This is a genomic window from Pseudarthrobacter leeuwenhoeki, assembly GCF_055412885.1.
Genome location: NZ_JBVAYY010000001.1, coordinates 111,596 through 225,112, shown reverse-complemented (window position 1 = coordinate 225,112; position 113,517 = coordinate 111,596). Strand labels below are relative to the sequence as shown.

Annotated in this window: 110 protein-coding genes and 1 tRNA gene (2 of these 111 only partly in view); 31 read left to right on the top strand and 80 right to left on the bottom strand. The window is 66.0% G+C overall.

Annotation, left to right across the window (positions count from 1 at the left end):
• The 4 genes from guaB to groES form a co-directional block, all read right to left on the bottom strand.
• On the bottom strand, positions 1-1,075 hold the 5' portion of the coding sequence (gene guaB / locus ACZYX4_RS01140) for an IMP dehydrogenase (RefSeq protein WP_463873047.1). 437 nt of this gene lie to the left of the window's left edge; only the first 1,075 of its 1,512 coding nucleotides appear in the window; its start codon is at positions 1,073-1,075; its stop codon lies off the left edge, out of view.
• A 180-nt stretch (positions 1,076-1,255) separates the two neighbouring features.
• A complete protein-coding gene (locus ACZYX4_RS01135; RefSeq protein ID WP_463873046.1) occupies positions 1,256-1,414 on the bottom strand; it encodes an SGNH hydrolase domain-containing protein in 159 nt (52 codons plus the stop codon).
• A gap of 496 nt (positions 1,415-1,910) precedes the next feature.
• Positions 1,911-3,521, bottom strand: coding sequence for a chaperonin GroEL (groL, locus tag ACZYX4_RS01130; protein WP_463873045.1), 1,611 nt, complete (start codon positions 3,519-3,521; stop codon positions 1,911-1,913).
• A gap of 77 nt (positions 3,522-3,598) precedes the next feature.
• Complete coding sequence (gene groES / locus ACZYX4_RS01125) at positions 3,599-3,895, bottom strand: co-chaperone GroES (RefSeq protein ID WP_024367421.1); 297 nt, start codon at positions 3,893-3,895, stop codon at positions 3,599-3,601.
• 295 nt (positions 3,896-4,190) lie between these two features.
• Here groES and ACZYX4_RS01120 point away from each other — a divergent pair, with 295 nt between their 5' ends.
• Complete coding sequence (locus ACZYX4_RS01120; RefSeq protein WP_463873044.1) at positions 4,191-5,423, top strand: THUMP-like domain-containing protein; 1,233 nt, start codon at positions 4,191-4,193, stop codon at positions 5,421-5,423.
• 58 nt (positions 5,424-5,481) lie between these two features.
• Here ACZYX4_RS01120 and ACZYX4_RS01115 read toward each other — a convergent pair whose 3' ends face one another.
• Positions 5,482-6,336 carry a shikimate 5-dehydrogenase gene (locus ACZYX4_RS01115; protein WP_463873043.1) on the bottom strand — a complete coding sequence of 285 codons (855 nt, stop codon included), beginning with the start codon at positions 6,334-6,336 and terminating at the stop codon, positions 5,482-5,484.
• 72 nt (positions 6,337-6,408) lie between these two features.
• On the bottom strand, positions 6,409-7,863 hold the full coding sequence (locus tag ACZYX4_RS01110; RefSeq protein ID WP_463873042.1) for a glycoside hydrolase family 3 N-terminal domain-containing protein: 1,455 nt from the start codon (positions 7,861-7,863) through the stop codon (positions 6,409-6,411).
• Between the two features lie 445 nt (positions 7,864-8,308).
• Between ACZYX4_RS01110 and ACZYX4_RS01105 the strand changes: the two genes are divergently transcribed.
• On the top strand, positions 8,309-9,460 hold the full coding sequence (locus ACZYX4_RS01105) for a glutamate--cysteine ligase (RefSeq protein ID WP_463873040.1): 1,152 nt from the start codon (positions 8,309-8,311) through the stop codon (positions 9,458-9,460).
• Positions 9,461-9,483: 23 nt separating this feature from the next.
• Here the strand turns inward: ACZYX4_RS01105 and tsaD are convergent, their stop codons facing one another.
• The 6 genes from tsaD to ACZYX4_RS01075 all read right to left on the bottom strand — a co-directional run bounded on the left by tsaD (position 9,484) and on the right by ACZYX4_RS01075 (position 15,390).
• On the bottom strand, positions 9,484-10,602 hold the full coding sequence (tsaD, locus tag ACZYX4_RS01100) for a tRNA (adenosine(37)-N6)-threonylcarbamoyltransferase complex transferase subunit TsaD (protein ID WP_463873038.1): 1,119 nt from the start codon (positions 10,600-10,602) through the stop codon (positions 9,484-9,486).
• Positions 10,599-11,066: a ribosomal protein S18-alanine N-acetyltransferase gene (rimI, locus tag ACZYX4_RS01095; protein WP_463873036.1), complete on the bottom strand. Its 468-nt coding sequence runs from the start codon at positions 11,064-11,066 to the stop codon at positions 10,599-10,601. Before rimI ends, tsaD begins: the two co-directional genes overlap by 4 nt.
• 107 nt (positions 11,067-11,173) lie before the next feature.
• Complete coding sequence (tsaB, locus tag ACZYX4_RS01090) at positions 11,174-11,845, bottom strand: tRNA (adenosine(37)-N6)-threonylcarbamoyltransferase complex dimerization subunit type 1 TsaB (RefSeq protein WP_463873035.1); 672 nt, start codon at positions 11,843-11,845, stop codon at positions 11,174-11,176.
• Positions 11,845-12,510 (bottom strand): tRNA (adenosine(37)-N6)-threonylcarbamoyltransferase complex ATPase subunit type 1 TsaE, encoded by a 666-nt coding sequence (tsaE, locus tag ACZYX4_RS01085; protein WP_463873033.1) that lies wholly within the window; start codon positions 12,508-12,510, stop codon positions 11,845-11,847. The genes tsaB and tsaE overlap by 1 nt, the downstream gene beginning before the upstream one ends.
• Positions 12,507-13,727: an alanine racemase gene (gene alr, locus ACZYX4_RS01080; RefSeq protein WP_463873032.1), complete on the bottom strand. Its 1,221-nt coding sequence runs from the start codon at positions 13,725-13,727 to the stop codon at positions 12,507-12,509. The genes tsaE and alr overlap by 4 nt, the downstream gene beginning before the upstream one ends.
• Before the next feature lie 568 nt (positions 13,728-14,295).
• Entirely contained in the window at positions 14,296-15,390 is a 1,095-nt protein-coding gene (locus ACZYX4_RS01075) for a carbohydrate kinase family protein (protein WP_463873031.1), read from the bottom strand.
• Between the two features lie 80 nt (positions 15,391-15,470).
• Between ACZYX4_RS01075 and ACZYX4_RS01070 the strand changes: the two genes are divergently transcribed.
• The gene (locus ACZYX4_RS01070; RefSeq protein ID WP_463873029.1) at positions 15,471-16,892 is read left to right on the top strand and encodes a family 4 glycosyl hydrolase; all 1,422 of its coding nucleotides are present in this window, start codon (positions 15,471-15,473) and stop codon (positions 16,890-16,892) included.
• Positions 16,893-16,901: 9 nt separating this feature from the next.
• Here the strand turns inward: ACZYX4_RS01070 and ACZYX4_RS01065 are convergent, their stop codons facing one another.
• Positions 16,902-17,438 (bottom strand): N-acetyltransferase family protein, encoded by a 537-nt coding sequence (locus ACZYX4_RS01065; protein ID WP_463873028.1) that lies wholly within the window; start codon positions 17,436-17,438, stop codon positions 16,902-16,904.
• Between the two features lie 211 nt (positions 17,439-17,649).
• Between ACZYX4_RS01065 and mshA the strand changes: the two genes are divergently transcribed.
• The 3 genes from mshA to ACZYX4_RS01050 all read left to right on the top strand — a co-directional run bounded on the left by mshA (position 17,650) and on the right by ACZYX4_RS01050 (position 21,811).
• A complete protein-coding gene (gene mshA, locus ACZYX4_RS01060; protein WP_463873027.1) occupies positions 17,650-18,936 on the top strand; it encodes a D-inositol-3-phosphate glycosyltransferase in 1,287 nt (428 codons plus the stop codon).
• Between the two features lie 58 nt (positions 18,937-18,994).
• Positions 18,995-20,773 (top strand): formate--tetrahydrofolate ligase, encoded by a 1,779-nt coding sequence (locus ACZYX4_RS01055; RefSeq protein WP_463873025.1) that lies wholly within the window; start codon positions 18,995-18,997, stop codon positions 20,771-20,773.
• A 120-nt stretch (positions 20,774-20,893) separates the two neighbouring features.
• Positions 20,894-21,811: a DUF559 domain-containing protein gene (locus tag ACZYX4_RS01050; protein ID WP_463873024.1), complete on the top strand. Its 918-nt coding sequence runs from the start codon at positions 20,894-20,896 to the stop codon at positions 21,809-21,811.
• 84 nt (positions 21,812-21,895) lie between these two features.
• Here ACZYX4_RS01050 and ACZYX4_RS01045 read toward each other — a convergent pair whose 3' ends face one another.
• From ACZYX4_RS01045 to glmS, 8 genes are all read right to left on the bottom strand, one after another.
• Positions 21,896-22,981 carry an inositol-3-phosphate synthase gene (locus ACZYX4_RS01045; RefSeq protein WP_463873023.1) on the bottom strand — a complete coding sequence of 362 codons (1,086 nt, stop codon included), beginning with the start codon at positions 22,979-22,981 and terminating at the stop codon, positions 21,896-21,898.
• Between the two features lie 169 nt (positions 22,982-23,150).
• Positions 23,151-24,188 (bottom strand): L-glyceraldehyde 3-phosphate reductase, encoded by a 1,038-nt coding sequence (gene mgrA, locus ACZYX4_RS01040; protein ID WP_463873021.1) that lies wholly within the window; start codon positions 24,186-24,188, stop codon positions 23,151-23,153.
• Positions 24,189-24,203: 15 nt separating this feature from the next.
• Positions 24,204-25,991 carry a malto-oligosyltrehalose trehalohydrolase gene (gene treZ, locus ACZYX4_RS01035; RefSeq protein ID WP_463873195.1) on the bottom strand — a complete coding sequence of 596 codons (1,788 nt, stop codon included), beginning with the start codon at positions 25,989-25,991 and terminating at the stop codon, positions 24,204-24,206.
• A gap of 28 nt (positions 25,992-26,019) precedes the next feature.
• Entirely contained in the window at positions 26,020-28,362 is a 2,343-nt protein-coding gene (gene treY / locus ACZYX4_RS01030; RefSeq protein ID WP_463873020.1) for a malto-oligosyltrehalose synthase, read from the bottom strand.
• Positions 28,359-30,596, bottom strand: coding sequence for a glycogen debranching protein GlgX (gene glgX, locus ACZYX4_RS01025; RefSeq protein ID WP_463873019.1), 2,238 nt, complete (start codon positions 30,594-30,596; stop codon positions 28,359-28,361). Before glgX ends, treY begins: the two co-directional genes overlap by 4 nt.
• Positions 30,597-30,687: 91 nt before the next feature.
• Positions 30,688-32,214 (bottom strand): NAD(P)H-hydrate epimerase, encoded by a 1,527-nt coding sequence (locus ACZYX4_RS01020; protein ID WP_463873018.1) that lies wholly within the window; start codon positions 32,212-32,214, stop codon positions 30,688-30,690.
• 64 nt (positions 32,215-32,278) lie between these two features.
• A complete protein-coding gene (locus tag ACZYX4_RS01015; RefSeq protein WP_463873016.1) occupies positions 32,279-32,626 on the bottom strand; it encodes a holo-ACP synthase in 348 nt (115 codons plus the stop codon).
• A 4-nt stretch (positions 32,627-32,630) separates the two neighbouring features.
• A complete protein-coding gene (glmS, locus tag ACZYX4_RS01010; protein ID WP_463873015.1) occupies positions 32,631-34,523 on the bottom strand; it encodes a glutamine--fructose-6-phosphate transaminase (isomerizing) in 1,893 nt (630 codons plus the stop codon).
• 133 nt (positions 34,524-34,656) lie between these two features.
• Between glmS and coaA the strand changes: the two genes are divergently transcribed.
• Positions 34,657-35,622, top strand: coding sequence for a type I pantothenate kinase (gene coaA / locus ACZYX4_RS01005; protein ID WP_463873013.1), 966 nt, complete (start codon positions 34,657-34,659; stop codon positions 35,620-35,622).
• 5 nt (positions 35,623-35,627) lie between these two features.
• The gene (locus ACZYX4_RS01000) at positions 35,628-36,539 is read left to right on the top strand and encodes a M15 family metallopeptidase (protein WP_463873011.1); all 912 of its coding nucleotides are present in this window, start codon (positions 35,628-35,630) and stop codon (positions 36,537-36,539) included.
• A gap of 79 nt (positions 36,540-36,618) precedes the next feature.
• Here ACZYX4_RS01000 and glmM read toward each other — a convergent pair whose 3' ends face one another.
• The 3 genes from glmM to rplM all read right to left on the bottom strand — a co-directional run bounded on the left by glmM (position 36,619) and on the right by rplM (position 39,151).
• Entirely contained in the window at positions 36,619-37,980 is a 1,362-nt protein-coding gene (gene glmM / locus ACZYX4_RS00995) for a phosphoglucosamine mutase (RefSeq protein WP_463873010.1), read from the bottom strand.
• 181 nt (positions 37,981-38,161) lie between these two features.
• On the bottom strand, positions 38,162-38,671 hold the full coding sequence (rpsI, locus tag ACZYX4_RS00990) for a 30S ribosomal protein S9 (protein WP_463873009.1): 510 nt from the start codon (positions 38,669-38,671) through the stop codon (positions 38,162-38,164).
• Between the two features lie 36 nt (positions 38,672-38,707).
• Positions 38,708-39,151: a 50S ribosomal protein L13 gene (gene rplM, locus ACZYX4_RS00985; RefSeq protein WP_024367145.1), complete on the bottom strand. Its 444-nt coding sequence runs from the start codon at positions 39,149-39,151 to the stop codon at positions 38,708-38,710.
• Between the two features lie 291 nt (positions 39,152-39,442).
• Here rplM and ACZYX4_RS00980 point away from each other — a divergent pair, with 291 nt between their 5' ends.
• The 10 genes from ACZYX4_RS00980 to ACZYX4_RS00935 all read left to right on the top strand — a co-directional run bounded on the left by ACZYX4_RS00980 (position 39,443) and on the right by ACZYX4_RS00935 (position 47,840).
• A complete protein-coding gene (locus tag ACZYX4_RS00980) occupies positions 39,443-40,108 on the top strand; it encodes a prepilin peptidase (RefSeq protein WP_463873008.1) in 666 nt (221 codons plus the stop codon).
• A gap of 180 nt (positions 40,109-40,288) precedes the next feature.
• Positions 40,289-40,519: a Flp family type IVb pilin gene (locus tag ACZYX4_RS00975; RefSeq protein ID WP_463873007.1), complete on the top strand. Its 231-nt coding sequence runs from the start codon at positions 40,289-40,291 to the stop codon at positions 40,517-40,519.
• Positions 40,520-40,626: 107 nt separating this feature from the next.
• Positions 40,627-41,007, top strand: coding sequence for a TadE/TadG family type IV pilus assembly protein (locus ACZYX4_RS00970; RefSeq protein WP_463873006.1), 381 nt, complete (start codon positions 40,627-40,629; stop codon positions 41,005-41,007).
• 20 nt (positions 41,008-41,027) lie between these two features.
• The gene (locus ACZYX4_RS00965; protein ID WP_463873004.1) at positions 41,028-41,918 is read left to right on the top strand and encodes a pilus assembly protein TadG-related protein; all 891 of its coding nucleotides are present in this window, start codon (positions 41,028-41,030) and stop codon (positions 41,916-41,918) included.
• Between the two features lie 12 nt (positions 41,919-41,930).
• Positions 41,931-42,668, top strand: a complete 738-nt coding sequence (cpaB, locus tag ACZYX4_RS00960) for a Flp pilus assembly protein CpaB (protein ID WP_463873003.1) — start codon at positions 41,931-41,933, stop codon at positions 42,666-42,668.
• Entirely contained in the window at positions 42,665-43,873 is a 1,209-nt protein-coding gene (locus ACZYX4_RS00955; RefSeq protein ID WP_463873002.1) for an AAA family ATPase, read from the top strand. Before cpaB ends, ACZYX4_RS00955 begins: the two co-directional genes overlap by 4 nt.
• A gap of 113 nt (positions 43,874-43,986) precedes the next feature.
• Positions 43,987-45,366, top strand: a complete 1,380-nt coding sequence (locus ACZYX4_RS00950; RefSeq protein ID WP_463873001.1) for a CpaF family protein — start codon at positions 43,987-43,989, stop codon at positions 45,364-45,366.
• A complete protein-coding gene (locus ACZYX4_RS00945; RefSeq protein ID WP_463873000.1) occupies positions 45,366-46,310 on the top strand; it encodes a type II secretion system F family protein in 945 nt (314 codons plus the stop codon). The genes ACZYX4_RS00950 and ACZYX4_RS00945 overlap by 1 nt, the downstream gene beginning before the upstream one ends.
• Before the next feature lie 46 nt (positions 46,311-46,356).
• Positions 46,357-47,238 (top strand): type II secretion system F family protein, encoded by an 882-nt coding sequence (locus ACZYX4_RS00940; protein WP_463872999.1) that lies wholly within the window; start codon positions 46,357-46,359, stop codon positions 47,236-47,238.
• 161 nt (positions 47,239-47,399) lie between these two features.
• Complete coding sequence (locus ACZYX4_RS00935; protein WP_463872998.1) at positions 47,400-47,840, top strand: Hpt domain-containing protein; 441 nt, start codon at positions 47,400-47,402, stop codon at positions 47,838-47,840.
• Between the two features lie 16 nt (positions 47,841-47,856).
• Here the strand turns inward: ACZYX4_RS00935 and ACZYX4_RS00930 are convergent, their stop codons facing one another.
• Positions 47,857-48,690 carry a response regulator transcription factor gene (locus ACZYX4_RS00930; protein WP_463872997.1) on the bottom strand — a complete coding sequence of 278 codons (834 nt, stop codon included), beginning with the start codon at positions 48,688-48,690 and terminating at the stop codon, positions 47,857-47,859.
• 255 nt (positions 48,691-48,945) lie between these two features.
• Here ACZYX4_RS00930 and ACZYX4_RS00925 point away from each other — a divergent pair, with 255 nt between their 5' ends.
• On the top strand, positions 48,946-49,770 hold the full coding sequence (locus ACZYX4_RS00925) for a sensor histidine kinase (RefSeq protein WP_463872996.1): 825 nt from the start codon (positions 48,946-48,948) through the stop codon (positions 49,768-49,770).
• A gap of 44 nt (positions 49,771-49,814) precedes the next feature.
• On the opposite strand, the gene ACZYX4_RS00920 is transcribed toward ACZYX4_RS00925, so the two are convergent.
• From ACZYX4_RS00920 to ACZYX4_RS00885, 8 genes are all read right to left on the bottom strand, one after another.
• On the bottom strand, positions 49,815-50,705 hold the full coding sequence (locus tag ACZYX4_RS00920) for a tRNA pseudouridine synthase A (protein ID WP_463872995.1): 891 nt from the start codon (positions 50,703-50,705) through the stop codon (positions 49,815-49,817).
• 32 nt (positions 50,706-50,737) lie between these two features.
• Positions 50,738-51,412 (bottom strand): 50S ribosomal protein L17, sunset domain variant, encoded by a 675-nt coding sequence (rplQ, locus tag ACZYX4_RS00915; RefSeq protein WP_463872994.1) that lies wholly within the window; start codon positions 51,410-51,412, stop codon positions 50,738-50,740.
• Positions 51,413-51,488: 76 nt separating this feature from the next.
• The gene (locus ACZYX4_RS00910) at positions 51,489-52,499 is read right to left on the bottom strand and encodes a DNA-directed RNA polymerase subunit alpha (protein WP_307034754.1); all 1,011 of its coding nucleotides are present in this window, start codon (positions 52,497-52,499) and stop codon (positions 51,489-51,491) included.
• A 133-nt stretch (positions 52,500-52,632) separates the two neighbouring features.
• Positions 52,633-53,034 (bottom strand): 30S ribosomal protein S11, encoded by a 402-nt coding sequence (gene rpsK, locus ACZYX4_RS00905; RefSeq protein WP_018773682.1) that lies wholly within the window; start codon positions 53,032-53,034, stop codon positions 52,633-52,635.
• A gap of 52 nt (positions 53,035-53,086) precedes the next feature.
• Positions 53,087-53,461, bottom strand: coding sequence for a 30S ribosomal protein S13 (gene rpsM / locus ACZYX4_RS00900; protein WP_024366110.1), 375 nt, complete (start codon positions 53,459-53,461; stop codon positions 53,087-53,089).
• Positions 53,462-53,645: 184 nt separating this feature from the next.
• Positions 53,646-53,759 (bottom strand): 50S ribosomal protein L36, encoded by a 114-nt coding sequence (gene rpmJ / locus ACZYX4_RS00895; protein WP_009358722.1) that lies wholly within the window; start codon positions 53,757-53,759, stop codon positions 53,646-53,648.
• A gap of 68 nt (positions 53,760-53,827) precedes the next feature.
• Complete coding sequence (infA, locus tag ACZYX4_RS00890) at positions 53,828-54,049, bottom strand: translation initiation factor IF-1 (RefSeq protein ID WP_009358723.1); 222 nt, start codon at positions 54,047-54,049, stop codon at positions 53,828-53,830.
• A 177-nt stretch (positions 54,050-54,226) separates the two neighbouring features.
• The gene (locus ACZYX4_RS00885) at positions 54,227-55,201 is read right to left on the bottom strand and encodes a P1 family peptidase (RefSeq protein ID WP_463872993.1); all 975 of its coding nucleotides are present in this window, start codon (positions 55,199-55,201) and stop codon (positions 54,227-54,229) included.
• A 265-nt stretch (positions 55,202-55,466) separates the two neighbouring features.
• Between ACZYX4_RS00885 and ACZYX4_RS00880 the strand changes: the two genes are divergently transcribed.
• From ACZYX4_RS00880 to ACZYX4_RS00870, 3 genes are all read left to right on the top strand, one after another.
• Positions 55,467-56,417, top strand: a complete 951-nt coding sequence (locus tag ACZYX4_RS00880; RefSeq protein ID WP_463872992.1) for a carbohydrate ABC transporter permease — start codon at positions 55,467-55,469, stop codon at positions 56,415-56,417.
• On the top strand, positions 56,414-57,346 hold the full coding sequence (locus ACZYX4_RS00875) for a carbohydrate ABC transporter permease (protein WP_463872991.1): 933 nt from the start codon (positions 56,414-56,416) through the stop codon (positions 57,344-57,346). Before ACZYX4_RS00880 ends, ACZYX4_RS00875 begins: the two co-directional genes overlap by 4 nt.
• A gap of 68 nt (positions 57,347-57,414) precedes the next feature.
• Positions 57,415-58,761 (top strand): ABC transporter substrate-binding protein, encoded by a 1,347-nt coding sequence (locus tag ACZYX4_RS00870; RefSeq protein WP_463872990.1) that lies wholly within the window; start codon positions 57,415-57,417, stop codon positions 58,759-58,761.
• A 699-nt stretch (positions 58,762-59,460) separates the two neighbouring features.
• Here ACZYX4_RS00870 and map read toward each other — a convergent pair.
• The 23 genes from map to rpsJ all read right to left on the bottom strand — a co-directional run bounded on the left by map (position 59,461) and on the right by rpsJ (position 72,502).
• Positions 59,461-60,288 carry a type I methionyl aminopeptidase gene (map, locus tag ACZYX4_RS00865; RefSeq protein WP_463872989.1) on the bottom strand — a complete coding sequence of 276 codons (828 nt, stop codon included), beginning with the start codon at positions 60,286-60,288 and terminating at the stop codon, positions 59,461-59,463.
• 105 nt (positions 60,289-60,393) lie between these two features.
• Positions 60,394-60,963 carry an adenylate kinase gene (locus tag ACZYX4_RS00860; RefSeq protein WP_463873194.1) on the bottom strand — a complete coding sequence of 190 codons (570 nt, stop codon included), beginning with the start codon at positions 60,961-60,963 and terminating at the stop codon, positions 60,394-60,396.
• A gap of 5 nt (positions 60,964-60,968) precedes the next feature.
• Complete coding sequence (gene secY / locus ACZYX4_RS00855; protein WP_463873193.1) at positions 60,969-62,279, bottom strand: preprotein translocase subunit SecY; 1,311 nt, start codon at positions 62,277-62,279, stop codon at positions 60,969-60,971.
• Between the two features lie 184 nt (positions 62,280-62,463).
• On the bottom strand, positions 62,464-62,958 hold the full coding sequence (gene rplO / locus ACZYX4_RS00850; RefSeq protein WP_463872988.1) for a 50S ribosomal protein L15: 495 nt from the start codon (positions 62,956-62,958) through the stop codon (positions 62,464-62,466).
• A complete protein-coding gene (rpmD, locus tag ACZYX4_RS00845; RefSeq protein ID WP_463872987.1) occupies positions 62,958-63,164 on the bottom strand; it encodes a 50S ribosomal protein L30 in 207 nt (68 codons plus the stop codon). The genes rplO and rpmD overlap by 1 nt, the downstream gene beginning before the upstream one ends.
• Before the next feature lies 1 nt (position 63,165).
• Entirely contained in the window at positions 63,166-63,855 is a 690-nt protein-coding gene (gene rpsE, locus ACZYX4_RS00840) for a 30S ribosomal protein S5 (protein ID WP_463872986.1), read from the bottom strand.
• 26 nt (positions 63,856-63,881) lie between these two features.
• Complete coding sequence (rplR, locus tag ACZYX4_RS00835) at positions 63,882-64,265, bottom strand: 50S ribosomal protein L18 (protein WP_307460555.1); 384 nt, start codon at positions 64,263-64,265, stop codon at positions 63,882-63,884.
• 2 nt (positions 64,266-64,267) lie between these two features.
• Positions 64,268-64,804: a 50S ribosomal protein L6 gene (gene rplF, locus ACZYX4_RS00830; protein WP_463872985.1), complete on the bottom strand. Its 537-nt coding sequence runs from the start codon at positions 64,802-64,804 to the stop codon at positions 64,268-64,270.
• An 18-nt stretch (positions 64,805-64,822) separates the two neighbouring features.
• The gene (gene rpsH / locus ACZYX4_RS00825; protein WP_056425243.1) at positions 64,823-65,221 is read right to left on the bottom strand and encodes a 30S ribosomal protein S8; all 399 of its coding nucleotides are present in this window, start codon (positions 65,219-65,221) and stop codon (positions 64,823-64,825) included.
• Between the two features lie 90 nt (positions 65,222-65,311).
• Complete coding sequence (rplE, locus tag ACZYX4_RS00820; RefSeq protein ID WP_024366124.1) at positions 65,312-65,893, bottom strand: 50S ribosomal protein L5; 582 nt, start codon at positions 65,891-65,893, stop codon at positions 65,312-65,314.
• The gene (rplX, locus tag ACZYX4_RS00815) at positions 65,893-66,252 is read right to left on the bottom strand and encodes a 50S ribosomal protein L24 (RefSeq protein ID WP_307460561.1); all 360 of its coding nucleotides are present in this window, start codon (positions 66,250-66,252) and stop codon (positions 65,893-65,895) included. Before rplX ends, rplE begins: the two co-directional genes overlap by 1 nt.
• A gap of 3 nt (positions 66,253-66,255) precedes the next feature.
• On the bottom strand, positions 66,256-66,624 hold the full coding sequence (gene rplN, locus ACZYX4_RS00810; protein ID WP_003803789.1) for a 50S ribosomal protein L14: 369 nt from the start codon (positions 66,622-66,624) through the stop codon (positions 66,256-66,258).
• Positions 66,625-67,125: 501 nt separating this feature from the next.
• Positions 67,126-67,434, bottom strand: coding sequence for a 30S ribosomal protein S17 (gene rpsQ / locus ACZYX4_RS00805; RefSeq protein ID WP_326966704.1), 309 nt, complete (start codon positions 67,432-67,434; stop codon positions 67,126-67,128).
• Positions 67,431-67,760 carry a 50S ribosomal protein L29 gene (gene rpmC, locus ACZYX4_RS00800; protein ID WP_463872984.1) on the bottom strand — a complete coding sequence of 110 codons (330 nt, stop codon included), beginning with the start codon at positions 67,758-67,760 and terminating at the stop codon, positions 67,431-67,433. Before rpmC ends, rpsQ begins: the two co-directional genes overlap by 4 nt.
• A gap of 2 nt (positions 67,761-67,762) precedes the next feature.
• Positions 67,763-68,179, bottom strand: a complete 417-nt coding sequence (gene rplP / locus ACZYX4_RS00795) for a 50S ribosomal protein L16 (protein WP_024366129.1) — start codon at positions 68,177-68,179, stop codon at positions 67,763-67,765.
• On the bottom strand, positions 68,180-69,028 hold the full coding sequence (gene rpsC / locus ACZYX4_RS00790) for a 30S ribosomal protein S3 (protein ID WP_463872983.1): 849 nt from the start codon (positions 69,026-69,028) through the stop codon (positions 68,180-68,182). It abuts the gene before it with no gap.
• Positions 69,029-69,394: a 50S ribosomal protein L22 gene (rplV, locus tag ACZYX4_RS00785; protein ID WP_069949298.1), complete on the bottom strand. Its 366-nt coding sequence runs from the start codon at positions 69,392-69,394 to the stop codon at positions 69,029-69,031. It lies immediately after the preceding gene.
• A 38-nt stretch (positions 69,395-69,432) separates the two neighbouring features.
• Entirely contained in the window at positions 69,433-69,714 is a 282-nt protein-coding gene (rpsS, locus tag ACZYX4_RS00780; RefSeq protein WP_018773666.1) for a 30S ribosomal protein S19, read from the bottom strand.
• Between the two features lie 12 nt (positions 69,715-69,726).
• Entirely contained in the window at positions 69,727-70,566 is an 840-nt protein-coding gene (rplB, locus tag ACZYX4_RS00775; protein WP_069949299.1) for a 50S ribosomal protein L2, read from the bottom strand.
• A 29-nt stretch (positions 70,567-70,595) separates the two neighbouring features.
• Complete coding sequence (rplW, locus tag ACZYX4_RS00770; protein ID WP_024366132.1) at positions 70,596-70,901, bottom strand: 50S ribosomal protein L23; 306 nt, start codon at positions 70,899-70,901, stop codon at positions 70,596-70,598.
• On the bottom strand, positions 70,898-71,521 hold the full coding sequence (rplD, locus tag ACZYX4_RS00765) for a 50S ribosomal protein L4 (protein ID WP_463872982.1): 624 nt from the start codon (positions 71,519-71,521) through the stop codon (positions 70,898-70,900). The genes rplW and rplD overlap by 4 nt, the downstream gene beginning before the upstream one ends.
• Before the next feature lie 4 nt (positions 71,522-71,525).
• Entirely contained in the window at positions 71,526-72,176 is a 651-nt protein-coding gene (gene rplC / locus ACZYX4_RS00760) for a 50S ribosomal protein L3 (protein WP_024366134.1), read from the bottom strand.
• 17 nt (positions 72,177-72,193) lie between these two features.
• Positions 72,194-72,502 (bottom strand): 30S ribosomal protein S10, encoded by a 309-nt coding sequence (gene rpsJ, locus ACZYX4_RS00755; RefSeq protein ID WP_024366135.1) that lies wholly within the window; start codon positions 72,500-72,502, stop codon positions 72,194-72,196.
• 472 nt (positions 72,503-72,974) lie between these two features.
• Between rpsJ and ACZYX4_RS00750 the strand changes: the two genes are divergently transcribed.
• On the top strand, positions 72,975-74,405 hold the full coding sequence (locus tag ACZYX4_RS00750; protein ID WP_463872981.1) for a GH1 family beta-glucosidase: 1,431 nt from the start codon (positions 72,975-72,977) through the stop codon (positions 74,403-74,405).
• A gap of 65 nt (positions 74,406-74,470) precedes the next feature.
• On the opposite strand, the gene ACZYX4_RS00745 is transcribed toward ACZYX4_RS00750, so the two are convergent.
• The 10 genes from ACZYX4_RS00745 to rpoB form a co-directional block, all read right to left on the bottom strand.
• The gene (locus ACZYX4_RS00745; RefSeq protein WP_463872980.1) at positions 74,471-74,596 is read right to left on the bottom strand and encodes a hypothetical protein; all 126 of its coding nucleotides are present in this window, start codon (positions 74,594-74,596) and stop codon (positions 74,471-74,473) included.
• A gap of 47 nt (positions 74,597-74,643) precedes the next feature.
• Positions 74,644-78,831: a hypothetical protein gene (locus tag ACZYX4_RS00740; protein WP_463872979.1), complete on the bottom strand. Its 4,188-nt coding sequence runs from the start codon at positions 78,829-78,831 to the stop codon at positions 74,644-74,646.
• A gap of 71 nt (positions 78,832-78,902) precedes the next feature.
• The gene (locus ACZYX4_RS00735; RefSeq protein ID WP_463872978.1) at positions 78,903-79,469 is read right to left on the bottom strand and encodes an SRPBCC family protein; all 567 of its coding nucleotides are present in this window, start codon (positions 79,467-79,469) and stop codon (positions 78,903-78,905) included.
• 154 nt (positions 79,470-79,623) lie between these two features.
• Positions 79,624-80,037 carry a hypothetical protein gene (locus ACZYX4_RS00730; protein ID WP_463872976.1) on the bottom strand — a complete coding sequence of 138 codons (414 nt, stop codon included), beginning with the start codon at positions 80,035-80,037 and terminating at the stop codon, positions 79,624-79,626.
• A gap of 397 nt (positions 80,038-80,434) precedes the next feature.
• Positions 80,435-81,625 (bottom strand): elongation factor Tu, encoded by a 1,191-nt coding sequence (tuf, locus tag ACZYX4_RS00725; RefSeq protein WP_069949303.1) that lies wholly within the window; start codon positions 81,623-81,625, stop codon positions 80,435-80,437.
• Between the two features lie 243 nt (positions 81,626-81,868).
• Entirely contained in the window at positions 81,869-83,983 is a 2,115-nt protein-coding gene (gene fusA, locus ACZYX4_RS00720) for an elongation factor G (protein ID WP_463872974.1), read from the bottom strand.
• A 69-nt stretch (positions 83,984-84,052) separates the two neighbouring features.
• Positions 84,053-84,523, bottom strand: coding sequence for a 30S ribosomal protein S7 (rpsG, locus tag ACZYX4_RS00715; RefSeq protein ID WP_011692813.1), 471 nt, complete (start codon positions 84,521-84,523; stop codon positions 84,053-84,055).
• Position 84,524: 1 nt separating this feature from the next.
• Positions 84,525-84,899 carry a 30S ribosomal protein S12 gene (gene rpsL / locus ACZYX4_RS00710; RefSeq protein ID WP_011692814.1) on the bottom strand — a complete coding sequence of 125 codons (375 nt, stop codon included), beginning with the start codon at positions 84,897-84,899 and terminating at the stop codon, positions 84,525-84,527.
• 486 nt (positions 84,900-85,385) lie between these two features.
• The gene (locus tag ACZYX4_RS00705) at positions 85,386-89,285 is read right to left on the bottom strand and encodes a DNA-directed RNA polymerase subunit beta' (protein WP_463872973.1); all 3,900 of its coding nucleotides are present in this window, start codon (positions 89,283-89,285) and stop codon (positions 85,386-85,388) included.
• Between the two features lie 111 nt (positions 89,286-89,396).
• Complete coding sequence (rpoB, locus tag ACZYX4_RS00700; protein ID WP_463872971.1) at positions 89,397-92,915, bottom strand: DNA-directed RNA polymerase subunit beta; 3,519 nt, start codon at positions 92,913-92,915, stop codon at positions 89,397-89,399.
• Positions 92,916-93,326: 411 nt separating this feature from the next.
• Here rpoB and ACZYX4_RS00695 point away from each other — a divergent pair, with 411 nt between their 5' ends.
• Positions 93,327-94,526 (top strand): acetyl-CoA C-acetyltransferase, encoded by a 1,200-nt coding sequence (locus tag ACZYX4_RS00695; RefSeq protein WP_463872970.1) that lies wholly within the window; start codon positions 93,327-93,329, stop codon positions 94,524-94,526.
• Positions 94,527-94,531: 5 nt separating this feature from the next.
• Positions 94,532-95,065: an aminoacyl-tRNA deacylase gene (locus tag ACZYX4_RS00690; protein WP_463872969.1), complete on the top strand. Its 534-nt coding sequence runs from the start codon at positions 94,532-94,534 to the stop codon at positions 95,063-95,065.
• A gap of 149 nt (positions 95,066-95,214) precedes the next feature.
• Here ACZYX4_RS00690 and ACZYX4_RS00685 read toward each other — a convergent pair whose 3' ends face one another.
• The 10 genes from ACZYX4_RS00685 to ACZYX4_RS00640 all read right to left on the bottom strand — a co-directional run bounded on the left by ACZYX4_RS00685 (position 95,215) and on the right by ACZYX4_RS00640 (position 103,887).
• A complete protein-coding gene (locus tag ACZYX4_RS00685) occupies positions 95,215-97,056 on the bottom strand; it encodes a bifunctional metallophosphatase/5'-nucleotidase (RefSeq protein ID WP_463872967.1) in 1,842 nt (613 codons plus the stop codon).
• 216 nt (positions 97,057-97,272) lie between these two features.
• Positions 97,273-97,644, bottom strand: coding sequence for a 50S ribosomal protein L7/L12 (gene rplL / locus ACZYX4_RS00680; RefSeq protein WP_463872965.1), 372 nt, complete (start codon positions 97,642-97,644; stop codon positions 97,273-97,275).
• 73 nt (positions 97,645-97,717) lie between these two features.
• Positions 97,718-98,326, bottom strand: coding sequence for a 50S ribosomal protein L10 (rplJ, locus tag ACZYX4_RS00675; RefSeq protein WP_463872963.1), 609 nt, complete (start codon positions 98,324-98,326; stop codon positions 97,718-97,720).
• A gap of 310 nt (positions 98,327-98,636) precedes the next feature.
• Complete coding sequence (locus tag ACZYX4_RS00670) at positions 98,637-99,746, bottom strand: GNAT family N-acetyltransferase (RefSeq protein ID WP_463872962.1); 1,110 nt, start codon at positions 99,744-99,746, stop codon at positions 98,637-98,639.
• A gap of 101 nt (positions 99,747-99,847) precedes the next feature.
• Complete coding sequence (locus ACZYX4_RS00665) at positions 99,848-100,978, bottom strand: GNAT family N-acetyltransferase (RefSeq protein ID WP_463872960.1); 1,131 nt, start codon at positions 100,976-100,978, stop codon at positions 99,848-99,850.
• 92 nt (positions 100,979-101,070) lie between these two features.
• Positions 101,071-101,778: a 50S ribosomal protein L1 gene (gene rplA, locus ACZYX4_RS00660; protein ID WP_463872958.1), complete on the bottom strand. Its 708-nt coding sequence runs from the start codon at positions 101,776-101,778 to the stop codon at positions 101,071-101,073.
• 141 nt (positions 101,779-101,919) lie between these two features.
• Entirely contained in the window at positions 101,920-102,351 is a 432-nt protein-coding gene (gene rplK, locus ACZYX4_RS00655) for a 50S ribosomal protein L11 (RefSeq protein WP_024365990.1), read from the bottom strand.
• Positions 102,352-102,481: 130 nt separating this feature from the next.
• The gene (gene nusG / locus ACZYX4_RS00650) at positions 102,482-103,336 is read right to left on the bottom strand and encodes a transcription termination/antitermination protein NusG (protein WP_463872957.1); all 855 of its coding nucleotides are present in this window, start codon (positions 103,334-103,336) and stop codon (positions 102,482-102,484) included.
• 115 nt (positions 103,337-103,451) lie between these two features.
• Complete coding sequence (gene secE / locus ACZYX4_RS00645; protein ID WP_463872955.1) at positions 103,452-103,736, bottom strand: preprotein translocase subunit SecE; 285 nt, start codon at positions 103,734-103,736, stop codon at positions 103,452-103,454.
• 78 nt (positions 103,737-103,814) lie between these two features.
• A tRNA-Trp gene (locus tag ACZYX4_RS00640) sits at positions 103,815-103,887 on the bottom strand.
• 333 nt (positions 103,888-104,220) lie between these two features.
• Between ACZYX4_RS00640 and ACZYX4_RS00635 the strand changes: the two genes are divergently transcribed.
• Complete coding sequence (locus ACZYX4_RS00635) at positions 104,221-105,438, top strand: pyridoxal phosphate-dependent aminotransferase (RefSeq protein ID WP_463872953.1); 1,218 nt, start codon at positions 104,221-104,223, stop codon at positions 105,436-105,438.
• Between the two features lie 81 nt (positions 105,439-105,519).
• On the opposite strand, the gene ACZYX4_RS00630 is transcribed toward ACZYX4_RS00635, so the two are convergent.
• Together ACZYX4_RS00630 and ACZYX4_RS00625 are read right to left on the bottom strand one after the other, a co-directional pair.
• Positions 105,520-106,194, bottom strand: a complete 675-nt coding sequence (locus ACZYX4_RS00630) for a LuxR C-terminal-related transcriptional regulator (RefSeq protein WP_463872952.1) — start codon at positions 106,192-106,194, stop codon at positions 105,520-105,522.
• Complete coding sequence (locus ACZYX4_RS00625; protein ID WP_463872950.1) at positions 106,191-107,606, bottom strand: ATP-binding protein; 1,416 nt, start codon at positions 107,604-107,606, stop codon at positions 106,191-106,193. The genes ACZYX4_RS00630 and ACZYX4_RS00625 overlap by 4 nt, the downstream gene beginning before the upstream one ends.
• A 124-nt stretch (positions 107,607-107,730) precedes the next feature.
• On the opposite strand from ACZYX4_RS00625, the gene ACZYX4_RS00620 reads away from it, so the two are divergent.
• From ACZYX4_RS00620 to ACZYX4_RS00600, 5 genes are all read left to right on the top strand, one after another.
• Positions 107,731-109,314, top strand: a complete 1,584-nt coding sequence (locus ACZYX4_RS00620; protein WP_463872949.1) for a PspC domain-containing protein — start codon at positions 107,731-107,733, stop codon at positions 109,312-109,314.
• A 1-nt stretch (position 109,315) separates the two neighbouring features.
• Positions 109,316-109,612: a hypothetical protein gene (locus tag ACZYX4_RS00615; RefSeq protein ID WP_463872947.1), complete on the top strand. Its 297-nt coding sequence runs from the start codon at positions 109,316-109,318 to the stop codon at positions 109,610-109,612.
• 3 nt (positions 109,613-109,615) lie between these two features.
• Positions 109,616-109,870, top strand: coding sequence for a PspC domain-containing protein (locus tag ACZYX4_RS00610; protein WP_463872945.1), 255 nt, complete (start codon positions 109,616-109,618; stop codon positions 109,868-109,870).
• Positions 109,871-110,026: 156 nt separating this feature from the next.
• Positions 110,027-111,052: a 6-phosphofructokinase gene (locus ACZYX4_RS00605; protein WP_463872944.1), complete on the top strand. Its 1,026-nt coding sequence runs from the start codon at positions 110,027-110,029 to the stop codon at positions 111,050-111,052.
• 52 nt (positions 111,053-111,104) lie between these two features.
• Positions 111,105-111,815 (top strand): GNAT family N-acetyltransferase, encoded by a 711-nt coding sequence (locus tag ACZYX4_RS00600; RefSeq protein ID WP_463872942.1) that lies wholly within the window; start codon positions 111,105-111,107, stop codon positions 111,813-111,815.
• A gap of 19 nt (positions 111,816-111,834) precedes the next feature.
• Here the strand turns inward: ACZYX4_RS00600 and ACZYX4_RS00595 are convergent, their stop codons facing one another.
• The gene (locus tag ACZYX4_RS00595) at positions 111,835-113,361 is read right to left on the bottom strand and encodes a DHA2 family efflux MFS transporter permease subunit (protein ID WP_463873192.1); all 1,527 of its coding nucleotides are present in this window, start codon (positions 113,359-113,361) and stop codon (positions 111,835-111,837) included.
• Positions 113,362-113,410: 49 nt separating this feature from the next.
• Positions 113,411-113,517: the end of an ankyrin repeat domain-containing protein gene (locus tag ACZYX4_RS00590; protein WP_463872940.1), read on the bottom strand. 289 nt of this gene lie beyond the right edge of the window; only the last 107 of its 396 coding nucleotides appear in the window; the start codon falls outside the window, past its right edge — the gene reads right to left on this strand; its stop codon occupies positions 113,411-113,413.

The window sequence follows — 113,517 nt, the reverse complement described above, 5'->3', positions numbered from 1 at the left end:
CCTTGCCGATGTCGCCCGAGTACTGCAGTCCGCCGTCGGCGATCAGCGGCACGCCGGCCGGGATGGCGGCCTTGGCGGACTCGTAGATGGCGGTGATCTGCGGGACGCCGACGCCGGCGACCACGCGGGTGGTGCAGATGGAGCCGGGACCCACGCCGACCTTGATGCCGTCGGCACCGGCATCGATGAGCGCCTGGGCGCCTTCGCGGGTGGCGGCCTGGCCGCCGATGATGTCGACGTGCGCGGCCACCGGATCGGACTTGAGCCGGCGGATCATGTCCAGGACACCCTGGGAGTGTCCGTTGGCGGTGTCAACGAAGAGGGCGTCCACGCCGGCGTCGACCAGCGCCATGGCCCGCTCCCAGCCGTCGCCAAAGAACCCGATGGCAGCGCCGACGCGCAGCCGGCCTTCATCGTCCTTGGTGGCCAGCGGATACTGCTCGGCCTTCGTGAAGTCCTTGGTGGTGATTAGGCCCTTGAGCCGGCCCTGCTCGTCAACGAGCGGGAGCTTTTCAATCTTGTGGGTCGCCAGCTTGTGCGCGGCTTCGTCGCGGCTGATGCCGACGTGCCCCGTGACGAGGGGCATCTTGGTCATAACGTCGCTGACCAGGCGGATCGGGAAATCCGCTTCCGGCACGAAACGGGTGTCGCGATTGGTGACGATACCCAGCAGCCGCATGCCCTCGTCCACGACGGGCAGACCGGAAACCCGGTAATGCGCGCAGATTTCGCCCAGCTCGGCCAGCGTGGCTTCCGGGCCGATCGTCAGCGGGTTGGTGATCATGCCGGATTCGCTGCGCTTGACCCGGTCAATCTGGTCCGCCTGGTCGGCGATGGAGAGGTTGCGGTGCACGACGCCGAGGCCGCCCTGGCGGGCCATGGCGATCGCCATCCGCGATTCGGTGACCGTGTCCATCGCTGCGGAGAGCAGCGGGGTCTGGACCGTGATGCGCTTGGAGATCCGGGAGGACGTGTCGGCTTCGGAGGGGATGACATTCGTGTGGCCGGGCAGCAACAAGACGTCGTCATACGTCAGTCCGATGAAGCCGAAGGGGTTGTGTTCGGGCTGGGTCATGAGTGCGCCTCTTACCTTGGTTACGGGTTTCACGGGTAGGGGTTGCAACAGATGACCAGCCCGTCATTACGGGCATGCCCTGTGCAGAAGTGTTGAATAAATACTAGAACCTTGGCCGCGATCCCCATATTCCGGGACAGTAATGTGAGCAACGGCACCAGCCGGACCGGCGCCGCCGCGTCACGTCCAGCCCGTGGCCGCGAACAAGCGCTGTTCGAACATGGGGATCATGCTCTGGACATAGGTCTTGGTCAGGTGGTTGTCGTCCTTGTAGACGTACACATTCCCGACGACGGCCGGGCAGATCCCACCGGCGCAGATGAAATCGCTCAGGTCCATCAGGTGCAGCCCCGGCACCCTCCCCCGGAACGTTCCCGTCCGTGCACAGCCCGTCGATGTCCGCCCACTCGTTCTTCATGGCCACCGGAGCCGGGATGATCTTCGCGTCCGGCGTCAGCTTGCCCGCGTTCCCGGGCGCCAAGGCGGCCGCTCCGGGGGCCAGTTCCCTGGGCTGTGCTGCGGCCGCGGCCTCGTCTGCCAGGAGCTTGCTCTGCCACACCGTCGCAGGCCACGGGAGAGCATCGCGGCGAGGCCTCTCCACCCGAGGACAACGCGCAGCGCTTGCCGGGATTGAGGTGCGGCAGTGCGAGCGCCAGCAGCCTAGGGCGAATTCCCAAAGCCGGGTGCGGATGGCGAAGTAGGCGTAGGACTGGTTGGTGGCTCAGGAGCCGCAGGGGCTTGCCGCCAATTACGGCCGTGCTGCACGGATGCCCGCAGGCACAGAAAAGGCCAGCCCGGCTGATGCCGGACCGGCCTTGACTGCTATGGCTTGATGCTAGTGCTGGTGTCCTGCGTGCTGGTCTTCCTCGACAGGCTTCTCGACCACGAGGGTTTCCGTGGTGAGCACCAGTGCCGCGATGGACGCCGCGTTGCGGAGGGCCGCACGCGTCACCTTCACGGGGTCGATGACTCCGGCAGCGATCAGGTCTTCGTATTCGCCGGTCTTGGCGTTGAAGCCCTGGTTGTTGGCGGATTCGGCGACCTTGGCGACGACGACGTAGCCGTCGAAGCCGGCGTTCTGGGCGATCCAGCGCAGCGGCTGGGTCAGTGCCCGGCGGACGATGCCGACAGCAGCTGCCGCGTCGCCTTCGAGGGCCTGGACAGCCGGGTCCTCGTCGAGCGCCTTGAGGGCGTGGATGAGGGCGGCGCCGCCGCCGGCGACGATGCCCTCTTCCAGGGCAGCGCGGGTCGAGGACACGGCGTCCTCGATGCGGTGCTTCTTTTCCTTGAGCTCGACCTCGGTGGCAGCGCCGACCTTGATCACGCCGATGCCGCCGGCCAGCTTGGCCAGGCGTTCCTGCAGCTTTTCCTTGTCCCAGTCGGAGTCCGTGCGGGTCAGCTCGGCGCGCAGCTGGGAAACCCGGGCTGCGACGTCCTCTGCCGAACCGGCGCCGTCAACGATGGTGGTGTTGTCCTTGGTGACGGTGATGCGCCGGGCAGTGCCCAGCACCTCAAGGCCGACCGTGTCCAGGCTGAGGCCCAGTTCCGGCGAGACAACCTGTGCGCCCGTGAGGGTGGCGATGTCCTGCAGCATGGCCTTGCGGCGGTCGCCGAAGCCCGGTGCCTTGACGGCAACGACGTTCAGCGTGCCGCGGATGCGGTTGACGATCAGCGTGGAGAGTGCCTCGCCGTCGACGTCCTCGGCGATGATGAAGAGCGGCTTGGAGCTCTGCAGCGCCTTTTCCAGCAGCGGCAGGAAGTCCTGGACCGAGGAGATCTTGCCCTGGTTGATCAGGATCAGGGCGTCTTCGAGGACAGCTTCCTGGCGTTCCGCGTCGGTGACGAAGTACGGGGACAGGTAGCCCTTGTCGAACTGCATGCCCTCGGTGAGGACCAGTTCGGTCTGCGTGGTGGAGGATTCCTCGATGGTGATCACACCATCCTTGCCGACCTTGTCGAATGCCTCGGCCAGCAGCTCGCCGATCTCATCGCTCTGGGCGGAGATGGAGGCGACGTTGGCGACCTGGGTGCCTTCGACCGGGCGGGCGTTTTCGAGCAGGCGGGCGGCGATGGCCTCAACCGAGACCTCGATGCCGCGCTTGATCTGGCCCGGGGCTGCGCCGGCCGCAACGTTGCGGAGGCCTTCCTTGACGAGGGCCTGTGCCAGCACCGTGGCGGTGGTGGTGCCGTCACCGGCAACATCGTTGGTCTTGGTGGCGACCTCCTTGGCAAGCTGCGCGCCAAGGTTCTCATACGGGTCGTCCAGCTCGACTTCACGGGCGATAGTGACACCATCGTTGGTGATCGTGGGGGCGCCCCACTTCTTGTCCAGCACGACGTTGCGGCCGCGCGGGCCAAGCGTCACCTTGACAGTGTTGGCGAGCTTATCGATGCCGGCTTCAAGCGACCGGCGGGCAGCGTCGTTAAACGCAAGCTGCTTTGCCATGGTTTTGTCCTTTCAAAGACAGAACCCCGCGCAACTGACCCGTCAAAGAAGGATCGGCGGCGCGGGGTCCAAGAGAGTTACTTTACGACGATCGCCAGAACGTCGCGGGCGGACAGCACGAGGTACTCGGTGCCGCCGGTCTTGACTTCAGTTCCGCCGTACTTGGAGTAGATAACGACGTCGCCAACGGTGACGTCGATCGGAACGCGGTTGCCGTTGTCGTCAAAGCGGCCGGGGCCTACTGCGACAACTTCGCCTTCCTGCGGCTTTTCCTGCGCGGAGTCCGGGATAACCAGGCCGGAAGCCGTGGTCTGCTCGGCTTCGAGCGGGCGGACAACAATACGATCCTCAAGAGGCTTAATAGAGACCGACAATGACCTCTCCTTTTCGTCAGCAAATTCGTGGACTTTAAAGCTGTGGTGCCAAGGCGTACAGACCGTCGTCGCGGTGCCGGCAGCAGCCTGGCGGTAAAGCTTCAGGTGTTAGCACCCTCCCGGGGAGAGTGCCAATGACGACTCTATGTAAGTAGTTAGCACTCGGTCAAGGCGAGTGCCAGAAATTCGTTCCCGGCGAACGCTGGGCCTGCGCCGGACCAGGAGCGCCGGCCGTAGCGGGCGAAGCCCTGGCGGGCGCATAGCACCAGGCACCGGCTGAACTAGGCTTGATCCCATGGCTGACGCACCGCAGGACCAGATCGCCCCGCTTTTGAACCCCGAAGGCTGGGAGCTGCTGGCGTCGCTGGGACCCTACAAGGAGGACGACGCGTTCCGGCTCAATGCCACCCTCCGGAAGGCCGGCCACTCCCCCGAACTCGTTTCCGCCGCCCTCACCCAGTCGCGGCTGCGGACCAAGGCCGAGGCCAAGTTTGGCGAGTTTGCCCGGCAGATGATCTTCACCCAGGCGGGCCTGGAGCAGTCCACCCGGCTTACCGTGGCGGCCCGGCACGCGCAGCGCTTCGCAGAAGCCGGGGTGCAGCACGTGGCGGATCTTGGCTGCGGCCTCGGCGGCGATGCCATGGCGTTCGCCTCGCTGGACATCCAGGTCACAGCGGTGGAAAGCGACGAGACGACGGCGGCCTGCGCCACGATGAACCTCATCCCGTTCCGGAACGCCACCGTGGTCCATTCCGATGCGACGACGGTTGCCCTCGACGGGATGGACGGCGTCTGGCTGGACCCGGCCCGCCGGACCACTTCCACCTCGGGGACGAAGCGGCTCTGGGATCCGGAGGACTTTTCCCCGCCGCTGTCCTTCGTTGAGGCCCTTGCCGGCACCGGCCTGGCCGTGGGTGTGAAGATGGGCCCGGGCATGCCGCACGACTCGGTGCCCGGGGACTGCGAGGCCCAGTGGGTTTCGGTGGGCGGGGACGTCACCGAGGTGGCGCTGTGGTTCAACGCGGTCCGGCGTCCGGGAATCCGGCGGGCGGCCCTTCTCCTCGGCCCCGCGGGGGCGGCGGAGCTCACCAGCGCCGAGCACTTCGACGGCGGCCCCGTCGCCCCGGTGGGGCCTGTCGAGGGGTACCTCTACGAGCCCGACGGCGCCGTCATCCGCGCCGGCCTGGTGGCCGACGTCGCGCTCCAGCTGGGCGGGCACCTCGTGGACGAGCACATCGCCTACATCTGCGCCCCGGAGCTGCGGGATACCCCGTTCGCCCGGCCCTACAGGGTCCTGGACGTGATGCCGTACAACGTCAAAGCCCTCAAGACATGGGTCAGGGACCAGGGCATCGGAGTACTGGACATCAAGAAGCGCGGCACCTCGGTCACCCCGGAGGAGCTCCGCAAACAGCTCCTCCCCGGAGGGAAGACGGGCAGCGGCAAAAACAGGGGCAAAAAGACAGCCACCCTGGTCCTCACCCGGATCGGGGAGGAGCGGGTGGCCATCTCGGTGGAGCCGGTTTAGGTTTCGGACGGCCGGGCGCCTGGTTTCCCGGAGTACGGGTTTCCCGGATTCCCGGGGGTTACTGGGCCCGCATGAAGTCCTCGGCGGCCCGGACCTGCTCGTCGCTGGGCCGGATCCCGGTGTACAGCACAAACTGCTCCAGCGCCTGGATGGTCGCCACCTCCGCACCGGTGATCACGGTCTTCCCGGCGGCGCGGGCGGCCTTGATCAGCGGGGTCTCGGCCGGCAGCGCGACGACGTCGAACACCACCGTCGCGGCGTCCACTGTTTCCTGCGGGAAGGACAGTGCCCCGGCGTCGGGGCCCCCTGCCGTACTAGCTGCCGGACTCCCGGCCATACCCCCTCCCATACCGATAGGTGTGACGTTGATGATCATGTCGGCCGTCAGGGAATCGACGTCGGCGCGCCAGGCGAATCCGTAGAGCCCGGCGAGCGCCCGTCCCGCTTCCTCGTTGCGCGCGATCACGGTGACGTCCCGGAACCCGGCGTCGCGCAGGGCCGCCGCGGTGGCCTTCGCCATGCCGCCGGCGCCCCTCAGCAGCACCGAGTACGTCGAGGGCACGGTGTTGCGCTGCAGCAACTGCTCGATCGCCGTGTAGTCGGTGTTGTAGGCGGTGAGCGTGCCGCCGTCGTTGACGATCGTGTTGACCGAGTCGATGGCTTTCGCGGACGGGTCCATCACATCCACGAGCGCGATAACGTCCTCCTTATACGGCATCGACACGGCGCAGCCGCGGATCCCGAGGCCGCGAACACCGGCGATCGCCTGGCCGAGGTCCGTGGGGGCGAACGCCTTGTAGATCCAGTTCAGGCCCAACTGGTCATACAGGTGGTTGTGGAAGCGCGTCCCGTTGTTGCTCGGCCGGGCCGAGAGCGAGATGCAGAGGGTCATGTCTTTATTCAGGATGGGCACCGCTCCATTAAACGACAGGCCGGCCCGCACCGCCGCGTTCTGGGACGCAGGCCGGCCCGCACCGGACGGATCTCATGCGCAGCCGGTTCCCGGGCGATGGGGCCCGACGGCGACCGGCAGCTTTCCGGGCGCCCCGACATGCCCGGCCAGCACGGCGGCCAGCGCGTCGAAAGCGCCCTGGCTCCGGCCGTAGAGTGCGATCCTGGCAGGGGCTGTGGACTCCGCCAGCGGCCACGGCGCGTCGAGGGCCACCGCCACATCCGCCGCCGGGTGCGGCGCAGCCGGTGAGGACGCTGATGCCGGGACACCGATCAGCGAGACCAGCGGTCCCGCACCGATGCTGATGCCGGCGTTCCGGGCAGCGGCGGCGAACCGCGCCCGGTCCTGGGCTGAGCCGCCCGTCACCCGGACACTGGCCGGCACGATCGGCCCCTCGCAGGGCCCGGCCAGCACGGTGATGGCCGCCGCGGAGACTTCCTGCGACAGGCCTTTGCCGCTGCCGGGCGCTGTTCCGGGCCCCGCGCCGGTGCGGTCCCGCCAGATCATCATGGTGACGACGCGCTGCGCCGCCTCGGCGAGACGTTCCGGCGGCAGGGCGCCGCTGCGCACCGCGGCGATGATTGCGGCGTGCGCGGCCTCCACGTTGGCGGGCATCAGCAGCAGGTCGGCGCCGGCGGCAAGGGCCAGCGGCGCGGCGGAGTCGTTGGGGTACCGTCCCGTGACCGCGCCCATGTTGAGCGCATCCGTGACGGCCACGCCCTGGAATCCCATTCCCCGCAGCTCGGCGTAGGCCGCCTTGGACAGGGAGGCGGGGACGCCGGGCTCGAGCGCGGGCACGGCGATGTGGCCGGTCATGACCATCGGCAGTCCGGCGTCGATGGCGGCCTGGAACGGTTTCAGGTCCTTGGCCCGGAGCTGCTCCAGGCTTGCGCCCTGGACCGGCAGCCGGGCATGGGAATCGACGCTGACCGAGCCGTGGCCGGGGAAGTGCTTTACGGCAGGCAGCAGCCCCGCGGCCAGCATCCCCTGGGAGAAAGCGACCCCGAACCCGGACGCGGCGTCGGCGTTCCCGGACATGGACCGGGCACCGACGGTTGGGTCGGCCGGGCCCATGGTGACGTCGGTGGTCGGGGCGAAGTCGGTGTTGAAGCCCAGCGCCGCGAGTTCCGAAGCCATGGCCTGGCCGGCCTCGCCGGCGAGCGGCCCGCTTCCCGCCGCGCCGTAGCTCATCGGGGCGGGCCATTCGGTCAGCGGCGCCCGCAGCCGTGCCACCACGCCGCCTTCCTGGTCGACGCCGATCAGGCCGGGCCAGCTCCGGCCGCCGGCCCGTGCCGCGGCCTGGAGCCGGCTGGCGACGCCGTGCATCGCCGCGGTGTCCACCCTGCCGTCCGGTGTTCCCGGGACGTTGTCTCCCATGATGATGGACCCGGCCAGGTGCAGGCGCTCGATGGCAGCGGCCTGGGCCTGATGGTCGAGTCCGCGGTAGAACGGCAGCAGGACCTGCCCGGCCCGCTGCTCGGGGGTCATCGCGGCAACGGCCCGCGATGCGGCGGTTGCGTCCCGCTGCTGCGGCCCCCAGCCGAGCGGCCGGGCCCCGGCGCGGGGGAAGCTATCCGGATCGTCGGGCAGCGTGGCGGACGGATCTGAGGGTGTCGCCGGCGGCTGTGCCGGCGCGGTCGCTGCTGGTGGTGCAGGGGCCGCGGAATCGGCGGAGTCGGCCGTGGGTGCCGGCGTCGGGGGCTCCGAGCAGGAGGCGGTTCCCAGAACCAGCCCCAGAATTGCTGTCAGTACCCCTGCGGCCCGGGTTCTTTTGTGAACACTTTCACGTCTTCTCTGCAATCTGGCCACCGGCTCGATGCTACCCCTGCACTAGACTTGAGCCACCGTTGCCCCGCCAACTGTCCGGCAATTCCGCCCAAGACGAAAGCCGGACGGGGTGGGGAAACGGACAGCTCAACAGTGAAGGGACCACATGAAGATTGATTTCGCTTCATCCAGGCAATCAACTCTTGGTGTGGAATGGGAACTCGCCCTCGTGGACGCGGAAACCGGGGAACTGGCCTCCGTGGCCAAGGAAGTCCTCCGTGGGGTCGCCGCGCAGCACCCCGAGATGAACGAGGACGACGAGCACCCGCACATCAAGCAGGAACTCCTGTTGAACACGGTGGAGCTGGTCACCGGGATCTGCAACACCGTGGCGGAAGCGAAAGCGGAGCTGAGCAGTTCCCTCGCCGCCGTCCGTGATGTCACCGATCCGATGGGCGTCGAGATCTTCTGTGCCGGCAGCCACCCGTTCAGTCCGCCGCAGCTGCAGCCGGTGACGGACAAGGAGCGCTACGCCAAACTCATCGACCGCACGCAGTGGTGGGGCCGCCAGATGGTGATCTACGGCGTCCACGTGCATGTGGGCCTGGACAGCCGGGACAAGGTGCTCCCCGTCCTGGACGGCCTGGTGAACTATTTCCCGCAGTTCCAGGCGCTCTCCGCCTCCAGCCCGTTCTGGGGCGGCGAGGACACCGGATACGCCTCGCAGCGCGCACTGATGTTCCAGCAGCTGCCCACCGCCGGTTTGCCCTTCCAGTTCAGCAGCTGGGACGATTTCGAGTCTTATGCCCAGGACATGTTCACCACCGGCGTGATCGACTCACTCTCCGAAATCCGCTGGGACATCAGGCCCGTCCCGCATTTCGGCACCATCGAGATGCGCATCTGCGACGGCCTGGCCACGCTGGAGGAGGTCGGCGCCATCGCCGCCCTGACCCAGTGCCTTGTCGAAGAGTTCTCCACGACGCTGGACAACGGCGGCACCATCCCCACCATGCCGCCCTGGCATGTGCAGGAGAACAAATGGCGTGCAGCCCGCTACGGACTGGACGCCATCATCATCCTCGACGCCGCGGGCAGCGAACAGCTCGTCACGGATCACATCCGCGAGACGGTCGCCCGGCTGGAACCTGTCGCGGTGAAGCTCGGCTGCGTCACGGAACTGGCCGACGTCCTGAAGATCATCGAGCGCGGCGCCGGGTACCAGCGGCAGCGGCGCGTGGCCGCCGAGCACGGCGGCGACCTGCGCGCCGTCGTCCTGGATCTGGTCCAGCAGATGCGCAAGGGCCCCGAAGCCTAGGCCCGCCCCGCCCCGGGACCGCGTCAGGCCGAGACGGTGGTGACCGGCAGCGAGGAATCCGGGGCGAAGCCGATGCCGCTCGGCGCGATCCCTGCCATCACCAGCTGGGCGCCGAGGGCCGCGACCATGGCGCCGTTGTCCGTGCACAGGGCCAGCGGCGGGACGGTCAGCCGGATGCCGGCGGCGCTGCAGCGCTGTTCCGTGAGCTGGCGCAGCCGTGAATTCGCCGCCACGCCGCCGCCCAGCAGCAGCTCGGTGATGCCGTTCTCCCGGCAGGCCAGCACCGCTTTGGAGGTGATGATGTCCACGACGGCCTCCTGGAAGGCTGCGGCGATGTCCGCCACCGGCACGGTCTCGCCGCGGGCCTCGAATTGCTCCACACAGCGTGCGACGGCGGTCTTGAGTCCGCTGAAGGACCAGTCGTAGCGGTGCGGGCCGGGTTCCTCCGCGGTCCCCATGTATTTGGGCTGGCTGAGGCCTCGCGGGAAGCGGATCGCCTTGGCGTTGCCCGTGCGTGCCAGCCTGTCGATGGCCGGGCCGCCCGGATAACCCAGGCCCAGGAGCCGCGCGACCTTGTCGTACGCCTCGCCGGCGGCGTCGTCGATGGTGGACCCCAGCAGCTCGACGTCCCCGGCGATGTCCCGGATCCGCAGCATCTCGGTGTGCCCGCCGGAGACCAGCAGGGCCCCCAGGTTTTCCGGCAGGGCGTTGGCCCCCGGGGCGCCGGCGAAGGGGTGCCGGCCGCCGTCGTCCGTCTGGAGCAGCCCGACACCCACGTGCGCGACGAGGTGGTTGATGGCGTAGAGCGGTTTGCCTGTCGCGACGGCGAGCGCCTTGGCCGCGCAGACCCCGACCATCAGGGCGCCCGCCAGCCCGGGACCGGACGTGACGGCGATAGCGTCGATGTCCGCCAGGGTCACCCCGGCCTCGGCCAGCGCCTCGCGGAGGGTGGGGACGAAGGCGTCCAGGTGTGCGCGGGAGGCGATCTCGGGAATCACGCCGCCGAACCGGACGTGTTCCTCCATGGAGGAGGACACGGTGTTGGTCAGCAGTTGTGTCCCGCGGACAATCCCGACGCCGGTCTCGTCGCAGGAGGACTCGATGCCAAGGACCAGCGGCTGGCCGGGCTGGGTGGTGTTCATGGGCGGTCTGCTTCCCTGGGCGTGGTGTCGGAGTCGGGGGTGCCGAGCCGGAGCCGCATGATCAGCGCGTCGACGCCGTCGCGGTAGTAGCGGGGCCGGACGTGGATCTGTTCGAATCCGTAGCGGCGGTAGAGCTGCTGGGCGCGGGGGTTGTCGGCCCGGACCTCCAGCAGCACGTCCTCGGCACGTCGCAGCCGGCTTTCCCGGATGAGTTCGGTCAGCAGCGCCGAACCGATGCCCTGGCCTTCCTGCTCCGGCACGACGGCGATGGTCTGGACGTCCGCGATCGGCTGGATGCACATCAGACCGGCGTAGCCCACGATCTTCCCGGCACGCTCGGCCACGAGGTAGCGCCGGGTTTCGGCCTGCGCCAGCTCGGCGGCGAACATCTGCAGCGGCCAGGCGTCCACCGGGAACAGCGCGCGCTCCAGCTCATGCACGGCCGGGATGTCCGCCGCGGTCATGTCCCGGAGGATCACCCCGCCGGGCAGCCCCGCCGGTACGGCCCCCGTTCCCGGCCCTGCGCCGTGTCCTGAATTTTGTCCTGCGCTCTGTCCTCCTGACCCGGCGTTCACAGCGCCCTCTTCCGCGGGCCGGGGACCTGGGCGTCGGACTCGCGCAGGTACAGCGGGGTGGAGTCCAGCAGCCGCTCCCCCGCGGCGAGCCGTGCGAGGGCGAACTGGCCCAGCGAGAGGGCCTCCGGCTGGCGGTCGCGGAATTCCGGGACAGCCTTGACGACGTCGGCATAGAGGCCGGCGCCGGCGCCGTAGACCGGAAGATCGGGAAGGTCGGCGGCGAAACCGACGTGGGGGCCGTCCAGCAGCTGCGGCAGCTGGCCGCGGCTGAGGGCATACCGGGCCCAGTAGACCTCTTTGCGCCGGGCATCCGTGGCGACGATGAACTCCGGCGCCGCATCCGTGGACTCCGCCACCTCCAGGGCGATGGCGTCCAGGCTCATCAGTCCGTAGAGCGGTTTGCCCCAGACGAACGAGAGGGTGCGGGCCGTGACGATTCCCGAGCGCAGGCCGGTGAACGGGCCCGGCCCCACCCCGGTGACAACCGCGTCGATGTCGGCGCCGCTCAGGCCGGCCTCGGCGAGGAGCGCCTCGATTCCCGGCGCCAGCACTTCGGCGTGGCTCCGGGTGTCTTCGGTGGCGAAGTTTCCCACGAGGGATTCCGGGGTGTCGTCGGAGACGAGCGCGGCGCTGGCCACCGCCGAGGTGTCGATGGCAAGGATCAGCATCAGGTCCCTTCCGGGGTACGGGGCTGGGGTGCGGGAGCGGTAGGCGCGGGCTCAGCGGGCGCCGGGAGGACGGGCGGGTCCACCCAGCGGGGACCGAAGCCACGCATCACGATCGTGCGGGGCTCGTCGTCGTCGGTGTCGAAATCCAGCACCGCAGCGTCTCCGGTGGTTTCCGGGCCGTGGGCGGTTTCCGGGCCGTGGGCGGTTTCCGGGGAGTGGGCAGGTGCGGGCGCCTGGGCGCCGCCGAGGCGGCGGACCAGATCCACCTCAAGCCGGCTCTCGCTCAGGTGCTCCACCCGGCCGCGGCCCCATTCCACCACGGTCACGGCGCTGTCCATCGTGTTTTCCAAATCGATATCGTCGATTTCGGAGGCCGACCCCAGCCGGTACGCATCCACATGCACCAGGTCCGGGCCGCCCGGCCGCGCACCGTCGGGCAGGCTGGGGTGGATCCGGACCAGCACGAACGTCGGTGAGATGATGCCGGCCCGGACCCCCAGGCCCTCCCCGAGGCCCTGGGTGAAGGTGGTTTTTCCCGCTCCCAGTTCCCCGGTGAGGACCAGCAGGTCACCTGCTTGGAGCTGGGCGCCGAGGACGGCCGCGAGGGCGTGCGTTTCGTCCGCGGTCCCGACCCTCAGGGTCCGTTCCCAGGCCGCCGCGGTCATGGCCGCGGCTCGCCGCTGGCCGGCTCTTCGTTGACGTAGCGGCGCGGCACCCGGGGACTGATCCGCGTCACGATCTCGTAGTTGTTGGTGCCCGCTGCCCGGGCCCAGTCCTCGGCGGTGGGGCCGCCGTCGTCGCCGTTGCCAAACAGCACGGCTTCGGCGCCGAGGACGCTTCGGCCGCCGGCGGAAACGTTGAGCGGGCCCAGGTCGATCACCATCTGGTCCATCGCGATGCGTCCCACCACGGGATAGTTCACGCCCTCGACGCGGACCGGTCCTCCGGTGGCGATGCGGGGGACGCCGTCGGCGTAGCCGAGCGGGATCAGCCCCAGCGTGCTGGTGCCGCTGGTGCGGTAGTTCAGTCCGTAGGAGACGCCCTGGCCGGCCGGCACATCCTTGCAGTGCGAAACGACGGTGCGGACTGTCATGGCGGGGCGCAGGCCCAGCTCTTCCGATCTCTGCCCCTCGAACGGCGACAGTCCGTAGAGGCCCAGCCCTACGCGGACCAGGTCAAAGTGGGTGTCGGGCCGGGACAGGGTGGCCGGGGTGTTGGCGAGGTGGCGCACCTCGGGATCCACGCCGGCGTCCAGGGCGATGGCGAGGGCTTCGCGGAAGGCTGCCAGCTGTTCGTCGGTTTCCGGGCGCTCGGGTTCGTCGGCGACGGCCAGGTGGGAGAAAATGCCCACCACCCGCAGCAGGCCCTGGTCCTGGAAGTCCATGGCTTCGCCCACGAGGCTGTCCCAGGCATCCAGGGTCGCCCCGTTGCGGCCCAGCCCGGTGTCCACTTTGAGGTGCACGCGGGCCGGCCGTTCCTGCTCGCGGGCGGCTGCAACAATGCGTTCCAGTTCCCAGCCCGAGCACCCGATGTCGATACCGGCGGCCACCGCGGCGGCGAAGTTGCTCTCCGGGGTGTGCAGCCAGGCCAGCAGGGGTACCTCGATGCCGGCGGCGCGCAGTGCCAGGGCCTCGGAAATGTGGGCCGTTCCCAGCCAGCTGGCTCCGGCGCCGAGCGCGGCGCGGGCGACGGGGACGGCGCCGTGTCCGTAGGCGTCGGCCTTGACCACCGCCATCACCTGGGCCGGTGATGCCACGGCCACCAGGCGGCGGACGTTATGCCGGATGGCTTCGAGGTCGATTATTGCCGAGCGCTCCTCGGCATAGGCCGGCGGAGCCTGCGGGACGGGCTGGAAGTCACCTGTTGCTGCTGGGTAAGTCACTTAACGATTCTAGGGGTGGCTGAGCATGGGGCTTAATTCGGGCCTCGTGGCAGCCCCCCCTCCGGGGGACATGCCCAGTCTTTGCGCCCGCCACTGGGCACAATGGCATCATGTCCATCCCCGGGCCCAGGAGGGGGACATATCCAGCGGCCACCTGCTCCAGGCCCAGATCCAGATCCGCGCGCGCCCGCGCACCCCGGGGGACATGCCCAGTCTTCGCGCCCGCCACTGGGCACAATGGCATCATGTCCATCCCCGGGCCCAGAAGGGGGACATATCCAGCGGCCACCTGCTCCAGGCCCAGATCCAGATCCGCGCGCGCCCGCGCACCCCGGGGGACATGCCCAGTCTTCGCGCCCGCCACTGGACACAATGCCATCATGTCCACTCCCGGGCCCAGAAGGGGGACATGTCCAGCGGCCACCTGGTCCAGGCCCAGATCCAGATCCGCGCTCGTCCGAGCACCCCGAGGGACATGCCCAGTGTTCGCGCCCGCCACTGGGCACAATGCCATCATGTCCACTCCCGGGCCCAGAAGGAGGGCATGTCCAGCGGGAGGGAGCCGCGCCTACGCGTCCGAAAGGTGCGCGATGGTCGCCGTCGCCCGCCTTTGCGCTTCCTGAGGCACGTCACGGACGATGTCCTCGAGGAAGCGGTACCGCCGGAGCCACTGGCTGCTCTGGCGTTCCTTCCGGGCGTTGGCCCGCTGCCACCAGTCGGCGATGTCCCCCCAGCCGGGTGCGGCCAGCGAGCCGCCGACCTCCTGCACGGCCAGGGCGGCGCAGAGATTGGCGAACCGCAGCCGGTCGCCCAGCGGCCACCCCGCCAGGCAGCCGACGACGAAGGCTGCGTCGAAGCAGTCCCCCGCGCCGGTCGGATCGAAGGCGGACACCGGCAGCGACGGAACCCACTCCTCCTCGCCCGTTTCGGAGTCCACAGCCATGGCACCCTGGGGCCCCAGGGTCACGACGGCGACCGGCACCTTGTCCGCCAGCGCATAGAGGGCCGCCCACGGGCTGTCATGGCCGGTGAAGGCCATCGCCTCGTGCTGGTTCGGCATAAAGGCGTGGAAGTACTGCAGGTTGTGCAGCCGCGCCGGGGACCACGCACCCGTCGGATCCCAGCCGACGTCGCCGAACAGCTTGACCCCTGCCTTGTACGCGTCGAGCGCCCACGGCTCCAGCTCCTCGCCAAGCTCCGCGACGGCGGCCAGCGCCGGCGGGGGGCGGGAGCCGACCAGTTCGCTGGAGCTCACCGGCGCCGGATGGCCATGCGTCACCATCGACCGGTCGTGCTCCACGCTCAGGGACACTGTGACCGGGGAGTGCCAGCCTGAGATCTTCCGGGACAGCGACAGGTCAACGTGTTCCTGACCGGCCAGAATCTTCCAGTTGGAGTCGCCGTAGCCGTCATCACCGAACGCCGCCGCGAGGCCGGTCCGCAGTCCCAGTCGTGCCGCGGCGATGGCCTGGTTGGCCACGCCTCCGGGGCAGCTGCCCATCCCGTCGCTCCAGATCTCGGTTCCGGCGACGGGCGCGTGCGGGAGTCCGGTGAAGATGATGTCCTGGAAGACGGTCCCGGTCAGCAGCAGATCGAAGCCCTCCGCAGCCGGGGTCCGGACGGAGGAAAGCGGATCGAAACGCCGCGTCGGTATCGCGTCCATGTATGCACAGTACGCCGTCCGGGTGGCGCTGGAAAGGAGTCTGCGGGCCCGGAAGCTGCCGCTGTGCATAGACTGTCGGCATGCGGCTGATGATTGCCGGAGGCGGCGGATTCCGGGTACCGCTGGTCTACCGGGCGCTCTGCACGGGCCCCTTCGCCGGGCTGGTCCGGGAACTGGTGCTGTACGACGTCGATCCCGGCCGGCTCGCCGCCATCAACGCCGTCCTGGCCTCCTTCGCGGGGCAGCATCCGCCCGGCGCGGCCGCCACCTTTCCCGCGGTCCGCGCCACGACCTCCCTGGCCGAGGCACTGCACGGCACGGACCTGGTGTTCGCCGCGATCCGTCCCGGCGGGACAGCCGGCCGCACCGCCGACGAGCGGGTGGCCCTGGACCTCGGCCTTTTGGGCCAGGAGACCACGGGTGCCGGCGGCATCTCCTACGCGCTGCGGTCCATCCCCCGCATGCTGGAGCTCGCTGCCCAGATGCGGCTGCACTGCCCTGACGCGTGGCTGCTGAACTTCACGAACCCGGCCGGCATGGTCACCGAAGCTCTGGTCCCGGTGCTCGGCCGCAAAGTGGTCGGCATCTGCGATTCGGCCAGCGGCCTGGTGCACCGGGCGGCGAACGCCGCCGGCATCGCGCTGCCGGAGGGCACGCTCGACGGCGTGGGCTACTACGGCCTGAACCATCTCGGCTGGCTGTACCGGCTGGCCTCCGGCGGCCGGGACGCACTGCCCGGGCTGCTGGCCGACGCGGACGCCTTGGCCGGTTTTGAGGAGGGACGCCTGTTTGCGCAACCCTTCCTGGCCGGGCTGGGGTGCCTGCCGAACGAATACCTCTACTACTACTACGAGACCGAACGCGCCCTGGCCGGCATCCGGTCCGCCCCCACGACCCGCGGCGAGTCCATCGACCGGCAGCAGTCCGAGCTCTATCCGCGGCTGACGGCGGCCGGCCGGGGCGCCTTCCGGCTGTGGGACGCCGCCCGCCGTTCCCGCGAGGAGGGCTATCTCGCCGAGGCCCGGCCCGCCGGCGAGCGCCGGGATGAGACGGACCTGGCCGGCGGCGGCTACGAACGCGTCGCCCTGGCCGTGATGCGCGCACTCTCCGGCGGCGGCGCAACGGAGCTGATCCTGAACACCCCCAACACCACGGGCAACACCGGCGGGGGCGCCCCGGCGCCGGCGGTTCCCGGGCTGCCCGCGGACGCCGTCGTCGAGGTTCCCTGCCGGGTGACGACCGACGGCGTGGTGCCGCTGCCGCAGGAGCGCCCGGCGCCGGCCCAGCTGGCGCTGCTCCGACAGGTCAAGGACGTCGAACGGCTCGTTGTGGCAGCCACCAGCCGGGACCCGGGGTCGACGGGGCCGGGCCGCCGGGAAGCGGCGCTGGCGGCCTTCGCCGGGCACCCGCTGGTCGGCTCCTGGGGCCTCGCGGACGAACTGCTGGCCGGCTACGACGCCGAGTTCCCGGAACTGCAGGAGCTCTGGCGCGGGGAACCCTGAGTCCCCGCGCTACAGCCTGCGGTACATCAGGTGCAGGCCCACGTAGCCGAGGCGCGGGTGCAGGAACGCTTCCGGGATGGTGGCCAGCACCTCGAAGCCCAGGGACTGCCAGGCGGCAACGGCCCGGACGTTGCTTTCCACGACGGCGTTGAACTGCATGGCGCGGAATCCGGCCACCCGGGCCGCGCCGAGCGAGTAGGCGCACAGCCCGCGCGCCACCCCCTTGCCCCCGTGCGCCGGGTGGACCACGTACCCGGCATTCGCGACATGGCTTCCGCCGCCGCCCTGGTTCGCGTGCAGCTCGCCGCTGCCCAGGATAACGCCGCCGGGCTCCCCCCGGCCCACCGCGACGAAGGTCTGCCCGGGGGACTGCCTGAACCACCGTTCCCGGCCTTGGTGCTCGGTGGTGTCCCGGTCCCAGGTGAAGGTCTCCCCGGCCCTGATCACGGGTTCGAGGATCGCCCAGATCGCCGGCCAGTCCGCGCCGGTGGCGGGGCGGATGTCCCAGCCCGGGGCGGTGGAGTGGGTGTCTTCGCTTGTGCTCACAGCCGTTACGTTAGCAGCGCGCCCGGCTCTGTGACCGGCGCCGCCCGGCTGCCTATGAACCGGCGGGATTTTCAGGAGTAGTGTCTTATCGAAATACAGTTCCGGACGTATTAACCAGGGCGTGCCCACCAAGGGCTGTCCGCCAGGACCGGGCCAGAGAACAGTTCCAGGGAACAGTTCCACGGAACAGGTCCAGGGAGGAAGGGAAAGAATGTCGCTGATCCGCCGCGTCGCGTTCCTCTCCCTGCACACCTCGCCGATGGAGCAGCCCGGGTCCGGCGACGCCGGGGGCATGAATGTGTACATCCGTGCGCTTGCCGCGGCCCTCGCCGAAACCGGCGTCGAGGTGGAGATCTTCACCCGGTCCACCTCCGAGGGCCAGGCCGCCGTCGAGCACCCCTCCCCCGGGGTCTGCGTGCACAACGTCATGGCCGGCCCGGCCCGGAAGCTGCCCAAGGAAGAACTTCCCGAACTGCTGCACAGCATGGTCGCCGAAATTGACCGCATCCGGCAGCTCCAGCCGCACGGCCGCTACGACGTGATCCATTCGCACTACTGGGTGTCCGGGGTGGCCGGGCTGGAACTTGCCAGCCTGTGGGGACTGCCGCTGGTGCACACCATGCACACCATGGCCAAGGTGAAGAACCTGCTGCTGGTCTCCGGCGAGCAGCCCGAGCCGCGCCGGCGCGAGGACGGCGAGCTGCGGATTGTCGACGGCGCCACCCGGCTCATCGCCAACACGGGCACCGAAGCGGCGGAACTGGTCTCGCACTACCACGCGGACAACGACCACATCGATGTGGCCCCGCCGGGCGTGGACCTGGACGTCTTCACGCCCGCGTTCCGCAGCCGGGCCCGGGCCGCCCACGGGGTGCCGCGGGGCCGCTTCCACCTGCTGTTCGCGGGCCGGATCCAGCGCCTCAAGGGGCCGCAGATCCTGGTCAAGGCCGCCGCCCTGCTGCGGGACCGGCGTCCGGACATCGACCTTCAGCTGACCATTGTCGGCGCGGTCAGCGGGGCCAAGGATTTCGACCTGAAGTCGCTGATCAGCACTGCCGGAATGGACGACGTCGTCACCCACCATCCGCCGGTCAGCGCACCGAAACTGGCCGACTGGTACCGTTCCGCCGACGTCGTGGTGATGCCGTCCTACAGCGAATCGTTCGGTCTTGTGGCACTGGAGGCCCAGGCCTGCGGAACGCCGGTGGTCGCCACCAAGGTCGGCGGCCTGTCCCGCGCCGTCTTTGACGGCCGGACCGGGATGCTCGTGGAGGGCCACAAGGCCGCCGACTGGGCCGACGCCCTGGAAGCCCTGTACGACGACCCCGCGACCCGAGAAGACATGGGCCGCGCAGCCTCCCTGCACGCGCAGGAATTCGGCTGGCACCGCACCGCCGCCATCACGCTGGAGAGCTACCACACCGCTTTTAGCCAGTACTTTGGAAACCTGACCATTCCGGTGGGCCACACGCCCGCACCCGGAACCATAGGCCGGTAACATCGGCCGGAACCCCCTGGCCGGCACACCCACCGACGCCACGAGCCGAAGGACAACGATGTCTGAAACCACGATTCCCGGATCAGCCGCCACAGCAGCCGCGGGCGCGCCCGAGCCAGGCGCATCCGCGGCTGCGTCCACGGGCACCGCCGCGTTGAGTGATCTGGAGATCGCGCAGCGGGCCACGATGCGGCCGATCGAGGAGATTGCCGCGGCGGCCGGGATCAACGCCGAGGCGCTGGACTTCCACGGCCGCTACAAGGCCAAGATCGACCCTGCCAGGCTCGCCGGTTCACCGGCCGGCGGTGCCTCCCGCGCCCCCGGCAAGGTGGTGCTGGTTTCCGCGATGTCCCCCACCCCCGCCGGTGAAGGCAAGTCCACCACAACGGTGGGGCTGGCGGATTCCCTCGCCCGCGCCGGCCACAAGGTGATGATCGCACTGCGGGAACCCTCGCTCGGGCCGATCCTGGGCATGAAGGGCGGCGCCACAGGCGGCGGTTACTCCCAGGTGCTGCCCATGGACGAGATCAACCTGCACTTCACCGGCGATTTCCACGCCGTCACCTCGGCGAACAACGCCCTGATGGCCCTCGTGGACAACCACATCTACCAGGGCAACGAGCTCAACATCGACCCGCGCCGGATGACCTTCAAACGGGTGCTGGACATGAACGACCGGTCGCTGCGCGAGGTCGTGATCGGCCTCGGCGGGCCGACGCAGGGCATCCCGCGGCAGGACGGCTTCGACATCACGGTGGCCTCCGAGATCATGGCGGTGTTCTGCCTCGCCACGGACCTCCCGGACCTGCGGGAACGGCTGGGCCGGATCACCTTCGGCTACACCTACGACCGTCAGCCGGTCACGGTGGCGCAGCTGGGCGTCCAGGGCGCCCTGACCATGCTGCTCAAGGACGCGCTGAAACCGAACCTGGTCCAGACCATCGCCGGCACCCCGGCCCTGGTCCACGGCGGACCGTTCGCCAACATCGCCCACGGCTGCAATTCCCTGATCGCCACCCAGACCGCGCGCAGCCTGGCGGACATCGTCGTCACCGAAGCCGGCTTCGGCGCCGACCTGGGTGCGGAAAAGTACATGGACATCAAGTCCCGCGTCGCCGACGTCGCTCCGTCCGCCGTCGTCATTGTGGCGACCGTCCGGGCCCTGAAGATGCACGGCGGCGTCCCCAAGGACCAGCTCAAGGAGCCCAACCTGGACGCCCTGGCTGCCGGCGTCGTCAATCTTCAGCGCCATGTGCACAACGTGGAGAAGTTCGGCATCGCACCGGTCGTGGCGATCAACAAGTTCGCCACGGACACCCTTGAGGAGCTGGACTGGCTGCTGGAATGGTGCGCCGCGGAGGGCGTCCAGGCGGCCGTGGCCGATGTCTGGGGCCGCGGGGGCGGCGGCGACGGGGGCGATGAACTCGCGGCCAAGGTCGCCGCGGCCATCAACGCGCCACACACCTTCCGGCACCTGTACCCGCTGGAGATGTCGGTGGAGGACAAGATCCGGACGATCGTGCAGGAGATCTACGGCGCCGACGGCGTGGATTTCTCCGTCCCGGCGCTCAAGCGGCTCGCGGAGATCGAGAAGAACGGCTGGTCCGGCTTCCCGGTCTGCATGGCGAAGACCCAGTATTCCTTCAGCGACGACGCAACCAAACTCGGCGCGCCGAAGGGCTTCACCGCGCACGTCCGCGACCTCATTCCCAAAACCGGCGCCGGCTTCATCGTGGCCCTCACCGGCGCGGTCATGACCATGCCCGGGCTCCCCAAGGTCCCCGCCGCGATGCGTATGGACGTCAACGCCGACGGCAACCCCGTCGGCCTCTTCTAACCCCCGTTGCGCTATCACTTTTGGCTGCCATTTCCGGCAAATGGCGACCAAAAGTGATAGCGCAACGGGGCCTGTGGATAACCGGAGCGGGGATGCGGGGTTCGGATAATAATGGTCGGCATGCGACCACCAGCAGCCCTGCCGGCCCACCTCGCCTCGGCCCCGTTCACCGTCTACGAGGCGCGGGCAGCGACCCTGGGCAGCTCCCGGCTCCGCGCTGCCGATCTCGCGACGGCCGGCCGGTTGCTCTATCTGCCCACCGGCTGGGAGTTTGAACTCCGGGGCCTGGCCCGTGCCCTGTCGGCCGCAACTCCGGGCGCGTGGATTTCGCACCTCACGGCCGCCATGCTGCTGGGCCTGTGGCTTCCGTCGTGGTGCCGCGGTTGCCGGGAACTGCATCTCAGCAAGCCCAAGGTTCTGCCGCCGGTCCGGCGTGCGGGTGTGGTCGGGCATACCGTTCTTGCGTTCGACGACGAGCTCATGGTCTGGGACGGAATCCGGATTTCAACGCCGGCCCGGACCTGGCTGGACCTCGCCCGCATCCTGCCGCTGAAGGATCTCGTCGCGGTCAGCGACCAATTGGTGCGGCAGCCCCGCCCGGAGCTGGAGGGCCGCACGGAGCCGTGGGCGACCCTTCCCCAGCTCGCGGCAATGCTCAGGCGGCACCCGAAACTCAAGGGAATCGTGAAAGCGCGCCAGGCTCTGGAGCTTATCCGGCCCGGCTCCGACTCCGCCCCGGAAACATTCCTGCGCCTGGCGTTGACCTCGGCCGGGCTGCCGGAGCCCGAACTGCAGCTCCGGATTGTGCCGGGCGACCCCTACTCCCCCGCTGCGGACCTGGGCTACCGGAGGCAACGGGTCGCTATCCAGTACGACGGCGAACACCACCGCACACGCGAACAACAGTCCCGCGACAACCGCCGCGACGAATCGTTCAATGCGGCCGGCTGGCGCTATTTCAAGTTCAACTCCGACGATCTGGCCGCTGACTTCCGCGGTGCGGTTCAACGGGTCCGGGCCGCCCTGCGCCCCCGTTAAACGCCCGTTGCCCTATCACTTGTGGCGGTCAAACCGGGGGCATGGGCACCGTAAGTGATAGGGCAACAGGGGGGATGAGCAGGTTTAGCGCTCCAGGTCCCCGCGGATGAAGGCCTCGACCTTGTCACGGGCGACGTCGTCGTTGTACTGCTCCGGCGGCGACTTCATGAAGTAGCTGGAGGCGGACAGCAGCGGGCCGCCGATGCCGCGGTCCAGGCCGATCTTGGCGGCACGGATGGCGTCGATGATCACGCCGGCGGAGTTGGGCGAGTCCCAGACCTCCAGCTTGTATTCGAGCGACACCGGCGCGTCGCCGAAGTTGCGGCCCTCGAGGCGGACGAACGCCCACTTGCGGTCATCGAGCCACTGGACGTAGTCCGAGGGGCCGATGTGGACGTCGCGCGGCGCGATGGCGGCTTCCACGTTGGAGGTGACGGCCTGCGTCTTGGAGATTTTCTTGGACTCGAGGCGGTCGCGCTCCAGCATGTTCTTGAAGTCCATGTTGCCGCCGACGTTCAGCTGGTACGTGCGGTCCAGGGTGACACCGCGGTCCTGGAACAGCTTGGCCATGACGCGGTGCGTGATGGTGGCACCGATCTGGCTCTTGATGTCATCGCCCACGATCGGGACGCCGGCGGCGGTGAACTTGTCCGCCCAGGCCTTGGTGCCGGCGATGAAGACCGGGAGGGCGTTGACGAAGCCAACGCCGGCGTCGATGGCGCACTGGGCGTAGAACTCCGCGGCTTCCTGCGACCCGACCGGCAGGTAGCAGACCATCACGTCGGCCTTGGCGTCCTTGAGGGCCTGGACGACGTCGACCGGCTCCTCCGTGGACTGCTCGATGGTCTCGAGGTAGTACTTGCCGAGCCCGTCGAGGGTCGGGCCGCGCTGGACGGTGACACCGGTCGGCGGGACGTCGGCGATCTTGATGGTGTTGTTTTCGCTGGCCAGGATGGCGTCGGCCAGATCCAGGCCCACCTTCTTGCCGTCCACGTCGAACGCGACAACGAACTCGACGTCGTTGACGTGGTACTTGCCGAACTCCACATGCATCAGGCCCGGAATCGTGGCCTTGGGGTCGGCCTCCCGGTAGTACTCGACGCCCTGGACCAGCGAGGTGGCACAGTTACCTACGCCGACGATTGCAACACGAATCGGATGTGAAGACACGGAACTCCTTTGAGGACAACTTCATGTGCCCGGCGCGGAAGTACTCTGATGCACGACGGCGGCAGCGGGCACGGCGCCGTACGGCGCCCTTTGCATTCTAGTCAACGGCCCGGGGACCTGTGTTGTTCCCGGCCGCCGCACCGCCCGTATGACGAGCGGGCGGCGAAGGTTACTTCTGTGCCCAGAGGTTGATGCCGGACTCGACGGCGAACTCGTCGATCGCCGTCAGCTCCCCGGCGCTGAAACCGAGGTTGTTGATCGCGGACAGGGTGTCCTCGAGCTGCCGGACGCTGGACGCGCCGACCAGGGCGGAGGTCACGGAGGAGCCCTTGGGCTGCTCGCGCAGGATCCAGGCGATGGCCATCTGCGCGAGGGTCTGCCCGCGGCCCCCGGCGATCCGGTGCAGCCCCCGCACCCGGTCCAGCTTGTCCTCGGTGATGCTGTCCCCGGCGAGGGACTTCTTCTGGGCGGCGCGTGAATCGGCCGGGATCCCGTTCAGGTAGCGGTCGGTCAGCATGCCCTGCGCCAGCGGCGAGAACGCGATCGAGCCGGCCCCCACCTGTTCCAGCGCCTCGTACAGGTTGGGGCTGCCGTCTTCGGTCCAGCGGTTCAGCATGGAGTAGCTCGGCTGGTGGATCAGCAGCGGGGTGCCGAGTTCCTTCAGGATCCGGGCGGCCTCGAGGGTCTGCTCCGGGGTGTAGGAGGAGATGCCGGCGTACAGGGCCTTCCCGGAGCGGACGGCCTGGTCCAGGGCGCCCATGGTCTCTTCCAGCGGCGTTTCCGGGTCGGGGCGGTGGCTGTAGAAGACGTCCACGTAGTCCAGGCCCATGCGGTTCAGCGACTGGTCCAGGCTGGCGAGCAGGTATTTGCGCGAACCCCATTCCCCGAACGGGCCCGGCCACATGTTGTAGCCGGCCTTGGTGGAAATGATGAGCTCGTCCCGGTAAGGGGCGAAGTCGTCCTTGAGGTGGCGGCCGAAGTTGGTCTCGGCGGAACCGGCCGGCGGTCCGTAATTGTTGGCGAGGTCGAAGTGGTTGACGCCGAGGTCGAAGGCCCGGCGCAGGATGGCCCGCTGGGTTTCGAAGGGCAAATCGTCGCCGAAGTTGTGCCACAGGCCCAGCGAAATGGCGGGGAGCTTCAGCCCGCTGCGTCCCACGCGGCGGTAGGGCATGGAGTCATACCGGGTGTCTGCTGCAACGTAGGTCATGCGTACTTTCCTGTCCTATTTCGTGATGATGGCGGCGCTGTGGCCGGGGAGGTCGAGCTGGCGGTCCCCGAGGTGCACGCCGCCGTCGGTGGCCAGCGCGACCGTGCTGCCGGCAACGGCGAGCCGGTTCGGTTCGGCGGAGAAGTTCATCGCGACCTCCACGCTGCCGCGGCGCAGCCGGAGCCAGCCGTCGGCCTCGCTGAAGGCCACCGCGGTGTCCTCGAAGCCCAGGCCGGCGAGCTCCGGCGTTGAGCGCCTCAGCGCGATCAGCTGCCGGTACAGCTCCAGCAGCCGGGCGTGGTCACCCTCGCCGGCCTCGTCCCAGTTGAGTTTGGAGCGGGTGAAGGTCTCCGGGTCCTGCGGGTCGGGCACGACGGCGGGGTCCCAGCCCATCCGCTCGAACTCCCGGATCCGGCCCTCCGCGGTGGCCTTCCCGAGCTCCGGCTCCGGATGCGAGGTGAAGAACTGCCACGGCGTGGTGGCGCCGTATTCCTCTCCCATGAACAGCATCGGCGTGAACGGTGAGGTCAGGGTCGCGACGGCGGCGAGCGCCAGCTGCCCGTACCCCAGCGTCTGGGACAGCCGGTCGCCGGTGGCCCGGTTGCCGATCTGGTCGTGGTTCTGGTTGCAGACCACCAGCGCCGCCGGGTGGACAAGTCCGGTGTTGATGGGCCGGCCGTGGTGCCGCCCGCGGAAGCTGGAGTAGCTGCCGTCGTGGAAGTAGCCATCGACCAGGACCTTGGCCAGGGCCTCGAGGGATCCGAAGTCCTCGTAGTAGCCCGTGGTCTCCCCGCTGACGTTGACGTGCACGGCGTGGTGGAAATCGTCGCTCCACTGCCCGGCCAGGCCGTGGCCGTTGAGGTCCCGCGGGTAGATCAGCCGGGGATCGTTGAGGTCCGACTCGGCGATCATCGTGGCGGGCCGGCCGGTTTCGGCAGTGACGTCGTCCGCGAGCGCCCCGAACTCCTCGAGCAGGTGGACCGCCCGCTCGTCCTTGAAGGCGTGCACGGCATCGAGCCGCAGCCCGTCCACGTGGTAGTCCCGCAGCCACATCGCGGCGTTCTCGAGGATGTAGCGGCGCACGACGTCGGAGCCGGGGCCGTCGAGGTTCACCGAGTCGCCCCAGGTGTTGCCCTCCCCCGACTTCAGGTACGGCCCGAACCGCGAGAGGTAGTTCCCGCTGGGGCCGAGGTGGTTGTAGACGACGTCCTGGATGACGCCGAGCCCGGCGGCATGGGCGGCGTCCACGAAGCGCTGGTACGCGGCAGGTCCGCCATAGCCCTCGTGCACGGCGTACCAGAGGACACCGTCGTAGCCCCAGTTGTGGGTGCCGTTGAAGCCGTTCACCGGCAGCAGCTCCACGAAGTCAATGCCGAGCTCCACCAGGTAGTCGAGCTTGCCGATCGCCGCGTCCAGGGTTCCTTCGGGGGTGAAGGTCCCCAGGTGCAGCTCGTAGATCACGGCTCCCTGCAGCCCGCGGCCCTGCCACTGCGCGTCCGCCCACTCGTGGCTGCCGGCGTCGAAGGTGCGGGACAGGGAGTGGACGCCCTCGGGCTGCCGCCGGGAGCGGGGGTCCGGCAGCGGGGTGCTGTCCCCGTCCAGGAGGTAGCCGTAGTCGACGTCCCCGGCGGCCGGGGCGCCCGGGGCGGTCCACCAGCCGCCGGTGCCGTCGCCATCACTACCAGCCCCGCCGCCGGGCCGTCGTGTCATCGGGTACTGCTGGCCGTCGGCGAGCAGCGTCACGGTGCCCGCTTCCGGCGCCCAGAGGTCGAAGCGGTCATTTCCGTCAGCAGGCAAAGTGATCACAGCTTTCCGTTTATCGGTGGTTCAGTCAGTGCTTGGCGGGTACCAGCAGGGCAACCGGGTAGCTGGCCAGGATGGCGGCCACCTCCACGGCGCCCGGGCCGAAGGTGGCGCCCGTCAGTTCGTCGGTCATGAGACCGTCCAGGTGGATGGCGGTGTCCCGCCAGCCGCCCTGTTGCTCCAGTCCCCGGGGCAGCCGGGTCGCGAGGGTGAGTGCCCCGGTGCCTGCGGCAGCGCAACGGTCGAAGCCGATCAGGTGCCCGGCAGCCGAGCCGGTTGCCGCCACGGGGCGGTAGCCCGTGAACAGCTCCGGGCGGTCGCGGCGCAGGCGCAGCGCCCGCGAGGTGACCAGGAGTTTCGCCGCGTCATCGGTGTACGACGCCGGGAGGTCACCGGCGTCGAGCGCGGCCAGGGCCGTGCGCCGCGCACCGTAGTCGAACGGCCGCCGGTTGTCCGGATCCGTCAGCGAACGGTCCCAGAACTCGGTGCCCTGGTACACGTCCGGGACCCCGGGCATGGTCAGCTGCACCAGCTTGGCCCCCAGTGAATTGACGGCCCCGTACGGCGCCAGAAGCTCCACAAGGGACTCCAGTTCCCCCCGGACGTCGACGTTGTCGAAGGCCGCGTCGACCGCAGCGGCCAGCTTCTCCTCGAAGCCCGCATCCGGGTCCAGCCAGTCGGTCGAGTTCCCGGCCTCCCGGGCCGCCTTCTGCGCGTAGGACTGCAGCCGGTCCCGGTCCGCGGGCCAGGCACCGGCGATGGCCTGCCACAGCAGGTTCGCCAGTGGCCCGTCGGGCAGCGGCGCCAGTTCCTGCAGCCGGGCCAGGGCGGCCCGCCATTGCGGGGCCATCTCCGCGAGCACGGAGATCCGGGCCCGGGTGTCTTCGCTGCGCTTGGTGTCGTGCGTGCTCAGCGTCGTCATGGACAGCGGAAGCTCAGCCTGCCGCCTAGCCATCCGGTGGTGGAACTCGTCCGGGTCGACGGCGAACTCGGTGGGATCGGCCCCGACTTCCGTCAGGGTCCCCAGCCGGGTGTAGCGGAAGAACGCGGTGTCCTCCACGCCCTTGGCCATGACCATGCCGGAGGTCTGCTGGAAGCGGCGTCCCAGCTCGGCGCCCGGCTCCAGGCCGGCGTCCAGGAGCAGCGGCAGCAGCTGCCCGACGGCGTCCGCCAACTCAGGGCGGCGCCGGACGGCCAGTTCGCACGCCTCTTTCAGGACGTCCGCGCCTTCGGGCAGGTAACTGCGGTAGACCGGGAAGGCGGCGATGATTTCGGACAGGGCATCGGCGGCCTGGTCGGCGCTGAGGCCGGTTCCGGACGGCACCAGCCGTGCCAGCCGGAGCATCTCGGAGTGGAGGATCCCGTCCGTGATCCGGCGCTTGGTGCCCCGGATCATCTCCTCGTAGTCCGCCGCCTGGCCACCGCGCAGCCCGGTGTCGAGGGCATCGAGGGTCTCCTGCCCGGAGGGGTCGACGAAGAGCCGGTCCACGTCCGCGAGGGCGTCGTAGCCGGTGGTTCCCTCGCAGTCGAAGCCCGCCGGAAGCACCTCCCCCGGTTCCAGGATCTTCTCGACCAGCAGGTAACTGCCGCCCGTGACCTCGCGGAGCCGGCGCAGGTACCCCTCCGGATCGGCCAGTCCGTCCGGGTGATCGATCCGCACTCCGTCGACAAGCCCGTCGCGGAACCAGCGGACAATCTCGGCGTGGGCCTCATCGAAGACCTCCGGGAGCTCGACCCGGATGCCGGCCAGGCTGTTGACGGCGAAGAACCTGCGGTAGTTCAGCTCGTTGTCGGCCCGGCGCCAGCCGACCAGCTCGTAGTGCTGCCGGTCGTGGACTTCGCGGGGGTCATCGCCCGTGGAGTCACCTGCGGTATAGGTGCCCTCGGCCAGCGGGAAGCGGTGGCCGTAGTACCGCAGCTCCCCGTCCTTGATTTCCAGCGCGTCAACGTCGGAGTCAGATCCCAGCACGGGGATCCGGATCCGGCCGCCGCCGAAGTCCCAGTCGACGTCGAACGCCGGGGCGTAGCGGGACTGCTGCCCTTCCTTGAGCAGGTACCACCACCACGGGTTCTGCGCGGGGGTTGCGACGCCGACATGGTTGGGCACGATGTCAACCAGCACGCCCATCCCGGCTTCCCGCGCTGCCCGCGACGCGGCGGCCAGACCCTCCGGTCCGCCCCGGTCGGGGTCGATCGCGGAGGGATCGGTGACGTCATAGCCGTGGTCCGAGCCCTTCTCCGCGGTCAGGATCGGCGAGAGGTAGATCCAGTCCACGCCGAGTGACTTCAGGTAGGGAACGGTCTCGGCAGCATCCTGGAGGGTGAAGCCGGGCCGGATCTGAAGCCGGTAGGTGGAGACGGGGGTCCTCATTTGGCGGCAGCTTCCGCGACGGCTGCGGCGGCGTGGTCCTGCGCCTCCGCCATCTCCTCGAAGGCTTCCTCATGCTCGGCCATGGAGGCCAGTGACGCGGCCGCGGAGTAGTCCACTTCCACCTCGGGGCCGGAATGGGCGCGCAGCACCACCATGGACTTGGCGGCGAGTTTCAGCACCGACCGCGCCTTGAGCGGCTCCCCGGTGTCGGCCTGGTCCGAGGTGTCCACCAGGACGTCCCAGACCGGTGAGTATTCCTCGGCCGGCAGCGCGAAGTCCACGTCGTCGTCGTGGGCGTTGAAAGCGAGCAGGAAGTTGTCATCGGTGATCCGGCGGCCGCGGGAGTCCTGTTCCTGGATGCCGTGTCCGTTGTAGAACACGCCGATGGTCCGGCCGAAGCCGCTGTCCCAGTCCTCCGGCAGCATTTCGGTGCCGTCCGTCGAGAGCCAGACGATGTCCGGCAGCTTCTCGCCCTCACCACGGCGTACCGGGCGGCCGTCGAAGAAGCGGCTGCGCCGGAACGTCGGGTGGTCGTGGCGGATCTTGTTGACCACTGCGGTGAACTCCACCAGCGGCTGGTCCATGGCTTCCCAGTGGATCCAGCTCAGCTCGGAGTCCTGGCAGTAGGTGTTGTTGTTGCCCTGCTGGGTGCGGCCGAGCTCGTCACCGTGCAGGAGCATCGGCACGCCCTGCGAGAGCAGCAGGGTGGCGATGAAGTTGCGCTGCTGGCGGGCACGGAGGGTCAGGACGAGGTCGTTGTCGGTGTCGCCCTCTTCGCCGCAGTTCCAGGACCGGTTGTGGGATTCGCCGTCATTGTTGCCCTCGCCGTTGGCGTCGTTGCGCTTCTCGTTGTAGGACACCAGGTCGCGCATGGTGAAGCCGTCGTGGGCCGTGACGAAGTTGATCGAGGCCACGGGGCGCCGCGCCGAGCTTTCGTACAGGTCCGCGGAGCCGGTCAGGCGGGAGGCGAATTCGCCCAGGGTGGAGGGCTCGCCGCGCCAGAAGTCGCGGACCGTGTCGCGGTACTTGCCGTTCCACTCGGTCCACTGCGGCGGGAAGTTGCCCACCTGGTAGCCGCCCGGGCCGATGTCCCAGGGCTCGGCGATCAGCTTGACCTGGGAGACGATCGGGTCCTGCTGGATGAGTTCGAAGAAGGTGGAAAGCTTGTCGACGTCGTAGAACTCGCGGGCGAGCGTGGAGGCGAGGTCGAAGCGGAAACCGTCGACATGCATTTCTGTCACCCAGTAGCGCAGGGAGTCCATCAGCAGCTGGAGCGAGTGCGGGTTGCGGACGTTGAGGGAGTTTCCGGTGCCGGTGTAGTCCATGTAGTGCTTCAGGTCGTCGTCGACGAGGCGGTAGTAGGCCTGGTTGTCGATGCCCTTGAAGGACAGGGTGGGGCCGAGGTGGTTGCCTTCCGCGGTGTGGTTGTAGACCACATCCAGGATCACTTCCATGCCGGCCTTGTGCAGATCGCGGACCATGGCCTTGAATTCCTGGACCTGGTGCCCGACGTCGCCGGAGGAGCTGTAGGTGTTCTGCGGGGCGAAGAATCCGATGGTGTTGTAGCCCCAGTAGTTGCTGAGGCCCTTTTCCTCGAGCGTGCCGTCGTTGACGAACTGGTGGACGGGCATGAGCTCGATCGCCGTGACGCCGAGCTTCTTCAGGTGGTCAATGACCGCCGGGTGCGCGACGCCGGCATAGGTGCCGCGCTGGTCTTCGGGGACCTCCGGGTGCAGCTCGGTCAGGCCCTTGACGTGGGCCTCGTAGATGACCGACTGGTGGTAGGGGATCCGCGGCTGGCGGTCGCCGTCCCATTCGAAGAACGGGTTGATGACCACGCCGTGCATGGTGTGTGGTGCCGAATCACTGTTGTTGAGGGATTCGGGGTCGCCGAACTCGTAGGTGAAGAGCGCCGGGTCCCAGTCGATTTGGCCCTGGATGGCCTTGGCGTAGGGGTCCATCAGCAGCTTGTTCGGGTTGAAACGGTTGCCGTTCTTGGGCTCGTACGGGCCGTGGACCCGGTAGCCGTACTTCTGGCCGGGCTGGATGTGCGGCAGGTAGCAGTGCCACACGTAGCCGTCCACCTCGGTCAGCTCAATGCGGGTCTCGGTCAGGTCGTCAGACAGGATACAAAGCTCCACCCGTTCCGCGAGTTCGCTGAACAGGGCAAAGTTGGTGCCGGTGCCGTCAAAAGTGGCTCCCAGCGGGTATGCCGTTCCGGGCCAGACTTCCATGTTTACTCCTCGTGCGTGGCGAAAATTCTCTAGACAGACTACTGGTAAGTAGGGTTACTAATTGACTCGGCGCACTTGGGGTGCGCGATTATTACAGCTTGGCCATGACCCCCCGCACGGATTGCGCGACGTCCGACGCCGTCACCGGCCCGCCGTCCGAGGCGAGGCTTCCGGCCCGGCCGTGGACACTGGCCGCCAGCGCCGCGATGCCGGCCCACCGGTCATCGGCACGGATCCCGAGGGAAGCGAACGTCTCCGGGACCCCGGCCAGCTGCGCGAGCAGGGCCCCCAGGATGCCGGCCAGGACGTCCCCGCTGCCGGCGGTTGCCAGCCAGGGGGTCGCGTCGGCCTGGCTGAAGACGGCCCCCGAAGGAGCGGCCACGAGTGTCGTGGCGCCTTTGAGCAGGACGGTGGCCCCGGTGAGGTCACTGGCCCGCCGGGCGGCCGCGAGGGTGGCGCCCTCCACTCCGGGGCGGCCGGGGGCGGCGCCGTAGCCCGCCAGCAGGGTAACAAGTTCCCCGGCGTGCGGTGTCAGTACGAAGTGGGGGGCAAGGGTCCGGGGCAGGGCCGGAAGTGCCCCGGCGTCGGCCACGACGGGAAGCCCGGTGGCCGCGGCGTCGCGGACACGTTCGAGCTGCTCGTGGGCGTGTTCGTCGATCCCCGGTCCCAGCAGCCAGGCCTGGACGTGGGCGTCCGCGGCGCTGCCGGAGCCGCACACGACTTCCGGGCAGGACCGGCGGACCAGGTCAGCGACGTCCGGAGGGCCGAGGTAACGCACCATGCCCGCGCCGGCGGCCAGCGCACCGCGGCAGGCCAGGACCGCGGCGCCGGGGTACTCCTGCGAGCCGGCCACGACGCCCAGGACGCCGCGGGAATATTTGTGGGAGCGCCGCCCGGGGTGGGGCAGGAGCGCGGCGAGGTCCGCGGACTGCAGCCGGCGCAGGGCCGGCTCCGGCAGGGCAGCCTCGATCCCGATCGGAATCACCTGCACACGGCCGGCGAAATCCGCCCCCGGATCGGCCAGCAGTCCGGCTTTGGCCGCCCCGAACGTCACGGTCAGCTCCGCGCGGAGCACGGGGGGATGGGCTTCTCCGCTGTCAGCGTCCACGCCGCTGGGAATGTCGCAGGCCACCACAAGCCCGGGCCGGGAGCGTCCCAGCGCCTCGATCAGCTCCGCGGCTGGGCCGCGGAGCCCGCCCTGTGCGCCCGTGCCAAGGACCGCGTCGATGACGACGACGGAGGCCGTGGCGGCTGCCGACGCGCCGGTGACGTTTCCCTGCGTCAGACGGATCACCCGGCCGCCGGCCTTTTCCAGAGCGTGCAGTCCTTCCGGGTGGGCCTCCCCCGCGGTGAGTACCGCCGTCGTCCGCATGCCGCGGCCGGCCAGCATGGCGGCCGCGAACAGCCCGTCCCCGCCGTTGTTGCCCTTGCCGGCGAGCACGGTGACGCTGGCCCCGTAGAGGCGCTCCCCGCGGGCGCGCAGTTCGCGGACCACCGCGTTGGCGAGCCCGTGGGCGGCCCGCTGCATAAGAACAGCGCCCGCGCCAGCACCCAGGCGTGCGTCGAGAAAGCTTCTTTCTGTGTCTCGTATCTGGGTTCCGGTGTAGGCGCTGATCATGGTTTTCAATCCATTCGCGGTGCAGTCGCTGTGGGAGGTGCGGCGTGGTTCGTGTTGGTGGTGCTCAGCCTTCGGCGATGACGGTCGCCGTGGCGATGCCGCCGTCGTGGCTCATGGACAGGTGCCAGCGTTTGACGCCCTTCGACGCGGCGACGGCCAGCACGGTGCCCTTGACCTGGACCGTGGGACCGTTCTTGTCCAGCCCGATCCAGCAGTCCTGCCAGTTCATGCCGGCCGGGGCGCCGAGGACCTTGGCCACGGCCTCCTTGGCGGCGAACCGGGCAGCCAGGGAGCGTGTGTTCAGTTCGCGCTCCGCGGGGACGAACAGCCTGTCGCGCAGCCCGGGGGTGCGCTCCAGCTGCCGGCCGAACCGTTCTATGTCTACGACGTCTACGCCAATGCCAACAATCATGGCGCTATTCTACGGTCACGCTCTTGGCCAGGTTGCGAGGCTGGTCCACGTCGTAGCCCTTGGCGGACGCCAGGGCGAGGGCGAAAATCTGCAGCGGGACCGTGCTGAGCAGCGGGGCCAGCAGCGTGGGGGTCTCCGGGATGTAGAAGACGTGCTCGGCGTAGGCCTTGACGGCCTCGTCGCCTTCTTCGGCGATCACGATCGTCTTGGCGCCGCGCGCCCGGACTTCCTGGATGTTGGAGACGACCTTGGCGTGCAGCGAGTCCCGGCCGCGGGGCGAGGGAACCACCACGAAGACGGGCTGGCCCTCCTCGATCAGCGCAATCGGGCCGTGCTTGAGCTCACCGGCGGCGAATCCCTCGGCGTGGATGTAGGCGAGCTCCTTGAGCTTGAGCGCGCCCTCCATCGCCACCGGGAAGCCGACGTGGCGGCCCAGGAACAGCACGGACCTGGCCTCGGCCATGGACTGGCCGAGCTCCTTGATCTGGGCCTCGTTGTCGAGGATCTGCTGGATCTTGGCCGGGATCTTGTGGAGGTCCGCGAGGATGTCCTTGATCTCGCCCTGGAACTTGTTGCCGCGCAGCTGGGCCAGGTAGAGGCCCAGGAGGTAGGCGGCGGTGATCTGCGCCAGGAAGGCCTTGGTGGAGGCGACGGCGATTTCCGGGCCCGCGTGGGTGTACAGCACGGCGTCGGATTCACGCGGGATGGTGGAACCGTTGGTGTTGCAGATCGAGACCGTCTTGGCGCCCTGTTCCTTGGCGTAGCGGACGGCCATCAGGGTGTCCATGGTCTCCCCGGACTGGGAGATCGAGACGATCAGGGTGTTCTCGTCCACGATCGGGTCGCGGTAGCGGAATTCGTGGGAGAGCTCCACCTCGGTGGGGATCCGGCACCAGTGCTCGATCGCGTACTTGGCGACCTGTCCGGCGTAGGCGGAGGTTCCGCAGGCGAGGACGATGATCTTGTCGACGCTCTTGAGCAGTTCCGGATCAATCCGCAGCTCGTCCAGGGTCAGCCGGCCGTTAATGTCCGAGCGGCCCAGCAGGGTCTGCAGCACGGCGTCCGGCTGGTCGTGGATTTCCTTTTCCATAAAGGACGGGAAGCCGCCCTTCTCCGCGGAGGCCGGATCCCAGTTGACGTGGTATTCCTTGCCCTCGGCCGGGGCGCCGTAGAAGTCCGTGATCTCCACGGTGTCGGCGGTGATGGTGACGATCTGGTCCTGGCCAAGTTCCACAGCGCGGCGGGTGTAGTCGATGAAGCCGGAGACGTCGGAGCCGAGGAAGTTCTCGCCGTCGCCGAGGCCCACAACGAGCGGGGAGTTGCGGCGGGCCGCCACGACGATGTCGGGCTGGTCCGCGTGGATGGCGAGGAGGGTGAAGGCGCCCTCGAGGCGCTGGCAGGCCAGCTGCATGGCCTGGGTCAGGTCGCCCCTGGACGAGCCGCCGTGGACCTGGTTGCGGTAGATGTCCCCCAGCAGCGCGGCGGCCACTTCGGTGTCGGTCTCGGAGTGGAAGACGACGCCCTTGTGCTTGAGCTCCAGCTTGAGCTCGGCAAAGTTTTCGATGATGCCGTTGTGGATCACGGCCAGCTTGCCCTCATCGGAGAGGTGCGGGTGGGCGTTCTGGTCGGTCGGGCCGCCGTGGGTCGCCCAGCGCGTGTGACCGATGCCGGTCAGCGATTCCGGCAGCGGGTTGGCCTCAAGTTCGGCAATCAGGTTGCTCAGTTTGCCTGACTTCTTGCGCGACGAAATGGTCCCGTCAGCTACCACGGCGATGCCTGCAGAGTCGTAGCCACGGTATTCCAGGCGCCGCAGTCCTTCAAGGACAACGTTCAGGGCATTGTGTCCAGTATTTACCCGGCCAGCGGAGTGGCCCACATATCCAACGATTCCACACATGGGCTTAAGCCTAGCGGGTTTCCCGGACAGCGGACGTAGGACCATCGATTCCAACACGCCTTCTCCCGCCCGTGCGGGGCGGCTGCGGCACGTTCATTTCGCTCTCGGCCCGCCGGAGGGCACAATCTCTAAGGTGACTTTGCAACGCAATGAAGCGAACGGCGACGGCGCCTCCCCGTTCGTGGAGCTGGACCGGCAGACCTGGTCCCGGCTCGCTGCCCAGATGGAGCAGCCCCTCAACGAGGAGGACGTACTCCGTCTCCGCGGCCTCGGTGACCCCCTGGACATGAAGGAAGTCCGCGATGTCTACCTTCCGCTGTCCCGGCTCCTGCACCTGTATGTCGAGGCGGCAGGCCAGCTTCATGCGGCAACCACCACCTTCCTGGGCGAGCAGACCCAGCGCACGCCGTTCGTGATCGGCGTCGCCGGTTCGGTGGCCGTGGGCAAGTCCACCATCGCGCGTGTACTCCGCGAAATGCTCCGCCGCTGGCCCGGCACCCCCAATGTGGAGCTCATCACCACCGACGGCTTCCTGTACCCGCTGGCGGAACTCAAGCGCCGCCAGCTGCTGGAGCGCAAGGGATTCCCCGAGTCCTACGACCGCCGCGCACTGCTCCGCTTTGTGAGCGAGATCAAGGGCGGCGCCGAGGAAGTCCGGGCGCCCTGGTACTCGCACGTGACCTATGACATCGTCCCGGGCAAGGAAGTGGTGGTGCGCCGCCCCGACGTGCTGATCGTCGAGGGCCTGAACGTTCTGGCGCCGGCCCGGCCGCGGCATGACGGCCGGCAGGGCCTGGCCCTGAGTGACTTCTTCGATTTTTCCATCTATGTTGATGCTAAAACGTCCTACATCGAGGAGTGGTACGTGGAGCGCTTCCGCACACTCCGGACCACCGCGTTCGCGCAGCCCGAGTCCTACTTCCACCGCTATGCCACCCTCACGGACGCAGAGGCGGAACAGACTGCCCACGAGATCTGGAAGCGCATCAACGAACCGAACCTGGAGGAGAACGTGCTCCCCACCCGCGGCCGCGCCCAGCTGGTGCTCACCAAGGACGCCGACCACTCCATCCGCCGCATGCTGCTCCGCAAGGTCTAGCACAGGTGTGCCACGACGGGTCTGCTGAGCGTCCGGTCGCGCCGGAGCCCGTCCCCGGCCCGCCCAGCCGGCGGGCCTTCAGCCGCCTGCTGCTGGCCGGCTCGGGCCTGGCAGCCCTGAGCGCCTGCGCCCCGGGAGCGGCCCGTCCGACGGCGCCTGCCCCGGCGTCCACATCCTCACCCTCCGCGACGACGGCGGGTACCACCTCGGCAGCCTCCGCCGCCCCGCCCTCCGCTGAGCCCCTGCCGGACATTCCCGCCGCGACGGCGCCGGCCTCCACACCGCCGGCCCCTGAGCCCTCCGCTGCCGCGCCCCGGCACTCGCTCACCGACCCCGCGAGTCCCTGGGTGGTGGTGAACAAGCACAGGCCGCTCTCGCCCGCCGCCTATGTGCCGGCCGACCTTGTCCAACCACGAGTGCGCCTGGCCACCTCCGGTGAAGCGGCGCTGCTCAACAGCACGACGGCGGGTGCGGCGGAGAAGATGTTCGCGGCGGCCGCGGCGGCCGGCGTCGTCCTCACCCTCGCGAGCGGCTACCGCTCCTTCAACACCCAGATCGTCACCTACAACAAGTGGGTTAATGCGGACGGACAGGCCGCGGCGGACACTGTCTCCGCGCGTCCGGGCTATTCGGAACACCAGACCGGCTGGTCCTTTGACATCGGGGACGGCAGCGGGAGGGACAGCTTCACCCCCGCATTCGCCAATCAGCCGGCAGCGGTCTGGGCGAAGGCCAACGTCCACCTGTTCGGCTTTGTGGTGCGCTACCCGTGGTCGTTCCATGAGATCACCGGCTACTTCTACGAGCCCTGGCACCTGCGCTACGTGGGCGTGGAGGCGTCAACGGACATGCAGAAGCGTGGCGTTGCCACCCTCGAGGAGTACTTCGGGCTCGAAGCGGCGCCGGCCTACCTGTAGCCTGATGGCCTGATGACCTGAACGACAATGGCGCGTCCCCTACGGGGAAGCGCCATTGTCTTGCGGTTCGTGGCGCGGCTCAGTCCGAGACGAGCGCGAGGGCCAGCTCGGTCCGGACCACCTGCGCCAGGCGCTCCGCGACGGCCTGGGCGGTCTCCTGCGATGCTGCCTCAACCATGACGCGCACCACCGGTTCGGTGCCGGAGGGGCGCAGGAGCACGCGGCCGGTGTCGCCGAGCTCGGCTTCGGCGAGGGCCACGGCCGCTGCCACGGCGTCGTCGCCCTTGACCCGGGTCCGGTCCACTCCTCTGACGTTGATCAGGACCTGCGGAAGCTTGGTCATGACCTTGGCCAGGTCCTTCAGCGGACGGCCCGTGAGTGCGACCTGGGCGGCAATCTGCAGGCCGGTGAGGACGCCGTCGCCGGTGGTGGCGTGGTCGGCGAAGATCACGTGGCCGGACTGCTCGCCGCCGAGGTTGAAGCCGCCTTCGCGCATCCCTTCCAGGACGTAGCGGTCGCCCACACCGGTTTCGCGCAGGCTGATGCCGGCCTCACGCAGTGCGATCTTGAGTCCGAGGTTGCTCATCACAGTCGCGACGAGGACGTCGTCCTTGAGCTTGCCCGAGGCTTTCAGCGCCACGGCGAGGATGGCCATGATCTCGTCGCCGTCGACTACGGTTCCTTCGTGGTCCACGGCGAGGCAGCGGTCAGCGTCGCCGTCGTGCGCAATTCCCAGGTCGGCTCCGTGCTCCAGGACGGCCAGCTTCAGCGGCCCCAGGTGGGTTGACCCGACGCCTTCGTTGATGTTGAGGCCGTCCGGCTCGGCGCCGATGACAATGACGTCGGCACCCGCGTCCTTGAAGACCTGGGGGGAACAGCCGCTCGCTGCACCGTGGGCGCAATCCAGCACCACTTTGACTCCGTCCAGGCGGTGCGGGAGGGTGCCGAGCAGGTGGACGATGTAGCGGTCCTCGGCGTCGGAGAAGCGCTGGATCCGGCCGACCCCGCCGCCGACCGGGCGGCGCGGCTCTCGGCCGAGCTGTGCCTCGATGGCGTTTTCCACGTCGTCGGGGAGCTTCTGGCCGCCGCGGGCAAAGAACTTGATGCCGTTGTCCGGGGCCGGGTTGTGGGAGGCGGAGATCATCACACCGAAGTCTGCGTCCAGGTCTGCCACCAGATAGGCCGCGGCCGGGGTGGGAAGCACGCCGGCATCGAAGACATCGATGCCGGAGCTGGCCAGGCCCGCCTCGACGGCGGCCCCAATGAACTCACCGCTCGCGCGGGGGTCGCGGGCCACCACGGCGCGTGGCCGTCTTCCGCTGGTATTGCGGTCGTGGCCCAGCACAACGGCGGCGGCCTGGGCCAGCTGCAAGGCCAGCTCGGCGGTCAGCAGGCCGTTGGCCAAACCTCGGACTCCATCAGTTCCAAATAATCTAGACATCGGGACAAGTTTAGACGATGGGGTGGGCGCTTCCGGTCCCGGGGCCGCTTGGCCGGCCCGCGGCGCCGCCGGGATAACGGCCATATGCCATTGTTTGCGCTGCTTATACGGCGAAAGCCCGCCCCGCCACAAAGGGCGGAACGGGCTTTCGTGCAAACGCCAAGGGCGTCTGGAAGCGGGATTAACGCTTCGAGTACTGCTGAGCCTTACGGGCCTTCTTGAGGCCGGCCTTCTTGCGCTCGATGACGCGGGCGTCACGGCGCAGGTAACCGGCCTTCTTCAGGGTGGCGCGGTTGTTCTCGGTGTCGATCTCGTTCAGTGAACGGGCGATGCCAAGACGCAGGGCACCGGCCTGGCCGGAAATGCCACCACCGTGGATGCGGGCAATAACGTCGTAGGCGCCGTCAAGATCGAGGATCTTGAAGGGCTCGTTGACGTCCTGCTGGTGCAGCTTGTTCGGGAAGTAGTTGGCCAGCTCGCGGCCGTTGATGATCCACTTGCCGGTGCCGGGCACAATGCGAACACGTGCGACAGCTTCCTTGCGACGGCCAACTGCTGCGCCGGCAACCGTAAGGGCCGGGCGTTCCTTCTTGGGCGCTTCTGCTTCCGCAGGACCGCTTTCCGAGGTGTAGCTGGTCGGGTTTTCCTCAGCCACAACGGCCTCGGTGGTCAGTTCTTCGTTCTGAGCCACGATTCTCCTTGATTAAAAGTTTGTTGGTGGCCAGGACTACTGGGCGACCTGGGTGATTTCGTACGTCTTGGGCTGCTGGGCGGCGTGGGGGTGCTCGGCACCCTTGTAGACCTTCAGCTTGCCCAGCTGCTGTGCAGCGAGGGAGTTCTTCGGGAGCATGCCCTTGATGGCCTTCTCCACGGCGCGGACCGGGTTGGATTCCAGCAGCTCCGCGTAGGTGACGGAGGTCAGGCCGCCCGGGTAGCCGGAGTGGCGGTATGCGCGCTTCTGCTCCAGCTTGGCGCCGGTGAGGGCAACCTTCTCAGCGTTGATGATGATGACGAAGTCGCCCATGTCCATGTGGGACGCAAAGGTGGCCTTGTGCTTGCCGCGCAGCAGGATTGCGGTCTGGCTCGCGAGACGACCAAGGACAACGTCTGTGGCGTCAATGACGTGCCACTGGCGGTTGATATCGCCGGGCTTCGGGGTGTACGTACGCACGGTGTTTGCCTCGTTCTTGTTCTGGCGTTCTTGTTTTAGGCGTCACACGAAGGTGCACCTACTATCTATGCGCTACCGGAACAGAGGTGAGGGCTCTATGTAACCAGTCGTCCTGAGTCTCGAATATGCCCGTTGGGTAGTCATCCTGCAACCGGATTCCCAGACGGGCACGCGTCATCGAGAAGGACACGCACAACGACTACCAATAATAGCGGATGACGTGTCACTGGGTCAAAATGGGGTGTCCGGATGCACTCTGCCCGCCCCGGCCGCCGCATCCCTGGAGGAAACGTGCTCGACACCGCCGCCGCTGGCTTCGCTTCGCCGCTGTTTATTGCCGGGGTCGGGCTGGCTGGCATGTGCCTGGGGCTGGTGGCCGACGCCGTGATCCGGCGGACCCTCCCCCGGCTCGCCGGCACTGCCTCCATACGGCTGGGAATCACGACGGCGGCGGTCACTTTTGTCCTCTCCGCCGCATTGGCACTGCGGTTCGGCATGGACTGGGCGCTGCCGGCATTCCTGGTGCTGGGCGTACTAGCGGTCCAGCTTGCCCGGATTGACCTGACCCACCATTTGCTGCCGAATCCTTTGGTGCTGACACTATTGCTGGCAGGTCTGATGCTCTTGGCTGTGGGCAGCACGGTCACTGCAGGGTGGGCCGGACTGTTCCGTGGAGCCGCCGGTGCAGCCATCCTGTTCGTCGTCTTCCTGATTCTGGCGATCATTTCACCCCGCGGCATCGGCATGGGGGACGTGAAACTCGCCGCACCCGTGGGCCTGTACCTGGGTTACCTGGGATGGGGCCAACTCTTCTACGGCGGCGCCCTTGGCTTTGTGCTCGGCGCCATGGTCTCCGCCATGCTGATGCGGCTGAAACACGCCGATAAGACCTCCGCCGTCGCCTTTGGGCCGTCCATGCTGGCGGCAGCGCTGGGCGTATCGCTGCTTATGGTGTGAACGTACGATCGCGAACCCATGAACCTGCAGCCGAGACGCAGGAAATGCGCAGTAATCGCCCTACTTGCGAGGGCTTAGCGCAGGATGTGGCATGATCCGGATATTGGGGCGGATTGGCTTGCTAGCTTGGCTCTTGTGCTGGCAAGGGGCCAGCCACCTCGCACCCTCCAGGAGCATTTCATGGTCTCTATCATCGCTACCCTCCACGTCTTCGGGCACAACCTCAAGCAGCGGTTGACCCGCGAAGAAACCGGCGCCACAGCTGTTGAATACGCGCTGATGGTCGGTCTCATCGCTGTTGTGCTGATCGGCGGGCTGACTGTCTTCGGGCCTCAGCTGAGCGGCTTCTTCGAGGGTTTGGGCGACCAGCTCAATATCACCGGCAAAGCGCCCGTCACCGTCACCCCTTAATTCTCTTAATGTAGGAGTCACGGATTCCGCGACTCGAGACATAAAAGACGGGTGAGGCAGCGGTCCCTGACGGGCCGCTGCCTTCCGCGGCAGGATAAGAAAGAGCAATGAAACAACAGAGGAATGAAACAGGCGCCGCAGCGGTGGAGTTCGCCCTCGTTGTTCCTCTCTTGCTGCTTCTTTTGCTGGGCATAATCGAATTCGGCCGGGTGTTCAACGCCCAAATGCAGGTTACCGCCGCTGCCCGGGAAGCGGTGCGGGTAATGGCGATCCAAAAGGACGTGGGCCCTTCGATTGAGAAAGCCATCGCCAGCGCACCCGGCCTGAACCCGGCGCTGGCTGCGGGCCAAGTCACTGTATCGCCCGATTCATGTACCACTAGCGCTGACGCGACCATCACCATCACCTATTCTTTGACTCTGCTGTCCGGCCTCTTCGGCCAGTCCATTCCGCTCGCCGGACGGGCGGTCATGCGATGCGGCGGGTAGCAGATAACGAAACCGGAGCCGTGGCCGTTATGACGGCACTGCTGATGGTTGTCCTGCTGGGTATGACGGCCATAGTTGTTGATATCGGCATGCTCTACGCGGAACGCGCGCAGCTGCAGAACGGAGCTGACGCGGCCGCCCTGGCCATCGCACAGGACTGTGCCCCAGTCCCCGCCCCCGCAAGCTGTGGCGACTACGTGGCAACCGCCAACCGCTTAGCCAACGCAAACGCGAATGACAACCACTCCGCCGCAACAACCACGAAGACCAGTAACACCGTCACCGTCCGGACCAGCACGGTAACCTCTGACGGCAGCCCAGCCATCCGGCACTGGTTTGCTCCGATCCTTGGAATTGATTCCACCCGTGTCGAGGCCGACGCCGAGGCATCCTGGGGCAGCCCGTCCAAGGCCACGGTTTTTCCATTCACCGCGCCGAGGTGCCTGTTTGACCAAACCCCGACAAGTACCGAGGTCTGGATCTCCGACCAATCAACGTGCGTCGGAGCCGCGGGGACCAAGCTCCCCGGAGCGTTCGGTTGGCTGGACGAAGACGGACACAAGACCTGCCGGGTCAGTGTGGATGTGGACCAAACCATCATGGGCGGGGCGCCCGGCAAGAGCGGACCGCAGAACTGCGACATCGACGGTGTCACCATTCTGTTGCCGGTTTACGACCAAGCCTCCGGAAACGGCCAGGGCGTTAGGTATGTCATTCACGGTTTTGCCGCCTTTAAGGTAACGGCCCATAGCTGGCCCAGTAACAAGCTCACCCAGCCCGGCTGCGACAAATGTACCGGCGTCAAGGGAAAGTTCATTACGCTGGTCTCGCTTAAGGATCTGCAGTCATTTGGCGTCGAAGAGCTCGGCGGCCCGGCCCTCAACGCATTCTTCGTCACCCTCAGCCGCTAGGAGCCATTCACCGTGAACAGCCGAATTCTTGCGGGCGTCGTCGCCGTTCTGCTGGCAGTGGTCGGCACTGTCCTCCTCGTCTCCTACGTCGCCGGCGCCGACAAAAGGGCCCTCGCAGGGATGGAGACCATCGACGTGCTGGTTGTGACCAAAGCGGCGCCGGCGGGGACCTCCGCCAGCGCCCTGACCGAGTCCGTGAGCCTGCAGTCCGTGCCCAGAAAGGTCGTGGCAGCTGATGCCGTCAGCTCCCTCGCGGACCTCGGCGGACTGGTCACCACCGTCGACCTGGTTCCCGGCGAACAGCTCATTAAGGCGCGCTTAGTAGACCCTGCCAGCCTGAAAGCCAAGGGAGCCATCGAAGTCCCGGACGGAATGCAGGAGATTTCCATCCAGTTGGAACCGCAACGCGTGGTCGGTGGCCAACTCCGGCCCGGTGACACGGTCGGAATCTTCGTTTCTCTGGAAGCTGGCGATGACGGTACGCCCGTAACCCATCTCGCCCTGCACAACGTGCTGGTCACAGCCATTCAGGGTCTCGCTGCCGTCCCCGAGGCGGCCGCGTCCGGCAGTTCCCCGGCAGCCGCCCCGGTTCCGCCGGGCAGTGTGATCGTCACCTTGGCACGAACGGGGGCCGACGCTGAGAAAATCCTGTTCGCGCAGGAATTTGGCAGGATCTGGTTGTCAAAAGAGCCTTCCACCGCCGCTGAGGGCGGAACCCGGCAAATGACCGCAAAGGATCTGTTCAAGTGAGCCGCTACGCAGTGGTCAGCACCGATCCCGAATACCACGAGCGGTTGAGCGCCGCAGCCACCGGCGTTTTGGCAGGGGAAGTATATTCCTGGTCCGGCGAAGCTTTCCCAAACGAACCAGCGGATCTGCTGTTGCACCTTCCGGACCCCCAACTCCTCGACGTAGTGGTCCTGGGTCCGGGAGTTCCCCCGGACGCCGCCCTTCGTCTTGCGGCCGACTTCGAAATCCAGCGGCCGGAGGTATCAATACTGCTGGTCGCCCCGCCCAGCCCGGAGCTCGTGCTCTCTGCCATGCGCGCTGGTATCCGCGATGTCCTTGAGCCCGACGCCGATGCCAGCAGCATGAGCGCACTGCTCCACCGCGCCACCCGCAGCGCATCCATCCGGCGTCATGCCGCCGGCCTGCATCCCGACGACAGCGCTGGCACCACGAGTGGACGGGTCATTGCGGTCATCTCCCCAAAGGGCGGGGCGGGCAAAACCACGGTGGCCAGCAATCTCGCCGTCGGCTTGGCTGCGGGAGCACCCCACGCCGTTGTGCTCCTTGATCTCGATCTGCAGTTCGGTGACGTGGCTACGGCCCTCTCCATCACGCCGGATCATTCAGTCAATGACGCAGTTCACGGCCCCGCCAGGCGGGACAACATGGTGCTCAAATCCTTCCTCAGTGCACATTCTTCCGGACTGTACGCTCTGTGCGCCCCGGCCCTCCCGGGCGCCGCGGACGAGGTCACCGGCGATGATATCGCCCATCTCGTGGACCAGCTTGCGGGTCTGTACAAGTTTGTCGTCATCGACACCGCCCCCGGTCTGTCCGAACAGACCCTCGCGGCGCTCGACCAGGCCACGGATCTCGTCCTGGTTACCAGCATGGACGTTCCCGGCGTGCGGGGAATGCGCAAGGAACTGGATGTCCTGCGGGAACTCGGCATGGCCGCGACCAGGCGGCATCTGGTCCTCAACGCGGCGGACCCTCGCGACGGGATTTCTCAGCAGGATGTGGAAACCACTCTCGGTGTCAACGTCGACGTCGTCGTTCCGGCTTCCCGTACGCTGCGGATATCCACCAACCGCGGCGTTCCTCTGCTGTCCCGGAACGGGCGTGATCCGGCCAGCAAGGCTCTGCGCAAACTGGTTAGCCGCTTTGCGCCGACTGCTAAACCTGCCCGAAAGCGCTCTGCCAGACACCGGATTGGAACATCGTGAATCTCGCCCAGCGCCTGGAAGCCGCCCGCGTCCCGTCGCCTTCAGCGGCACCAAGTGTACGTCAGCGCCCTGCCGGCAGGAACGAGTCCAATCCGTCCGGCGAGGACTCGCCGATGACGAACTCAACCATCGAATCCGTACCGCCGCCAGCGTTTGATGCGGCGCGGCCTTCACGAAGCGGGAAATCCTCCACCCCTATTCCGCCGGCACGGGATGCCCTGGCGAAGCTGAAGGACAGGGCGGGGGTCATCCTTTTTGAACGGCTGGGAACGCGGCTGCTGGACCCCTTGCTGACCGAAGAGCAGCTGTACACCCTTGTCCAGGAGGAATTGGTCCAGGTGGTGGAAGAGGAAGAAGTTCCGCTGACCAAGGAGGAACGGCAGCGGTTGATTCGGGGCGTTAGTGATGACGTCTTGGGGTATGGACCCCTGCAGCGTCTGCTGGACGACGAGGAGATCACGGAAATCATGGTCAACGGACCAGACATGATCTACGTCGAACACAAGGGCAAACTCACCCTCAGCGGCGTTCGGTTCGCCTCGGAGGACCATCTGCGCAAGGTCATCGAACGGATTGTGGCCCGTGTGGGCCGGCGCATTGACGAGTCGTCACCGCTTGTGGACGCGCGGCTCGCGGACGGGTCCCGGGTCAATGCGGTCATACCGCCGCTGGCCGTCAACGGGTCTTCATTGACCATTCGAAAATTCGCGACCGACCCGTTCCAGGTCAGCGACCTCATCGGCTTCGGCACCCTGTCTCCGGAAATGGCGGAATTGCTTGATGCCTGCGTCAAGGCCAGGCTCAACATCATTGTGTCCGGCGGAACCGGCACCGGAAAGACCACACTGCTCAATGTCCTGTCATCTTTCATCCCTGAGGATGAACGGATCGTGACCATCGAGGATGCGGTGGAGCTCCAATTGCAGCAGGATCACGTGGTGCGTCTTGAAAGCCGTCCTTCCAACATCGAGGGCAAAGGGGCAATCACAATCCGGGATCTGGTCCGGAACTCCCTGCGGATGAGGCCGGACCGGATCGTGGTGGGTGAGGTCCGCGGTGGGGAGACCCTGGACATGCTCCAGGCAATGAACACAGGCCACGACGGGTCGTTGTCCACGGTTCATTCAAACTCTCCACGGGATGCGATCGCCCGGATGGAGACGCTGGTATTGATGGCGGGCATGGACCTGCCTTTGCGCGCGGTGCGCGAGCAGATCGCGTCCGCCGTGGATGTGATTGTCCAGCTCACCCGGTTGCGGGACGGCACACGGCGGGTCACACACGTGACCGAAGTCCAGGGTATGGAAGGCGAAATCGTCACGCTGCAGGATGCGTTTGTTTTTGACTACAGCGCTGGTCTCGATGCCAACGGCCGTTTTCTCGGTAAGCCTGTACCGACTGGCGTGCGGCCAAAATTCACCGAACGGTTCAATGAGCTGGGCATCGAGTTGTCTCCCAGCGTATTCGGGACCCCCGCGGCCAGGAGAACCTGATGAGTCCTGAGCCGTCGGTACTCCTCCTCATGGTGGGTTGCCTGCTCTGCTACTCGGGCCTGGCCGTCGGCGCGTTTCTTGTTGTGGCTCCCCGGCAGCCCAGGAACTCCCTGAACCGGGCTGCAACCACCGGCACTCCATCCTCCTCCCGGCTGGCTACCTGGGTAACCCAGCAGGTAGAGGGACTGCTCAGCCGCCAAAACTACGCCGCCGTGATCGCCGGCGCCATCGAAGCTGCGGGATTGAAGTTTAGGCCCGCTGAATTCCTCCTGCTCACCGCGGCCGCGTGCGTCGTGGCTGCAGCCGTTGGCCTTATCGCCGGCGGGCCTTTCCTCGCCTTGGTCCTGGCCATTGCGTCGCCCCTCGGCGCACGTGTTGGGTTGCGGTTCTCGGCCGCCCACCGGCGGAAGCGCTTCGCCGACCAGTTGGACGACACCCTCCAACTGCTTTCTGGGGGCCTCCGTGCCGGCCACAGCCTTCTGCGGGCGATCGATGCAGTCTCCGGCGAGTCCGAGTCTCCCACGTCGGAGGAGTTCACCCGCATCATCAATGAAACGAGACTGGGCCGGGATCTGGGTGATGCCCTCGACGACGCGGCCGAACGGATGAAGTCGGAAGACTTTTCCTGGGTTTCCCAGGCTATGGCCATTCACCGCGAGGTTGGCGGGAACCTGGCCGATGTCCTGGACCAGGTCGGGCATACCATCCGTGAACGCAACCAGATCCGGGGACAGGTCAAGTCCCTGAGTGCAGAAGGAAAGATCTCCGCCATTGTTTTGATGGTGCTCCCCTTCGGACTGGGCGGAACACTCGTGGTCATCAGCCCGGGATATATGGATCCCCTGTTTGAAAACCCGATCGGTTGGGTGCTGATCGGCGTCTCTGCCGTCCTGCTGACCGTTGGAGCCTTGTGGCTGCGCAAAGTGGTCAGCTTCAAGTTCTAGCAGGCAGTTCTTCACGCAAGTCCCAGCCATACGATAAGGACGAAAAATGTCGCCGTTAGCAGTGAGCGGTATTGTGGCCGTCGCAGCAGCAATTCTGCTGCTGGGCTGGTCAATTCAGGGACATCAACGTCCCGGGCGGCGCATCATCCAGGAGAGCCTCTCGCGGGGACTGACTGCTGGAAAGAAGCAGCCGAAACAGAAGGCCCAACGCTTTGAAGCCCTGGCCAACCGCTATACGCCCGGCAGGTTGATCGCGGGACTCGACCGGAAACTGGCCTTGGCAGGCAGGCCTGCTTCCTGGCCGCTAAAACGCGTCGTCGCCGCCAAGATTGTCCTGGCAGCCTCGGCTGGCATCCTTGGAGTCCTGTATTTTAACGGTGCCCCCACGGGGAAGTCCGCTCTGCTGGCACTCTTCGTGACGGCCGTTTCCTATTTCGTACCGGACCTTCTCATCCATAGCAAGGGCACTGAAAGACAGAATGCCATCATGCTTGAACTTCCGGACACGCTGGACCAAATGACCATCGCCGTCGAGGCCGGCCTCGGGTTCGACGCAGCAATGGCCCGCACAGGTCAAAATGGCCATGGACCGTTGGCAGCGGAATTTGTCCGGACTCTTCAGGATATGCAATTGGGGATGTCCCGTCGCGAAGCCTATGACGCGATGAAAGAACGGACCAGCGCGCCCGATCTCCGACGATTCGTCAGTGCGATTCTGCAGGCGGACAAGTACGGAATCTCGATTTCCGGCGTTCTGCGAACGCAGGCCAGCGAAATGCGGATCAAGCGCCGGCAGAGGGCCGAGGAAAAAGCCATGCAGATTCCGGTCAAGGTGCTCTTTCCACTGATGGTCTGCATCATGCCGGTGCTGTTCATTGCCCTTCTGGGGCCTGCCGCCATCAACGTGATGGAGACTCTGGGAGGGTAGTTTCCCGGCACCTCACCGCGGCAACACAGCGGCGTGAGTTAATCCTGCACGGCGTCCGGTCCTAAGATCCGCCCCGACCGCCAGCACAGATATGCCGCAGCGTTTACATAGGTTCGCCTGCTGCTCAGGCTTTTCCCAAGCTCCGAACGTAGCCTTGAGGCATGTCTGATGCAAAGCAGAGCAAGGGCGGCGGTACTCATGGTGCCTGCCGCCCTCCTTCCGGCTACTCTGCAGGGGCGACGCCTGAGGGACCACCGGAGATCCCCGTCCTGGACCTTGAAGTTCTTCGCGGTTTGGAGGAAGAAGCTGGCGGCGCCAGAGTGGCCCGTAATTTCGCCCTGGACTACATCGGCATCTGGGACAAGCGGCTCTCGTACCTGGAGCGCTCAGTGGAAGGCCATGATGTCGAACAGGCGATGGATGCTCTCATCAGCGTGAAAATATCCGCGCTCATGGTTGGTGCGTCCCGGCTTGCGAGACTGGCGGTGGAAGCCGAATGCCTCCTCCGGGCCAGGGACCTGACCGCCGTACGGCTACTTCTGCCGGACCTCGCGCAAACGGGCGAAGAAACAGTAATAGCCTTGAAAATCGGTTATCTGTGACGCCCGGGACAAACTTCTAGGCCCGGCTCGGCGCCCGCCGGTAACCTACTCCGCGAACAGTGATCAGCCATCGGGGGTTCTGGGGATCTTCGCCGAGCTTGCGACGGAGATTCCCGATGTGGACCTCCACCGCCCGTTCATCAGCTCCGCTGATGTAGGTGTCGTCACGGTAGTGCCCTCCCCGCACCACACGCACCAGGTCCGACCGGGTTCGAACCGCCCCGGACCCCCGCAACACCTCCTGGAGGAGGTCGAATTCGCTGCGCGTGAGCACCAACTCCTTGCCGTGCGAGACCACCGTCCGGGTGGCCGTGTTCAGTGAAAGCCCATTGTGACGCAGGACCTCCGCTCCGGACTCCCCGGGGTCAAGGGCGGAACCGGGGTCATGCTCAGCGTCCAACGCCGAGATCCCAACACCGTCCGTGACGGCGACCTCCCCGCCCGCCTCGGCCCGTGCCCCTGCGCCCGTACCTGCGCCCTGCCGGGGCCGGCGCATCATCGCCGCGACCCGCGCCCGCAGCTCGCGCGGGCGGAACGGTTTGGTCATAAAATCGTCGGCCCCGGTGTGCAGTGCGGTAAGCGTGTCCAGCTCATCCGTCCTGGCGGTCAGCATGACTACATAGGCGTCGCTGAACTCCCGGATCCGGCGCAGGACTTCAAAGCCGTCAATGTCGTGCAGGCCCACGTCCAAGGTGACGACGCTGGCCTTCCGGCTGCGCACTGCCTCAACCCCCGCACGCCCGCTGGCCGCGCCGTGGACGTCAAATCCCGCCTGGCTCAACACCGCTTCAACGAGGTGACGCACGTCTTCGTCGTCCTCGACGACGACTGCTACTCCCAAATCAGGCATGGCCCCCCTTTGCATCTGAACGCTGCGGCATCTACCCCCATAGCAGCCGTGTTGTTACTGCAGCGCACTCGTGGTGCGCCAGTAATGTCAGAGTACCCACGCTATAGCGGTAATTACTGTTTAGGCACAGCTGCAGCCACAAATATTCATCCTGTGTAAAGCTAGCGTGAGGAAGGCCGATAAATTGAAACAGCGAGAAGGGGCGCGGTCTTATTGGGTAGACAGCAACTTGTCCGGAATCCGCAGGGTTTCTCTGTGCGATTCCCGGGGCGTCTGCAGACTTTGTTCCGGCTGACCCGGGGGCGGGAAGCCGAGCTTCATACCCTCCTCGCCGACAGCCGCGAACGCGAACGGCTGCTCACCGACGAGGTCACCGGGCTGGCCGAGGCCCTGTTGGCCAAGGACGGCCTTGTTTCCACCGTCTCGCACGAGTTCCGCACCCCGTTGACGTCGATCATCGGCAACCTGGACCTAATCCTCGGCGAATCGGCAGAGCTCTCCCCTGCCGCCGTGCGCCGGATTGAAATCGCGCAGCGGAACGCCGAGCGGCTGCTGGCACTGGTCTCGGACCTGATGATGGCCGCCGACTCAGCCATGCACGTCAACCCGCGCCGGACCGACCTGGCAAGCCTGGTCGAAGCGAGCCTCGGCTCGGCCCAGGCCCACGCCCAGGCATCGCAGGTTACGCTATCCACGGACCTGCCGGGTCCGCTCTGGGCCGAGGTGGACCCGCTGCGGATCAGCCAGGCCCTCGACAATCTCGTCTCCAATGCCATCAAGTATTCGCCCGACGGCGGCACCGTCCACGTCTCCGCGAGCTCCGGGGGCGGCCGGGTGCTGCTGCACGTGAAGGACGAAGGAATGGGCATGACAGCTGCCGACGCCGACAGGGTCTTCACCCGCTTCTTCCGCAGCCCCGTGGTCCGCGGGGGCCCGATTCCCGGTGCCGGGCTGGGCCTGTCCATCACCAAGGCGATCATCGAACGGCACGGCGGTACCATTTCCTGCAGCACGCGTCCTGGCTGCGGGAGCACCTTCACCGTGGAGCTTCCCGCCGAGGCGGCGCCGCCTGCTTCCTAGGTCCTGCGGACGCGTGTTTCCAGGTGTGGCGGATGCAGGCTGCGCTACTGGCGCACAGCGCGCGTCAGCTCGGCCCGGGCCAGCAGCCCGCTGGCCGAGGGGTACGCCACCTCTTCCAGCACCAGGGGGTGCGGGGCGGCCAGCACGGACTTGGCGTCCCGCTGCCGCTTGAGCAGCCGTTCGTGCAGCCAGCCCGGCTCCTCGATGCCGGCCCCCACAAACAGCGCCGATCCCACCAGGGAGCGCACCATGTTGTGGCAGAACGCATCGGCCTGGACCGTGGCCACCAGGACGCCGTCAGCGCCGCGGGCAAACTCGAACCGCTGAAGTTCACGGATGGTCGTGGCGCCTTCGCGCGGCTTGCAGTAGGACCGGAAATCCTGGAGTCCCAGCAGCTGCGAGGCACCTTCGTTGAGCAGGCCGACGTCGAGCCGGTCCTGATGCCACAGGGTGGCGGTGCGGCCCAGCGGGTCCCAGAGGAGAGGGCCATCTGCAATCCGGTAGCTGTAGCGGCGCCAGAGCGCGGAGAACCGGGCGTCGAACCCTTCGGTAGCGATGGAGACCTTGCGGACCTCGATGGCCCCGGTCAGGTCGCCCAGCCCGCAACTGAGGGCGCCGCGGAGCCGCCGCAGCAGGGCGACCGCAGGATCCAGCTCCACACCGCGGTTGAGGCCCATCCACTCCGTCTCCGTGAAGTCCACGTGCACCACCTGGCCGCGGGCGTGCACGCCGGCGTCGGTCCGCCCGGCGACGGTGACCCTGATGGGCCTGCGGATCAGCAATCCAATGGCCTCTTCCAGGGTGCCCTGGACGGTACGCCGTCCGGGCTGGACGGCCCACCCGCTGAACGGTCCGCCGTCGTACGCAAGATCAAGCCGGACACGCAAAAACCCGCCGCCCCCTCTAGCGGGGGCAGCGGGTTTCTGGTGGTTCATAGACTTCAATCTACTGCCGAAAGAAGGCGAGACTACTCAGCGTCGCCAGCCTGCGCAGCGTCGCCGCCGGCAGGGGCGAAGCCGGCAGCTGCTGCCGATTCTGCGGATTCGAACCAGACTTCAGCAACCGTTTCGTTGTACCAGCGGGAGCCCGGTACGTGGAACTTCATGGAGTCCTCGTTGCCCTTGACAGCGAAGCCCTCAGGAGCAGCATTGTCAGCGGTGGCAGGCTTGGAGCCGGCGTACTTGGACTCAGCGGCCTCGGCCTCGACGGGAGCTTCCTCGGCAGCCGGAGCAGCCTTGGCGGCAGCCTGGGTAGCCTCGGCAACGACTGCCTGCTTGGCGGAAACCGGCTCGAGAACCAGTTCGATGACAGCCATGGGAGCGTTGTCGCCCTTGCGGTTGCCGATCTTGGTGATGCGGGTGTAGCCACCGTTGCGGTTTTCCACTGCCTGGGCAATGTCGGTGAACAGCTCGTGGACGATGCCCTTGTCGCTGATCAGGCCGAGTACACGGCGGCGGGAAGCCAGGTCACCACGCTTGGCGAAAGTCACCAGGCGCTCGGCGTACGGCTTCAGCCGCTTGGCCTTGGTCACCGTGGTGGTGATCCGCTTGTGCTCGAACAGTGCTGCGGACAGGTTCGCGAGCATCAGGCGCTCGTGACTCGCTCCGCCTCCGAGGCGCGGACCCTTAGCGGGGGTAGGCATAATAGTTTCTCCTCATATGGAAGCCGTTGGGCTGCGCACACCGTGGTGCACCAGCCGGCAGGCCAAGATCTGTTTGTTAGAGCTCGTCGTCGCTGAAAGCGGCGTCGTCCTCTTCAATTGCTGCGGCGCGTGCTGCGAGGTCAAAACCGGGAGGCGAGTCCTTGAGGGACAGGCCCAGTTCAACCAGCTTTGCCTTGACCTCATCGATGGACTTCGCACCGAAGTTACGGATGTCCATGAGGTCGGCCTCGGAGCGGGCCACGAGTTCACCCACGGAGTGGATGCCCTCACGCTTGAGGCAGTTGTAGGAACGGACGGTGAGGTCCAGATCCTCGATCGGCAGGGCCATGTCTGCTGCCAGGGCAGCATCCGTCGGCGACGGGCCGATCTCGATACCTTCAGCTGCGGTGTTCAGCTCGCGGGCCAGACCGAACAGTTCCACCAGGGTGGTACCTGCCGAAGCGACAGCATCGCGCGGGGCGATGGCCTGCTTGGTCTCGACGTCGACAATGAGCTTGTCGAAGTCAGTGCGCTGCTCAACACGGGTTGCTTCCACGCGGAAAGTAACCTTCAGGACCGGCGAGTAGATCGAGTCGACCGGAATACGGCCGATCTCGGAGTCGCCGGACTTGTTCTGAGCTGCCGAAACGTAGCCGCGGCCGCGCTCGATGGTCAGTTCGAGTTCGAACTTGCCCTTCGAGTTCAGCGTGGCAATGTGCAGATCCGGGTTGTGGAATTCGACGCCGGCCGGCGGAGCGATGTCCGCGGCGGTGACGACTCCCGGGCCCTGCTTGCGCAGGTAAGCAACAACCGGCTCGTCGTGCTCGGAGGAGACCGACAGGTTCTTGATGTTCAGGATGATCTCAGTGACATCTTCCTTGACACCCGGAACCGTGGTGAACTCGTGCAGCACGCCATCGATCCGGATGCTCGTGACAGAGGCACCGGGGATGGAAGAGAGCAGGGTACGGCGGAGGGAGTTTCCGAGGGTGTAACCGAAACCGGGCTCCAGCGGTTCAATGATGAAGCGGGAGCGGTTATCGGAGACGACCTCTTCGGAGAGGGTGGGGCGCTGTGCAATGAGCACTTAGGTTTCCTTTCGGCGAGCATCCGCTATATGACGCAACACAGGTGGTGGAAAGATCGGTCTGAAGACTTAACGCGGCTGGGCTTGCCCGGACCCGTGGGGGTCCGGGCAAGCACCGGTGCGTTGGAAAGCCTTAGACGCGGCGGCGCTTCGGCGGACGGCAGCCGTTGTGGGCGCTGGGGGTTACATCCTGGATGGATCCAACCTCAAGGCCAGCGGCCTGCAGTGAACGGATAGCCGTTTCACGTCCCGAGCCCGGGCCCTTGACGAATACGTCAACCTTGCGCATACCGTGCTCCTGCGCACGCTTTGCGGCGGCTTCGGCGGCCATCTGGGCTGCGAACGGGGTGGACTTACGTGAGCCCTTGAAGCCAACCTCACCGGACGAAGCCCAGGAGATGACAGCACCGTTCGGGTCCGTGATGGACACGATGGTGTTGTTAAAGGTGCTCTTGATGTGCGCCTGGCCCAGCGCGATATTCTTTTTGTCCTTCTTACGCGGCTTGCGAACCGCGCCACGAGTCTTCGGGGGCATTATTTCTCCTACAGAAAGTTATTGGGGGAAAACCGAGTTAGTCCCTCAGGACCTATCTGGTCTTCTTCTTGCCTGCAACGGTGCGCTTCGGACCCTTGCGGGTACGTGCGTTCGTCTTCGTACGCTGTCCGCGCACTGGCAGGCCCTTACGGTGGCGAATACCTTCGTAGCTGCCGATTTCAACCTTGCGGCGGATATCTGCTGCTACTTCGCGGCGAAGGTCACCCTCAACCTTGTAGTTGCCTTCAATGTAATCACGCAGCTGGACGAGCTCGGCGTCGGACAGGTCCTTGACCCGAACGTCCGCGCTGATGCCGGTGGCAGCCAGGGTTTCGTGTGCACGGGTCTTGCCCACGCCGTAGATGTAAGTAAGCGCAATTTCCAACCGCTTTTCGCGGGGAATGTCTACGCCAGCGAGACGAGCCATAGAGGCAGTGCTCCTTGAATAAACCGGAGGTCGTAGGCAGTACACCCGCACATTCCGTGCGGCCCCAGCCTCCGACCGGGGGTTGGCTGTCCGGACTCGTTCTAGCTCAGTGTCCCAGATCAGCTTGTGCTGCCTTTTATTTACTTGCGTGGGTTAGCAACCCAGGATTTCCCGAAGAGGGAAATTAGCCCTGGCGCTGCTTGTGGCGCGGGTTCTCGCAGATCACCATGACCCGGCCATTACGGCGGATCACTTTGCACTTTTCGCAGATCTGCTTGACGCTCGGCTTGACCTTCATGGCGTTCCTTTGCGTGTTGCAGTGGTCAGCTGGACCGGCCTTCGGCTGTTGCTCTGGCCGCCCAGTGTTTACTTGTAGCGGTAGACGATACGACCACGTGTCAGGTCGTACGGGCTCAGCTCCACCACTACCCGGTCCTCAGGGAGAATCCTGATGTAGTGCTGGCGCATCTTTCCAGAGATGTGTGCCAGAACGATGTGCTTGTTGGTGAGCTCAACGCGAAACATCGCGTTAGGCAGCGCCTCAGTCACAACGCCCTCGATCTCAATGACCCCGTCCTTCTTGGCCATACCCTCCGCTAACTGTTGTTTGCCGCAGCCCTTCGGCTTGCACCGGAAATAACCGCGGACGTTTTTGATTGATTGGCTGATGCCTCCCGGTCCCAAAAGGGCACAACAGGGCAGACAACCAACACCAAACATTACGCCATGACGGCCTGAATGTTAAATCCCGCAAGCGTAGCGTACTCAGCCTCCGTATGCACCCAATTCGCCCGCCGGCGTGCTCACGGCCTCCGCGCAGTCGATCCCGTCCAGGATGGCCAGACGCACGACGTCGGCTGCCGCGCTCTGCAGGGTGATCAGGCCCGCCTGCCGGGCGGCCTCGCTGCTGCGGTCCAGTGCCAGCGCGCCGGTGGCGAGGCAGAAGACGGTGTCCCCGTCCGCGAGGGTGTGACTGGGGTTCAGCGCCCGGGCCAGCCCGGCGTGGGCGGCCGACGCCGTGCGCTTGCATTCGGCCTTGTCCAGGACCGCGTTCGTGGCGACGACGACAAGGGTGGTGTTGAGCGGGGGCAGCTCTCCCGGCGGCGCCTGCTCCGGACGTTCCGGCGCAGCTTTCGCCGAAACGGGCGCAACCCTCTGCGGCGATGTGCCGAACGGCAGTCCCAAAGCGTTGACTACTGCTATGGCCCCTACAACGACCCCGTTGTCCAGGGTGATGGAGGCTGTGCCTACTCCGCCTTTGTAGGTGCCCCGGCCGATTGCTGCTCCGGTGCCGGCGCCGACGTTGCCGCGTTCGACGTCGTGCCCGATATTGCGTGCGGCGGCGTCCGCGGTGGCCGCGTAGCCCATGGCCGCGTCCGGGCGGGCCGCGAAATTCCCGCCGCGGCCCAGGTCGAAAATGGCGGCCGCCGGGACGATCGGGACCACGCCGCCGGTCACTGCGAATCCCCGGCCATTCTCCTCGCACCAGCGCTGGGCCCCGTGGGCCGCGGCGAGACCGAAGGCGCTTCCCCCGGTGAGCACGACGGCGTCGACGGTCCGGGTCAGCGTCGTGGGGTCCAGGGCGTCCGTCTCGTGCGTCCCGGGCCCGCCGCCCCGGACATCGACGGAGCCCACCGTCCCGGCGGGCGGGAGCACCACCGTCACCCCGCTCAGCCAGCCCCCGCCCGTCCTGCCGGCATGACCCACTCTCAGGCCCGGCACATCAGTAATCGCAGTCATGGCTCTATTGTGCCCTCCGGTGCGGGGCCACTGCCCGGATCGGCCGCCCAGCGTCTGGAAGAATCTCGCCCGGACGTCCGTGTCCCAAACTGGCGTTGTGCAATACTGCAGGCAACACAGCGTTAACGGGCAACGAAGCCTTGGACAACAAAGCTCTACTGGTGTCTCGTGCGGGTTTCTGCCCACCAACCATGTGGTGAAGTGATAGCAAGGTTTCCCCGCCCACCCGCCTGCCCCGGCCGGCACGGACCCGTTAGAGACTTGAATGACGCGACAATTGACCGACCGGCCGCGCGCCGCCGTCGAGGCCAAACCGGCTCCGGCGCCGCGTGCCCGCTGGTCCGCCAGAGCCCGCCGGGACTTCTTCGTGTTCCTGGCCCTGGCCCTGCCCAACCTGATCCTGATTGCGGTGTTCACCTACCTCCCGCTCTTCAACAACATCTACTACTCCACCCTCGACTGGACGCTGGGCTCCGCCTCGGCCACGGCGGTGGGCCTGGATAACTACGTCACGTTCTTCACCAGTTCTGACGCCACCAAGGTCCTGGGCACCACCGCCATGTTCACCCTCATCACCGTCGGCGGGTCCATGATCCTGGGCCTGCTGGTGGCCCTGGCCCTGAACTCCAAGATCCGCGGCACAACGTTCGCACGCTCAGCCGTCTTCGCCCCCTACGTGCTCAGCGGCGTCGGCGTCGGCCTCGTCTGGCTGTTCATCTTCGATCCCGGCTACGGGGTGCTCGCCTGGCTGCTGCGCGGCATCGGCCAGCAGAGTCCGCAGTGGATCAATGATCCCCAGTTGTCCCTGGTGATGGTCATCATCGTCTACGTCTGGAAGAACCTGGGCTACTGCGCCGTCGTCTACCTTGCCGGGCTGCAGTCGCTCCCGCAGGATGTTATGGAGGCCGCGTCGCTCGACGGGGCCAACGGCTTCAAGCGCTTCGTCAGCATGGCCCTGCCGCTGCTCTCCCCCACGACGTTCTTCCTGCTCATCACCACGATGCTCAGCTCGCTGCAGGCTTTCGACCTGATCCGGATCATGACCCCGCTGGGCAACGGCACCAGCACCCTGATCTACGAGGCCTACCTCCAGGCCTTCGGGGCGTTCAACCGGGCCGGCTACTCGGCGGCAATCTCGGTGATTCTGTTCGCGATCCTGCTCATCATCACCGTGCTGCAGCTGCGGTTTGTCGAACGGAAGGTGCACTACTCGTGAGGCCGCTCTCCCCCGTCAGCCCTGACCCCGCCGCCCATGCCGGCCCCGCCTCCGGCGCGGAACCCGAGATACCCCTGCAGCGTCCCCGGCCGTTCTCCCGGGCCAACCTGACGCAGACCATTGCCGGCGGCTATCTTCCGCTGATCCTCACCACCCTGGTGGTGTTCCTGCCGCTGCTGTGGATGGTGCTGAGTTCGTTCAAGCTGCCCGGCGAGATCATCACCATGGACTTGCAGATCCTGCCGGAGAGCCTTAATCCCCAGAACTACAACATCGCCATGACGACGGTCCCTTTCGCCCAGTTCTTTATGAACAGCCTGATTGTCACCACCGTGGGCGCCACCATCAAGGTCCTGCTGGCCATCCTGACCGCCTACGCGCTCGTGTTTGTCCGTTTCCCGTACAAGAACGTCATCTTCGTGCTGATCCTGGTGGCCCTGATGGTCCCCCCGCAGGTATCCATCCTGCCCAACTACATCCTGATCGCAGGGATGGGCGGCAAGAACACACTGTGGGGCATCATCCTCCCGGGCCTGGGCACGGCGTTTGGCACGTTCCTGCTGCGCCAGCACTTCATGACCCTGCCCGCCTCCATCCTGGAATCGGCAGAGATCGACGGCGCCGGCCACTGGCGCCGCCTCTGGCAGATCGTGGCGCCGGTTTCCGGACCGTCAATCGCCACGGTTGCCCTCGTCGTCGTCGTGAGCGAATGGAACGACTACATCTGGCCGCTGATCATCACCGACCGCCCCGAGACGATGACCCTGCCGGTCGGCCTGACGCTGCTGCAGAACTCCGAGGGCAACGGCTCCGGCTGGGGCATCCTGATGGCCGGTGCCGTGCTGGTGATCGTACCCATCTTGCTGGTTTTCGCGGCTCTGCAGCGTTACATCGTGGCCGGCCTCACCCAGGGCAGCGTCACCGGGTGACGGTGCCTTCGAAAGCTCCAACTCAAACACAGCCATTCAACGAGTCAGCATCATCGAGAGGATCCACCATGGCATTGAATCTTGACCGCAGGCACTTCCTGGGACTGGCAGGTGCCGGCGCCGGCGCCGCCGCACTGTCGGCCTGCGGGGGCCCGTCCACCACAGGCCCCGCGGCGGCGACCGCGGCCGCCGACATCGATTTCAGCGGGGTCAAGCCCGCAGCCTCGATCGATTTCTGGTCCAACCACCCGGGCAAGTCCCAGGACGTGGAAAAGGCCATTATCGAGAAGTTCCATGCCAAGTTCCCGGAGATCAAGGTCAACCTGGTCACCGCCGGGGCGAACTATGAGGAAATCGCCCAGAAGTTCCAGACCTCCCAGGCCGCGAAGTCCGGCCTTCCGGGCCTCGTGGTGCTCTCGGATGTCTGGTGGTTCCGGTACTACTCCAACGGCAACATCATCGCCCTGGACAGCCTGATCAAGCAGCTGGACGTCAAGGTCGATGACTTCCAGAAGTCCCTGATCGCGGATTACCAGTACGAGGACAAGCAGTGGGCGCTCCCCTACGGCCGTTCCACCCCGCTGTTCTACTACAACAAGGACCACTTCAAGGCCGCCGGGCTGCCGGACCGCGCCCCGAAGACCTGGCAGGAGTTCGCCGAGTGGGCGCCCAAACTGAAGGCCAGTTCGGGTGCCCAGTACGCGTACATCTACCCGGCCCTGGCCGGCTACGCAGGCTGGACCCTGCAGAACAACCTGTGGGGCTGGGGCGGCAGCTGGTCCAACGAGTGGACCTTCAACTGCGATTCGGCCGAGTCGGTCGCCGCGCTGCAGTGGGCCCAGGACTCCATCTTCAAGGACAAGTGGGCCGGCGTCTCGTCCAAGGAAGCGGCCGATGACTTTGCTGCGGGGATCACCTCGTCAACGATTTCCTCGACGGGTTCCCTGCTGGGGGTCCTGAAGTCCGCGAAGTTCAACGTGGGCGTCGGCTACCTGCCAGGCGGTCCGAAGAACGAAAGCCCGGTGTGCCCCACCGGCGGCGCAGGCCTGGGCATCCCCAGCGGCGTCAGCAAGGAGGTGCAGCTCGCAGCTGCCACCTTCCTGAAATTCATGACGGAACCGGAAAACACGGCTCAGTTCTCCGCGGCCACCGGCTACATGCCCACCCGCACCTCGGCCGACATGACCGCGGTGCTGGCAAAGACCCCGCAGATCAAGACCGCCATGGACCAGCTTGCCGTGACCCGGGTGCAGGACAACGCCCGCGTGTTCCTGCCGGGCGCGGACCAGGAGATGGCCAAGTCCGCCGCGGCGATCCTCACCCAGCAAGGCGACGTCCAGGCCACCATGACGGCGCTCAAGGCCACCCTGGAGGGCATCTACACCAAGGACGTAAAGCCCAAGCTCAAGAGCTGACGACACGCTCGGTCTCCGCCCCTGCGACGAATCCCTGGCGCTGCTGGTCTTCCAGCAATGCCAGGGATTCGTCGTGTCTCGGGCCATGAGGCGCGCCGCGGGCGCCAGCGCGGGTCCTGGCGGTGATGCGCGTCGCCGGGTGCCGTGGGCGCCCCGCTGCGTGCCGGAGGCTAGGGGATCGGGACGGGCACGACGCCGAGCGTGGTCACTCCCGCTGCTCGTATTTTCCCCCGACGCGATAAAGCCCTGGCGCTGCCGTATTCCGGCGTCGCCAGGGTCTTGCTGTGTCGCTAGCAATCCCGGGCATCGCCGGCGCCAGCGCGGGTCAACGGCGGTAACACGCGCCGAGCGTGGTCACTCCTGCTGCTCGTATTTTCCGCCGACGCGATAAACCCCTGGCGCTGCCGTATTCCGGCGTCGCCAGGGTCTTTCTGTGTCGCGAGCAATCCCGGGCATCGCCGGCGCCAGCGCGGGTCAACGGCGGTAACACGCGCCGAGCGTGGTCACTCCCGCTGCTCGTATTTTCCGCCGACGCGATAAAACCCTGGCGCTGCCGTATTCAGGCGTCGCCAGGGTCTTGCCGTGTCGCGGGCAATCCCGGGCGTCGCCGGCGCTTGTGCGCGTCGCGGGCGCCAGCGCGGGTCGCTGGCGGTTGTGCGCGTCGCTGGGTGCCGCGGGCGCACCGCTGCGCGCAGGAGGCTAGGGGATCGGGACGGGCACGACGCCGAGAGGGGCCAGTTTCGCGGCTCCCCCGTCGGGCGCGGAGAGCACCCAGATGCCCTTGTCGTGGACCGCAACGGAATGCTCCCACTGGCAGGAGCGCTTGCCGTCGGTTGTCACCACGGTCCAGTCATCCTCCAGCACGGCGGTTTCGATGCCGCCGCGCACCAGCATCGGTTCGATGGCCAGGCACAGCCCCGGGCGGATCTTCGGCCCGTGGTGGTTGGTGCGGTAGTTCGGGACGTCGGGGGCCATGTGCATCTCGGAGCCGATGCCGTGGCCCACGTAGTCCTCGAGGATGCCCAGCGCCTTACCGGGCACGGAGGAAACATAGTCGTCCACGGCGTTGCCGATGTCGCCGACGAACTTCCCGGTCGCCAGGGCGGCAATCCCGTGCCACATCGCGGCCTCGGTGACGTCGGAGAGCCGCTGGTCCTCGGGGTCCGCGGTGCCCACGATCACGGTGCGGGCGGAGTCGGAGTGCCAGCCGCCCAGAATCGCGCCGCCGTCGATCGAGAGGATGTCCCCGTCCTGCAGGACGCGGTCCCCTGGGATGCCGTGTACGACCTCCTCATTGACCGAGGTGCAGATCATGGCGGGGAAGCCGTGGTAGCCCAGGAAATTCGAAGTGGCACCGGCGTCCTTGAGCACCGCGGCAAACACGGCGTCCAGGTCCTTGGTGGTCTTCCCCGGCGCAGCGGCCGCTACCGCGGCGTCGAGTGCCCGGCTGAGGACGAGCCCTGCCTCGTGCATGGAGCGCATCTGGGCGTTGGTCTTGTATTCGATGCGTGGCTGGCCGAATGCCATCAGCAACTTCCTTTCAATGGGGCTGGCCGGCGGGGAGAGGCCCACCGGCCAAATGGCGGAGGCCCCTCCCGATCATCCGGGAGGGGCCTCGAGGTTCGTGGCCTATCAGGCCGTCTGGGCCTCTTTGATGGCCTGCATGACGCGGTCGGTGACCTCGTCGATGCCGCCGATGCCATCGACGCGGGTCAGGATGCCGCGGTCGGCATACTTGGCGACCACAGCCTCCGTCTGCTCGTGGTAAAGATCAAGGCGGTGCCGGATGACGGCTTCGTTGTCGTCAGTGCGTCCGGTTTCCAGGGCGCGGCCCAGCAGGCGGGTGACGAGTTCCTCGTCGTCGGCCGTGAGCTGCAGGACGACGTCGAGCTTCTGGTCGCCGTCGGCCAGGATCCCGTCGAGGTAGTCCACCTGCGCGGTGGTGCGCGGGTAGCCGTCCAGGAGGAAGCCGTTCGCCACGTCGTCCTCGCCAAGGCGGTCGCGGACCATCTTGTTGGTCACGCTGTCCGGGACAAAGTCGCCCGCGTCCATGTACTTCTTGGCTTCGATGCCCAACGGCGTCTCACCCTTGACGTTGGCGCGGAAGATATCCCCTGTGGAGATCGCAATCACGCCGAGGCGCTCCGAAATGCGCTCCGCCTGCGTTCCCTTGCCGGAGCCGGGAGGTCCGATAATCAACATTCTCGTCATCGCAAAAGCCCTTCGTAGTGACGCTGCTGTAGCTGCGCATCAATCTGCTTGACGGTCTCCAAACCTACGCCGACCATGATCAGGATCGAGGTGCCACCGAACGGGAAGTTCTGGTTGGCATTGATCAGGACCAGTGCGACCAGCGGGATGAGTGCCACAAAAGCCAGGTAAATGGCACCGGGGAGCGTGATCCTGGCAAGCACATACTGCAGGTAGTCTGCGGTCGGCTTGCCTGCACGGATACCCGGAATGAAGCCGCCGTACTTCTTCATGTTGTCAGAAACTTCTTCAGGGTTGAAAGTGATCGCAACATAGAAGTAAGTGAAGAACACAATCATGGCGAAGTAGAGCACCATGTAGATCGGCTGGTCGCCGCGGACCAGGTTGTTGTTGATCCACTCCACCCAGGGTGCAAGCGGCTCGCCGGGCTGGGGCTGGTTGAACTGCGAGATCAGGCCCGGCAGGTACAGCATCGAGGATGCGAAGATGACGGGCACGACGCCGGCCATGTTCACCTTGATCGGGATGTACGTGCTGGTGCCGCCGACGGTCCGCCGGCCAATCATCCGCTTGGCGTACTGCACCGGAATGCGGCGCTGGGACTGCTCCACGAAGACCACTGCGGCCACGGTCAGCAGGCCGATGACCAGGACCATGAAGAAGGTGCCGGGGCCCTGAGAGGTCCAGATGGCGCCGAGCGAGCCGGGGAAGCTGGAAACGATCGAGGTGAAGATCAGCAGCGACATGCCGTTGCCGACACCCTTTTCGGTCACGAGCTCGCCCATCCACATGATGAGGCCGGTACCGGCGGTCAACGTGATGATGATGAGGATCGTGGTGACGATGCTGTCGTCCGGGATGATCGGCAGCTGGCAGTTCGGCAGCAGCTGGCCGGAGCGTGCGAGCGAGACCAGGGTCGTGGCGTTGAGCAGGCCGAGGGCGATAGTCAGGTAACGCGTGTACTGCGTCAGCTTCGACTGCCCCGCGGCGCCTTCCTCGTACAGCTGCTGGAAGCGGGGAATGACCACTCGGAGCAGTTGGACGATGATGCTCGCCGTGATGTACGGCATGATGCCCAGGGCGAAGACGGACACCTGGAGCAGTGCACCGCCGCTGAACAGGTTGACGAGCTGATAGATGCCGCCCGTGGTCTGACCGTTCTGCAAGCATTGCTGGACATTCTGGTAGTTCACACCAGGCGAGGGGACGAAGGCACCCAAGCGGAAGATTGTGATGATTCCCAGCGTGAACAACAACTTGCGTCGCAGATCAGGCGTGCGAAAGGCCCGGCCAAATGCGCTAAGCAAGCGTCCTCCTGAGTTATGTAAAGTCGTGTGAGATAGGTCAAATAAACCCAACAACCGAGTCTAACGGGTGGACGCGTCCTGCGAACAATCGCAGGGCCGGAAAAAAGAAAAACTCCCGGTACCTGAGGGCCTGAGCCCCTGGGTACCGGGAGTTTCCACAACGGGCAACTGCCCCGCCGCCTCGTTAGAGGGCGGTGGTGCTTCCGCCTGCTGCAGCAATCTTTTCTGCGGCGCTGGCCGAGAATGCGTGGACGGTGACGTCAACCTTGACGGTGATGTCGCCGGTGCCAAGCACCTTGACGGGCTGGTTCTTGCGAACGGCACCCTTTTCGACCAGGTTCTCCACGGTGACTGCGCCACCTTCCGGGAACAGCTCGTTGAGCTTGTCCAGGTTTACAACCTGGTACTCAACCCGGAACGGGTTCTTGAAGCCGCGCAGCTTCGGCAGGCGCATGTGCAGCGGCAACTGGCCGCCGGCAAAGCCAGCCTTGATCTGGTAGCGGGCCTTCGTACCCTTGGTACCGCGACCGGCGGTCTTGCCCTTGGAACCTTCGCCACGACCAACACGGGTCTTGGCGGTCTTGGCACCCGGGGCGGGACGCAGGTGGTGAACCTTCAGTGCGTTCTGCTTCTCAGCAGCGGCGCCCTGTGCCTTTACGGCGGTGTTCTTCTCTGCCATTACTTCGCCTCCTCTACCTTTACCAGGTGCGGAACCGTGTTGAGCATCCCGACGGTCACGGAGTCGGCGGTGCGGACAACGGTGTGTCCGATCCGCTTCAGGCCGAGGGACCGCAGGGTGTCGCGCTGGTTCTGCTTGCCGCCAATAGACGACCTAATCTGAGTGATCTCCAACTTTGCGTCGGAGACAAGCACGTTCTTAGCCAACTCAGACACCTGCCTTCTGGTTCAAAATCGCCTTCACCATTGCCGGCGGAGCGATCTCGTCGAGCGGGAGGCCGCGGCGTGCTGCCACTGCTGCCGGCTCTTCGAGGCGCTTCAGCGCGTCAACGGTCGCGTGCACGATGTTGATGGCGTTGGAGGAACCGAGCGACTTGGAGAGGATGTCGTGGATGCCCACGCACTCCAGTACTGCACGGACCGGACCGCCGGCGATAACGCCGGTACCGGCGGAAGCCGGACGCAGCATGACGACGCCTGCGGCGGCTTCACCCTGAACGCGGTGCGGGATGGTGCTGCCGATGCGGGGAACGCGGAAGAAGGACTTCTTGGCTTCTTCAACGCCCTTCGCGATGGCGGCCGGAACTTCCTTAGCCTTGCCGTAGCCAACGCCGACCATACCGTTGCCGTCACCGACGACGACGAGGGCGGTGAAGCTAAAGCGACGACCACCCTTGACGACCTTGGAAACACGGTTGATGGTTACGACGCGCTCTACGAACTGGCTCTTTTCGGCTTCGCGGCCACCATCGCGGCCACCACGGCCACCACGGTCGCCACGGCCCTGGCCCTGGCCGCGGTCGCCACGCTCGCCACGACGAGCAGCGCCACCACGGGCGCCGTCGGTGGTAGCAGGCGCAGCGGTCTCAGTTGCCGGAGCAGCTACAGCTTCAGTCACCTGAATGTCCTTTTCGTTATTTTCGGTCACAGTGACAGCCCACCTTCACGTGCGCCGTCAGCGACGGCGGCGATCCGGCCGTGGTACTTGTTACCACCGCGGTCGAAGACAACAGCTTCGATACCGGCAGCCTTGGCACGCTCGGCGACGAGCTCGCCAACGCGCTTGGCCTTGGCAGTCTTGTCACCGTCGAATGCACGAAGGTCGGCTTCCAGAGTGGAGGCGCTCGCTACGGTCAGGCCCTGGGTGTCATCGACAACCTGGACGAATACGTGGCGTGCGGACCGGTTGACGACCAGACGAGGACGTACAGCCGTTCCGGAGATGCGCTTGCGGATACGAAGCTGGCGGCGGCTGCGCTGGGCAGACTTGCTCTTGTTCGTACGCTTCTTGTTAATTGCGATCGCCATGGTTACTTACCAGCCTTTCCGACCTTGCGGCGGATGACTTCGCCTGCGTAACGGATGCCCTTGCCCTTGTAGGGGTCCGGCTTCCGCAGCTTGCGAATGTTGGCAGCAACCTCGCCGACCTGCTGCTTGGAGATACCTGAAACAGAGAGCTTGGTCGGGGTCTCTACTGCAAAGGTGATGCCGTTCGGTGCCAAGATGTTAACCGGGTGGCTGTAGCCCAGAGCGAACTCCAGGTCAGAACCCTTTGCCTGAACGCGGTAACCGGTACCGACGATTTCAAGCTTCTTCTCGTAGCCTGCGGTGACACCCTGGATCATGTTGGCGATCAGGGTGCGGGTCAGGCCGTGCAGCGAACGTGAGGCGCGCTCGTCGTTCGGGCGGGCGACAGTCAGGGTGCCATCTTCCAGGGAAACCTCGATCGGGCTGGGCACAGTGTGGCTCAGCTCGCCTTTGGAACCCTTGACGCTGACGACAGAGCCGTCAACCTTGACCTCAACGCCGGCAGGAACGGTGATGGGGAGACGTCCAATACGTGACATTATTCTCTTCCTTTCCCGTTACCAGACGTAAGCGAGGACTTCGCCGCCCACGCCCTTCTTGCCGGCCTGCTTGTCAGTCAAGAGGCCGGAAGAGGTGGACAGGATTGCGACACCCAGGCCACCGAGCACGTGCGGCAGGTTGGTGGACTTTGCGTAAACGCGCAGTCCCGGCTTGGAAATACGACGAACGCCAGCGATTGAACGCTCGCGGTTCGGACCGAATTTGAGCTCGAGGGTCAGCTTCTTGCCAACCTCAGCGTCTTCTTCTTTCCAGGAGGCGATGTAACCTTCGGCCTTCAGGATGTCGGCAACGCGTGCCTTGAGCTTGCTGTACGGCATAGACACGGAATCGTGGTATGCCGAGTTTGCGTTGCGCAGACGCGTAAGCATGTCTGCGACGGGATCTGTCATTGTCATGGTGGGCTCTTGCCCTTCCTCATAACGGTTTCCGCCGTGCAGTCATCCCCGGAGGGAACCAGCACGTAACGGACCTTTTACGTAGCTAGATTAATCTTCGGTCTTGAACGGGAAGCCAAGCGCCTTGAGCAGCGCGCGGCCTTCGTCGTCGGTCTTGGCAGTGGTCACGACGGTGATGTCCATGCCGCGAACGCGGTCGATGGAATCCTGGTCGATCTCGTGGAACATAACCTGCTCGGTCAGACCGAAGGTGTAGTTGCCGTTGCCGTCGAACTGCTTGCCGCTGAGGCCCCGGAAGTCGCGGATACGCGGCAGAGCCAGCGTGACCAGACGGTCCAGGAATTCCCACATGCGGTCCCCACGCAGAGTTGCGTGTGCACCGATCGGCATGCCTTCGCGCAGCTTGAACTGTGCGATCGACTTGCGGGCCTTGGTTACCTGCGGCTTCTGGCCGGTGATCAGGGTCAGATCGCGGACAGCGCCGTCGATCAGCTTGGAGTCCTTGGCGGCATCTCCAACACCCATGTTCACAACGACCTTGACCAGACGGGGAACCTGGTTGACGTTCTCGTACTTGAATTCCTCAACGAGCGTGCTCTTGATGGAATCCGCGTACTTGGTCTTCAGACGAGGAACGATCTTGCTTGCCGGAGTCTCGAGAGTCTCAGTCATTAGATGTCCTTCCCTGAGCTCTTGGCCACGCGGACACGCACGTCGCGCTTCACGCCATCGCGCTCAACGGTCTCGGTGCGGAAACCGACGCGGGTGGGCTTCTTGGTGGACGGGTCAACCAGAGCCACGTTGGAGATGTGGATCGTAGCCTCGACGACTTCGATGCCACCGGTCTTGGTGCCGCGCTGCGACTGACCGACCTTGGTGTGCTTGGTTACGCGGTTAATGCCTTCGACCAGCACGCGGTTGGTCTCGGGGAAGACGCGCAGAACCTTGCCCTGCTTGCCCTTGTCGCCGCCGCGCTCAGCCTTGGCGCCAGTGATGACCTGAACGAGGTCACCCTTTTTGATCTTAGCCATGGACTAAAGCACCTCCGGAGCCAGAGAAACGATCTTCATGAACTTCTTATCGCGAAGTTCACGACCAACCGGTCCGAAGATACGGGTACCGCGGGGGTCACCGTCGTTCTTCAGGATCACAGCTGCGTTCTCGTCAAACTTGATATAGGAACCATCCGCACGGCGGCGTTCCTTCTTGGTACGGACGATGACAGCCTTGACGACGTCGCCCTTCTTTACGTTGCCGCCCGGAATTGCGTCCTTGACGGTAGCGACGATTACGTCGCCAATGCCTGCGTAGCGACGGCCAGATCCACCGAGAACGCGAATGGTAAGGATTTCCTTAGCACCCGTGTTGTCGGCGACCTTGAGTCGCGACTCCTGCTGAATCACTATTTACTCCTTGCGTCGCGCGGGTTCTCAGACCGAAAATCTTCCTACGGAATGAGCCTTGCGGAACGGTTGATCGGGGTGTCTCTTGACCTGCCTGGATTTTGCCAGACCAGGCCTAAACTCCCGTGCCAACAACATTTGCTTCCCACACGGATTCCGACGAGTCGGGGCGCTAGGGGGCACTATGCCGTGGCACGATTGTTTACGAGGTTGATGACGGCGCACAGAGGGCGCCATACAAACTCAAAATCTTAGCACGTTTCTGGCCCCAGTCAGAATCCGCCCTACCACAGACGACGGCGTCACGCACGGCAGCCTTTCGGCCCGCCGGCCGCGGCGCTCCCCCGGATACCCGGCCCGCCGGCGTCGTACGCCTGCTGAAAGCCTGCCGTGCGTGACGCGGTGCGCTGCCTGCCACCGCCCGCCGCGCTCCCCCGCCAACGGAGAAACCCCCGCTCCCAGAAGGGAACGGGGGTTTCTCGTACAGCGAGGCTGCAGGTGTTACTTGGCCTTCTCGAGGATCTCCACCAGACGCCACCGCTTGGTAGCGGAGAGCGGGCGGGTCTCGGCGAGGAGAACGAGGTCGCCGATACCGGCGCTGTTCTCTTCGTCGTGAGCCTTGATCTTCGTGTTGCGGCGAAGGACCTTGCCATAGAGGGCGTGCTTCACACGGTCCTCGACCTGGACAACAATGGTCTTTTCCATCTTGTCCGAGACGACGTAGCCACGCTTCGTCTTACGGTCACCGCGCTCGGCGGCCGTAGCTGCGTCGGAAACAGTTTCCGTCACGTTCTCGTCCTTTTCACTCACTTGGTGTCCTCCTTGGTCTCAACCTTTTCAGCCTTGTCGGCCTTCTTGGTCGCAGCCTTCTTGGACTTCTTTTCTTCCTTGGCTTCCACAACCGGTGCGGCAACCTCGACACGAATGCCCAGCTCGCGCTCACGGAGCACGGTGTAGATGCGTGCGATGTCCTTCTTTACCGCGCGCAGTCGACCGTGGTTCTCCAGCTGGCCGGTGGCGGACTGGAAACGCAGGTTGAACAGCTCTTCCTTGGCCTTACGGAGTTCCTCAACGAGTCGCTCGTTGTCGAAACTGTCCAGCTGTGCGGATGCAAGTTCCTTGGATCCTACTGACATTTCTATTCACCACCTTCGCGACGCAGAATGCGTGCCTTCAACGGGAGCTTGTGGATCGCCAAGCGAAGTGCCTCGCGGGCAGTTTCTTCATCCACACCGGAGATCTCGAAGAGAACCCGGCCCGGCTTGACGTTTGAGACCCACCATTCCGGAGAACCCTTACCGGAACCCATGCGGGTTTCGGCAGGCTTCTTCGTCAGCGGACGGTCCGGGTAGATGTTGATCCAGACCTTTCCGCCACGCTTGATGTGGCGGGTCATCGCGATACGGGCAGACTCGATCTGACGGTTCGTGACGTATGCCGGGCTCAGAGCCTGGATACCCCATTCACCGAAGGAGACCTTGGTGCCGCCCGTAGCAGCGCCGGAACGACCCGGGTGGTGCTGCTTACGGTGCTTGACTCGACGTGGGATAAGCATTTAAGCCTGTCCTCCTTCTACAGCCGGTGCTGCTGCTGCTGCTTCAACAGCCGGAGCTTCGGCAGCAGCGGGTGCAGCCTCGGCCGGGCGGTCGGTACGACGACGGCGGTCACCACGGTCACCACGGTCAGCGCCACCCGGGCGGCCCGGGCGGTCGCTGGGACCACGGCCGCGGGACGGAGCAGCAGCTGCCTGCTGAGCCAGTTCCTTGGCGGTGACGTCACCCTTGTAGATCCAGACCTTCACGCCGATGCGGCCGAAGGTGGTCTTGGCCTCGTAGAAGCCGTAGTCGATGTTCGCGCGGAGGGTGTGCAGGGGCACACGGCCTTCGCGGTAGAACTCCGAGCGGGACATTTCTGCGCCGCCCAGTCGACCCGAGCAAGCGATACGGATGCCCTTGGCACCTGCACGCTGTGCGGACTGCATGGCCTTCTTCATCGCACGGCGGAAAGCCACGCGGGAAGTCAGCTGCTCAGCAACGCCCTGGGCAACAAGCTGTGCTTCCATCTCGGGGTTCTTGACCTCGAGGATGTTCAGCTGAACCTGCTTGCCGGTGAGCTTTTCGAGCTCGCCGCGGATGCGGTCTGCTTCTGCACCGCGGCGGCCGATAACGATGCCCGGACGTGCCGTGTGGATATCCACACGGACACGGTCGCGGGTGCGCTCGATTTCAACCTTGGCGATACCGGCGCGCTCCATGCCCGTGGACATGAGCTGGCGGATACGGATGTCTTCGCGGACGAAGTCCTTGTACCGCTGGCCGGGCTTGGTGCTGTCAGCAAACCAGTGCGATACGTGATCGGTGGTGATGCCGAGTCGGAACCCGTGCGGGTTAACTTTCTGTCCCACTTAGCGAGCCTCCTCTTTCTCAGGGGTAGCGACTACCACGGTGATGTGGCTCGTGCGCTTCTTGATCTGAAATGCACGACCCTGGGCTCGCGGCTGGAACCGCTTCATGGTCGGGCCTTCATCAACATACATTTCGCTGATGATGAGGTCACCTTCGTCAAACGCCACACCGTCGCGGTCCGCGAGGACCCGGGCGTTGGAGATTGCCGACTGAACTACCTTGAATACCGGCTCTGAAGCTGCCTGGGGGGCAAACTTCAGAATTGCCAGAGCCTCATTCGCTTGCTTACCACGAACAAGGTTGACGACGCGCCGGGCCTTCATAGGCGTTACGCGGATGTGACGCGCAATTGCCTTGGCTTCCATTGCTTTCCTTCTCTCGTCTTTGACGTAAGTGCAGGCGCCTAGCGGCGCTTGCCCTTACGGTCGTCCTTGACATGGCCGCGGAATGTCCGCGTGGGAGCGAATTCGCCGAGCTTGTGCCCGACCATCGACTCAGTGACAAACACGGGGATGTGCTTGCGTCCGTCGTGTACGGCGATCGTGTGGCCGAGCATGTCGGGGACGATCATCGAGCGGCGGGACCAGGTCTTGATGACGTTCTTGGTGCCCTTTTCGTTTTCCCTGGCTACCTTTACAAAGAGGTGCTGGTCAACGAAAGGACCTTTTTTCAGGCTGCGTGGCATGTGTCCAGGCTCCTATCGCTTGTTCTTGCCAGTACGACGGCGACGAACAATAAGCTTGTCGCTCTCTTTGTTGGGACGGCGGGTGCGGCCTTCGCGCTTACCGTTCGGGTTGACGGGGTGACGTCCACCGGACGTCTTACCCTCGCCACCACCGTGGGGGTGGTCGACCGGGTTCATGGCGACACCACGGACGGTCGGGCGAACGCCCTTCCAGCGCATACGGCCGGCCTTACCCCAGTTGATGTTCGACTGCTCGGCGTTGCCGACCTCGCCGACGGTTGCGCGGCAGCGCACGTCAACGTTGCGGATTTCGCCGGAAGGCAGACGCAGCTGGGCGAAACGGCCTTCCTTAGCAACGAGCTGGATCGATGCGCCGGCGGAGCGGCCCATCTTGGCGCCGCCACCCGGACGCAGTTCAACTGCGTGGATTACGGTACCCACCGGGATGTTGCGCAGCGGCAGGTTGTTGCCGGGCTTGATGTCAGCGTCGGCACCTGCCTCTACGGTGTCACCCTGGGACAGCTTGTTCGGGGCAATGATGTACCGCTTGGTGCCATCAATGTAGTGAAGGAGGGCGATGCGAGCCGTACGGTTCGGATCGTACTCAATTTCGGCAACGCGGGCGTTGACGCCGTCCTTGTCGTGGCGACGGAAGTCGATCAGACGGTACTGGCGCTTGTGGCCACCACCCTTGTGACGGGTCGTGATCTTACCGGTGTTGTTACGGCCACCCTTTTTCGGGAGGGGACGTACCAACGACTTTTCCGGCGTCGACCGCGTGATTTCAGTGAAGTCCGCTACGCTCGAGCCGCGACGGCCCGGGGTAGTCGGCTTATATTTACGGATTCCCATAATTTATTTCCTCGTTAAAGTGGTCTCCGCTACGAGAGCGGACCGCCGAAGATGTCGATCGTGCCTTCTTTGAGGCTCACAATTGCACGCTTGGTGTTCTTGCGGGTACCCCATCCGAATTTGGTCCGCTTGCGCTTACCGGCACGGTTGATGGTGTTGATCGAGTCGACCTTGACGGAGAAGATTTTCTCCACGGCCAGCTTGATCTCGGTCTTGTTCGAGCGGGGGTCCACCAGGAAGGTGTACTTGCCCTCATCGATCAGGCCGTAGCTCTTTTCCGAGACGACGGGTGCAAGCACGACGTCGCGCGGATCTTTGATGGTGGCTGCACTCACTTGGCATCCTCCTCGTTCTTTGCCACTGCCTTGGAAGCAACGAATGCTTCGTAGGCAGCCTTGGTGAAGACAACGTCATCGGAGACGAGAACGTCGTAGGTGTTCAGCTGGTCTGCGTACAGAACGTGAACATCAGTGAGGTTGCGCACGGAGAGTGCAGCAACATCGTTGGCGCGCTCGATGACAACGAGCAGGTTCTTGCGCTCGGAGACACCCCGCAGGCTTGCCAGTGCTGCGCTGGCGGACGGCTTGGTGCCGGGAACCAGTTCAGCAACGACGTGGATGCGGCCGTTACGGGCGCGGTCAGAGAGAGCGCCGCGCAGGGCAGCAGCAATCATCTTCTTGGGGGTGCGCTGGCTGTAGTCACGCGGCGTGGGGCCGTGGACTACGCCACCACCGGTCATGTGAGGAGCACGGATTGAACCCTGACGGGCGCGGCCGGTGCCCTTCTGCTTGAACGGCTTGCGACCTGCACCGGAAACCTCGGCGCGGGTCTTGGTCTTGTGGGTACCCTGGCGAGCTGCAGCGAGCTGGGCAACGACGACCTGGTGCATTAGCGGCACGTTGGTCTGTACGTCGAAGATCTCTGCAGGCAGGTCAACCTTGACAGTGCTAGTCATTGAACTAGGCTCCCTTCACGGCGGTGCGTACGAGTACGACCTGGCCGCGGGCGCCGGGGACGGCGCCCTTGATCAGGAGCAGCGACTTCTCGACGTCAACCGCGTGGACCGTGAGGTTCAGCGTGGTGTGACGAACGGCGCCCATGCGGCCGGCCATTTTCATGCCCTTGAAGACGCGGCTCGGGGTGGATGCGCCACCGATTGAACCGGGCTTACGGTGGTTCTTGTGTGCACCGTGGGAAGCTCCAACGCCGTGGAAGCCGTGACGCTTCATAACACCGGCGAAGCCCTTACCCTTGGTGGTGCCAACGACGTCGATCTTCTGGCCGGCTTCGAAGAGCTCTACGGAGAGCTCCTGGCCCAGCTCGTAAGAGTCAGCATCTGCAGTGCGCAGTTCGACGACGTGGCGGCGAGGCGTGACGCCTGCCTTTTCAAAGTGACCAGCCAGCGGCTTGGTGACCTTGCGGGGATCGATCTGGCCGTAGCCGATCTGAACGGCGACATAGCCATCAGTGTCTGCATTGCGCAGCTGCGTGATGACGTTCGAGTCAGCCTGGACCACAGTGACGGGGATGAGCTTGTTGTTCTCGTCCCAGACCTGGGTCATGCCGAGCTTCGTGCCCAGCAGGCCCTTTACGTTACGGGTTGCGGTCATAGTCTCTCAGCACCTCCCTACAGCTTGATTTCGATGTTCACGTCGGCCGGCAGGTCGAGACGCATAAGCGAATCAACAGCCTTGGGCGTGGGGTCGATGATGTCGATCAGACGCTTGTGAGTACGCATTTCGAAGTGCTCACGGCTGTCCTTGTACTTGTGCGGAGAGCGGATGACGCAGTAGATGTTCTTCTCCGTCGGCAGCGGCACAGGGCCAACTACCGTGGCGCCTGCGCGCGTGACCGTCTCAACGATCTTCCGTGCTGAAGAGTCAATGACCTCGTGGTCGTATGACTTCAGCCGGATGCGGATTTTTTGTCCCGCCATGTCGCCTGACTCTCTTTCGTTAGTGCTGCTCCAGTGAGGGCTGCTCTGTTTACTTGCGTGTTGCATGTGGCTGCCGAAGCAATTGAAGTCGTAACTACCACCCGCCGCACAAGCTGAATCCGGATAAATCCGGGTTCCTCAACCTGCCGGCGTAACCGACCCCCGCGGTCGGGCGTGTCGCGCTTTTCACGCATACACGTCCGCAGTTCTTTGGGGCGTGGGTTATGTTTGGTCTCCAACTTGGACCCTGACACCCGGCATTATCCGGATCGGGACACGAAAGAGCGCTTGAACAACTCATCTAGTATGCCGGAATTGCCGGGCAGAAGCGAATCGGCGGCCGGGCGGGGCGGGCATCCGCCGGGCAGTCACCGCGCCGCCTCCGGCCGTCTCGCGCGGTTCCGGAACGGACGACGGCGGGAGCCGACGTCCGATCATTGCCTTCAGCGGGCACCGTGGGGAAGATGGGGGCATGACTGTGCAGGATTCCGTAGCAGTTCAGGCCCTTGCCGCGCGCCTGGGCCCGGATTTCCAGCTGGGAGTTGCCTCGGCCGCTTTCCAGATTGAAGGATCGCTCGCGGCCGGCGGCCGCGGGCCCTCCGGCTGGGACGCCTTCGTCCAGAAGCCGGGCACCATCCAGGACGGCCACTCCCCCGCTGTCGCCTGCGACCACTACAACCGCACCGCGGAAGACGTCGAACTGATGCGCACACTCGGCATCGACTCCTACCGCTTCTCCCTCTCCTGGCCGCGGATCCAGCCGGACGGGTCCGGTCCGTTCAGCAGCGCAGGGCTCGACTTCTACGACCGGCTCATCGACCAGCTGCTGGAGGCCGGCATCTCCCCCATGGCGACGCTGTACCACTGGGACACCCCGCTGCCGCTGGAACACCGCGGCGGCTGGCTGCAGCGGGCCACCGCGGAACGCTTCGCCGAGTACAGCGCGGCGGCGGGCCGCCGTTTCGGCGACCGTGTCGCCCAGTGGGTGACGCTCAACGAACCGGTTTCCGTCACCCTCAACGGCTATGCCCTGGGGGTCCATGCCCCGGGCCACGACCTGCTCTTCGATGCCCTGCCCGCCGTGCACCACCAGCTCCTGGGGCACGGCCTCGCCGTTCAGGCGCTGCGCGCGGCGGGGGTCACCGGCGCCGTTGGCGTCACCAACCTGCATTCCCCGGTCCGGCCTGCGTCCCGGTCGGTGACGGACCGGTTCCTGGCCAACATCTTCGACCTGGTCCTGAACCGGGTCTATGCGGATCCAATCCTCCTGGGCAGCTACCCGAAAGTGCCGCTGGTCGCCAAGCCGTGGTTCCGTTCGCTGGGGAAGATCTCCGACGCGGACCTGCAGACCATTCACCAGCCCCTCGATTTCTACGGGCTGAACTACTACTACCCCGTGAAGGTCGCGACCGGGCGCGGCCCGGGTGACAGCCCGGCGGGCACCGCGGACGCGATGCTGAAGATGCCGTTCCATATGGCGGCGTTCCCGGAATACGCGACTACGGGTTTCGGCTGGCCCGTGGCGCCGGACCACCTGGGCCCGCTGCTCCGCGAGCTGAAGGACAGGTATGGCGCGGCGCTGCCTCCTGTGTACATCACCGAAAGCGGGGCCAGCTTCCCCGAGCCCGATCACGTGTCCGGCCCCATCGCGGACACGGACCGGATCAGCTACATCGCATCCCACCTGGGGCACGCCCTGGAGGCCACCGCGCCCGGCGGCATCGCCGAGGACGTAGCACTGCTGGGCTATTACGTCTGGACCCTGATGGACAACTTCGAGTGGGCGGCCGGGTACTCGCAGCGCTTCGGGCTGGTCCATGTCGACTTTGACACCCAGGAGCGCACGCCCAAGGATTCCTATTACTGGTACCAGGCGCTCAGCAGGGCACGCAAGATCAGCTGAGAGGACCCGCCGGCGCCGGGCCCGCGGTGGCCCGGCGCCCACTGGACGTTGTCCGTCTGTGCGCGCTACTTCTCCCGGTTGGACCGGTTGATGCGCTTGGCCCGTTCAATCTCGTCGCGGAAATGCTTCTTGGCCCAGAAGACAGTGGCGACGACGGCAACGGCAACCAACAGGAAAATAATCCAGCCCATTGTGAGCTCCCTTCGTTGGGAGCAACGATATCAGCGCCCTGCCCCCGTCAACGATGGTCCGCCGGCTCGGGCTGCGGTGCCGGCTCGTCAGCCACGGGCTTGCTGCGGTTCAGCCGCCAGAGTGCCAGCGCGATGAGGGCCGCGGCAATGAGGGCCAGCAGCGCGAAGGTGTACTGGCGCATCGCCCACATGATGCACACCATCACTCCTGCCGCGCCCCACCAGACAAACAACCGTTCGCCCAAGGCCAGCCCGGCCATCAGCACTACGGCCATCAGCGCCAGGACCCACAGCTGCTGCCCCGCGCCTCCCCCCGCGATGATCCCCAGACCGGACAGCGTCAGCAGCCCGGCGCCGCCGGACAACAGCACCCGGCCTGTTCTGCGGTGGCCCGGCCGGCGGTTCCCCGGCATCAGGCGGAGGGCACCCAGCACCCCGGCCAGGACCACGTACCACTGCAGGGTCCAGAACGCATCGGGCCAATCGGAGCCTGAGCCGGGTCCGGTGAACAACACCGCGCGCTGCACCGCCGCGGTCGTGGCAAAAAGGCCCAGTTCCGCACCGGCCCTGCGGGCTGCCGCCGGCACTTCGGCGCAGCACATCGCGGCGGTGGCTGCCACGAGCGCAGCCCCGGCCCACGCCGTTTCGTCCCACCGCAGCCCGGCGGCCGCGGCGAGGCCAACGCCCAGGACCGCTGCAGCCGCCAGCGGCCAGCGCCGGACCGGATCGCCGGCCAGCGCGCCGCGGCGCAGCCAGCGGACGGTATACAGCGCTGCCGCTGCCGGGGCGCAGCCCGTCAGCCACGGAAGGTAGCTGCCCCAGGCACCCGGTACCGCGTCCAGCAGCACGGAAGCCAACAGTGTGGCACCGGCCAGTGTTGCCACCACGGCCGGCACGTAGAGCGCCGGCCACCGTTCCAGGTGCGACGCTGCAAAACAGGCCGCTGCCAGCACCAGGACCGCTCCCCCGGCCAGCCAGTCAGCGGCGAGCGGCGCCAGCATCAGGGCGGTCAGGACGAAGGCGCCGGACGCTGCCAGCCAGAGCCAGCGTTCGACGTCGGCGCGGGCGTTCCGCCGGAAACGCAGGCCTGCGCCGGTGGCGGCCAGCGACAGCACGAGCAGCACCGCCACGACCCCGTTGTGGCTGAGCACCGGCGGCTCAAGGACACCGCCGGCAGACGGGGCGCCGTCGAACTGCATCAGCGGCCCCAGCGCCACGGTGCCGAACACGGCGGCATAGACCGTCAGGTACGCCGCCCCGCAGGCTGCAAACACCCGGCTGGCCACCGCTGCGGAGACCAGCAGCAGGGCCACGTGCACCAGGAGCACCCAGCGGCCGCCGTCGTCCGGCTCCGCCGCCAGATAACCGAGCGGAAGAGCGGCCTGGGCGGCGAGCGTGATCCATACCGCTGCCTGCTGGAACGGGACTTCCATCAGCCGGTGCCGCATGAGCCAGCGGATCACGTGCTGGGCCGCAAGGACCAGTCCGAAGGTCACCGATACGACGGTGACCGAGACCGTCACGTCATAGCTCAGGACGAGCGCCAGCGCCAGGGTCAGCACCCGGGCCGAGGCGAAGTATCCGCCTTTGGCGGTGCGTGAGGTGGAACCCACCACCATCACGGAGCTGAAGGCGGCAAAGATGCCCAGAACCAGCTCGACGTCGAGCGCCGAACCCGCACGGGCCAGCAGCAGCACCGCCAGCGCCGCCGGGGCAAACACCGCCGCCCGTGGGTGGGCTCGCAGCACGAACCCCGCCGCCGCTGCGCTGAGGGCAATCACGACGGCGGCAGCGGTCAGCTGCCAGCCCCCGGACGACCGATACTGAAGCCCGGACGCCGTGAGAGCAGCCAATGCGGCGGCCTGCAGCCCAAGCACCGCGGCGGCGTCGGCGGCGACGCCGCCGGGAGCCCGGCGCCGGACCTCGGCCAGCAGGGGGAAAGCCAGCTGCAGCCCCAGCACCAGCAGTGCCAGCGAAGCGCCCATGAGCTCCTCGCCGCCAAGCAGCAGCGGACCGGTCTCCCGCCGCAGCTGCTGGAAACCCGTCAGGACCAGGACGGTGCCGGTCCCCCGGGCCATCCACCAGTAGCTCCACCGCTGCTGGAGCGCACCGCGGCGCAGCGCCGTTGCCAGGAGGTAGAGCACCGTCAGGGCCAGGCTGATGTTGCCGGCCTGGAGCGAGAGGCCGGTAAGCGCCAGGCCGGCCAGTGCTGCCGCCATGCCCAGGGGCAGCAGTTCACGGACGCCGGGCCGCCGGGGAGTTCCTGCCGCACCTTCTCCGGAGAGTGCCCAGCCGGCGCCAAGGGAAGCAAGGAGCTGGAGCACGACGGCGGCGCCGGCGAGCATCCGCCCCGGCGTGTCGTCCCGGGAGGCCAGCGCGGCGAGGGCGGGGAGTGCTGCGAGGGAGAAAGCCGCCAGGCTCGCGTCCGGGGCCAGGGACGGCATGCCCGCCCGGACCAGGGCTGCCGTGGCGAGCTGCTGCACCACGAGGGCCAGCAGGAAAGCGGTCAGCACCGGAACAGTGCCGCCGGTCACTGCCGCAACGACCGCGGGAACGGCCAGTGTGAGGGCGATGCGGGCGGCGAGAACGAAGTGCCGGCGCAGGGGCTCGGCCGGGGGCAGGGAGCGAACGGCCCAGAACAGCGCGGCCAGCAACAGGAACACCGCCGGGCTCCAGACGCCGGAACGGGCGCCGAAGGCCGCAGCCACCAGAAGCGCAGCCGCCGGGGCCCACTCCGCCAGCTTTCCCAGGCCCACGGCGATGGCCATGCCGGTGAGCAGCGCCAGCAACAGCGGCAGCCACACCGGCGCGTCGACAGTGGGACCGGCAGTGGTGCCGGGAGCGGCAACGATCACGGTGACCACGCCCCACAGCAGGGTCAGGAGCAGTTGCAGGCCAAAGGTGCCGAGGGCGTCCGCCCGCCGGCGTCCGGCTGACCCCAGCAGCGTGGCCGGACACACCTTCAGTCCGGACGCCAGCAGCACTGACTGGAGGGCTGTCAGGACGAGGGCGGTCAGCACCATCCACGGCAGGCTGTCACTCGCAGCCCAGACCGCGGCCGCCGGCGCCACGGTAAGGCTGAACCTCGCACCGTAGTACTGGCCGACCCGGAACCGGCTCTGCGGGAGCGCCGCCATCAGGGCGAAGTACGCTCCACTCAGGAACATAATGAACGCGTACTCGCCCCTGCCGAGCAGCATCGGAAGGAAGGTCACAGCGGCTGCGACGGAGGGGACCACGAACGGGTGCAGGTCCATCAGCGGCTTGAGGAACACCGACGGCATCCAGCGGGGACGGGTCAGGGCGAGCAGAGTCAGGACAACCGCGATGGCGATCAGCGCCGCGAAGTACCAGATCAGGGCTCCGCCCACGACCGAAATCCCGGACCACGCCGTCGACACGGCGAATGTCAGCGACAGGTAGGCGAGAATCTTGCTGTCCATCCGGACGGCGGCGGCAACATAGGCCACGGTGCCGATGAACGAGGTGACCAGCCAGGCGGCGGGGCCGTCGGGCAGGGTGAAGTTGTACATGGCCAGGCCGACCACCGGAATCAGGGCCAGTCCGGTGCCGGTGAAGGCGACGGCGGCTGGCCTGAGCCGGGGGGCCTTCGTGTGCAGGATCAGGCCGCCGGTATAGAACATCGCGGTGATGGCGACGACACCGGCGAAGCGGAGGACTGCCGGCAGCGCGGTGCCTATGAACAGGGAACCGGCAGCGACCAGCAGGAGGCTGGCGACGTAGAGGGTGGTGTTGATGTTCTGCCGGTCCCGTTTCTCCTTGCGGGCGGCCCGGTCCGCGACGGATTCCTGGGGAAATGCCGGACCCGGGGGCCGGGGCGGAGGGTCGGCCGGCTGCACGGGTGTGGGACGGGGCTGTCCCTGCGGAGCAATCCACGCCGCCGGGGCGCTCTGGTACTGGCCGACCCAGACCGGCTGGGCTGGCTGGGCTGGCCGGACAGGCTGCACCTGTGGGACTGCGGGAACCGGCTGGGCCGGCCGGACTGGGTGTGGAGCCGCTGCCGGTTCCGTCAGGATGGCCGCCGCCCCGGGTACCCGGGCGGCCTGGCCGTCCCCCCAGCCCTGGAGGTGCCCAGCCCGGAAGCCGGCCGCGAAGGCCTCTTTATTTGCTGCAGCGGCGCGCGTGCGTTCCCGCGACCTCCCCCAGCGGAGGCCCAGCAGGAGGGCGCCCGCCACCAGAAGCATAACCGGCAGGGCCTGGACAGCGGTCGACATAGATATCCCTCGTGACTCCGGCTGTCCGTACCGCCCAGCTCGCATTAACTCCAGTGACTAGATGAAAGATATCACCGGTGGGCGCTCAGCCAATGCCAGTCCACAGCGCCCGCTCCCAAACCCGGGGCGGATCGTCGCCCCGCATCGGACCGGTGGACCCTGTCCCGCCCGATCGAAGACTCAGCAGGAATGGAAGCGCGGATTGCCGCGGCGCCGGTCAGGGAAGGACCGGTCTCCACCGGGGCGAAGTGTCGCGGGCGGCCCAGCAGTGGGCCGCTGAACTCCACCCCGACGTGCAAGTGTGTCATCCCGCCATGGGGTGTCAGTGTTAACGTGCGCACACCCTTGAACAGGCCAAGGGGCACTCCGCCGGTCCAGGTCATCTCCTTTGCCGGTATCTGCCGGACGCGCAGACGGAAGGTCCGTTTCCCGCAGGTTCGGGTCCGGACTCTAATCGTTCCGCCGTTGCGCAGTTCGCCGTCGATGCGGGTAATCCCGGAGTCCCAGACGGTGTAGTTGCCGCCGTCCGTGATGATTTCCCATACCGTGGAGTTCCGGGCATGGATCAGCGTCTCGGCGTCAAAGGATTTCATGGCGTTCTCAGGCCGGTACTTTGCCGTTGGTTCTGTCAAACCCATCAGCGCTGATGGTTCCAGAGTCCCACCAGCTGTCCCAGACGTTTTCCCGGAAACCCATTTTGATTTTCCTGCTTTCAATGGCAACGGCTTCTAACGCCACGCAGCCAGCTGCGGGGTATGAACTGACGGCGTGTCACCCGGAAAATTCAGGAACCTAGCACTTGGCCGCCGTCTGGAGGTCGCTGACAGCGGCCTGGACGTTGGCTGCTTCGGCCCGCAGGGAGCCGGCCACCTGGGTCAGCGTGGCAGCCTCGGGAACAGCCTTGACGGCTTGGGTAAAACTGTCCTGGGCCGTCCGAACCGCGTCCACCTTGTCCTTCGCAACGTCCTGGCTCGTTTTGATCAGGTCGTCAAAGGTCTTCAGGACCTCATCCCGTGCCGAATCGACCTGCCCCAATGTGGTATCCGGCGTGAGGGTCTGTTTGAAATTTGTCAGGGCTGCGGCGTAGGCGCTGGCTGCAGCGCACACCTGGGAAACGGTCTGCTGCGCGCTGGCGCTGCTGACGCTCGTGCCGGGGGTTGGGGTGCTGCAGCCCGTGAGCATTGCGAGGGCTACCCCGAGCGCCATCGATCCAGCAAGGATTGGGCGTGGTCTCGGCAGCGGAGGCTCCTTAGCGAAATGGGTTGCGGCAGGCAGCCTGCCACTGGTGGGTACGACCATTCTCTGGCCGCACCGGGGGCTCGGACCTCATCCGGGGAAGGTGATCTGTGACGGCAACAACCGGAACCCGACGGCCGGCCGATACGAAAACCCTGGCGCTGACATACCGCCGCTGGCCCCCCCTTCCCTCGGGCACGTCCGGTCGCAGCCGTGGTCCACGTCTTCTGATTGATTCAGCGCTCTGGTGACGGACCCCGGACGCAAAAAAGAACAGCCCCGCTGCGACTGCAGCGGGGCTGTTCTTTGCTTCACAGGGGCCGTCAGACGGCCACCCGATCAGGGATCTAACTCAGATCAGCAAGTATTACTTGAGGATCTTGGTGACGCGTCCCGAACCAACGGTGCGGCCGCCTTCGCGGATAGCGAAGCCGAGGCCCTCTTCCATGGCGATGGGCTGGATGAGCGCAACGGTCATCTCAGTGTTGTCGCCAGGCATAACCATTTCCGTGCCTTCCGGCAGGGTGATAACGCCGGTTACGTCCGTGGTGCGGAAGTAGAACTGCGGGCGGTAGTTGGAGTAGAACGGGTTGTGACGTCCGCCTTCGTCCTTGGAGAGGATGTAGACGTTAGCCTCGAAGTCGGTGTGCGGGGTGATGGAACCCGGCTTGACGACAACCTGGCCACGCTCGACATCGTCGCGCTTCAGACCGCGGAGCAGGAGGCCACAGTTCTCGCCGGCCCATGCTTCGTCGAGCTGCTTGTGGAACATCTCGATACCGGTAACCGTGGTCTTCTGGACCGGGCGGATGCCGACGATCTCGACCTCGGAGTTGATGGCGAGGGTTCCACGCTCGGCGCGGCCCGTAACAACGGTGCCACGGCCGGTGATCGTGAAAACATCTTCGATCGGCATCAGGAACGGCTTGTCGCGGTCACGTACCGGGTCCGGCACAGAGTTGTCGACAGCTTCCATGAGGTCCTCGACGGACTTGACCCAAACCGGGTCGCCTTCGAGAGCCTTCAGACCGGAAACGCGAACGACCGGAGCCTCATCGCCATCGAAGCCCTGAGCCGAAAGCAGCTCGCGAACTTCCATTTCGACGAGGTCGAGGAGCTCTTCGTCATCGACCATGTCCGACTTGTTCAGTGCAACCAGCAGGTAGGGAACGCCAACCTGGCGGGCGAGCAGGACGTGCTCGCGGGTCTGAGCCATCGGGCCGTCAGTGGCGGCAACCACGAGGATTGCACCGTCCATCTGTGCAGCACCGGTGATCATGTTCTTGATGTAGTCAGCGTGACCCGGGGCGTCTACGTGTGCGTAGTGGCGCTTCTCGGTCTGGTACTCAACGTGGGAGATGTTGATGGTAATGCCGCGCTGACGCTCTTCGGGAGCAGAGTCAATGGACGCGAAGTCGCGCTGCTCGTTGAGTGTCGGGTACTTGTCGTACAGCACCTTGGAAATAGCGGCCGTCAGCGTCGTCTTACCGTGGTCAACGTGACCAATGGTGCCGATGTTGACGTGCGGCTTAGTCCGCTCGAACTTTGCCTTTGCCACAGGTTCCTCCTAGAACGTTTTCAAATGACTTACTCTTCGACCGCGCTTGTCGCGGCGAAACCTCAGTAAGTCTACTTGGGGGGCTTTGGATTGATGAAATTGCAGATTCAGGAACCAATACTAGTCCCTCGAGTCTGTCGGTGCAGATGGCCGCCCGGCCAGGCCGGAGCCGGCCACCTGCACCAGGTGAATCTTCGTTGACGAAGACGCACCCGAGTTTGTTGCCGCGAGAGCCTTTTGGAACTACTCGCCGCGGTTCTTCTGGATGATCTCGTCGGCATATGCCTTCGGGACCTCGGCGTAGCTGTGGAACGTCATGGAGTACACAGCGCGGCCCTGGGTCTTCGAGCGCAGGTCACCGATGTAGCCGAACATGCCGGACAGCGGAACGTGTGCGCGGATCACCTTGACGCCCTGGGCATCTTCCATGGACTGCATCTGGCCACGGCGGGAGTTGAGGTCACCGATAACTTCACCCATGTATTCCTCAGGGGTGCGGACCTCGACATCCATCAACGGTTCGAGCAGGATGGGGTTCGCCTTGCGTGCGGCTTCCTTGAAAGCCATACGGCCGGCGATCTTGAACGCCATTTCCGAGGAGTCAACATCGTGGTACGCGCCGTCAATCAGCGTGGCCTTGATGCCGACAACCGGGTAACCGGCCAGGACGCCGTCGTTCAGCGCACTCTGGATACCGGCGTCGACCGAGGGGATGTATTCGCGCGGAATACGCCCACCGGTGACCTTGTTCGAGAACTCGTACATCTCGCCGTCGGACGTGTCCAGCGGCTCGATCGCGATCTGGATCTTCGCGAACTGGCCCGAACCACCGGTCTGCTTCTTGTGCGTGTAGTCGTGACGCTCTACAGCACGCTTGATGGTTTCGCGGTACGCAACCTGGGGCTTGCCCACGTTGGCCTCGACCTTGAACTCGCGGCGCATGCGGTCCACCAGGATGTCCAGGTGGAGCTCGCCCATGCCGGCGATGATGGTCTGACCGGTGTCTTCGTTGAGGGAGACCTGGAAGGTCGGGTCCTCAGCGGAGAGCTTCTGGATGGCCGTGGAGAGCTTCTCCTGGTCACCCTTGGTGTTCGGCTCGATCGCAACAGAGATCACGGGCTCCGGGAAGCTCATGGACTCGAGGACGATCTGGTTGGACGAGTCGCACAGGGTGTCGCCCGTGGTGGTGTCCTTCAGACCGATCGCTGCGTAGATGTGGCCAGCGGTAGCGCCGTCAACGGGCATTTCCTTGTTGGCGTGCATCTGGAACAGCTTGCCGATGCGCTCCTTCTTGCCCTTGGTGGAGTTGACCACCTGTGAGCCTGCTTCCACGTGACCGGAGTACACGCGGATGAAGGTGAGCTGACCGAAGAACGGGTGCGTCGCAATCTTGAACGCCAGAGCCGAGAACGGCTCCTCGGAGGAAGGCTTGCGCGTCAGTTCCTTCTCTTCGTCGCGGGGATCGTGACCGATCATCGGCGGGACGTCGAGCGGGTTCGGCAGGTAGTCCACGACGGCGTCAAGCATCGGCTGGACGCCGCGGTTCTTGAACGCGGAGCCGCAGAAGACCGGGTAGAGCTCGGAGTTGATCGTCATCTTGCGGATGCCGGCCTTGAGCTCATCCGTGGTGATGTCTTCACCTTCGAGGTACTTCTCCATGAGCTCTTCGGAGGACTCTGCAACGGCTTCAATGAGCGTTGCGCGGTACTCTTCGGCCTTTTCCTTGAGGTCAGCCGGGATCTCCTGGATCTCGTACTTGGCACCCATGGTGACGTCACCCTTGGAGTCGCCGGGCCAGACCAGTGCGCGCATGTAGAGCAGGTCGACGACGCCGATGAAGTCGTTCTCGGCGCCGATCGGCAGCTGCATGACGAGCGGCTTGGCACCGAGGCGGCTGATGATGGTGTCGACGGTGAAGTAGAAGTCAGCGCCGAGCTTGTCCATCTTGTTGACGAAGCAGATGCGCGGCACGTTGTACTTGTCGGCCTGGCGCCAGACAGTCTCAGACTGCGGCTCCACACCTTCCTTGCCGTCGAATACGGCAACTGCACCGTCGAGGACGCGCAGGGAGCGCTCAACCTCAACCGTGAAGTCAACGTGTCCGGGGGTGTCGATGATGTTGATCTGGTTGTTTTCCCAGAAGCAGGTCACGGCGGCAGACGTGATGGTGATGCCGCGTTCCTTTTCCTGTTCCATCCAGTCAGTCGTCGAAGCGCCGTCGTGGGTCTCGCCGATCTTGTGGTTCACACCTGTGTAGAACAGGATGCGCTCGGTAGTAGTGGTCTTGCCGGCATCGATGTGGGCCATGATGCCGATATTGCGGACCTTGCTAAGGTCGGTAAGCACGTCCTGTGCCACGGTGTCTCCCTTTCGGATGGACTGCACGTTCGCCGCCGGCTCGGTGGAGCCGGCGGCGTCCGGGAAGTATTACCAGCGGTAGTGTGCGAAGGCCTTGTTGGACTCGGCCATCTTGTGGGTGTCTTCGCGACGCTTCACAGCGGCACCGAGACCGTTGGAGGCATCCAGAATCTCGTTCTGGAGGCGCTCGGTCATGGTCTTCTCGCGGCGGGCCTTGGAGTAGCCAACCAGCCAGCGCAGGGCGAGTGCGGTGGAGCGGCCCGGCTTGACCTCAACCGGAACCTGGTAGGTGGCGCCACCGACACGGCGGGAGCGGACCTCGAGGGAAGGCTTGACGTTCTCCATGGCCTTCTTGAGGGCTGCGACCGGGTCGCCGCCGGACTTGGCACGAGCACCTTCGAGTGCACCATAAACGATGCGCTCTGCGGTGGACTTCTTGCCGTCAACGAGCACCTTGTTGATCAGCTGGGTGACCAGCGGGGAGCCGTAAACGGGATCTAGGACTAGCGGCCGCTTGGGGGCCGGACCCTTGCGAGGCATATTACTTCTTCTCCATCTTTGCGCCGTAGCGGCTACGAGCCTGCTTACGGTTCTTGACACCCTGGGTATCGAGGGCGCCACGGACGATCTTGTAACGGACACCCGGAAGGTCCTTAACGCGGCCGCCACGGACGAGCACAATGGAGTGCTCCTGCAGGTTGTGGCCTACACCGGGGATGTACGCGGTAACTTCAACGCCGCCGTTGAGGCGCACACGTGCAACCTTACGCAGAGCCGAGTTCGGCTTCTTCGGGGTCGTCGTGTACACGCGGGTGCAAACACCGCGGCGCATCGGGCTGCCGTTAAGCGCGGGGGCCTTGGTCTTTTTGACCTTCGGCGTGCGGCCCTTGCGGACCAGCTGGTTAATCGTAGGCACTCTCGTGTTCTCCGTTTTATCCGGAGCGGCCGTTGGCAGCCGCTCTCTTGTCGCTGCGCCCCGCCGCTCGAGCTTTGAAGTTCTCTCCAGAGCAGCTGAGGCGAAGCCTTAATAGTCGGACCGCACGCCAGGGTCCGCGGACTTTCATCCTGAACTGACCCTAGGCATGGGAAAATGTGGCATACGTTGCACAAGAACCCTGCAAACCGGAAACGTCGACCTGGTTCAGCCTTTCAGCTTCAACCGGCGCACTCATCCACTGCCACAATAACAATTAGTTTCAAGTCTAACACGGTCGGATCCCGGCCCTGAATCGGCGCGGAACCAGGCCCGTCCGACGTCGCCCTTAAACAACAACGCGGGGTCACTACGCGCCCAATCCAAGGTTCGGATTGGGCCGTAAGTGACCCCGCGTTGCTTGCAAGGGCAGGGCGGCCGGGTCCCTACGTGGCGCGGAACGCGACACGCAAGGGCCCGCCCTGCCTGCTAGCGGAAGTCGCTGCCCAGGTCGTAGTCATCCAGCGGGATGGCGTGGAACTCAGGAGCTCCGTCGCCGCCCAGGGAATCGTAGGAGAAGTCACTGAACGCGCTGGGGCCGGTGAACAGGTTGGCCTTTGCTTCCTCAGTGGGCTCCACGGTGACCTCGGTGTAGCGCGGGAGGCCCGTGCCGGCCGGGATGAGCTTACCGATGATGACGTTTTCCTTGAGGCCGAGCAGCGGATCGCTCTTGCCTTCCATGGCCGCCTGCGTCAGGACGCGGGTGGTTTCCTGGAAGGAAGCTGCGGACAGCCAGGACTCGGTCGCCAGGGACGCCTTGGTGATGCCCATGAGCTCGGGACGGCCGGAAGCCGGCGTCTTGCCCTCGGACACAACACGGCGGTTGGCATCTTCGAAGCGGCTGCGCTCGGCGAGCTCGCCGGGCAGCAGGTCCGATTCGCCGGACTCGATGACCGTGACGCGGCGCAGCATCTGGCGGACGATAACCTCGACGTGCTTGTCGTGGATACCGATGCCCTGGCTGCGGTACACGCCCTGGACCTCGTCAACCAGGAACTTCTGCGCGGCACGGGGGCCCATGATGCGCAGAACCTGCTTGGGGTCGACCGGACCGTTGATGAGCTTCTGGCCGACGCTGACGTGCTCGCCGTCTTCGATGAGAAGACGTGAACGGCGCAGGACCGGGTAAGCGATCTCTTCGGATCCGTCATCCGGGGTGATGACCAGGCGCATCTGGCGCTCGGACTCTTCGATGGTGATGCGGCCGGCTGCTTCAGCAATCGGTGCGACACCCTTCGGAGTACGGGCTTCGAAGAGCTCCTGGATACGGGGCAGACCCTGGGTGATGTCGTCGCCACCGCTGGAGGAAACAGCACCACCGGTGTGGAACGTACGCATGGTCAGCTGGGTACCCGGCTCACCGATGGACTGTGCGGCGATGATGCCGACTGCCTCACCGATGTCCACGGTCTTACCCGTGGCCAGCGAACGGCCGTAGCACAGGGCGCAGGTGCCGACGCTGGACTCACAGGTGAGTACAGAGCGGACCTTGACCTCGGTGATGCCGGCGGCGAACAGTTCGGCAATGACGACGTCGCCGCAGTCAGTGCCGCCCGCTGCCAGGACCTTGCCCTTGGAGTCAACGACATCCACGGCCAGGGTACGGGCGTACGCGCTGTTCTCGACGTTCTCGTCCAGGACCAGCTCGCCGTTGGCGTCAGCGACCGCGATGGCGGTCATCAGGCCGCGCTCGGTGCCGCAGTCCTCTTCGCGGACAATAACGTCCTGCGACACGTCCACCAGACGACGGGTCAGGTAACCGGAGTTGGCGGTACGCAGCGCGGTGTCAGCCAGACCCTTACGGGCACCGTGCGTGGCGATGAAGTATTCCAGCACCGACAGGCCCTCGCGGTAGGAGGACTTGATCGGACGCGGGATGATCTCGCCCTTAGGGTTGGCCACCAGGCCACGGATACCCGCGATCTGGCGGACCTGCATCCAGTTACCACGTGCGCCGGAGGACACCATGCGGTTGATGGTGTTCATCGGGGACAGGTTGTCACGCATCACCTGCGCGATCTCGTTCGTTGCCTTGTTCCAGATCTCGATCAGTTCCTGGCGACGCTCATCGTCGTCAATCAGGCCCTTGTCGTACTGGCCCTGGATCTTGGCAGCCATGGTCTCGTAACCGGCGAGGATCCGCGGCTTGTCCTTGGGCACCTCGATGTCGGAGATGGCGACGGTGACACCGGACCGGGTGGCCCAGTAGAAACCGGCATCCTTCAGGTTGTCCAGCGTTGCCGCCGTGACCACCTTCGGGTAGCGCTCGGCGAGGTCGTTGACGATGGTGGACAGTTCGCCCTTGTCCGCAACGTTCTCAACCCACGGGTAGTCCGCGGGAAGCGTCTCGTTGAACAGGACCTGGCCCAGGGAGGTCTGGACGAGCACGGTCTGACCCGGCTCGTAGCCTTCCGGAGCTTCCCAGCCGGCGTAAGGGACAAAGCCCTCGAGACGGATCTTGACCTGGGAGTTCAGGTGCAGCTCGTGCAGGTCGTACGCCATGATGGCTTCCGCGACGGAGGAGAAGATCCGGCCCTCGCCAGCTGAACCGACACGCTTGGTGGTCAGGTGGTAGAGGCCGATGATCATATCCTGCGAAGGCAGCGTCACCGGGCGGCCGTCAGAAGGCTTCAGGATGTTGTTCGAGGACAGCATCAGGATGCGGGCCTCAGCCTGGGCTTCGGGGCTCAGCGGCAGGTGGACTGCCATCTGGTCGCCGTCGAAGTCAGCGTTGAAGGCGCCACAAACCAGCGGGTGGAGCTGGATTGCCTTACCTTCAACGAGCTGCGGTTCGAACGCCTGGATGCCGAGACGGTGCAGGGTAGGTGCACGGTTCAGTAGCACAGGGTGCTCGGTGATGATCTCTTCGAGGACATCCCAGACCTGCGGGCGGTAGCGCTCGACCATCCGCTTGGCCGACTTGATGTTCTGGGCGTGGTTGAGGTCAACCAGGCGCTTCATCACGAACGGCTTGAAGAGCTCCAGTGCCATCTGCTTCGGCAGGCCACACTGGTGCAGCTTCAGCTGCGGACCGACGACAATCACGGAACGGCCGGAGTAGTCAACGCGCTTACCCAGGAGGTTCTGGCGGAAACGACCCTGCTTGCCCTTGAGCATGTCGGACAGCGACTTCAGCGGACGGTTGCCCGGCCCGGTGACCGGACGGCCGCGGCGGCCGTTGTCGAAGAGGCTGTCAACGGCTTCCTGAAGCATGCGCTTCTCGTTGTTGACGATGATCTCCGGGGCACCGAGATCAAGCAGGCGCTTAAGGCGGTTGTTGCGGTTGATCACACGGCGGTAGAGGTCGTTGAGGTCGGAGGTCGCGAAGCGGCCACCGTCCAGCTGGACCATCGGGCGCAGTTCCGGCGGGATCACCGGGACGGCGTCCAGCACCATGCCGAGCGGGCTGTTGTTGGTCGTCAGGAACGCGTTGACCACCTTGAGCCGCTTCAGGGCGCGGGTCTTGCGCTGGCCCTTGCCGTTGGCAATGATGTCGCGGAGCATGTCCGACTCGGCCTGCATGTCGAAGTTCTCAAGACGCTTCTTGATCGCTTCGGCACCCATGGAGCCTTCGAAGTACATGCCGTAGCGGTCGCGCAGTTCGCGGTACAGGCCTTCGTCACCTTCAAGGTCAGCGACCTTGAGGTTCTTGAAGCGGTCCCAGACCTGCTCGAGGCGCTCGATTTCAGCATCCGCGCGCTTGCGGACGTTGGCCATCTGGCGGTCAGCGGAGTCGCGGGCCTTCTTCTTGTCGGCAGCCTTGGCGCCTTCGCCTTCGAGACGGGCAAGCTCGTTCTCAAGGTCGCGGGCGATCGTGGCGATGTCCGAGTCGCGGTTGTCGATCAGCTGCTTCTTCTCGATGTCGTGCTCAACCTGGAGGTTGGGCAGTTCTTCGTGGCGGCTGTCGGCGTCGACGCTCGTGATCATGTAGGCAGCGAAGTAGATGACCTTTTCGAGGTCCTTCGGTGCCAGGTCAAGGAGGTAGCCCAGGCGGGACGGAACACCCTTGAAGTACCAGATGTGCGTGACCGGGGCGGCCAGCTCGATGTGGCCCATGCGCTCACGGCGCACCTTTGCGCGGGTGACCTCAACGCCACACCGCTCGCAGATGATGCCCTTGAAGCGCACGCGCTTGTACTTACCGCAGTAGCACTCCCAGTCGCGGGACGGGCCGAAGATCTTCTCGCAGAAGAGGCCGTCCTTCTCAGGCTTGAGCGTGCGGTAGTTGATGGTTTCCGGCTTCTTAACCTCGCCGTAAGACCAGCCACGGATGTCTTCCGCGGTGGCGAGGCCGATCTGCATGAGGCCGAAGGAGGATTCGCTGGACATATGGTCCCTGTTCTCTCTTGTTCTCTAAATTCTGAAGTCTTGGGTTACGGGAAGAGGGAGGAATCCGGGAAAGGCAGCGCGGCGGGCGCCTCTGCCTTTCCCGGACGCCTGCTAAACCTCTTCTACGGAACTGGGCTCTGCACGAGACAGATCAATGCCCAGTTCTTCCGCAGCCGTGAAGACTGCGTCATCAGAGTCACGCATTTCAATTGTGGTTCCGTCCGTGGAAAGAACTTCCACGTTCAGGCACAGCGACTGCATTTCCTTGATCAAGACCTTGAAGGACTCAGGAACGCCCGGCTCGGGGATGTTCTCGCCCTTGACGATGGCTTCGTAGACCTTCACACGACCATGGATGTCATCCGACTTGATCGTGAGGAGCTCCTGGAGCGTGTAGGCGGCGCCGTAAGCTTCGAGCGCCCACACTTCCATTTCACCGAAGCGCTGGCCACCGAACTGTGCCTTACCACCCAGCGGCTGCTGCGTGATCATGGAGTACGGGCCGGTGGAGCGCGCGTGGATCTTGTCGTCCACCAGGTGGTGGAGCTTAAGGATGTACATGTAGCCGACCGAGATCGGGTCCGGGAACGGCTCGCCGGAGCGGCCGTCAAACAGACGGGTCTTGCCTGAGGAGTTGATCAGGCGGACACCGTCGCGGGTGACGTTGGTGGAGTCGAGGAGACCAGTGATTTCCTCTTCACGCGCACCGTCGAAGACCGGCGTTGCGACAGTGGTCGAGCCACTCTCGCGCGGCAGGTTCGGCAGCTGCTTGACCCACTCGGGCTCGCCCTCGATCTTCCAGCCGGTCTTGGCAACCCAGCCGAGGTGCGTTTCCAGCACCTGGCCGACGTTCATACGGCCCGGAACACCCAGCGGGTTCAGGACGATATCAACGGGGGTTCCGTCGGCAAGGAAGGGCATGTCCTCGATCGGGAGGATCTTGGAGATAACACCCTTGTTGCCGTGACGGCCGGCGAGCTTGTCGCCGTCGGTGATCTTGCGCTTGGCAGCGACGTAGACGCGGACCAGCTGGTTGACGCCCGGGGGCAGCTCGTCGTCGTTGTCGCGGTCGAAGACGCGGACACCGATGACGGTGCCGGACTCGCCGTGCGGAACCTTCAGGGAGGTGTCGCGCACTTCGCGGGACTTCTCACCGAAGATGGCGCGCAGCAGGCGCTCTTCCGGGGTCAGCTCGGTCTCGCCCTTGGGCGTGACCTTTCCGACCAGGATGTCGCCGGCTTCAACCTCGGCACCGATGTGGATGATGCCACGCTCGTCCAGGCCTGCCAGGACTTCCTCGGACACGTTCGGGATGTCACGGGTGATTTCCTCGGCACCAAGCTTGGTGTCGCGGGCGTCGATCTCGTGCTCCTCGATGTGGATGGAGGAAAGAACGTCCTCAGCCACAATGCGCTGGGACAGGATGATGGCATCCTCGAAGTTGTGGCCCTCCCATGACATGAATGCCACGAGCAGGTTCTTGCCGAGGGCCAGTTCGCCCTGGTCCGTTGCCGGGCCGTCAGCGATGATGCCGCCGACTTCCAGGCGCTGGCCTTCGCTCACCAGAACGCGGTTGTTGTAGCAGTTGCCCTGGTTGGAGCGGGCGAACTTGTTGATGCGGTAGTTGGTTTCCGTGCCGTCGTCGTTGAGCATGATGACGAGCTCGGCGGAAACCTCGGTGACCACACCGGGCTTTTTCGCGATGGTGACGTCGCCGGCGTCGACCGCTGCGGCGCGCTCCATGCCGGTACCGACGAACGGTGCCTCGGAACGGACCAGCGGCACGGCCTGGCGCTGCATGTTGGCACCCATGAGTGCGCGGTTAGCATCGTCATGCTCGAGGAACGGGATCAGGGCGGTTGCCACGGACACCATCTGGCGCGGGGAAACGTCCATGAACTCGACCTCGCCGGCGGGAACCAGCACGGGCTCGCCCCCACCACCACGGGCGCGGACCAGGACGGTCTCTTCGGCGAACTTCTTGTTCGGATCGAGCGGAGCGTTGGCCTGTGCAATCAGGACCTCCGCTTCGTCGTCGGCCGTGAGGTACTGGACCTCATCGGAAACAACACCCTCGGCCACCAGGCGGTACGGGGTCTCGATGAAACCGAACGGGTTGATGCGTCCGTAGGAAGCCAGCGAACCGATCAGGCCAATGTTCGGGCCTTCAGGGGTTTCAATGGGGCACATACGTCCGTAGTGGGACGGGTGAACGTCCCGGACTTCCATGCCTGCACGGTCACGGGACAGACCACCCGGGCCAAGTGCCGACAGGCGGCGCTTGTGGGTCAGACCCGACAGCGGGTTGTTCTGGTCCATGAACTGGGACAGCTGGGACGTTCCGAAGAACTCCTTGATCGCTGCCACGACGGGGCGGATGTTGATCAGCGTCTGCGGCGTGATGGCCTCGACGTCCTGGGTCGTCATACGCTCGCGGACAACGCGCTCCATGCGGGACAGGCCGGTGCGGACCTGGTTCTCGATGAGCTCGCCGACGGCGCGGATGCGGCGGTTGCCGAAGTGGTCGATGTCATCGACGTCAACGCGCAGCTCGTGGTCCTGGCCGTCGCGCTTGCCCGTGAGGGTCTTCTCACCGGCGTGCAGGGCAACGAGGAACTTGATCATGGCGACGATGTCTTCAACGTGCAGGACAGACGCTTCCTTGTCACCAAGGGAGCGGTCGATGCCGAGCTTGCGGTTGATCTTGTAGCGGCCAACCTTGGCCAGATCGTAGCGCTTGGAGTTGAAGTACAGGTTGTCCAGCAGGGACTGGGCAGCCTCGACCGTGGGCGGCTCGCCCGGTCGCAGCTTCCGGTAGATGTCCAGCAAGGCGTCTTCGCGGGTTTCGGTGGCGTCCTTCTCCAGCGTTGCACGCATGGAGTCGTACTGGCCGAACTCTTCGAGGATCTGGCCTTCGGTCCAGCCGAGGGCCTTCAGCAGCACCGTGACGGACTGCTTGCGCTTGCGGTCGAGGCGAACGCCGACCTGGTCGCGCTTGTCGATTTCGAGTTCGAACCAGGCGCCGCGGGACGGGATGATCTTCGCGGTGAAGATGTCCTTGTCGCTGGTCTTGTCGGCGGTGCGCTCAAAGTAGGCGCCCGGCGAGCGGACCAGCTGCGAGACAACGACACGCTCCGTGCCGTTGACGACGAAGGTGCCCTTCTCGGTCATCAGCGGGAAGTCACCCATGAACACGGTCTGCTGCTTGATTTCGCCCGTGTTGTTGTTCATGAATTCGGCCTTGACGTACAGCGGAGCCGAGTACGTTGCGTCCCGGTCCTTGCACTCAGCCATCGTGTATTTCGGATCAGCGAACTCCGGCTCCGAGAAGCTCAGGGACATGGTGCCCTGGAAGTCCTCGATCGGGGAGATCTCTTCGAAAATGTCGGACAGACCCGAAGAGGTGGCGACGCTGAGGTCGCCTTCTTCGACGGCCTTGGCTACGCGTGCCTGCCAGCGTTCGTTTCCGACCAGCCAGTCAAAGCTGTCCGTTTGCAGGGCAAGCAGATTCGGAACGTCAAGAGGTTCGTGAATCTTTGCGAATGAGAGCCGGCGGGTTGCACCGTCGGTGCTGTCGGCATTGATAGCGGTTGCAGCGTTGTTTACATTAGAGGTGCTCGAGGCGACCAAGAGGGATCCTTCCACAGACCTTCAGGCGTTTTCAGATCTCCCCCGTTACGAACCCTGCGGAGTGACTCCGCAGTGCTACCAATCCGGTTCCGCTATATGACCCGGGACCCGCGCTGAACATGCTGGTGCCGTTGTTGACGGCACATTGATGGCCCAGCTGCCAGGCTAAGCCCACCGCTATATGAAGGCTGAAGGTAAACAGGGAAGACGCAAATCTCTACGATACGGCAAAGCAACCTACTTGTCTACCCCACTTCGTCCGGGATTGCAAGCACTGGCCCGGGCCCCCGGATCGGGTATAACTCCCGCGGATCGCGGTGCTGCTTCGCCGGCGGTTAGGGAGACGGATGGCTCCGCGACTGGGGTCGAGATAGCCTTGCTGTACATCGATCAAGATCGGAAGAGAAAACTATGAGCAACTCTGCAGACAACAATGATGTTGTCATCCTCGCCGCCGCCCGCACGCCCCAGGGACGCCTCAACGGGCAGCTCTCCAGCTTCACGGCCGTGGAGCTCGGCGCGCATGCCATCCGCGCAGCCCTTGCCGCCAGCGGAGCGAAGGCCGAACAAGTGGACTCGGTGATCATGGGCCAAGTGCTGCAGGCCGGGGCAGGCCAGAACCCCGCGCGCCAGAGCGCCATCGGCGCCGGCATCGGCTGGAACGTGCCCACCGTGACCATCAACAAGGTCTGCCTGTCCGGGCTGACTGCGGTGATCGATGCGGCGCGGATGATCCGCAGCGGCGACGCCACCGTCGTCGTCGCCGGCGGCCAGGAGTCGATGACCCGCGCGCCGCACCTCCTCCCCGGCTCCCGGCAGGGCTGGACCTACGGCTCCATGCAGGCGCTCGACGTCGCCGCCCATGACGGCCTGACCGACGCCTTCGACGGGCAGTCCATGGGCCTGTCCACCGAGACCAAGAACCTCACGCTCGGCATCGACCGCACCTCCCAGGACGAGGTGGCGGCTGCGTCCCACCAGCGCGCCGCCCGGGCCGCCAAGGACGGTGTGTTCGACGGCGAAATCGCGCCGATCAGCGTGAAGCAGCGCAAGGGGGACCCGGTCATCCTGGCCGCGGATGAAGGCACCCGGCCGGACACGACCGTCAGTTCGCTGGCCGGGCTGCGGGCGGCGTTCGCCACGGACGGCACCATCACCGCCGGCAACTCCTCTCCCCTGTCCGACGGCGCCTCCGCCCTCGTGCTGTCCTCGCGGAAGTTTGCCGAAGACAACGGGCTGGAGTATCTCGCCGTCGTCGGGAAACCCGGGCAGGTGGCCGGTCCGGACAACTCGCTGCACTCCCAGCCCTCCAACGCCATCAAGTGCGCACTGGACAAGGCCGGCTGGTCCGCCGCGGACCTGGACTTCATCGAGATCAACGAGGCTTTCGGCTCCGTTGCCGTCCAGTCGCTCAAAGACCTCGACTACCCGCTGGAGAAGTGCAACATCCACGGCGGCGCGATCGCCATGGGCCACCCGATCGGCGCCTCCGGTGCCCGGCTTGCCCTGCACGCGGCGCACGAGCTGAAACGGCGCGGCGCCGGCAAGGCCGCGGTGTCCCTCTGCGGCGGCGGCGGCCAGGGCGAAGCGCTCCTGCTCTACCGCGACTGAGCGCCATGCCGGACCCCGTGATTCCCGGGCAGGGCCCGGCAGGTGGTGGCGCCACCGGTGGTGGCGCCGCCGGTGGTGGCGGTGAGCGGTTCCTGGCTGACGCCGCCGCCCGCGGCCTCAGCGTCCAGGTTGTGGAGCGCCTTGCCGCGAACAGTCTGGCTGACGCGGCCCGGGTCCTGGGGATCCAGCCCGGAGATATCGTGAAGTCCCTGGTGGTCAAACACAAGAACGGCAGTTTCCTGTTCGCCCTGATTCCGGGCGACCGGCAAATCTCGTGGCCCAAGCTCCGCGCGCTGGTCGGGGTGAACAAGCTGTCCCTTCCGGCGGCGGACGTTGCCCTGGCCGCCACGGGCTACGAGCGCGGTACGATCACCCCGCTCGGAAGCACCACGGCCTGGCCGGTGTACGCGGACCGGACCATCACCGGGCGCAGGATTTCCATGGGTGCCGGGGAGCACGGCTTCAGCGCCTTCGTCGAGGCCGACGCCCTGACCGCCGCCCTCGCCGCCGTCGTCGCGGATATCTCCGAACCCAACTGACCGCCCACCCGGACCCGCCCCCCAACCGGATTTAGCCCGGGCGGGTTAACTCCTCCCCCGGGTTAACAAAAACAACGCGGGGTCACTTACGGCCCGTCCCGACGCCCGGGATGGGCCGTAAGTGACCCCGCGTTGCTGTTGGCTGGGGGTTAGGCGGTGACGGTCAGTGCCGCACCGTTGACGGTGAGCCGCCAGTTGTCCTGGCTGAACACGGCCACGTCGAGTGTTCCCTTGGCCACTACGTGGTCGATGATCCGCTGCCGGATTTCCTGCTGGCTGTTGGATAGGACCGGGGCCGTCTTCACTGCGGGGAAGTTGCCGCCGCCGCTCTGCCGGTAGTTGTTGATGGCCAGCGCGAACTCCTGGTCCATGCGCAGTGCCCCAGCGCCGTAGCTGAGCCCGGTGATGCGCTCCCCCACCGGCTTCGCGAGGTCAATCTCGTAGTTCAGCGGGGCGTCAAGGCCGTAGACGACGTCGTAGTTGTAGTCCGGTGTCCCGCCCGGGGCCGTCGCGGTGACGGCGTTGGTGACATCGGAGGCGCGGGCGGTGGTGCTGAAAACCGGCTTGAAGTACTGCGCGGACCATTCCAGGTAATCCTTGACCTGCGCGCCGGTGACCTTGATGGACAGCAGCGTGTTGTCGAAGATGTAGAGCCCGGCCACGTCACGGATGGTCAGCGGCCCGGCCTTGACGTCCACGGCGCGGGAGAAAGCCGCCGCGATGGAGAGGACGGGCAGCGCGGAGGCCGGCCCGTTGGCCAGTTCGGCCTTAATGGTGCTGGCCTGGACGTAGTTGATCGCGTCAATCGCGGCCGAGTCCTCCCAGCAGGCGGTGGCCGTACTCAGCGGGGCGGTGCAGGTGCCGATCACCTTGTTGACATACTTCACCGTCTCCTCGTGCCCGGACTGGACGGCACGCACGACGGCGGGGTCTGCGTCGACCGTCTTGGCGTCCAGCAGGTGCGAGTGCGCCGACGTGACGGTCCACCGGCCCTTCTCCCGGACCAGTTCCAGGTCCATCACGGAGACGCGCATGCCCCACTTGAGCGGTTCGGTCAGGAGCACCTGCCTGCCGGTCGCCTTGTTGGTCACGAAGCGTTCCGGGATCTCCTGGTGGGCGTGGCCGACCAGGATGGCGTCGATCCCGGGAACCTCTTCCGCCAGCTGGGTGGAGGCGTTCTCCGGGAACGGCAGGGCGTCGCCGTAGGAGGAACCCGGCGTCGCGCCCGAGTGGCTCGTGACGATGACAATGTCGGCTCCGGCGGCCTTCAGCTGCGGGATGACGACTTTGGCTTCCTCGACGATGCCGTTGAAGTCCAGCTTGCCCTGGACGTTGTCCCGGTCCCACAGGGCGCAGCCAGGGGTCACAAAGCCGACCAGGCCCACGGTGACCCAGCCGTTGCCCGTCTTGACGCGCTTGAGGACGTAGGGGCGGAAGGCGCGCCGGCCGGTGACGGCGTCGTGGACGTTGGCGCCAAGCAGGGGGAAGTCGAGCTGGCTTTCCCAGGTGCGCAGCAGCGTGATGCCGTAGTTGAATTCGTGGTTTCCGAGGCCGACGGCGTCGTACCCCACCGCATTCATGGCAAGCGCCATCGGGTGCTTGACCGTGGCGGAAACGGGGTTGATCTTGGCGAAGTAGTAGGCCAGGGGCGTCCCCTGGATGGTGTCGCCGGCGTCGATGGTCAGCGTGTTGGCCGCTCCGCGCTCGGCCCGCATCGCCTTGATCAGGGTGGCCGCCTGGGCGATGCCGATCTTGTTTCCTGCCCTGTCGGCGTAGGCCGTGTTCTTGAAGTAGTCCCAGTTGAAGACATTGTTATGCAGGTCGGTGGTGCCAAGCACCGTCAGAGTGAACGGCTTCCCGCCCTTGCCCGGGGATGGGCTAACCGCTTGGGCAGCCGGGGCCCCGGCCAGGGCCGCCGCGGCAGCGCCGCCCCCGACGAGGGCCGCGGTCAGCATGGCGCGGCGGGTGAGCGCAGTGGTGGGGTCGGTCATTGTGTGAGCTCCTCAACGTTGGCGGCCTGTTGGCACAAAGCCAAAGTCTAGGGGCCTGCCTGCCCGGGAGAACAGAGAATCAGCAGTCCTTTTTTAGGAATTCATGTTCCGTTGGTTTCCGGCCCGAACGCAGGAAACCCCGCCCACCGGAGTGGACGGGGTTTCCCGGAGCAGAACGGGAACGCGGGGTTCCCGGACGGTTCGTGAAGCGGCGAGTTACTTGAGGGTAACGCGGGCGCCGGCTTCTTCGAGCTGTGCAACAGCCTTCTCGGCAGCTTCCTTGGTGACACCTTCGAGGATGGCCTTCGGAGCGCTGTCAACAACGTCCTTTGCTTCCTTGAGGCCCAGGGAAGTGATCGCGCGAACTTCCTTGATGACTGCAATCTTCTTGTCGCCCGGGTGCTCCAGGATGACGTCGAATGCGGTCTGCTCTTCTTCTTCGGCGGGGCCGGCGGCGGGGCCAGCAACTGCAACAGCAGCAGCCGTAACTTCGAAGGTCTCTTCGAAGAGCGTAACGAACTCAGAGAGCTCGATGATGGTCAGTTCCTTGAAAGCTGCAATGAGCTCTTCGTTGGTGAGCTTCGCCATGGTGTGGCGTCCTTCCTATAGTGGTGCTTGGCGGCCGGAGCCGTGCCTTCGCACCGGAGTCTGGTTTAGAGAGTTAGTTCTCTTCGGGGGCTGCGGCGTCGGCCGGAGCTTCAGCGGCGGCATCAGCCGGAGCTTCAGCTGCTGCGTCGGCCGGAGCTTCGTCAGCGGCGGGCGCTTCGGCTTCAGCCGTTGCACCGTTCTCTTCTTCAAGCTTGAGGCGCAGCGCGTCGATGATGCGGACAGCGGCGGCAGCAGGAGCCTTGAGGATGCCTGCAACCTTGGCGAGCTGCAGCTCGCGGGACTCGAGTGCTGCCAGGGCAGCAACTTCGCTGGCGTTCAGTGCCTTGCCCTCGAAGTAACCGGTCTTGATAACCAGCTGCTTGTTGGTCTTGGCAAAATCCGTCAGGCTCTTGGCAGCGGCAACTGCGTCACCCTTGATGAACGCGATTGCAGTGGGGCCGGAGAGCTGGCCGTCGAATGCTTCGACACCGGCTTCCTTGGCTGCAATAGCGGTCAGGGTGTTCTTGACGACCGAGAACTTGGTGTCCTGGCCGAGAGAGACACGCAGCTGCTTGAGCTGTGCAACGGTGAGCCCACGGTATTCGGTCAGGACAGCGGCGTTCGATTCCTTGAAATCGTTAGTGATCTCAGCTACTGCTGAAACCTTGCTAGGCGTTGCCATAACCCTCCTTCCGGGGATAGTGCCGGTGTTTCCCGGTCCCCGCTCAAAAGAGCTAAAAACTAAAAACGCCCCGCGCAGATGCCCGGGGCTTGTCTCGACGCAGTCCATGACTGCGGAGCTTTGCTTCGTTCACCTGCGCCGGCCGCCCTATGTTCAGGGTCCTTCGTCTGGAGATCCACTGGCTCTCCCGGCGCGACTGCAGAAGTGAGTCTTGCTTGGGAGAGTGGATTTCCAACAACCGACGGTCTTTGGTCCTCCCAGCGTACGCGAGCCTGGCGTGTGCTCCAAATCGGTGCCCGCGGGGTGCGGTTCAGCTGATGCTGGGGCTGAAGTCCGGGAGCTCCTTTTGCCAGATCCCGGTCACGCCGGCAGTCGCGAACCCCAGCTGCAGGTTGACCTTGAGCAGGTACCGGTTTTCGGGTGCGTTCCAGGTGTAGAGGACCCGGGCATCCGGAAACTGCTCGGAGAGCCGCTCCATGTTCGAGACCTTGATCAGCAGGCCCAGCTTGTTGCCGCGGTGCTCGCGCAGGACCACGGTGTCGTCCTGGAACACGACATCGGGGCGCATTGCGAGGACGCTGATAGTTGTCAGGCCAACGAGTTCACCGCTGGCGAGGTGTTCGACGGCGGTGACCACCGTCCGGCGGCCCTGCGCGATGGCGGCGTCTTCCGCCTCACGGAGGATGCCGCCGTCGAACACCATGTCCGAGTCGTCGACGCCGGGAACGCCGTCTTCGCCCGCACTGTTTTCCAGCGTCGCGACCGCCTCAAGCCACTTCTGCGGGCACCGGTCCGTCCAGTGGTGCAGGCGGTATCGGCCGGAGTTGGCGTCCTCGGCCTCGGTCTGCAGCTCCTCCACGAGCCCGCTGTCCAGCGGCAGCGCACAGGCACTGAATTGTTCGATGTGCTGGAGCGTGTAGCCGCTGTGACGGGCGAACTCCACTTCCCGGCTGTTCATCGGCACGAAGCCGACGCCGGCGCCGGGCACCAGCTGGCCGGCTTCGCTGTCCACCAGCGAGGAGCTCGGATGGTTCGTGTCGATCAGGATGGTGTGACGGCCCTCCTCGCGTGCGAGGTGCTCCGCGGCCTCGAGCAGTTGCCGGCCGACGCCCCGGCCCTGGAACTCCGGCAGGACGTCCAGATCGAATTCGGCCAGGTCGAGGTTCTCAGAGAGAGGCAGCGCGATATCAACGGTGCCGACGATCTCCCCGCCGATTTTGGCCACGAGAATCACCTGGCGCTCGTAGGGGTCCGCCAGTTCCAGCAGTTTCTCCTGCGGCGCGTAGGCGAGATCGTCGCTGCCCCAGGTTTGCATGCGCACCTTGCGGCCCACTTCGACGGCGGCTATGAAGTCGGCGGCGTCCGGCCCGTCCAGCGAATCGGGGATCCACAGCTGTTCAATCCGTACGTCATTTGCCATAACGGGCGCCATCCCCAGGTGTTCTGCCATCTACGGGTACCGGATTTCCTGCAATAGCAGGGATCCACCGTCAGCATATGCCGGTTTGCGCCGGCGTTCCATCAGTGACCTGCGTAGGGCCCGCTAGGCCTCCCGGCCGGCAGCGTCACGGTCCGCTGCCACTCGCCGTCGTAGCCGGCGGGGCGGAATCCGAGCGCCACGTTGATGCTGAGCATGTGATCGTTCTCCTCGGCGTTGAACGTGTTGACGCGTTCCACCGCCGGGTATTCGGCGAGCAGGCGGCGGAGGTTTCGGATTTTGACGAGCATGCCCAGGCGGTGCCCGCGGTGGCTGGCGGCCACCAGCGTGTCGTCCTGGTCCGCCAGCCACGGTTTGCCGGGCGCCAGTTCAAGCACGGAGTACGCCGCCAGTTCATTTCTGCCGCGGTGCCGTGCGGCGGTTACCAGTGAGATGGTTCCGGCCTGCTTCCAGGTGTCCTCAACGTGCCGGACGCGGGCGACGTCCCAGCTCTCTGCGTCATAGCTGAGCCCGCCCGTCGGCGCGTCCGTGCTCATCCGGGACATCAGCACGGCCAGCTGCTCCACGTACTCCTCCGGGCAATGGCCGGTCCAGGTGAGAAGCTCGTAGGGTTCCGCCCTGGCCAGCGCCTCCCGTTCCAGGGCGTCCAGCAGTCCCGGAGCCGGCGGCATGGCGAGGGAGCTGAACCGCTCCACCTGTTCCAGCTGGTATCCCGCTTGCTGTGCGAACCGGACCGCGCGCGCGGTCGCCGGCAGCGCGCCGGTCCCGGTGGCGGGCCGGAGGAGATCCGGGCTCTGGGCGTCGAAGCCGGCGGGGTGCTCGGTGAAGCTCATCAGGACGTTGCGGCGGTCCGCGGCCGCCAGTGCCTCGGCGTGGGCCAGCAGGGCCCGTCCGGTCCCGCGGCCTGTGAAGTCGTTCAGGACGTCCACATGGATGAGCGCCCTGCCCAGGTTGTCCTGTAGCTCGCAGCGGAGCCAGGACCGCGCCACCATCCGGCCCCCGAAACGGACGAAGAAAAGCTGCATGCGTTGGTAGGCGTCGTCCCTCCAATACCGGAGCCGGGCCCCCGGCGGGGTGGCGCGGTCCAGGTTCCCCCAGGTCTCCAGCACCAGGGCGTCGCTGAGTTTACTGAACTCGAGGAAGTCCCCGGCGTCAGGGGAATCGAGGGTGTCAGGAAGGAGTAGGCGTTCGATCCGGTACGGCACTGCAGTCACCGGGACAGCGTATCCGGTGCCCCGGAACGCGGAAAAGACCGCCCCGCGGATGCGGGACGGTCTTTTCTGCTGTGCTGTGAACCAGGTGAAGCTTAGACCTCGGTCAGGACCTTGGTGACGTTGGGGTCAACCGAGATGCCCGGGCCAAAGGTGGTGGCGACGGTGGCCTTCTGGATGTAGCGGCCCTTGGAAGCGGACGGCTTGAGGCGCAGGACCTCTTCCAGAGCTACTGCGTAGTTCTCGGCCAGCTTAAGGGCGTCGAAGGAAACCTTGCCGATGATGAAGTGCAGGTTCGAGTGCTTGTCGACGCGGAAGTCGATCTTGCCGCCCTTGATGTCGTTGACGGCCTTGGCGACGTCAGCGGTCACGGTGCCGGTCTTCGGGTTCGGCATCAGGTTGCGCGGGCCCAGGACCTTACCGAGGCGGCCAACCTTGCCCATGAGGTCAGGGGTGGCGACGGCGGCGTCGAAGTCGGTCCAGCCGGCTGCGATCTTTTCGATCAGGTCATCGGAACCAACGAAGTCGGCGCCGGCTGCGATTGCTGCCTCAGCCTTGTCGCCCGTTGCGAAAACCAGGACGCGGGCGGTCTTACCGGTGCCGTGCGGCAGGATAACGGTGCCGCGGACCATCTGGTCAGCCTTACGCGGGTCTACACCCAGGCGGAAAGCAACCTCAACGGTGGCGTCGAACTTGGACGGGTTGGTGTCCTTGGCCAGCGTCACTGCCTCGAACGGCGCGTAGAACTTCTCCGCGTCGATCTTGGCTGCGGCTGCCTCATATGCTTTGCTGCGCTTTGCCATGCTGCTTATTTCTCCTTGTGCAGTTGTGGTCTGCGGACCGCGCTGGGCCCTGCCACAGTTGGAACTCCGAACGGTTTGTCCGTACCGGATTTCCAACATCTCAATGTTTAGGTGGTGCCGGTTGCCCGGCGGGGAAGGCTATTAGCCTTCGACGGTGATACCCATGGAACGGGCGGTGCCGGCGATGATCTTCGCGGCGCCTTCCAGGCTGGTGGCGTTGAGGTCTTCCATCTTGGTGGTGGCGATCTCGTTGACCTGGGCCTGGGTCAGCTTGGCAACCTTGACGGTGTGCGGGGTAGGCGAACCCTTGGCGACGCCTGCAGCCTTTTTGATGAGCTCTGCAGCCGGCGGGGTCTTGGTGATGAACGTGAATGAACGGTCCTCGTAGACCGTGATTTCAACCGGAATAACGTTGCCGCGCTGGGCTTCCGTCGCAGCGTTGTACGCCTTGCAGAATTCCATGATGTTGACACCGTGCTGGCCAAGCGCAGGACCGATCGGCGGGGCCGGGTTAGCGGCACCTGCCTGGATCTGCAGCTTGATGAGGCCGGTGACCTTCTTCTTGGGAGCCAATGTAGGGTCCTTCTCTCAATTACGTTCTGGGACACAGGAGCGTGCCTCAGGTTGTTGGCCGCCATGGCGAGGCGGCCGGCCGCCCCAGGCCGCTAAAGCGGGCAGTCCGGGGCGAATTCTGTGGGGATGACTAGATCTTGCTGACCTGGTTGAAGGACAGCGTGACCGGGGTCTCGCGTTCGAAGATGGAGACCAGCACCACGAGGGTCTGGGAGTCCACCTTGATTTCCGAGATCGTGGCCGGAAGGGTCTCGAAGGGACCTTCCTTGACGATGACGGACTCGCCAACCTCGAAGTCGATGTCGATCTGCGCGGCGGCGTGCTTGACCGGTTTGCCCTTCTCGGCCTGCTCTTCCTCGAAGACCGGGGCGAGCATGGAGAAGACCTCGTCGAGGCGCAGCGGGACCGGGTTGTGGGCGTTGCCCACGAAGCCGGTGACGCCGGGGGTGTGGCGCACGGCGCCCCAGGAGGCATCCGTCAGGTCCATGCGGACCAGGACGTAACCGGGGATGCGGACGCGGTTGATGACCTTGCGCTGAGCATTCTTGATCTCAACGACTTCCTCCATCGGAACCTGGATTTCGAAGATGTAATCTTCCATGTCCAGGGTCTGGATGCGGGTTTCAAGGTTGGCCTTAACGCGGTTCTCGTAGCCGGCGTAGGAGTGGATGACGTACCAGTCACCTTCCTGGCGGCGCAGCTTGGCCTTGAACTCGTCGGCCGGATCGACCTCGGCGGCGGCTGCAGCAGCGGCCAGAGCGTCAGTCGACTCGCCGTCGGCTGCCTCTTCGCCGGCGACGGTGTCTCCCTCGGCCTCTGCCTCGGCGGACTCGTCAGCGGCGGCCGCTGCCGTGTCAACGGCCTCGTCGGCGACGTCGGATTCGGGCGCAGCAGACACAGCCTCGGACTCTTCCCCGGCTTCCACCGCGGCGTCCTGGCTCTTATCCAGCTCAGTCTCAGTTACCTCGAGCTCCTGCTCAGACACTTGGTCTCCTGCTTCCTCATTGCCTAACATGCCTATTTAAATGACTCAATTCCGCACACCCCGCGGAACCTCCGGAATCCCGGTGGTGATCCACGCAGTCTGCGGACCGGTCGTCTTAGCTGTCCGTGGGGCCCGTGCCGCCGAAGACCCAGCCCACTGCGGTCCCGAAGGCCAGATCCAGCAGGGTGACGATGACCATCATGATGACCACGAACACCAGCACCACGAGGGTGTAGTTGATCAGTTCCTTGCGGGTCGGTGCAACGACCTTCTTCAGTTCGCCGATGACCTGGCGGACGAAGAGCGCGATTCGAGAGAACAAGCCTGCCTTGGGGGCATTCTTGGCGGGGCGGCCACTGGAGCTGCTTGCAGCTGTTTCGGTCACCTGGTCCTCACTCATCCTCGCAATGTCGGATACCCGGCTCTGAACTGAACCATGGGTGCTGCGCTTGTTCCGGATAAACCGGAACAGCTTGCGCAGGGCAGACAGGACTCGAACCTGCAACCTGCGGTTTTGGAGACCGCTGCGCTACCAATTGCGCCACTACCCTATGGAGCGAAAACCAGTTCCGGCCAGTTTCCCCAGACTTTCCTGAGGCACAGACCATCATCGTGTTTTCAACACCGGAAATCTAGTCTACGCAACAACTGCGCCTACGTCGAACCGGCCCTGCCGGGCCCTCCCGTCTCACCGAGAAAACACCGCACAACCACCGATAAACCACCGAAAAAACGAGACGATAAACCAGCTGCGAAAACCATCGGACCAATCTGCAGTCATATTTAAACGCCGGCACCGCGGACGATCCGGTGAACAGCATAGAGTAGGGTCCGTCGAATCCCACCAACAGCTACCGAAGCTGCTAGCGAAGAATGGACCCGCGATGACTGCCGCCCGCATTTCACAGCGTATTTCCGCCATAGCCGAATCCGCCACGTTGGCTGTCGATGCCAAAGCGAAGGCGTTGAAGGCAGCCGGCCGCCCAGTCATCGGCTTCGGCGCCGGCGAGCCGGACTTCCCGACCCCCGATTACATCGTGCAGGCAGCCATCGAAGCCGCCAGCCAGCCCAAGTACCACCGCTATTCGCCGGCAGGCGGCCTGCCGGAGCTGAAGCAGGCCATCGCAGACAAGACGTTCCGGGATTCCGGCTACAAGGCGGATGCGGCCCAGGTGCTGGTCACCAATGGCGGCAAGCAGGCCGTGTACAACACCTTCGCCACGCTGCTCGATCCGGGCGATGAGGTCATTCTCCCCACGCCGTTCTGGACCACCTACCCGGAGGCCATCCGGCTCGCGGGAGGCGTGCCGGTCGAGGTCTTCGCCGGACCGGAGCAGGGATACCTGGTCACCGTGGAGCAGCTTGAGGCCGCCCTCACGGACCGCACCAAGATCCTGCTCTTCGTCTCCCCCTCCAACCCCACCGGCGCCGTGTACTCGCCGGAGCAGGTCAGGGAAATCGGCCAGTGGGCCGCCGCCAAGGGCCTGTGGGTGGTCACGGATGAGATCTATGAGCACCTGACCTACGACGGCGTGCCCTTTACCTCGATTGCCACGGCCGTCCCGGAGCTGGGCGACAAAGTGGTCATCCTCAACGGTGTTGCGAAGACCTATGCCATGACCGGCTGGCGCGTGGGCTGGATGATCGGTCCGGCCGACGTCATCAAGGCCGCCACCAACCTCCAGTCGCACGCCACATCCAACGTCTCGAACATCCCGCAGATGGCTGCCCTCGCCGCAGTGTCCGGGCCGCTGACCGCCGTCGACGAGATGAAAGTCGCCTTCGACCGCCGCCGCCAGGCCATCGTGGCCGGACTGAATGCCATCGAGGGCGTTGAATGCCCGACGCCGGAGGGCGCGTTCTACGTCTACCCTGACGTCCGCGCCCTGCTGGGCAAGGAGTTCCCGTCCGCGAGGGGTCCCGTCCGGCCGTCGACGTCGGCGGAGCTGGCCACCCTGATCCTGGATGAGGTCGAAGTAGCCGTGGTTCCGGGCGAGGCGTTTGGCCCCTCCGGCTACCTGCGCCTCTCCTACGCGCTGGGCGACGAGGACCTCGCCACCGGCGTCGCCAGGCTGCAGGACTTCCTCGGCAAGGCGAAGTAGCAGCCCAAAACCCCCGATGCGCTATCACTTAGAGTCCTTATTCCAGCGCGATAAGGACCCTAAGTGATAGCGCATCCTTGGCTAGAGGAGACGGCGTTCGGCGGCCCAGCGGGTAAGTTCGTGCCGGCTGGAAAGCTGGAGTTTGCGCAGCACTGCCGAGACGTGGGTCTCCACGGTCTTGATCGAGATGAACAGCTCCTTGGCGACTTCCTTGTAGCTGTAGCCGCGCGCGATGAGCCGCATCACCTCGAGTTCGCGGGCGGACAGCCTGTCCAGCTCGTCGTCGGCTATGTCCGCCGGGGCGGTCCCGAAGGCGTCCAGCACAAAACCGGCCAGCCGGGGCGAGAAGACGGCGTCCCCGCCGGCGACGCGGCGGACGGCGTCGGAAATCTCCGCTCCCGAGATGGTCTTGGTGACGTAGCCGCGGGCCCCGGCCCGGATCACGGAAACGACGTCCTCGGCCGCGTCCGAGACGCTGAGGGCCAGAAACCGGGTGCTGCCCAGCAGGGGCACGGACCCGGCCAGCACTTCGCGTCCGCCGCCGCCGAGTCCGCCCGGCAGGTGGACATCCAGGAGCACGACGTCGGGACGCACGGCAGCGATCACGGCGACGGCGTCTTCCACCGTACCGGCCTCGCCCGCCACGACGATGTCCGGGTCCAGGTCCGCCTTCAGGCCGGACCGGAAGATGGCGTGGTCGTCCACGATCACCACCCGGATCCCCGGGGCCGGGCTCCCCGCTTCGGTGCTGCTCACAGTCTTGCCTCTCCGTCGCTGGTCGTGGCGGCGGCCCCGGCGGGTGCTCCCGCTGACAGGGGCAGCCTGAGCCGCACCTCGGTGCCGTCCCGGGTGCTGTTGATGGTGGCGGTGCCGCCGTGGCGGTTCATCCGGCCGATAATCGACTCGCGGACTCCCAGCCGGTCAGCGGGGACAGCGTGCGGATCGAAGCCGGGACCGCGGTCCTTCACGAAGACCTCCGCCGCGCCGTCGGTGACTTCCAGGTACACCGACACGGCGCCGCCGCCGTGCCGGGCCGCGTTCAGCATGGCCTCACGGGCGGCCTGGACCAGTGCCTCGTGGCGTTCGGTCATGGCGCAGTCGCCCACCGTGACCACCTCGACGGCGCGCCCGAGGGAGTCCTCCACTTCCGCTGCCGCGGTCTTGAGGCCCTCGGACAGTTGACCGGCTTCCTGGCCCGGATCCCGGTACAGCCAGCCCCGCAGCTCGCGCTCCTGGGCGCGGGCAAGGCGGACGACGTCGGACTCGTTGCCGGCGCGGCGCTGGATCAGGGCCAGCGTCTGCAGCACGGAGTCGTGCAGGTGGGCGGCGATCTCGGCCCGTTCGGTCGCGCGGACCCGTCCGGCCCGCTCCGCCTCCAGGTCCCGCCAGAATTTCAGCCCCCAGGGCAGGAGGACCAGGGCCACGCCGCCGAGAACCGCCACCGAGGACAGCAGGGCAAGCCAGGTCTGTTCCCAGGACCCGGAGCCGGACACCATCACCAGGACACCGGTCACCACCAGGGCCAGCCCGGCCGCAAGACGGGCCCAGCCACCGGCCTGGTCCGCTTTGGTCTGCTCCACGAGGCCGGCCCGGCGGGTCTCGTCCAGCTGCATCCAGGCGATGGCCGCGCCGCCCAGGATGGCAGTTACCGGGATGAGCGTCCCGAGCGGAACATCAATACCCAGCATGCGGGCGATCAGGATGCCGGCAGCCAGAAGCAGACCCGCCCCGAGCAGAATCTCCTTGCCGTAGCGCATGCCGGTGACCGTGCTCCACCAGGAACCGGCAGGACCTTCTCCTGCCGGTGCGGCCGGTGTTCCCGGTGCTGCGGCGCCCGCGGCGGAGGACTGCGCTGGGAACGTGGCCGCGGTGAGGGTGGCCGCGTATGGCTCGGCGCCGGCAGCCGCGAACGGCGCGCTGACCGCCGGGGCAATCGGCGACGCCGGCTGGCGGGTATTGCGTTTGGCGCTTTCGTCCGCGGTGGGAACCATGATCCAGAGCCAGGCATAGAAGGCGACACCGGCGCCCCCGGCGAGCGCGGCCACCGCCATGCCAAGGCGGACCATGCGCACCGGCCAGCCCAGGTGCCGGGCGAGGCCGGCGCAGACCCCGGCAATCACCCGGTCGCTGCCGCGGACCAGCGGCGGGCGGGAAGCGGCGGTTGTCATGCTTCAATCCAAACATGGATCAGGGTTCCCCGGACCTGTTTTCAGCCCTAACCGGGGGTCACTCAGGGGCAGTTCAGGGTGTTCCCCAGTAGAGCGGATCCGCGGCGGGCGGGAGGATCGAAATATGAACCCGCACACTGAGCACCCCGATGAGGGCTCCGACCCTTCGGGCGGCAACGCCGGGCAGACGGCAGACACCTCCGCCACCCTTCCGCTGGATACGTCCGCCACTCTCCCCCTGGATTTTCCGGCCGGCGCCGGCGCCGGGACGCCGCCACCGCAGCCACCGCCGGCGCCCTCGTACTACGGCCCGACACCCCCGCCGGCCGGCAGCCAGCCGCAGACTTTCTTCGACTGGATCCGCAGCCAGGGCGTGTACCGGGGCCGCGAGCGCTGGGTCGGGGGCGTCGCCAGCGGCATCGCCCAGCGCCTCGGGGTCGACCCGCTGATTGTCCGCGGCGTCCTGATCGTCCTGGCAGTCTTCGCCGGCGTCGGCGTCCTCCTCTACGGCATCGCCTGGGCCCTCCTGCCCGAAGCCGACGGCCGCATCCACGTCCAGGAGGCCGCCGCCGGCCGCTGGTCGTCCGGAATGACCGGTGCCCTGATCACCACCATTATCGGCTTCCCCAGCCTGGGCACCGGAGTCTGGGGTTGGGACCGCTATGGCTTCGGCGCCTTCATCTGGACCGTCTTTTGGGTGGGTGGCGCCATCTACCTCATCTACTACCTGACACAGCGCAACAAGCCCCGGAACGGAGTTCCTCCCATGTCCTCGAGCCCCCAGGCCGGCGGTCCGGCAAGCCCCGACTATCCGCTGAATCCGCCGCCACTGCCCCCACCGACAACACCGACAACACCGACAGCACCGGCAACGCCGCCACCACCGTCAACGGGGGCAACACCTGCGGCTCCCTACTCCACGACCGGCTACGGCGCGTCGGCCACGCTGCCCCGCTACGGCGAGTCATCGATGGCCGGCCCGGGCTGGGGAACACCTCGTCCCCCCGGCCCCGTCCCTCCCCCCCGGGGCGGCTACCAGCCGGTGCCGGGCGGCGGGCCGGTCCCGCCGGCCGGGAACCGGAACTTCGGCCCCGGTGCCCCCGCCGTCGCGGTCACCGCAGGCCTCGCCCTGCTGGTGGGCGGTGGTCTCAAGGCCCTCGACGTCGCGAACGTGATTGACCTCGGCACCTCCAGCAACGCTGTCGTCTGGGCCAGCGCCGCGGTGGTCCTGGGTCTCGGCATCTTCATCGCCGGCCTGAGGGGCCGCACCTCGGGCATTCTCGGATTCTTCGCCGTGGTCGCCCTGATCGTTGGCGGAATCTTCAACGTGCTTCCCAACGGCGACCGCTTCCGCCCGCAGAACGCCGACTGGTCACCGGTGAGCATCGAGCAGGCCCGGGATGGTTTCGAGATCACGGCCGGCACCGGGACCGTGGACCTGACGAGGCTTGCGGTCAACCCGCCGCTGCGGACCGACCTGGTGGTCCGCATCGACGCGACCGCGAGCAACCTCACGGTGGTCATCCCGGATACGGTTCCGGTACAGATCCGCGCCGATATGACCATGGGCAACCTCAATGAGGGCAGCCAGAGCAACGGGGGCATGACCAACCAGGTCAGCAACTACAACACCAACAAGCCGGGAGAGACGCTGATCGTGGAGATCGACGGCACTCTCAGCAACGTCACCATCAGGGAAGGGAACTGACATGAGCAGCTATGACGCACCGACCGGCGGCACGAACGACAGCAGCCCCGCTGCTCCCCCGCGGCCCGGTGCCCCGGAGCCGCCGGAGGATTCCCCGGTCCGCGTCGGCACCATCGTCTGGGGGCTGATCGTGGTGGCCCTCGCCGTCCTGATCATCGTCGCCCAGCTCGGCATCGTGGCGCTCAACGGCACCTACGTGGTGATCGGCCTGATGATAGGCGCCGGGGCGGCACTTGTGATCGGCGGGCTGCTCTCGGCCCGCGGGCGTGACAAAGCAGCACCGACAAGGAAGTCTTGAGCCATGGAAAAATTCTTTAGCACTGTCCGGGGCCTTGGCCTGAAACGTGGTCCGCAACGCTGGCTGGGCGGGGTCTGCGGCGGGATTGCCGCCAAACTGAACGTGGATGTTGCGTTCGTCCGGATCGCTTTCCTGCTCCTGGCCCTGCTGCCGGGACCGGCCTTCGTGCTGTACCTCGCAGCGTGGCTGCTCCTGCCGGACCAGCGGAACGCCGTTGTCCTTGAGACGTTCCTGGCGAAGCGCTCCAACCGGCCCTGAGGCCCCCTCCGCGAGGACGAAAGTGCCCCTGCCGCCCGGCCGGGGCACTTGCCGTTGTCATCGTTTGTCTCCTGCCCCGCAGGCTCCATTAGACTTTAGGTGAGCTCAGCGTGGCGCTCTGCCTGTAACCCCTCGAGCCAGGATTTGAGCCGACACATGAAAATTGGAATCCTCACCAGCGGCGGGGACTGCCCCGGGCTGAACGCCGTCATCCGTGGCGCCGTCCTGAAGGGCATCGCCGTTCATGGCCACGAATTCGTGGGATTCCTGGATGGCTGGCGCGGCGTCGTTGAGGGCGACATCGTCGCTATCCCCCGCACCATGGTCCGTGGCATCGCCAAGCAGGGCGGGACCATCCTGGGCACGTCCCGCACCAATCCGTTTGAGAACAACGGCGGGCCCGAGGTCATTAAGGCCAACATGGACCGGCTGGGCATCGAGGCCCTCATCGCCATCGGTGGCGAGGGCACCCTGGCCGCCGCCAAGCGCCTCACCGACGCCGGCCTGAAGATCGTCGGTGTCCCCAAGACCGTCGACAACGACCTCGACGCGACCGACTACACCTTCGGCTTCGACACCGCCGTCGAGATTGCCACCGAGGCGATCGACCGCCTGCGCACCACGGGAGAGTCCCACCACCGCTGCATGATCGCCGAGGTGATGGGCCGCCACGTGGGCTGGATCGCGTTGCACTCCGGCATGGCCTCGGGCGCCCACGCCATCCTGATCCCGGAGCAGAAGGCCTCCATGGAGCAGATCGCCGAATGGGTTGTCTCGGCCCGGGACCGCGGCCGCGCGCCGCTGGTTGTCGTCGCGGAGGGGTTCGTCCCGGACGACCAGGAAACGCCGCACTCCGAACGTGGGCTGGACACCTTCGGCCGTCCGCGGCTGGGCGGGATCTCGGAACGGCTGGCCCCGGAACTGGAAGCCATGACGGGCATCGAAACCCGGGCCACAGTGCTGGGCCATATCCAGCGCGGCGGGGTCCCCACCGCGTTCGACCGTGTGCTGGCGACCCGTCTCGGCATGGCCGCCATTGACTCCGTGGTGGAGGAACGCTGGGGCACCATGGTGTCCCTCAACGGCACGGACATCGTCAATGTGGGCTTCGACGCCGCGCTCGGCAATCTCAAGACCGTCCCGAAGCACCGCTACGACGAGGCCGCGGTCCTCTTCGGCTGAGCCGCCTGATCCTGCGCACTGGGCCCGGCGCACCCGTGGGTAGGGTGGAGTCATGACACTTGAGCCCGGTTCGGTCGACATCATCCAGCTCGCGTGGGCCCGCCACCTGGGGCTCGACGACGGCGCCTTCGCGGCCGCCGCGGGCGTCCGCATCATGCGCGCCGATGACACGGCCAGCGCCGTCCAGTTCGTCCGGCTGTTCGGAAACTCCGTGCTGGTCGGCCCGCAATGGGCGCTGGACGCCGCCGTCGGGCTGTCCGACGAGGAGCTCGCGCAGCATGTCACGCTGCTGACCATCACACGGGAGCATGGCGGCCACGGCCTCGGCGCCGCCGCGCTGTTCTTCGCGGACGACCTGCCCCTGCGCCAGCCCGCGGAGGAACTGACGGTCTCGCACGGCCATCCGGAAGCGATCGAGCTGGAAGCCGCCTGCCCGCCGGATGATGTCAACGAAGTCGGCCTCTCGGGCCTTGAGCACCGCTTCACCATCCTGCACGCCGGGGACGGCCGCCGGACCCCCGTGGCATGCGGCGCCTACACCGAATGGGAAGGCCTCCTGGCGCAGATGGGGGTGCTGGTGGCACCGGAGTGGCGCCGCCAGGGGCTGGGCTCCCTGGCAGCCTCCATCGCGGCCCACGAGGCACTCGCCTCCGGGCTGACGCTGCAGTGGCGCTCCGACGTCAGCAACCAGGGCTCGCTGGCTATCGCCCGCAGCCTGGGCTTTACCGCCGGCGGCATCCAGACCAGCGTCCTGCTGGGCTGATCCGGGGGCGCGGGCAGCCTCAGCGGGGCTGTGCCCCGGCGCCCTGGGCTCCGGCCGACGTTGCCGGTACCGATCCGGGTGTGCCCCAGCCCCGCATCGGCTGGGGCTTGGCGAAGAACAGCGCCACCGCCGCGCCAAGCAGGATGACCGCCGCGGGCAGCAGCATGGACTGGCCCATCGCCGTTGAGAAGCCCTCCTGCAGAGCCCCGGGCAAGGCGCCGCCAAACGACATCGGGCTGGCCTCCCCGGCCCCTCCCGGAGCTGCCGGGAGTTCGGCCGCGAGCCGTGCCTGGATGAGCACCGCGATAGCGGCGCTGCCCAGCACAGCCCCGATCTGGCGCGTGGTGTTGTAGACGCCGGATCCGGCTCCCGCCTGCCGGGGCGGCAGGTTCCGGGTAGCGGTGGTGCTCAGCGGCGCCCAGATGCCGGCGTTGGCGAAGCCGAGCACGGCACTGGGCAGCAGGAACAGCCAGATCGGAGTGTCCGGGTGCATCAGGAAGGCGTACCAGAGAAGCGCCACGGACATCAGGACCAGGCCGGCCGCGGTGATGAACTTCGGGTTGACCCGGTCGATGATCCTGCCCACAACAGGGGCCAGCCCGCCCGAGATCAGCGCCATCGGCACCATCATCAGCGCGGACTGGGTCGGGGTCAGACCCCGGACAACCTGGTAGTAAAAGATCAGCGGCAGCGTGAACGCGGTTACGGTGAAGCCCACGGTGGTGATGCCGATGTTGGCGAGGGAGAAGTTGCGGTCCTTGAAGAGGGACAGGGGGAGCAACGGCTCGCCCTTGTTCACCTTCTGCCACAGGACAAACACCACCAACACGGCGATCCCGGCGATGATGAGCCCCCACACCGTGACGGGTCCGGTGATGGTTCCCCAGTTGTAGGTCTCGCCCTGCTGGATGCCGAACACCAGCAGGAACAGCCCGACGGCGCTGAGCAGCACGCCGGGGATATCGAATTTGTGCGGGTGGGTGCTGAGCGTCGGCACGAAGCGCAGTGCGAGGAAGAACCCGGCGAAGCCCACCGGGACGTTGATGAAGAAGATCCATTCCCACCCGAGTCCGTCCACCAGGACGCCGCCGAGGATTGGTCCCACCAGGGTGGCCATGCCGGCCGTCGCGCCCCAGATGCCCATCGCGGCGCCACGCCGGTCCGGGGGGAAGATCCGGGTGATGACCGCCATGGTCTGGGGCGTCATCATCGCAGCGCCGAAGCCCTGCAGCACCCGGGCCATGATGAGCGTCTGGACGTCGCCGGAGAGCCCGCACCAGAGCGAGGCGACGGTGAAGACCACAAGACCGGACAGATAGAGCCTCTTGGGGCCGAACCGGTCACCCAGCCGGCCGGTGATCAGCAGCGGGACGGCGTAGGCGAGGAGGTAGGCGCTGGTGACCCAGATCACCGAGTTGATATCGGTATTGAGGCTTTCCATGATGCGGGGGTTGGCCACCGAAACGATGGTGGTGTCGATCAGGATCATGAAGAACCCGATCACCAGAGCCCAGAGGGCCGGCCACGGCCTGGCTACGTTTTCGATGGGAGTCCTTTGGGGCTGATGGGCTCGCTGATGCAGGCCGCGGGCGGGCTTAACCCAGCAGGGCCAGGATGTCTTTGCGCTCGAACATCTGCGCGGCGGCGCGGGCGGAGGGCATGCCGGCGTCGGGGTCCGCTCCGGCCTCCAGCAGCGCCTGCG

Excerpts from the sequence above, each read along its gene's own strand:
- ACZYX4_RS00935 (WP_463872998.1), top strand. The coding sequence starts at position 47,400 with ATGTCTGATGCAAAGCAGAGCAAGGGCGGCGGTACTCATGGTGCCTGC.
- ACZYX4_RS00615 (WP_463872947.1), top strand. The coding sequence starts at position 109,316 with ATGAGCAGCTATGACGCACCGACCGGCGGCACGAACGACAGCAGCCCC.
- ACZYX4_RS00685 (WP_463872967.1), bottom strand. The coding sequence starts at position 97,056 with ATGACCGACCCCACCACTGCGCTCACCCGCCGCGCCATGCTGACCGCG.
- rplA (WP_463872958.1), bottom strand. The coding sequence starts at position 101,778 with ATGGCAAAGCGCAGCAAAGCATATGAGGCAGCCGCAGCCAAGATCGAC.
- rimI (WP_463873036.1), bottom strand. The coding sequence starts at position 11,066 with ATGACCGCGGCGGACATCCCGGCCGTGCATGAGCTGGAGCGCGCGCTG.
- ACZYX4_RS00695 (WP_463872970.1), top strand. The coding sequence starts at position 93,327 with ATGAGCAACTCTGCAGACAACAATGATGTTGTCATCCTCGCCGCCGCC.
- rplB (WP_069949299.1), bottom strand. The coding sequence starts at position 70,566 with ATGGGAATCCGTAAATATAAGCCGACTACCCCGGGCCGTCGCGGCTCG.
- rpsK (WP_018773682.1), bottom strand. The coding sequence starts at position 53,034 with ATGCCCCCGAAGACTCGTGGCGCGGTTCGCAAGCCGCGTAAGAAGGAC.
- mgrA (WP_463873021.1), bottom strand. The coding sequence starts at position 24,188 with ATGACCTACGTTGCAGCAGACACCCGGTATGACTCCATGCCCTACCGC.
- rplR (WP_307460555.1), bottom strand. The coding sequence starts at position 64,265 with ATGGCGATCGCAATTAACAAGAAGCGTACGAACAAGAGCAAGTCTGCC.
- rpsG (WP_011692813.1), bottom strand. The coding sequence starts at position 84,523 with ATGCCTCGCAAGGGTCCGGCCCCCAAGCGGCCGCTAGTCCTAGATCCC.
- ACZYX4_RS01055 (WP_463873025.1), top strand. The coding sequence starts at position 18,995 with ATGTCTGAAACCACGATTCCCGGATCAGCCGCCACAGCAGCCGCGGGC.
- rplD (WP_463872982.1), bottom strand. The coding sequence starts at position 71,521 with ATGACTAGCACTGTCAAGGTTGACCTGCCTGCAGAGATCTTCGACGTA.
- mshA (WP_463873027.1), top strand. The coding sequence starts at position 17,650 with ATGTCGCTGATCCGCCGCGTCGCGTTCCTCTCCCTGCACACCTCGCCG.
- treY (WP_463873020.1), bottom strand. The coding sequence starts at position 28,362 with ATGAGGACCCCCGTCTCCACCTACCGGCTTCAGATCCGGCCCGGCTTC.
- rplL (WP_463872965.1), bottom strand. The coding sequence starts at position 97,644 with ATGGCGAAGCTCACCAACGAAGAGCTCATTGCAGCTTTCAAGGAACTG.
- rplV (WP_069949298.1), bottom strand. The coding sequence starts at position 69,394 with ATGGAAGCCAAGGCAATTGCGCGTCACATCCGCGTAACGCCTATGAAG.
- rplO (WP_463872988.1), bottom strand. The coding sequence starts at position 62,958 with ATGGCAGAGAAGAACACCGCCGTAAAGGCACAGGGCGCCGCTGCTGAG.
- ACZYX4_RS00860 (WP_463873194.1), bottom strand. The coding sequence starts at position 60,963 with ATGTTGATTATCGGACCTCCCGGCTCCGGCAAGGGAACGCAGGCGGAG.
- ACZYX4_RS00885 (WP_463872993.1), bottom strand. The coding sequence starts at position 55,201 with ATGACTGCGATTACTGATGTGCCGGGCCTGAGAGTGGGTCATGCCGGC.
- ACZYX4_RS00635 (WP_463872953.1), top strand. The coding sequence starts at position 104,221 with ATGACTGCCGCCCGCATTTCACAGCGTATTTCCGCCATAGCCGAATCC.
- ACZYX4_RS01135 (WP_463873046.1), bottom strand. The coding sequence starts at position 1,414 with ATGGACCTGAGCGATTTCATCTGCGCCGGTGGGATCTGCCCGGCCGTC.
- ACZYX4_RS00670 (WP_463872962.1), bottom strand. The coding sequence starts at position 99,746 with ATGGCAAATGACGTACGGATTGAACAGCTGTGGATCCCCGATTCGCTG.
- tsaD (WP_463873038.1), bottom strand. The coding sequence starts at position 10,602 with ATGAACACCACCCAGCCCGGCCAGCCGCTGGTCCTTGGCATCGAGTCC.
- tsaB (WP_463873035.1), bottom strand. The coding sequence starts at position 11,845 with ATGCTGATCCTTGCCATCGACACCTCGGCGGTGGCCAGCGCCGCGCTC.
- rplJ (WP_463872963.1), bottom strand. The coding sequence starts at position 98,326 with ATGGCAACGCCTAGCAAGGTTTCAGCAGTAGCTGAGATCACTAACGAT.
- rpsH (WP_056425243.1), bottom strand. The coding sequence starts at position 65,221 with ATGACAATGACAGATCCCGTCGCAGACATGCTTACGCGTCTGCGCAAC.
- map (WP_463872989.1), bottom strand. The coding sequence starts at position 60,288 with ATGGCATTCGGCCAGCCACGCATCGAATACAAGACCAACGCCCAGATG.
- rpmJ (WP_009358722.1), bottom strand. The coding sequence starts at position 53,759 with ATGAAGGTCAAGCCGAGCGTCAAGCAGATCTGCGAAAAGTGCAAAGTG.
- infA (WP_009358723.1), bottom strand. The coding sequence starts at position 54,049 with ATGGCCAAGAAGGACGGGGTCATTGAGATCGAGGGCGTTGTGACTGAG.
- ACZYX4_RS00945 (WP_463873000.1), top strand. The coding sequence starts at position 45,366 with ATGAGTCCTGAGCCGTCGGTACTCCTCCTCATGGTGGGTTGCCTGCTC.
- glmM (WP_463873010.1), bottom strand. The coding sequence starts at position 37,980 with ATGTCTAGATTATTTGGAACTGATGGAGTCCGAGGTTTGGCCAACGGC.
- rpmC (WP_463872984.1), bottom strand. The coding sequence starts at position 67,760 with ATGTCAGTAGGATCCAAGGAACTTGCATCCGCACAGCTGGACAGTTTC.
- ACZYX4_RS00730 (WP_463872976.1), bottom strand. The coding sequence starts at position 80,037 with ATGGCGCTCGGGGTAGCCCTCGCAATGCTCACGGGCTGCAGCACCCCA.
- groL (WP_463873045.1), bottom strand. The coding sequence starts at position 3,521 with ATGGCAAAGCAGCTTGCGTTTAACGACGCTGCCCGCCGGTCGCTTGAA.
- ACZYX4_RS01070 (WP_463873029.1), top strand. The coding sequence starts at position 15,471 with ATGCGGCTGATGATTGCCGGAGGCGGCGGATTCCGGGTACCGCTGGTC.
- ACZYX4_RS00735 (WP_463872978.1), bottom strand. The coding sequence starts at position 79,469 with ATGGGTTTGACAGAACCAACGGCAAAGTACCGGCCTGAGAACGCCATG.
- tsaE (WP_463873033.1), bottom strand. The coding sequence starts at position 12,510 with ATGACCGCGGCGGCCTGGGAACGGACCCTGAGGGTCGGGACCGCGGAC.
- ACZYX4_RS00750 (WP_463872981.1), top strand. The coding sequence starts at position 72,975 with ATGACTGTGCAGGATTCCGTAGCAGTTCAGGCCCTTGCCGCGCGCCTG.
- rpsM (WP_024366110.1), bottom strand. The coding sequence starts at position 53,461 with ATGGCTCGTCTCGCTGGCGTAGACATTCCCCGCGAAAAGCGGTTGGAA.
- ACZYX4_RS00940 (WP_463872999.1), top strand. The coding sequence starts at position 46,357 with ATGTCGCCGTTAGCAGTGAGCGGTATTGTGGCCGTCGCAGCAGCAATT.
- ACZYX4_RS00740 (WP_463872979.1), bottom strand. The coding sequence starts at position 78,831 with ATGTCGACCGCTGTCCAGGCCCTGCCGGTTATGCTTCTGGTGGCGGGC.
- ACZYX4_RS00605 (WP_463872944.1), top strand. The coding sequence starts at position 110,027 with ATGAAAATTGGAATCCTCACCAGCGGCGGGGACTGCCCCGGGCTGAAC.
- ACZYX4_RS00975 (WP_463873007.1), top strand. The coding sequence starts at position 40,289 with ATGGTCTCTATCATCGCTACCCTCCACGTCTTCGGGCACAACCTCAAG.
- rplP (WP_024366129.1), bottom strand. The coding sequence starts at position 68,179 with ATGCTTATCCCACGTCGAGTCAAGCACCGTAAGCAGCACCACCCGGGT.
- ACZYX4_RS00745 (WP_463872980.1), bottom strand. The coding sequence starts at position 74,596 with ATGGGCTGGATTATTTTCCTGTTGGTTGCCGTTGCCGTCGTCGCCACT.
- ACZYX4_RS01015 (WP_463873016.1), bottom strand. The coding sequence starts at position 32,626 with ATGATTGTTGGCATTGGCGTAGACGTCGTAGACATAGAACGGTTCGGC.
- ACZYX4_RS01110 (WP_463873042.1), bottom strand. The coding sequence starts at position 7,863 with ATGACCCCCGAGCAGCGGGCCGGGCAGGTCCTGCTGCCGTTCTACCGC.
- ACZYX4_RS00625 (WP_463872950.1), bottom strand. The coding sequence starts at position 107,606 with ATGACAACCGCCGCTTCCCGCCCGCCGCTGGTCCGCGGCAGCGACCGG.
- rplQ (WP_463872994.1), bottom strand. The coding sequence starts at position 51,412 with ATGCCTACCCCCGCTAAGGGTCCGCGCCTCGGAGGCGGAGCGAGTCAC.
- ACZYX4_RS00690 (WP_463872969.1), top strand. The coding sequence starts at position 94,532 with ATGCCGGACCCCGTGATTCCCGGGCAGGGCCCGGCAGGTGGTGGCGCC.
- ACZYX4_RS00600 (WP_463872942.1), top strand. The coding sequence starts at position 111,105 with ATGACACTTGAGCCCGGTTCGGTCGACATCATCCAGCTCGCGTGGGCC.
- glgX (WP_463873019.1), bottom strand. The coding sequence starts at position 30,596 with ATGGAAGTCTGGCCCGGAACGGCATACCCGCTGGGAGCCACTTTTGAC.
- secE (WP_463872955.1), bottom strand. The coding sequence starts at position 103,736 with ATGAGTGAGGACCAGGTGACCGAAACAGCTGCAAGCAGCTCCAGTGGC.
- ACZYX4_RS01075 (WP_463873031.1), bottom strand. The coding sequence starts at position 15,390 with ATGGACGCGATACCGACGCGGCGTTTCGATCCGCTTTCCTCCGTCCGG.
- ACZYX4_RS00950 (WP_463873001.1), top strand. The coding sequence starts at position 43,987 with ATGACGAACTCAACCATCGAATCCGTACCGCCGCCAGCGTTTGATGCG.
- ACZYX4_RS00920 (WP_463872995.1), bottom strand. The coding sequence starts at position 50,705 with ATGAACCACCAGAAACCCGCTGCCCCCGCTAGAGGGGGCGGCGGGTTT.
- ACZYX4_RS01050 (WP_463873024.1), top strand. The coding sequence starts at position 20,894 with ATGCGACCACCAGCAGCCCTGCCGGCCCACCTCGCCTCGGCCCCGTTC.
- ACZYX4_RS01020 (WP_463873018.1), bottom strand. The coding sequence starts at position 32,214 with ATGATCAGCGCCTACACCGGAACCCAGATACGAGACACAGAAAGAAGC.
- rpsS (WP_018773666.1), bottom strand. The coding sequence starts at position 69,714 with ATGCCACGCAGCCTGAAAAAAGGTCCTTTCGTTGACCAGCACCTCTTT.
- ACZYX4_RS00970 (WP_463873006.1), top strand. The coding sequence starts at position 40,627 with ATGAAACAACAGAGGAATGAAACAGGCGCCGCAGCGGTGGAGTTCGCC.
- ACZYX4_RS00870 (WP_463872990.1), top strand. The coding sequence starts at position 57,415 with ATGGCATTGAATCTTGACCGCAGGCACTTCCTGGGACTGGCAGGTGCC.
- rpsJ (WP_024366135.1), bottom strand. The coding sequence starts at position 72,502 with ATGGCGGGACAAAAAATCCGCATCCGGCTGAAGTCATACGACCACGAG.
- rplF (WP_463872985.1), bottom strand. The coding sequence starts at position 64,804 with ATGTCACGTATTGGACGTCTCCCCATCACCGTTCCTGCCGGCGTTGAG.
- glmS (WP_463873015.1), bottom strand. The coding sequence starts at position 34,523 with ATGTGTGGAATCGTTGGATATGTGGGCCACTCCGCTGGCCGGGTAAAT.
- ACZYX4_RS01105 (WP_463873040.1), top strand. The coding sequence starts at position 8,309 with ATGAAGATTGATTTCGCTTCATCCAGGCAATCAACTCTTGGTGTGGAA.
- ACZYX4_RS01120 (WP_463873044.1), top strand. The coding sequence starts at position 4,191 with ATGGCTGACGCACCGCAGGACCAGATCGCCCCGCTTTTGAACCCCGAA.
- ACZYX4_RS00930 (WP_463872997.1), bottom strand. The coding sequence starts at position 48,690 with ATGCCTGATTTGGGAGTAGCAGTCGTCGTCGAGGACGACGAAGACGTG.
- rplE (WP_024366124.1), bottom strand. The coding sequence starts at position 65,893 with ATGACTGAGACTCTCGAGACTCCGGCAAGCAAGATCGTTCCTCGTCTG.
- ACZYX4_RS00610 (WP_463872945.1), top strand. The coding sequence starts at position 109,616 with ATGGAAAAATTCTTTAGCACTGTCCGGGGCCTTGGCCTGAAACGTGGT.
- rplC (WP_024366134.1), bottom strand. The coding sequence starts at position 72,176 with ATGACCGCAACCCGTAACGTAAAGGGCCTGCTGGGCACGAAGCTCGGC.
- rplX (WP_307460561.1), bottom strand. The coding sequence starts at position 66,252 with ATGGCTAAGATCAAAAAGGGTGACCTCGTTCAGGTCATCACTGGCGCC.
- ACZYX4_RS00620 (WP_463872949.1), top strand. The coding sequence starts at position 107,731 with ATGAACCCGCACACTGAGCACCCCGATGAGGGCTCCGACCCTTCGGGC.
- ACZYX4_RS00880 (WP_463872992.1), top strand. The coding sequence starts at position 55,467 with ATGACGCGACAATTGACCGACCGGCCGCGCGCCGCCGTCGAGGCCAAA.
- ACZYX4_RS00705 (WP_463872973.1), bottom strand. The coding sequence starts at position 89,285 with ATGTCCAGCGAATCCTCCTTCGGCCTCATGCAGATCGGCCTCGCCACC.